Source organism: Streptomyces sp. SL06 (assembly GCF_058244745.1).
Map to the genome: position 1 here is coordinate 4,797,555 of NZ_JBSYOT010000002.1, position 115,343 is coordinate 4,912,897.

90 protein-coding genes, 4 tRNA genes and 3 pseudogenes (2 of these 97 cut by a window edge) are annotated in these 115,343 nt (G+C 71.8%); 74 read left to right on the plus strand and 23 right to left on the minus strand.

Features of this window, described 5'->3' with window-relative positions:
* From AC4IHM_RS21960 to AC4IHM_RS21980, 5 genes and pseudogenes are all read right to left on the minus strand, one after another.
* A pseudogene (locus tag AC4IHM_RS21960) lies at positions 1-227 on the minus strand (GntR family transcriptional regulator); it reaches 628 nt to the left of the window's first position.
* On the minus strand, positions 224-766 hold the full coding sequence (locus tag AC4IHM_RS21965; RefSeq protein WP_490868718.1) for a UTRA domain-containing protein: 543 nt from the start codon (positions 764-766) through the stop codon (positions 224-226). Before AC4IHM_RS21965 ends, AC4IHM_RS21960 begins: the two are co-directional and overlap by 4 nt.
* Before the next feature lie 69 nt (positions 767-835).
* Entirely contained in the window at positions 836-3,412 is a 2,577-nt protein-coding gene (gene pepN, locus AC4IHM_RS21970; protein ID WP_490868719.1) for an aminopeptidase N, read from the minus strand.
* Positions 3,413-3,612: 200 nt separating this feature from the next.
* Positions 3,613-4,629, minus strand: coding sequence for an aspartate-semialdehyde dehydrogenase (locus tag AC4IHM_RS21975; RefSeq protein WP_490868720.1), 1,017 nt, complete (start codon positions 4,627-4,629; stop codon positions 3,613-3,615).
* Between the two features lie 417 nt (positions 4,630-5,046).
* Positions 5,047-8,341 (minus strand): annotated as a pseudogene (locus AC4IHM_RS21980) (S8 family serine peptidase).
* Positions 8,342-8,593: 252 nt separating this feature from the next.
* On the opposite strand from AC4IHM_RS21980, the gene AC4IHM_RS21985 reads away from it, so the two are divergent.
* Together AC4IHM_RS21985 and AC4IHM_RS21990 are read left to right on the plus strand one after the other, a co-directional pair.
* Entirely contained in the window at positions 8,594-9,079 is a 486-nt protein-coding gene (locus tag AC4IHM_RS21985) for an NUDIX hydrolase (protein ID WP_490868721.1), read from the plus strand.
* 89 nt (positions 9,080-9,168) lie between these two features.
* Positions 9,169-10,305, plus strand: a complete 1,137-nt coding sequence (locus tag AC4IHM_RS21990; RefSeq protein ID WP_490868722.1) for a serine hydrolase domain-containing protein — start codon at positions 9,169-9,171, stop codon at positions 10,303-10,305.
* Between the two features lie 102 nt (positions 10,306-10,407).
* Here AC4IHM_RS21990 and AC4IHM_RS21995 read toward each other — a convergent pair whose 3' ends face one another.
* Both AC4IHM_RS21995 and pepN (AC4IHM_RS22000) read right to left on the minus strand, forming a co-directional pair.
* Positions 10,408-11,478, minus strand: coding sequence for a hypothetical protein (locus AC4IHM_RS21995; protein ID WP_490868723.1), 1,071 nt, complete (start codon positions 11,476-11,478; stop codon positions 10,408-10,410).
* Between the two features lie 205 nt (positions 11,479-11,683).
* On the minus strand, positions 11,684-14,266 hold the full coding sequence (gene pepN / locus AC4IHM_RS22000; RefSeq protein ID WP_490868724.1) for an aminopeptidase N: 2,583 nt from the start codon (positions 14,264-14,266) through the stop codon (positions 11,684-11,686).
* A 145-nt stretch (positions 14,267-14,411) separates the two neighbouring features.
* Here pepN (AC4IHM_RS22000) and AC4IHM_RS22005 point away from each other — a divergent pair, with 145 nt between their 5' ends.
* Positions 14,412-15,050, plus strand: coding sequence for a mycothiol-dependent nitroreductase Rv2466c family protein (locus AC4IHM_RS22005; RefSeq protein ID WP_490868725.1), 639 nt, complete (start codon positions 14,412-14,414; stop codon positions 15,048-15,050).
* A 164-nt stretch (positions 15,051-15,214) separates the two neighbouring features.
* Here AC4IHM_RS22005 and AC4IHM_RS22010 read toward each other — a convergent pair whose 3' ends face one another.
* Positions 15,215-15,856, minus strand: a complete 642-nt coding sequence (locus AC4IHM_RS22010; protein ID WP_490868726.1) for a superoxide dismutase — start codon at positions 15,854-15,856, stop codon at positions 15,215-15,217.
* 277 nt (positions 15,857-16,133) lie between these two features.
* Between AC4IHM_RS22010 and AC4IHM_RS22015 the strand changes: the two genes are divergently transcribed.
* The 3 genes from AC4IHM_RS22015 to AC4IHM_RS22025 all read left to right on the plus strand — a co-directional run bounded on the left by AC4IHM_RS22015 (position 16,134) and on the right by AC4IHM_RS22025 (position 19,231).
* The gene (locus AC4IHM_RS22015; RefSeq protein WP_490868727.1) at positions 16,134-16,715 is read left to right on the plus strand and encodes a biotin transporter BioY; all 582 of its coding nucleotides are present in this window, start codon (positions 16,134-16,136) and stop codon (positions 16,713-16,715) included.
* A 1,166-nt stretch (positions 16,716-17,881) separates the two neighbouring features.
* Positions 17,882-18,367 (plus strand): ribose-5-phosphate isomerase, encoded by a 486-nt coding sequence (locus tag AC4IHM_RS22020; RefSeq protein ID WP_490868728.1) that lies wholly within the window; start codon positions 17,882-17,884, stop codon positions 18,365-18,367.
* 48 nt (positions 18,368-18,415) lie between these two features.
* Positions 18,416-19,231, plus strand: coding sequence for an Fpg/Nei family DNA glycosylase (locus AC4IHM_RS22025; protein WP_490868729.1), 816 nt, complete (start codon positions 18,416-18,418; stop codon positions 19,229-19,231).
* Between the two features lie 10 nt (positions 19,232-19,241).
* Here the strand turns inward: AC4IHM_RS22025 and AC4IHM_RS22030 are convergent, their stop codons facing one another.
* A complete protein-coding gene (locus AC4IHM_RS22030) occupies positions 19,242-20,504 on the minus strand; it encodes a GNAT family N-acetyltransferase (RefSeq protein ID WP_490868730.1) in 1,263 nt (420 codons plus the stop codon).
* A 162-nt stretch (positions 20,505-20,666) separates the two neighbouring features.
* Here AC4IHM_RS22030 and AC4IHM_RS22035 point away from each other — a divergent pair, with 162 nt between their 5' ends.
* Complete coding sequence (locus tag AC4IHM_RS22035; RefSeq protein WP_490868731.1) at positions 20,667-21,854, plus strand: SpoIIE family protein phosphatase; 1,188 nt, start codon at positions 20,667-20,669, stop codon at positions 21,852-21,854.
* Positions 21,855-21,866: 12 nt separating this feature from the next.
* A complete protein-coding gene (locus AC4IHM_RS22040) occupies positions 21,867-22,376 on the plus strand; it encodes an HD domain-containing protein (RefSeq protein ID WP_490868732.1) in 510 nt (169 codons plus the stop codon).
* Positions 22,377-22,395: 19 nt separating this feature from the next.
* Here AC4IHM_RS22040 and AC4IHM_RS22045 read toward each other — a convergent pair whose 3' ends face one another.
* A complete protein-coding gene (locus AC4IHM_RS22045) occupies positions 22,396-23,553 on the minus strand; it encodes an acyltransferase family protein (protein WP_490868733.1) in 1,158 nt (385 codons plus the stop codon).
* 675 nt (positions 23,554-24,228) lie between these two features.
* On the opposite strand from AC4IHM_RS22045, the gene AC4IHM_RS22050 reads away from it, so the two are divergent.
* Positions 24,229-24,423 (plus strand): hypothetical protein, encoded by a 195-nt coding sequence (locus tag AC4IHM_RS22050; RefSeq protein WP_490868734.1) that lies wholly within the window; start codon positions 24,229-24,231, stop codon positions 24,421-24,423.
* Between the two features lie 16 nt (positions 24,424-24,439).
* On the opposite strand, the gene AC4IHM_RS22055 is transcribed toward AC4IHM_RS22050, so the two are convergent.
* Positions 24,440-25,189: a glycosyltransferase family 2 protein gene (locus tag AC4IHM_RS22055; RefSeq protein ID WP_490868735.1), complete on the minus strand. Its 750-nt coding sequence runs from the start codon at positions 25,187-25,189 to the stop codon at positions 24,440-24,442.
* 83 nt (positions 25,190-25,272) lie between these two features.
* A tRNA-Gly gene (locus AC4IHM_RS22060) sits at positions 25,273-25,346 on the minus strand.
* 163 nt (positions 25,347-25,509) lie between these two features.
* Between AC4IHM_RS22060 and AC4IHM_RS22065 the strand changes: the two genes are divergently transcribed.
* The 5 genes from AC4IHM_RS22065 (at position 25,510) to clpX (ending at position 30,308) form a co-directional block, all read left to right on the plus strand.
* Positions 25,510-25,586 (plus strand) — tRNA-Pro (locus AC4IHM_RS22065).
* 183 nt (positions 25,587-25,769) lie between these two features.
* Positions 25,770-27,191 carry a trigger factor gene (gene tig / locus AC4IHM_RS22070; protein ID WP_490868736.1) on the plus strand — a complete coding sequence of 474 codons (1,422 nt, stop codon included), beginning with the start codon at positions 25,770-25,772 and terminating at the stop codon, positions 27,189-27,191.
* Between the two features lie 268 nt (positions 27,192-27,459).
* A complete protein-coding gene (locus AC4IHM_RS22075; protein WP_266076971.1) occupies positions 27,460-28,068 on the plus strand; it encodes an ATP-dependent Clp protease proteolytic subunit in 609 nt (202 codons plus the stop codon).
* Between the two features lie 80 nt (positions 28,069-28,148).
* A complete protein-coding gene (locus AC4IHM_RS22080; RefSeq protein ID WP_490868737.1) occupies positions 28,149-28,829 on the plus strand; it encodes an ATP-dependent Clp protease proteolytic subunit in 681 nt (226 codons plus the stop codon).
* A gap of 192 nt (positions 28,830-29,021) precedes the next feature.
* Positions 29,022-30,308 (plus strand): ATP-dependent Clp protease ATP-binding subunit ClpX, encoded by a 1,287-nt coding sequence (gene clpX / locus AC4IHM_RS22085; protein ID WP_490868738.1) that lies wholly within the window; start codon positions 29,022-29,024, stop codon positions 30,306-30,308.
* Between the two features lie 92 nt (positions 30,309-30,400).
* Here the strand turns inward: clpX and AC4IHM_RS22090 are convergent, their stop codons facing one another.
* Complete coding sequence (locus AC4IHM_RS22090) at positions 30,401-31,363, minus strand: hypothetical protein (protein WP_490868739.1); 963 nt, start codon at positions 31,361-31,363, stop codon at positions 30,401-30,403.
* 137 nt (positions 31,364-31,500) lie between these two features.
* On the opposite strand from AC4IHM_RS22090, the gene AC4IHM_RS22095 reads away from it, so the two are divergent.
* The 19 genes from AC4IHM_RS22095 to obgE all read left to right on the plus strand — a co-directional run bounded on the left by AC4IHM_RS22095 (position 31,501) and on the right by obgE (position 56,537).
* Entirely contained in the window at positions 31,501-34,125 is a 2,625-nt protein-coding gene (locus AC4IHM_RS22095) for a valine--tRNA ligase (protein ID WP_490868740.1), read from the plus strand.
* Between the two features lie 101 nt (positions 34,126-34,226).
* On the plus strand, positions 34,227-35,750 hold the full coding sequence (folC, locus tag AC4IHM_RS22100) for a bifunctional tetrahydrofolate synthase/dihydrofolate synthase (protein WP_490868741.1): 1,524 nt from the start codon (positions 34,227-34,229) through the stop codon (positions 35,748-35,750).
* Between the two features lie 6 nt (positions 35,751-35,756).
* Positions 35,757-36,113: a DUF4233 domain-containing protein gene (locus AC4IHM_RS22105; protein ID WP_490868742.1), complete on the plus strand. Its 357-nt coding sequence runs from the start codon at positions 35,757-35,759 to the stop codon at positions 36,111-36,113.
* 101 nt (positions 36,114-36,214) lie between these two features.
* Complete coding sequence (ndk, locus tag AC4IHM_RS22110; RefSeq protein WP_490868743.1) at positions 36,215-36,628, plus strand: nucleoside-diphosphate kinase; 414 nt, start codon at positions 36,215-36,217, stop codon at positions 36,626-36,628.
* Between the two features lie 318 nt (positions 36,629-36,946).
* The gene (locus tag AC4IHM_RS22115) at positions 36,947-37,966 is read left to right on the plus strand and encodes a rod shape-determining protein (RefSeq protein WP_490868744.1); all 1,020 of its coding nucleotides are present in this window, start codon (positions 36,947-36,949) and stop codon (positions 37,964-37,966) included.
* A 198-nt stretch (positions 37,967-38,164) separates the two neighbouring features.
* Complete coding sequence (gene mreC, locus AC4IHM_RS22120; protein WP_490868745.1) at positions 38,165-39,187, plus strand: rod shape-determining protein MreC; 1,023 nt, start codon at positions 38,165-38,167, stop codon at positions 39,185-39,187.
* 13 nt (positions 39,188-39,200) lie between these two features.
* Positions 39,201-39,872, plus strand: a complete 672-nt coding sequence (gene mreD / locus AC4IHM_RS22125) for a rod shape-determining protein MreD (protein WP_490868746.1) — start codon at positions 39,201-39,203, stop codon at positions 39,870-39,872.
* A 65-nt stretch (positions 39,873-39,937) separates the two neighbouring features.
* On the plus strand, positions 39,938-42,235 hold the full coding sequence (gene mrdA, locus AC4IHM_RS22130) for a penicillin-binding protein 2 (RefSeq protein ID WP_490868747.1): 2,298 nt from the start codon (positions 39,938-39,940) through the stop codon (positions 42,233-42,235).
* Complete coding sequence (gene rodA / locus AC4IHM_RS22135; protein WP_490868748.1) at positions 42,232-43,431, plus strand: rod shape-determining protein RodA; 1,200 nt, start codon at positions 42,232-42,234, stop codon at positions 43,429-43,431. The genes mrdA and rodA overlap by 4 nt, the downstream gene beginning before the upstream one ends.
* A 119-nt stretch (positions 43,432-43,550) precedes the next feature.
* Positions 43,551-45,500 (plus strand): TIGR03960 family B12-binding radical SAM protein, encoded by a 1,950-nt coding sequence (locus AC4IHM_RS22140; RefSeq protein ID WP_490868749.1) that lies wholly within the window; start codon positions 43,551-43,553, stop codon positions 45,498-45,500.
* 189 nt (positions 45,501-45,689) lie between these two features.
* Complete coding sequence (locus AC4IHM_RS22145; protein ID WP_490868750.1) at positions 45,690-45,863, plus strand: hypothetical protein; 174 nt, start codon at positions 45,690-45,692, stop codon at positions 45,861-45,863.
* 30 nt (positions 45,864-45,893) lie between these two features.
* Positions 45,894-46,403: a DUF6879 family protein gene (locus AC4IHM_RS22150; protein WP_490868751.1), complete on the plus strand. Its 510-nt coding sequence runs from the start codon at positions 45,894-45,896 to the stop codon at positions 46,401-46,403.
* Between the two features lie 23 nt (positions 46,404-46,426).
* Positions 46,427-47,233: a helix-turn-helix domain-containing protein gene (locus AC4IHM_RS22155; RefSeq protein ID WP_490870896.1), complete on the plus strand. Its 807-nt coding sequence runs from the start codon at positions 46,427-46,429 to the stop codon at positions 47,231-47,233.
* A gap of 587 nt (positions 47,234-47,820) precedes the next feature.
* Positions 47,821-48,597 carry a TIGR03936 family radical SAM-associated protein gene (locus AC4IHM_RS22160; RefSeq protein WP_490868752.1) on the plus strand — a complete coding sequence of 259 codons (777 nt, stop codon included), beginning with the start codon at positions 47,821-47,823 and terminating at the stop codon, positions 48,595-48,597.
* Positions 48,598-48,871: 274 nt separating this feature from the next.
* Positions 48,872-52,957 carry an Rne/Rng family ribonuclease gene (locus tag AC4IHM_RS22165; protein ID WP_490868753.1) on the plus strand — a complete coding sequence of 1,362 codons (4,086 nt, stop codon included), beginning with the start codon at positions 48,872-48,874 and terminating at the stop codon, positions 52,955-52,957.
* Between the two features lie 142 nt (positions 52,958-53,099).
* Positions 53,100-54,161, plus strand: a complete 1,062-nt coding sequence (locus AC4IHM_RS22170; RefSeq protein WP_490868754.1) for an iron-containing alcohol dehydrogenase family protein — start codon at positions 53,100-53,102, stop codon at positions 54,159-54,161.
* A gap of 243 nt (positions 54,162-54,404) precedes the next feature.
* Entirely contained in the window at positions 54,405-54,725 is a 321-nt protein-coding gene (gene rplU / locus AC4IHM_RS22175) for a 50S ribosomal protein L21 (RefSeq protein WP_490870897.1), read from the plus strand.
* Between the two features lie 14 nt (positions 54,726-54,739).
* Positions 54,740-54,994, plus strand: a complete 255-nt coding sequence (gene rpmA, locus AC4IHM_RS22180; RefSeq protein ID WP_037935795.1) for a 50S ribosomal protein L27 — start codon at positions 54,740-54,742, stop codon at positions 54,992-54,994.
* Between the two features lie 106 nt (positions 54,995-55,100).
* Positions 55,101-56,537 (plus strand): GTPase ObgE, encoded by a 1,437-nt coding sequence (gene obgE, locus AC4IHM_RS22185; protein ID WP_490868755.1) that lies wholly within the window; start codon positions 55,101-55,103, stop codon positions 56,535-56,537.
* A 40-nt stretch (positions 56,538-56,577) separates the two neighbouring features.
* Here the strand turns inward: obgE and AC4IHM_RS22190 are convergent, their stop codons facing one another.
* Positions 56,578-57,948, minus strand: a complete 1,371-nt coding sequence (locus AC4IHM_RS22190; protein WP_490868756.1) for a glycosyltransferase family 2 protein — start codon at positions 57,946-57,948, stop codon at positions 56,578-56,580.
* Positions 57,949-58,106: 158 nt separating this feature from the next.
* Positions 58,107-59,147: a CDP-alcohol phosphatidyltransferase family protein gene (locus AC4IHM_RS22195; protein WP_490868757.1), complete on the minus strand. Its 1,041-nt coding sequence runs from the start codon at positions 59,145-59,147 to the stop codon at positions 58,107-58,109.
* Positions 59,148-59,686: 539 nt separating this feature from the next.
* On the opposite strand from AC4IHM_RS22195, the gene AC4IHM_RS22200 reads away from it, so the two are divergent.
* Genes AC4IHM_RS22200 through galE form a run of 3 tightly spaced genes read left to right on the plus strand, consistent with a single transcriptional unit; the run spans position 59,687 to position 65,073 of the window.
* Positions 59,687-61,390 carry a glycosyltransferase family 2 protein gene (locus AC4IHM_RS22200; protein WP_490868758.1) on the plus strand — a complete coding sequence of 568 codons (1,704 nt, stop codon included), beginning with the start codon at positions 59,687-59,689 and terminating at the stop codon, positions 61,388-61,390.
* Positions 61,320-64,097 (plus strand): bifunctional glycosyltransferase/CDP-glycerol:glycerophosphate glycerophosphotransferase, encoded by a 2,778-nt coding sequence (locus AC4IHM_RS22205; protein WP_490870898.1) that lies wholly within the window; start codon positions 61,320-61,322, stop codon positions 64,095-64,097. Before AC4IHM_RS22200 ends, AC4IHM_RS22205 begins: the two co-directional genes overlap by 71 nt.
* Before the next feature lie 7 nt (positions 64,098-64,104).
* Positions 64,105-65,073, plus strand: a complete 969-nt coding sequence (gene galE / locus AC4IHM_RS22210) for a UDP-glucose 4-epimerase GalE (protein ID WP_490868759.1) — start codon at positions 64,105-64,107, stop codon at positions 65,071-65,073.
* Positions 65,074-65,118: 45 nt separating this feature from the next.
* Here the strand turns inward: galE and AC4IHM_RS22215 are convergent, their stop codons facing one another.
* Positions 65,119-67,167 carry a hypothetical protein gene (locus AC4IHM_RS22215; RefSeq protein ID WP_490868760.1) on the minus strand — a complete coding sequence of 683 codons (2,049 nt, stop codon included), beginning with the start codon at positions 67,165-67,167 and terminating at the stop codon, positions 65,119-65,121.
* Between the two features lie 357 nt (positions 67,168-67,524).
* Here AC4IHM_RS22215 and proB point away from each other — a divergent pair, with 357 nt between their 5' ends.
* The 5 genes from proB (at position 67,525) to AC4IHM_RS22240 (ending at position 72,621) form a co-directional block, all read left to right on the plus strand.
* Positions 67,525-68,649, plus strand: a complete 1,125-nt coding sequence (gene proB, locus AC4IHM_RS22220) for a glutamate 5-kinase (protein ID WP_490870899.1) — start codon at positions 67,525-67,527, stop codon at positions 68,647-68,649.
* A gap of 137 nt (positions 68,650-68,786) precedes the next feature.
* The gene (locus AC4IHM_RS22225; protein WP_490868761.1) at positions 68,787-69,323 is read left to right on the plus strand and encodes a DUF8830 family protein; all 537 of its coding nucleotides are present in this window, start codon (positions 68,787-68,789) and stop codon (positions 69,321-69,323) included.
* A 129-nt stretch (positions 69,324-69,452) separates the two neighbouring features.
* Entirely contained in the window at positions 69,453-70,739 is a 1,287-nt protein-coding gene (locus AC4IHM_RS22230; protein WP_490868762.1) for a glutamate-5-semialdehyde dehydrogenase, read from the plus strand.
* A gap of 152 nt (positions 70,740-70,891) precedes the next feature.
* Complete coding sequence (locus tag AC4IHM_RS22235; RefSeq protein WP_490868763.1) at positions 70,892-71,461, plus strand: SCO2584 family spore wall biosynthesis protein; 570 nt, start codon at positions 70,892-70,894, stop codon at positions 71,459-71,461.
* Between the two features lie 113 nt (positions 71,462-71,574).
* Positions 71,575-72,621, plus strand: coding sequence for an SCO2583 family membrane protein (locus tag AC4IHM_RS22240; RefSeq protein ID WP_490868764.1), 1,047 nt, complete (start codon positions 71,575-71,577; stop codon positions 72,619-72,621).
* Between the two features lie 78 nt (positions 72,622-72,699).
* On the opposite strand, the gene AC4IHM_RS22245 is transcribed toward AC4IHM_RS22240, so the two are convergent.
* On the minus strand, positions 72,700-73,869 hold the full coding sequence (locus AC4IHM_RS22245) for a M48 family metalloprotease (RefSeq protein WP_490870900.1): 1,170 nt from the start codon (positions 73,867-73,869) through the stop codon (positions 72,700-72,702).
* A 142-nt stretch (positions 73,870-74,011) separates the two neighbouring features.
* On the opposite strand from AC4IHM_RS22245, the gene AC4IHM_RS22250 reads away from it, so the two are divergent.
* The 9 genes from AC4IHM_RS22250 to AC4IHM_RS22290 all read left to right on the plus strand — a co-directional run bounded on the left by AC4IHM_RS22250 (position 74,012) and on the right by AC4IHM_RS22290 (position 79,161).
* The gene (locus tag AC4IHM_RS22250; RefSeq protein ID WP_490868765.1) at positions 74,012-74,173 is read left to right on the plus strand and encodes a hypothetical protein; all 162 of its coding nucleotides are present in this window, start codon (positions 74,012-74,014) and stop codon (positions 74,171-74,173) included.
* 120 nt (positions 74,174-74,293) lie between these two features.
* The gene (locus AC4IHM_RS22255) at positions 74,294-74,461 is read left to right on the plus strand and encodes a hypothetical protein (RefSeq protein ID WP_490868766.1); all 168 of its coding nucleotides are present in this window, start codon (positions 74,294-74,296) and stop codon (positions 74,459-74,461) included.
* A 58-nt stretch (positions 74,462-74,519) separates the two neighbouring features.
* Positions 74,520-75,215 carry a nicotinate-nucleotide adenylyltransferase gene (gene nadD / locus AC4IHM_RS22260; protein WP_490868767.1) on the plus strand — a complete coding sequence of 232 codons (696 nt, stop codon included), beginning with the start codon at positions 74,520-74,522 and terminating at the stop codon, positions 75,213-75,215.
* A gap of 16 nt (positions 75,216-75,231) precedes the next feature.
* Entirely contained in the window at positions 75,232-76,947 is a 1,716-nt protein-coding gene (locus AC4IHM_RS22265; RefSeq protein ID WP_490868768.1) for an LCP family protein, read from the plus strand.
* 105 nt (positions 76,948-77,052) lie between these two features.
* On the plus strand, positions 77,053-77,499 hold the full coding sequence (gene rsfS / locus AC4IHM_RS22270) for a ribosome silencing factor (protein WP_490868769.1): 447 nt from the start codon (positions 77,053-77,055) through the stop codon (positions 77,497-77,499).
* Positions 77,496-78,167 carry a histidine phosphatase family protein gene (locus tag AC4IHM_RS22275; RefSeq protein WP_490868770.1) on the plus strand — a complete coding sequence of 224 codons (672 nt, stop codon included), beginning with the start codon at positions 77,496-77,498 and terminating at the stop codon, positions 78,165-78,167. The genes rsfS and AC4IHM_RS22275 overlap by 4 nt, the downstream gene beginning before the upstream one ends.
* A 119-nt stretch (positions 78,168-78,286) precedes the next feature.
* A tRNA-Ala gene (locus AC4IHM_RS22280) sits at positions 78,287-78,359 on the plus strand.
* 378 nt (positions 78,360-78,737) lie between these two features.
* Complete coding sequence (locus tag AC4IHM_RS22285) at positions 78,738-78,971, plus strand: hypothetical protein (protein WP_019523121.1); 234 nt, start codon at positions 78,738-78,740, stop codon at positions 78,969-78,971.
* A gap of 117 nt (positions 78,972-79,088) precedes the next feature.
* Positions 79,089-79,161 (plus strand) — tRNA-Ala (locus AC4IHM_RS22290).
* A gap of 87 nt (positions 79,162-79,248) precedes the next feature.
* On the opposite strand, the gene AC4IHM_RS22295 is transcribed toward AC4IHM_RS22290, so the two are convergent.
* Positions 79,249-80,862 (minus strand): NADH-ubiquinone oxidoreductase-F iron-sulfur binding region domain-containing protein, encoded by a 1,614-nt coding sequence (locus tag AC4IHM_RS22295; protein ID WP_490868771.1) that lies wholly within the window; start codon positions 80,860-80,862, stop codon positions 79,249-79,251.
* Positions 80,859-82,091 (minus strand): cytochrome b/b6 domain-containing protein, encoded by a 1,233-nt coding sequence (locus tag AC4IHM_RS22300; RefSeq protein WP_490868772.1) that lies wholly within the window; start codon positions 82,089-82,091, stop codon positions 80,859-80,861. The genes AC4IHM_RS22295 and AC4IHM_RS22300 overlap by 4 nt, the downstream gene beginning before the upstream one ends.
* A 517-nt stretch (positions 82,092-82,608) precedes the next feature.
* Between AC4IHM_RS22300 and leuS the strand changes: the two genes are divergently transcribed.
* The 8 genes from leuS (at position 82,609) to holA (ending at position 93,978) form a co-directional block, all read left to right on the plus strand.
* Complete coding sequence (gene leuS / locus AC4IHM_RS22305) at positions 82,609-85,497, plus strand: leucine--tRNA ligase (protein ID WP_490868773.1); 2,889 nt, start codon at positions 82,609-82,611, stop codon at positions 85,495-85,497.
* A 261-nt stretch (positions 85,498-85,758) separates the two neighbouring features.
* Positions 85,759-86,493 (plus strand): hypothetical protein, encoded by a 735-nt coding sequence (locus tag AC4IHM_RS22310; RefSeq protein ID WP_490868774.1) that lies wholly within the window; start codon positions 85,759-85,761, stop codon positions 86,491-86,493.
* 73 nt (positions 86,494-86,566) lie between these two features.
* Positions 86,567-87,412: a DegV family protein gene (locus tag AC4IHM_RS22315; RefSeq protein ID WP_490868775.1), complete on the plus strand. Its 846-nt coding sequence runs from the start codon at positions 86,567-86,569 to the stop codon at positions 87,410-87,412.
* 162 nt (positions 87,413-87,574) lie between these two features.
* Entirely contained in the window at positions 87,575-88,651 is a 1,077-nt protein-coding gene (locus AC4IHM_RS22320) for a ComEA family DNA-binding protein (protein WP_490868776.1), read from the plus strand.
* Positions 88,648-91,476 (plus strand): ComEC/Rec2 family competence protein, encoded by a 2,829-nt coding sequence (locus tag AC4IHM_RS22325; protein ID WP_490868777.1) that lies wholly within the window; start codon positions 88,648-88,650, stop codon positions 91,474-91,476. Before AC4IHM_RS22320 ends, AC4IHM_RS22325 begins: the two co-directional genes overlap by 4 nt.
* 170 nt (positions 91,477-91,646) lie before the next feature.
* Entirely contained in the window at positions 91,647-92,528 is an 882-nt protein-coding gene (locus AC4IHM_RS22330) for a YceI family protein (protein ID WP_490868778.1), read from the plus strand.
* A gap of 103 nt (positions 92,529-92,631) precedes the next feature.
* Positions 92,632-92,877, plus strand: a complete 246-nt coding sequence (locus AC4IHM_RS22335) for a hypothetical protein (RefSeq protein ID WP_490868779.1) — start codon at positions 92,632-92,634, stop codon at positions 92,875-92,877.
* Between the two features lie 111 nt (positions 92,878-92,988).
* Entirely contained in the window at positions 92,989-93,978 is a 990-nt protein-coding gene (holA, locus tag AC4IHM_RS22340; protein WP_490868780.1) for a DNA polymerase III subunit delta, read from the plus strand.
* Between the two features lie 243 nt (positions 93,979-94,221).
* On the opposite strand, the gene rpsT is transcribed toward holA, so the two are convergent.
* Complete coding sequence (rpsT, locus tag AC4IHM_RS22345) at positions 94,222-94,488, minus strand: 30S ribosomal protein S20 (protein ID WP_490868781.1); 267 nt, start codon at positions 94,486-94,488, stop codon at positions 94,222-94,224.
* A 286-nt stretch (positions 94,489-94,774) separates the two neighbouring features.
* On the opposite strand from rpsT, the pseudogene lepA reads away from it, so the two are divergent.
* Positions 94,775-96,644 (plus strand): annotated as a pseudogene (gene lepA / locus AC4IHM_RS22350) (translation elongation factor 4).
* Positions 96,645-96,927: 283 nt separating this feature from the next.
* Positions 96,928-98,805 (plus strand): AMP-dependent synthetase/ligase, encoded by a 1,878-nt coding sequence (locus tag AC4IHM_RS22355; protein ID WP_490868782.1) that lies wholly within the window; start codon positions 96,928-96,930, stop codon positions 98,803-98,805.
* A gap of 147 nt (positions 98,806-98,952) precedes the next feature.
* Here AC4IHM_RS22355 and AC4IHM_RS22360 read toward each other — a convergent pair whose 3' ends face one another.
* Positions 98,953-99,819 (minus strand): helix-turn-helix transcriptional regulator, encoded by an 867-nt coding sequence (locus AC4IHM_RS22360; protein ID WP_490868783.1) that lies wholly within the window; start codon positions 99,817-99,819, stop codon positions 98,953-98,955.
* A gap of 45 nt (positions 99,820-99,864) precedes the next feature.
* Here AC4IHM_RS22360 and AC4IHM_RS22365 point away from each other — a divergent pair, with 45 nt between their 5' ends.
* The 8 genes from AC4IHM_RS22365 (at position 99,865) to AC4IHM_RS22400 (ending at position 107,754) form a co-directional block, all read left to right on the plus strand.
* Positions 99,865-99,990, plus strand: a complete 126-nt coding sequence (locus AC4IHM_RS22365; RefSeq protein WP_490868784.1) for a hypothetical protein — start codon at positions 99,865-99,867, stop codon at positions 99,988-99,990.
* On the plus strand, positions 99,987-101,465 hold the full coding sequence (locus tag AC4IHM_RS22370; RefSeq protein WP_490868785.1) for an MDR family MFS transporter: 1,479 nt from the start codon (positions 99,987-99,989) through the stop codon (positions 101,463-101,465). Before AC4IHM_RS22365 ends, AC4IHM_RS22370 begins: the two co-directional genes overlap by 4 nt.
* Before the next feature lie 41 nt (positions 101,466-101,506).
* The gene (locus tag AC4IHM_RS22375) at positions 101,507-102,130 is read left to right on the plus strand and encodes a hypothetical protein (protein WP_490868786.1); all 624 of its coding nucleotides are present in this window, start codon (positions 101,507-101,509) and stop codon (positions 102,128-102,130) included.
* 67 nt (positions 102,131-102,197) lie between these two features.
* Positions 102,198-102,689: a transposase gene (locus tag AC4IHM_RS22380; protein ID WP_490868787.1), complete on the plus strand. Its 492-nt coding sequence runs from the start codon at positions 102,198-102,200 to the stop codon at positions 102,687-102,689.
* Positions 102,686-103,093: a transposase gene (locus AC4IHM_RS22385; protein WP_490868788.1), complete on the plus strand. Its 408-nt coding sequence runs from the start codon at positions 102,686-102,688 to the stop codon at positions 103,091-103,093. Before AC4IHM_RS22380 ends, AC4IHM_RS22385 begins: the two co-directional genes overlap by 4 nt.
* 153 nt (positions 103,094-103,246) lie before the next feature.
* On the plus strand, positions 103,247-105,799 hold the full coding sequence (locus AC4IHM_RS22390) for a SpoIIE family protein phosphatase (RefSeq protein ID WP_490868789.1): 2,553 nt from the start codon (positions 103,247-103,249) through the stop codon (positions 105,797-105,799).
* Between the two features lie 27 nt (positions 105,800-105,826).
* The gene (hemW, locus tag AC4IHM_RS22395; protein WP_490868790.1) at positions 105,827-107,059 is read left to right on the plus strand and encodes a radical SAM family heme chaperone HemW; all 1,233 of its coding nucleotides are present in this window, start codon (positions 105,827-105,829) and stop codon (positions 107,057-107,059) included.
* Between the two features lie 104 nt (positions 107,060-107,163).
* The gene (locus AC4IHM_RS22400) at positions 107,164-107,754 is read left to right on the plus strand and encodes a Uma2 family endonuclease (protein WP_490868791.1); all 591 of its coding nucleotides are present in this window, start codon (positions 107,164-107,166) and stop codon (positions 107,752-107,754) included.
* Here AC4IHM_RS22400 and AC4IHM_RS22405 read toward each other — a convergent pair.
* Together AC4IHM_RS22405 and AC4IHM_RS22410 are read right to left on the minus strand one after the other, a co-directional pair.
* Positions 107,732-108,544 carry a DUF3097 domain-containing protein gene (locus AC4IHM_RS22405; RefSeq protein WP_490868792.1) on the minus strand — a complete coding sequence of 271 codons (813 nt, stop codon included), beginning with the start codon at positions 108,542-108,544 and terminating at the stop codon, positions 107,732-107,734. The genes AC4IHM_RS22400 and AC4IHM_RS22405 overlap by 23 nt on opposite strands.
* Positions 108,545-108,578: 34 nt before the next feature.
* Positions 108,579-109,313, minus strand: a complete 735-nt coding sequence (locus AC4IHM_RS22410; protein ID WP_490868793.1) for an MBL fold metallo-hydrolase — start codon at positions 109,311-109,313, stop codon at positions 108,579-108,581.
* Positions 109,314-109,496: 183 nt separating this feature from the next.
* Here AC4IHM_RS22410 and hrcA point away from each other — a divergent pair, with 183 nt between their 5' ends.
* The 6 genes from hrcA to AC4IHM_RS22440 form a co-directional block, all read left to right on the plus strand.
* On the plus strand, positions 109,497-110,513 hold the full coding sequence (gene hrcA, locus AC4IHM_RS22415; RefSeq protein ID WP_490868794.1) for a heat-inducible transcriptional repressor HrcA: 1,017 nt from the start codon (positions 109,497-109,499) through the stop codon (positions 110,511-110,513).
* The gene (gene dnaJ / locus AC4IHM_RS22420) at positions 110,514-111,650 is read left to right on the plus strand and encodes a molecular chaperone DnaJ (protein ID WP_490868795.1); all 1,137 of its coding nucleotides are present in this window, start codon (positions 110,514-110,516) and stop codon (positions 111,648-111,650) included.
* A 257-nt stretch (positions 111,651-111,907) separates the two neighbouring features.
* Complete coding sequence (locus AC4IHM_RS22425) at positions 111,908-112,993, plus strand: nitronate monooxygenase (protein ID WP_490868796.1); 1,086 nt, start codon at positions 111,908-111,910, stop codon at positions 112,991-112,993.
* Entirely contained in the window at positions 112,990-113,739 is a 750-nt protein-coding gene (locus AC4IHM_RS22430) for a 16S rRNA (uracil(1498)-N(3))-methyltransferase (protein WP_490868797.1), read from the plus strand. Before AC4IHM_RS22425 ends, AC4IHM_RS22430 begins: the two co-directional genes overlap by 4 nt.
* 106 nt (positions 113,740-113,845) lie before the next feature.
* A complete protein-coding gene (locus tag AC4IHM_RS22435; RefSeq protein WP_490868798.1) occupies positions 113,846-114,355 on the plus strand; it encodes a hypothetical protein in 510 nt (169 codons plus the stop codon).
* A 52-nt stretch (positions 114,356-114,407) separates the two neighbouring features.
* On the plus strand, positions 114,408-115,343 hold the beginning of the coding sequence (locus AC4IHM_RS22440; RefSeq protein WP_490868799.1) for a S41 family peptidase. Its footprint extends 2,271 nt past the window's final position; the window shows 936 of its 3,207 coding nt (coding positions 1-936); it begins with the start codon at positions 114,408-114,410; its stop codon lies beyond the right edge, outside the window.

Sequence of the window (115,343 nt, forward strand, 5' to 3'; positions counted from 1 at the left end):
GATCCGGCGCGGCCCACCACGAGTTGCTCGTCCTTGAGGAGGTGCAGCGCCTTCTGGATGGTCGCGTTCGAGGCGTCGAATCGCTCCTTGAGCCGCGCGGTGGAGGGGAGCCTGGCGCCCGGTGCCAGGTCGCCGCTCATGATGTCGTCCCGGAGGTCGGCGGCGATCCGCTCATGGAGCGACCGCCGGTCCGGGGAGTCGGTGTGGGCGGGCAGGGGCACTGTCATCCGATCCGGATCTCGTAGCTCAGACGCTGCCGGTGTGCCGGCATGACCATCATGTCGACCTGAAAGGCGCGGTCGTCACCGTCCAGCGTCACCCGGGTCAGGTGGAGGACCGGTTCGTCCTTCCCCAGGCGCAGGATGTCCCGCTCCTGCGCACTGGGCATCCGCGCGGTCACGTCCTCGCGCACGCGGGCGCCGACGTGTCCGCGCTCGGCGAGGAACGTCACGGCACCGCCCGGGATCTTCCTCTTCTCGGCGAGGCGGGTGCCCCGGGCGATGTTCGCGGGGTAGTAGGTGTCCGTCAACTCACAGGGGAGGCCGTCGAGTTCGATCACCCTGCGACGCACAACGGCGGTCTCCGTCGAGGGCAGCCCCAGGAGTGCGAGGACTTCCTCCGGAGGCGTCGTCTCGCCGGCGTACTCGATGCGCTGTGTGCCCTTGCCGCCCCGGGCCGCGGCCTCGGCCGCCCAGGCGTCGGGCCTCCCCTTCTCGCGTGCGCTCAGATACGGCAGTGAGGTACTGACCCATGCGCTGTCGCTCACCGTGTCCTCCAGAGGCCGAAGGGGGGCGCCCGGCACAACACCGGGCGCCCCCTTGCCGTGTGACGCTGCCTATCCGGCCGACGCCGCCGCGTCCGCCGCCTGGGCGCGGAGGGCGCGTTCGATGCCTGCTCGGGATTCCGAGACCAGGCGGCGCAGGGCCGCGTTCGGGTTGGCGGTGGTCAGCCAGGTGTCCGTGCGGTCCAGGGTCTCCTGGGAGACCTGCACCGCCGGGTACAGGCCGACCGCGATCTGCTGGGCCATCTCGTGGGAACGGGAGTCCCAGACCTCCTTCAGCGCCTCGAAGTACCGCTCCGTGTACGGCGCCAGCAGCTCGCGCTGGTCGGTCTGGACGAAGCCGGCGATGACCGCCTCCTGCACGGCGTTCGGCAGCTTGTCGGACTCCACGACCGACTCCCAGGCCTCCGCCTTGGCCGCCTCGGTCGGACGGGCGGCACGCGCGGTGGCGGCGTGGCGCTCACCGGCGGCGGTCTTGTCCCGCTCGTACTCGCCCGCGATCTCCGAACCCCCGAACCGGCCCACGGCCGCGAGCCGCTGCACGAACGCCCAGCGCAGCTCGGTGTCGACGGCCAGGCCCTCGATCGTCTGCGTGCCGTCGAGCAGCGCGTCCAGCAGGTCGAGCTGCTCCGGCGTCCTGGCCGTCGCCGCGAACGCCCGCGCCCACGCCAGCTGGTGGTCGCTGCCCGCCTCGGCGGCCCGCAGATGGGCCAGCGTGGCCTCCGTCCAGCGGGTGAGCAGCGCCTCGCGGGCGTTCGGGTCGGCGTACTGGTCGATGGCCAGCTTCACCTGGCGGTGCAAGGACTGCACGACACCGATGTCGGACTCCTTGCCGATGCCGGAGAGCACCAGCGAGAGGTAGTCCCGGGTGGCGAGTTCCGCGTCCCGGGTCATGTCCCAGGCCGACGCCCAGCACAGGGCGCGCGGCAGCGACGCGGTGAAGTCGCCGAGGTGCTCGGTGACGACGGCGAGCGACCGCTCGTCCAGGCGGACCTTGGCGTACGAGAGGTCGTCGTCGTTGAGCAGCAGCACCGCGGGCCGGGGCTTGCCGACCAGCTGCGGTACGGCCGTCAGCTCGCCGTCCACGTCCAGCTCGACGCGGTCGCCGCGCACCAGCTTGCCGCCGGCGTCCAGGTCGTAGGCGCCGATCGCGATGCGGTGGGGGCGCAGCGTGGGCTCGCCCTTGGCGCCCGCGGGCAGCGCCGGGGCCTCCTGGCGGATGGCGAAGGACGTGATGACGCCCTCGGCGTCGGTCTCGATCTGCGGGCGGAGGATGTTGATCCCGGCCGTCTCCAGCCACGCCTTCGACCAGGTCCTCAGATCGCGGCCGGAGGTCTCCTCCAGCGCGCCCAGCAGGTCCGACAGGCGCGTGTTGCCGAACGCGTGCCGCTTGAAGTACGCCTGCACGCCCTGGAAGAACGCGTCCTCACCGACGTACGCGACGAGCTGCTTGAGGACGCTCGCGCCCTTCGCGTACGTGATGCCGTCGAAGTTGACGAGCACGTCGTCCAGGTCGCTGATGTCCGCCATGATCGGGTGCGTGGACGGCAGCTGGTCCTGCCGGTACGCCCAGGTCTTCATCTGGTTGGCGAAGGTCGTCCACGAGTGCGGCCACTTCGAACCCGGCGCGTCGGACTGGCAGGCGGCCTCGGCGTAGGTGGCGAACGACTCGTTGAGCCACAGGTCGTTCCACCACTCCATGGTGACCAGGTCGCCGAACCACATGTGCGCCAGCTCGTGCAGGATCGTGGCCGCCCGCACCTCGTACGCGGCGTCCGTCACCTTCGAACGGAACACGTACTGGTCGCGGATGGTCACCGCGCCCGCGTTCTCCATCGCGCCCGCGTTGAACTCGGGCACGAAGAGCTGGTCGTACTTCTTGAACGGGTACGGGTAGTCGAACTTCTCCTGGAACCAGTCGAAGCCCTGCCGGGTCACCGCGAAGATGGCGTCCGAGTCGAGGTGCTGGGCGAGCGAGGGCCGGCAGTAGATGCCCAGCGGCACCGACTGCCCGTCCTTCTCGTACACGCTGTGCACGGAGTGGTACGGGCCGACGATCAGCGCCGTGATGTACGACGAGATGCGCGGGGTCGGCTCGAAGGCCCAGACGTTGTCCTCGGGCTCCGGGGTGGGCGAGTTGGAGATGACCGTCCAGCCCTCGGGCGCCCGCACGGTGAACCGGAAGGTCGCCTTCAGGTCGGGCTGCTCGAAGCTCGCGAAGACCCTGCGCGCGTCCGGCACCTCGAACTGCGTGTACAGGTAGGCCTGGTCGTCGACCGGATCGACGAACCGGTGCAGACCCTCGCCGGTGTTGGTGTACGCGCAGTCGGCGACCACGCGCAGGATGTTGCGCCCCGGCAGCAGCCCGCGCAGGGCGATGCGGGAGTCCTGGAACACCTCGGCGGCATCGAGGGTGTCGCCGTTCAGCGTCACCTCGTGGACCGTCGGCGCGACCAGGTCGATGAAGGACTCGCCGCCGGTCTCCGCCACGTCGAAGCGCACCGTGGTCGCGGACCGGTAGGTGCCGCCCTCCTGCGCGCCGGTGAGGTCGAGATCGATCTCGTACGAGTCAACGGTGAGCAGCTTCGCCCGCTGCCGCGCCTCTTCGCGAGTCAGGTTTGTGCCAGGCACGCGGTCATCTCCTCGTTATGTGTGGGTTGCGCCATCCTTCCACGTCACCCGCGTACCACGCGATGTCCGTTTCCCCGCGGAGGGGATGTCGGGCGGCGGTCGCGAGCAGGGCGGTCTGCGGAAACGCCCGACGGCCCGGACGTGGGTCGGTGCCACGTCCGGGCCGTCGAGTGCTGCTGCTTCCTCCAGGCCGGGCGGCCCTAGCCCTTCAGCTCCGCCGCCACCAGCTCCGCGATCTGCACCGCGTTCAGGGCCGCGCCCTTGCGCAGGTTGTCGTTGGAGACGAACAGGGCGAGGCCGTTGTCCACGGTCTCGTCCCGGCGGATGCGGCCCACGTACGACGGGTCCTGGCCGGCGGCCTCCAGCGGGGTGGGCACCTCGGTGAGCGCGACGCCGGGGGCGCCGGCCAGCAGCTCCTTGGCGCGCGCCACGCTCAGCGGCCGGGCGAAACGGGCGTTGATCTGGAGGGAGTGGCCGCTGAAGACCGGCACGCGCACGCAGGTGCCGGAGACCTTCAGCTCCGGGATCTCCAGGATCTTGCGGGACTCGTTGCGGAGCTTGTGCTCCTCGTCCGTCTCGTACAGGCCGTCGTCGACGATGGAGCCGGCCAGCGGCAGCACGTTGTACGCGATCGGCGCCACGTACTTGTCGGGCTTCGGGAACTCCACCGCGGAGCCGTCGTGGGTGAGCTTCGGGGCGTCCGCGCCGGCCTTCTGCACCTGCTCGAACAGCTCGTCCACGCCGGCCAGCCCGGAACCGGACACCGCCTGGTAGGTCGCGACGACCAGCGCCTCCAGGCCCGCCTCGGCGTGCAGCGGGCGCAGGACCGGCATCGCGGCCATCGTGGTGCAGTTCGGGTTGGCGATGATGCCCTTGGGGCGGTCGGCGATCGCGTGCGGATTGACCTCGGACACCACCAGCGGGACCTCGGGGTCGCGGCGCCAGGCGGAGGAGTTGTCGATCACGACCGGGCCCTGGGCGGCGACCTTCTCGGCCAGCGCCCTGGAGGTGGCGCCGCCCGCGGAGAACAGCACGATGTCCAGGCCGGAGTAGTCGGCGGTGGTCGCGTCCTCCACCGTCACGCCGTCCAGGTCCCGGCCGGCGCTGCGGGCCGAGGCGAACAGGCGCAGCTCGGTGACCGGGAAGTTCCGTTCGGTGAGGATCCTGCGCATGACCGTGCCGACCTGACCGGTGGCTCCGACGATTCCGACCCTCACGGTGGCTCCTTCTGCGTTCGTGCGCGTGTCCTCACGCGCGCCTTGCTCGGCCGAGACATTTCCATCATGCGGCGTGGCCCGGCCCACCTGTCCAATCCTTTGCCGGGTGTGCCCGCACCCTGGGACGCGGTGCCGCGGACAGCGGGCCGGGTCCTTCGGCGAGAACCCGGCCCGAGCTGCAGGAATTCACCCCGGGCGGGCCCCGCGCCGCAAGCTGTGCTGTTGCGCCCCTGCCCATCCCGTGCCACCCCACACGACGATGTGACGCACGCCTCTCGGCACGGCCCGCCCGTACGGGCGAACGCGGAAAGGGGCGAACGCGGAAAGGGGCGAACGCGGAAAGGGGCGAACGCGGAAAGGGGCGAACGCGGAAAGGGGCGGGCGCACCGCGCCCGCCCCTCCAGGTGCCGCACCGGACTACGGCACGACCTGCCCGATCCGTACGCTGCCCAGGCCCGCGACCGTGCCGCGGGCGTTGACCAGCTGGACCCGGCCGAAGAACTCACGGCCCGCCGGGGCGGCGGCCAGCGCCGTGACGCTGCCCGAGACCGTCGCGGAGGCGCCCGTGCCGAGCTTCACCGGCGCCGAGTCGTCCACGGTGACCGAGCCGAGGGCGGCGGCGAAGTACACGTCCCGGTAGTCGTACTCCGTGCTGCCCGACGGCACCGAGTAGCCGTCGACCTCGATGGTGTACGTGCCGGCGGCCGGTTTCGGGATGGACACCGACTCCTCCGAGTCGCCGTCGGCGGACTGGGCGACGACGGAGCCGTCCTCGCCGTAGACCGTCAGGTCCAGGTCGGAGGCCGCGTCGGAGACGTTCCCGATGGCAACGTCCAGCGAGTCCGCGCCCTCGGGCACCTCGACCGTGGAGGTCACCGTCTCGCCCTGCCCGATGCTCGGGCGGGAACGTCTCGGACGAGCCGAGCGGACCGCCGACCAGCTTGCCCTCCAGGGCGGCGAACCCGTTCGTCACCGTCCAGTCGGCGCCGGCCGGGGTGCCGATCTTCGCCTCGGGCACGGTCACGACCTCCGGGTCGAAGGCCGCGCCCAGCGCGGTGACGTCCAGCTTGTACGGGTTGTCCAGCAGCGGCGAGGTGCGCCGTGCCTCGACCTCGATCTCCCAGACGCCGGGCTGCGGGTCGGCGTACGCGCGCACGTCGGGCCGGCAGCCGTTGCCGTCGAGGTAGTTGTTGTAGCAGTACGGCGTGGAGGTGTTGTCGACCGGGACGCCGTACGGGTGGATGGCGATGAACCGGGTCTGGCTGCCGCTCTTCAGCCCGCCGATCGCCACCTCGAGCGCCTTCGCGCCCTCGGGGACGGTCACGAAGTAGGACGCGGTGCTGTTGCGCTGCACGGAGCCCTTCGCCGAGTAGGCGTACTTCAGCGGGGCGGAGACCACGACCGTGGTGAGGACCTGCTTGTCGACGCCCTCGGTGCTCGGGTCGTCGACCTCCAGGATCGCGCTCTTGAGGCCCGCCGAGCCCGGCCGGGCCTCGACCTTCACGGTCACCGGCTTGTTCAGCGGCAGCTTCACCTCGTCGGAGCCGACGATCCGGAAGGTGCGGCCGGCGTTGTTCTCGAAGTGCAGCTCGTGCCGGATCGCCCGGTCGGCGCCGGAGGTACGGGTCAGCGTGATCGCGTACGTCTTCTTCTGGCCGGCCTTGAGGCCGCCCTCGCGGTCGTAGAGGCCGGTGCCGTAGCCCGGCGTCTTCAGGAACTGGTCGATCGCGGTGTCGACCGGTGCCTTGACCGTGTACTCGTGGGCGGTGGCGCCGCGCCGGATCGACTTCCAGGCGTCGGGGACGTTGATCAGGCCCGCGCCCTCCTCGTACGCCTGCGTGCCCTTGATGTGGTCGGCGGTGGAGGTCAGCGCCGTGCGCAGCTTCGCCGGGGTGAGGCCGATGCGGGCCTGCTTCGCGGCCGACAGGAGCAGCGCCGAGGCGCCGGCGGCCTGCGGGGAGGCCATCGAGGTGCCCTGGAGCATGCCGTAGCCGGCGGGCAGGTCGTAGCCCGCCTCCGGGACCGGGGCGCCGGGCAGCCAGGTCTGGATGGTGTTGACCGCGGCGCCGGGCGCGGTCAGCGTCGGCGTGAACCCGCCGTCCTCACGCGGGCCGCGCGAGGAGAACGGCATCATCGCGTACTCGGTCTTCACCGCGGAGCCGTAGTTGGCCGCCCAGGTCTCCTTGGAGATGGAGGCGCCGACCGAGATCACCTTGTCGGCCAGGCCCGGGTCGCCGATGGTGTTGGCGCCGGGGCCGGAGTTGCCCGCGGAGATCACCAGCTGGACGCCGTAGGTGTCGATGAGGCGCGTGTACAGCTCGGCGCGCGCGTTGTTGCCGTCGTTGAGCGCGGGCAGGCCGCCGATCGACATGTTGACGATGTCGACGCCCCGGTCGACCACCAGGTCGATCATGCCCTCGGTGAGCGCGACGTTGGTGCAGCCGCCGGTCCAGGTGCAGGCACGCGAGGAGACGATCTTCGCGCCGGGCGCGGCGCCGTTCATCTTCCCGCCGAACAGGCCGTTGGCGGCGGTGAGTCCGGCCACGTGGGTGCCGTGCTCGGACTCGATGACGCCGATGTTGACGAAGTCGGCCTTGGCGCCCGCGGAGTTGTAGACGACGTCCTTGCGGATCTCGACGACGAAGGGCTGGCGCTCGACCACGTCCGTCTTCGGGTCGTCGGTGCCGAAGTACCCGACCTGGAAACCGTCCTTGTACGGCTTCATCGGCTTGTCGTCGGAGAAGTCGTGGTTGTTGTTCAGGTCGACGCGGACCGTGCCGGCCTTGGCGTCGTACAGGACGCCCCAGGAGTCGGTGGTGTCGCCGTCCCGGTTGGCGTCGCCCGCGGCGTCGCCGCCGGCGGTGTAGGACTCCAGGAAGGTGCTGACCTGGTACGAGCCCGCCGGGGCCGTCCAGGTCTGTCCGCCGTAGGTGAAGGTGGGCCCGGAGACGGAGGTGGTCATCGGGCGCCAGGTCCGGTCGCCGTCGACGACCGGGTCGGTCGCGGTGACCCAGTCGACGATCTTGCGCTCGCCGGTGGTGGTCTTCTGCAGCGCCGGGTGGCCGAGGTCGACGCCCGAGTCGAGGATGCCGATGGTGATGCCGCGTCCGTCGGCCTTCGGGTTCTTCTTCACGAAGTCGACTGCGCCCGTCTCGAAGGACGGGTTGTACGGGTTCACGGCGGGGGTCCTGCGGTCCGGCGCGGGGTAGGAACGGCCCTTGTGCGAGGCGCCCTTGGCCGTGTCACCGCTCGGCGTCGGGTCGTCGAGCGGGATCTCGTCGCGCAGGTCGATGCCGTGCACGGAGGAGAGCTTCGCGGCGGCGGCGATGGCCGCGTCCGCCGCGGCGGTGGGGACGGTGGCGCGGACGTAGCCCAGCTCGTCGTAGGTCCGCCCGACGCTGCCGCCGGAGACCGAGTCCAGTTGCTTCGCCACCTGCGCGGTCTGGCCCGGGGCGGTGGCGACCATCATCGTGACGTTCTTCGTGCCGTCGGCCTTCGCCTCGGCGAGCAGGTCGGCGTCGTGCGAACCGAGTTTGTCGTGCGCCGACTTGACGGAGGGTTCGGCGGACGGCGCGGTCGCCGGGCCGTCGGCGGCGAAGGCCATGGGTATCGGCCCGGCCGCCGCGAGCGCGGCGGCCAGGCCCGTGGCCACGGCAAGGCGGGCCGCGCGTCTCGCGCCCGGTATCGGTTCGCGCTGAGGGCTGTGGGTCATCGGCATCCCTTGTAGGTAAAGGAACGAGCGTGAACGACCGGGACCGATCGGTCCCGGCCGAGGAAGTCCGGAATCCGATCCCGGACGACCGCTCAGCTTTACGCAAGGGTCCGTTGTTTGGGGAGAGTTGCCCGGGAGGGGATGGAACCATGGCGTACTTCCGCCATACGTCATCGGGGACACAAGGGGGCGGGCCATGACAATCCCGCCGAGCCGCGCCCCGGCCCGCGCGCGGCGGGTTAACGTCCCCATGTGCGCCGAAAGCTGAGGGTGGCGGCCTACGCCATATGCGTCCGCGACGGACAGGTCCTGCTCGCCCGGTCGCCCGGCCCCGGCGGGGTCCCCGAGTGGGTGCTGCCGGGCGGCGGCACGGAACACGGCGAGGATCCGCACGAGACCGTCGTGCGCGAGGTGGCGGAGGAGACCGGCTACCGCGTCGAGCCCACCGCCCTGCTCGGCGTCGACTCGCTCCGCGTCACCCGCACCGGCCGCCTCGGACCCGGAGGGCTGCTGCGGCGGACCGTGGACCACCACGGGGTGCGGCTCGTCTACGAGGCCCGGGTCACCGGCGGCGAGCTGCGGCCCGAGGTCGGCGGCTCCACGGACCTGGCGGCCTGGCAGGACCTGTCCGCCGTGCCCGGCCTGACCCGGGTGCCGCTGGTCGACACCGGGCTGCGGCTGTGGCGGGAACGCCCGCCGGCCGGACGGGCCGGGACGACCAGGGTGGAAGAGGGCTGAATCGTGCTCAACCTTCCCGGACCACGGCAACCTTCACGTCGTCCGTCCGGTCTCTCCCAGGACCGAGCACGGCAAAGCAGGGGGAAGACATGACCGTACGCTTACGAACCACCCTGGTGGCGGCCTTCGCGGTGGCCCTGTCGGCGGCGCTGGCGGGACCCGCCGTGGCGGCGCCCGCGACCGGCGGCCACGACGCGACCCGCCGCGCCCTGGAGGCCGCGGTCGCGGACGGCGTGCCCGGAGCGACCGCGACCGCGCGGGACGGCCACGGCACCTGGTCCGGGACCGCGGGAGTGGGCGACCTCGGGACCGGCGAGCCGCGTTCGGAACGCGACCGGTACCGGGTCGGCAGCATCACCAAGACGTTCGTCGCCACCGTCCTGCTCCAGCTGGAGGCCGAGGGACGGCTCTCGCTGGACGACACCGTGGACGCCTGGCTGCCGGGCGTGGTCGAGGGCCACGGCCACGACGGCGGCCGCGTCACCCTGCGCCAACTCCTCAACCACACCAGCGGCATCCACGACTACACGGCCGACGAGGAGTTCGCCCGCACCTACTTCCTCAAGGACGGCTTCTTCCGGCACCGCTACGACACGCTCACGCCGCGCGAACTGGTCAAAATCGCCATGAGGCACGCGCCGGACTTCGCGCCGGGCACCTCCTGGAACTACTCCAACACCAACTACGTCCTGGCCGGCCTGGTGATCGAGGAGGCCACCGGGCACCCGTACGGCGACGAGGTGCGCCGCCGCGTCGTCGAGCCGCTGGGGCTGAGCGCCACCTCGCTGCCCGGCACCCGCCCCGGCCTGCCCGAGCCCAGCAGCCGCGCCTACTCCAAGCTGGCGCCGACGGCCACGGGCCCGACCTACGACGTCACCCGGCTCAACCCGTCCATCGCCGGCCCGGCGGGCGAGATGGTCTCCAGCTCGGCCGACCTGAACCGCTTCTACACCGCCCTGCTCCGGGGCAGGCTGCTGCCCGCCGAGCAGCTCACCGAGATGACGACCACGGTCCCCGTGACGGCCGGCGCCGAATACGGCCTCGGCCTGATGCGCAGGGAACTCGGCTGCGGGGTGACCGTCTGGGGCCACGGCGGCGGCATCCACGGCTCCTCCTCGGAGGCGGTGGCGACCGGGGACGGCCGGCACGCGCTCGCCTTCAACTTCAACGGCGACTGGTCGGGCGACAGCCAGGCCGTGATCGAGGCGGAGTTCTGCACCGGGTGACGCCCGGCGCCGGGAGGCACCCGGCACACGGGCGGGCATGAGGAGGGGCCGACGTGCCCCGCGGCCCCTCCTCTCCCCTCCTGATGCCGCCCGGGTCCGTCACTACCGGGGCAGCACCACGACACGGGCGGCGGGTTCCCGGTCACCGGCCGCCATCAACGCCGTACGCACGACGGCCGCCTGGTGCTCCGGGCAGTCCCGCAGCCTGCGCGGGGTGAGGTGCACGACCGTGATGCCGAGCCGTTCCAGGTGCTCACGCCTGCGGGCGGACTCCGCCCGGTCCGCGTCGTCCTCCTGGCGCCGGTGCGCGTGGGTGTCCAACTCCAGCGCCACCGCCTGCTCGGGCCAGAAGGCGTCCAGCCCGCCGAGGTGGGGGCCGCCCGGCAGGCGCAGGTCGACGTTCCACACCGGTTCCGGCAGCCCGTGCTCGCGCACCATCCGGTACAGGCGCTGCTCCGCGAGGGCCCGCCCCTCCTCGACCAGCGAGTCCACGGCGTCCACCACGTGCGGGCGGCCCAGCAGCCGGGCCCGGTTCAGCTCCCGTACCACCGCGGCCGGTTCGCAGTGCCCGCCGCGCACCGCCTCCGTCAGCAGCCGGCGGACCGTGCCCGGATCGGTCAGCCCCGCCACCGCGTCGGCCAGCGCCCGCGCCACCGGCGCCACCGGAAACCCCGTGATCCGCACGGCGGTCGGCAGCGCGACGGTGCGCACGATCCGCGCACAGCCCGTCGTACGCAGTCGCCGCAGCCTCGGGACCAGGACGTTGACGAACTCCAGGGACGGCAGCGGGGGAGCGGCACAGACGCCGTGCAGCGCCAGCGCGGCCAGCCCGGTGATCACGGCCTCCGCGTAGCCGGGGGCGGGCGCCTGCTCCCCGCCCGGCTGCACCGGCACGGAGACGGCGACGCCGGGGGGCGGGGGAGTGCCGGGGGTGCGTTCCCGCGCCGCGTACAGCAGCACCGCGTGCAGCCGCTCCTCGCCGGTCGGCGGGCCGGGGTGGAGCAGGACGACGTTCGGCAGGAGCCGCTGCCAGGGACCGCCGGGCCGGCACCGCCGGTCGGTCTCGGCGGCACAGACACCGTGCGCCCGGAGCTGAGCGGCCGTCATCAGCCGTCGCCGGCCCTGGACGAGGTCGTGCGGAGGGAGCGGGGAGAGCGGGATGTCGTGCGTCATGACCGGGGGTTTCCCGCGCAGGATCCGTCCCTTAACCGCTGTTACACGCTCATCGCCGAACCCGGACAGGCCCGTCCTCAAGGACGGGTGTTCGGATGCCGAAAACCCCTGGTCCGTTCGGGTGCGGACCAGGGGTTACGGCCGCTGTTGACCGAATTCCGTAACGATGACGGAACGCCCAATCATTGGCCAGAGATCGGGTGGCTCAGCGGCCGGCGGCGGCCCTGTCGCAGGCCTGGCCGCGCAGCGCCCGCGCCAGGTCGTCCCGCGCCTCCAGCACCAGCCGGCGCAGTGCGGGCGCGGCACCCTCGTGGGCGGACAGCCACGCGTCCGTCGCGTCCAGCGTGTCCTCGGAGTCCCGCAGCGACGGGAACAGGCCCCGGACCACGTCCATGCCGATCTGGATGGACCGCTCGGCCCACACCCGTTCGATCACCGCGAAGTACTTCTCGGCGTACGGCGCGATCAGCTCCCGCTGCGAGGCCTGCTCGAAGCCCGCGATGGTCGCCTCCACCAGGGCGTTCGACAGCGCGTCCGACTCCACGACCTGCTCCCAGGCCCGCGCCTTCACCGCCGCCGAGGGGCGCGCGGCCAGGCAGCGCACCTGGTGCCGCCTGCCGGAGGCGGTGTCGTCGCGGGCCAGCTCGGCGGCGAGCACCCCCTCGTCGGCGACGCCGTGCGCCGCGAGCGGGGCCAGGAACGCCCAGCGCAACTCCTGGTCCACCTCCAGTCCCTCGATCTTCTCGGTGCCCTCCAGCAGCCCGCGCAGCAGCCGCAGTTCGGCCTCGTCGGACGCCACCGACGCCAGGAACCGCGCCCACGCGAGCTGTTGCTCGCTGCCCGGCTCGGCGGCCCGCAGCTCGCGCAGCGCGCCTTCGCCGAGCAGCCGGCCACAGGTCTCCCGCCAGTCGGGGGCCGCGTAGTGCACCAGCGCCGACTCGGCCCAGGCGTGCAGCATCTGCAGGACGCCGATCTCGGACTCGCGCCCCGCGAACCGCAGCACCAGCCCGGTGAAGTCCCGCGCCGGCAACAGCGCGTCCCGGGTCATGTTCCACAGCGCCGACCAGCACAGGGCACGGGCCAGCGGGTCGGTCAGCGCGCCCAGCTGCTCGCGCAGCGTGGCCAGCGAGGTCTCGTCGAAGCGGGTCTTGCAGTACGTCAGGTCGTCGTCGTTGACCAGGACCAGCTCGGGCGCCTCGGCGCCGGCCAGCTCCGCCACGACCGTGCGCGGCCCGTCGACGTCCACCTCGGCGCGCGCGTACCGCTTGAGCGCACCGCCGTCCGTACGCCGGTACAGGCCCACCGCCACCCGGTGCGGACGCAGTTCGGGGTGCGACTCGGCGGCCTCCTGCACGACCGCCAGCTCGTCGACGCGGCCCTCGGCGCTCAGCAGCACGTGCGGGGTCAGCGAGTTGACGCCCGCCGTCTGGAGCCAGGAGCGCGACCAGGCCGCCATGTCCCGCCCGCTGGTCTCCTCCAGCACCGAAAGCAGGTCGCCGAGGCGCGTGTTGCCGTACGCGTGCCGCTTGAAGTAGCGCCGGGCGCCCTCCAGGAAGGCGTCCTGCCCGACGTACGCCACGAGCTGCTTGAGCACGGAGGCGCCCTTGGCGTAGGTGATGCCGTCGAAGTTGAGCTTGGCGTCCTCCAGGTCGCGGATGTCGGCCGTGATCGGGTGGGTCGACGGCAGTTGGTCCGCGCGGTACGCCCACGCCTTGCGGCGGTTGGCGAACGTGATCCAGGCGTCCTTGAAGCGGGTCGCGCCGACGTTCGCGAACGCGCCCATGAAGTCGGCGAAGGACTCCTTCAGCCACAGGTCGTCCCACCACTCCATGGTGACCAGGTCGCCGAACCACATGTGCGCCATCTCGTGCAGGATGGTGTTGGCGCGGCCCTCGTACGACGCCCGCGTCACCTTCCCGCGGAAGATGTACTCCTCCCGGAAGGTCACCAGCCCCGGGTTCTCCATCGCGCCGAGGTTGTACTCCGGCACGAACGCCTGGTCGTACTTCCCGAAGGGGTACGGGTAGTCGAAGCGGTCGTGGAAGAAGTCCAGGCCCTGCTTGGTGATCAGGAAGACGTCGTCGGCGTCGAAGTGCGGTGCCAGGCCCTTGCGGCACAGGGCGCCGAGCGGGATCTCCAGCCGGGTGCCGTCCTCGAAGGTGCGCTCGTAGGAGTCGGTCACACAGTGGTAGGGGCCCGCGACCACACAGGTGATGTACGTCGAGATCGGCTTCGTCTCCGCGAACCGCCACACCCCGTCCGCGCGTTCACCCGCGCCGTTGCTCCACACCGTCCACTCCTCGGGCGCGCGCACCTCGAAGCGGAAGGGCGCCTTGAGGTCCGGCTGCTCGAAGTTGGCGAACACCCGGCGGGAGTCGGCCGGTTCGTACTGGGTGTACAGGTACACCTCGCCGTCCTCGGGGTCGACGAAGCGGTGCAGGCCCTCGCCGGTGCGGGAGTAGGCGCACTGGGCGTCGACGATCAGTTCGTTGTCGGCGGCCAGGTCCTCCAGGGCGATCCGGGAGCCGTCGAAGACCTCGCTCGGGTCGAGGTCGCGGCCGTTGAGACAGACCGAGGTGACGGCCGGTGCGATCAGGTCGGCGAAGCTGCTCGCGCCGGGCTCGTTGCAGCGGAAGCGGATCGTGGTGACGGACCGGAAGGTGCGCGGGCCCCCGCTCCCCGCGTCGCCGAGGGCCGAGCGCACGTCGAGGGACACCTCGTACCCGTCGACGGACAGCAGGGCGGCCCGCTCCCGGGCCTCGTCGCGGGACAGATTCTCACCGGGCACGGGCGGCACTCCCTCAAGTGGTGTTCAGTATGCGGACAGCACCGATCCTGCCATGTGCCCCTGACGCGCGGCAGCCGGGAATGGGCGGGGTGAGCGCTCGGTTGCCATGGAAAACGCTCTGTTGTGCCGCCCCACGAGGAGAGACATGTCGGACAAGACCCCCGTCGACTTCTGGTTCGACCCGCTGTGCCCCTGGGCCTGGATGACCTCCCGCTGGGTCCTGGAGGTCGAGAAGGTCCGGGACATCAAGGTCCGCTGGCACGTGATGAGCCTCGCCGTCCTCAACGAGGACAAGCTCGACGACCTGCCCGAGGAGTACCGCGAGCTGCTGGAGACCAAGGCCTGGGGACCGGTACGGGTGGTCGTCGCGGCGCAGGAGGAGCACGGCGCCGAGGTGCTCGGCGACCTCTACACGGCGCTCGGCACCCGCATCCACAACCGGCAGGAGGGACCGGGCCGGGACACGGTCGCCGCGGCCCTCAAGGACGTCGGTCTGCCGGAGTCCCTCCTGGACCACTGGGACTCCACCCCCTACGAGCCGCAGTTGCGCGCCTCCCACCAGGAGGGCATCGACAAGGTCGGCCAGGAGGTCGGCACCCCGGTCATCGCGGTCCCCGGCGCCGACGGCACGCAGCTCGCCTTCTTCGGCCCGGTCGTCACCCCGGCCCCCAAGGGCGAGGAGGCCGCCAAGCTGTGGGACGGCACCCTCGCGGTCGCCTCCGTCCCGGGCTTCTACGAGATCAAGCGCACCCGCACCAAGGGCCCGGACTTCAGCAACCTGTAGGCCTGCGGGTACGTGAGGCAGGCGTACGGCTTCCCCGACGCGGGCTCCCCGACGAAGAAGGCCCCCGCGAGTCACGTCCTCGTGGGGGCCTTCTCCGTTCCGCCCGCCGCCGTGAAGGGTGAGAAGACGCTCACGAGGCGGGACGACCGGGGGAGTCGGGCGGGTCAGGTGGCCGGCAGCAGCGTGTTGGTGCCGGACCTGGCGGCCTCGTGGCGCTTCGCCACGTCCTGCCAGTTCACGACGGCCCACATGGCGTCGATGAAGTCGACCTTCTGGTTGCGGTACTGCAGATAGAAGGCGTGCTCCCAGGCGTCGAAGACCAGGATCGGGGTGGCGCCCTGGCCGACGTTGCCCTGGTGGTCGTAGACCTGCTCGACGATCAGCCGCCCGCTCAGCGGCTCGTACGCCAGCACGCCCCAGCCGGAGCCCTGCGTGGTCGCGGCGGCCTTGGTGAGCTGCGCCCTGAAGCCGGCGAAGGAGCCGAACGACTCGGCGATCGCGTCGGCCAGTTCGCCCACGCCGTCCTTGTCCAGGGGCTCGCCGCCGCCGTCGCCGGTCATGTTGTGCCAGTAGATCGAGTGCAGGATGTGCCCGGAGAGATGGAAGGCCAGGTTCTTCTCCAGGCCGTTGACCGAGCCCCACGACTCCCTGTCCCGCGCCTCGGCGAGCTGCTCAAGGGCGTCGTTGGCGCCCTTCACATAGGCCGCGTGGTGCTTGTCGTGGTGCAGTTCGATGATCTCGGGGCTGATCACGGGGGCCAGCGCGGAGTAGTCGTAGGGCAGTTCAGGAAGTGTGTAGACGGGCATGGCGGGTCCCCTCCGGCCTCTTATTGCAAAAGACTTGCAGGTGCACGCTATCAGTAGAAGGGGGCCGGGGGGTGAATGCGACATTCCGCTCCCTCGTGACGCCCGCCTCCCCGTCCCGGTGACGGGTGTCACGCCGACTCGGGTGTACCCGGCGTCCTTTGTCGGGAGCCCACCAAGCCCCCGACCGGGCCTTTGTCGAGCGCTGCCCGTGTTCGACCCCGGCACGCTGGGATAGCGTCACGGTGTCCCGACATGCCCACACCACCGCGGAGTCCCCATGAGCACCGCTGCCGTCCCCGCCCGCTCCGGGCAGGTCCTCGCCGACCTCCTCCCCTCCTCCCGAGTCCGGGACGTCGCGCTCGTGGCCGGCGGTGCCGTACTCACCGGCGTCGCGGCCCAGATCGCGGTGCCCGTGCCGGGCTCCCCGGTGCCGGTGACCGGCCAGACCTTCGCGGCGCTGCTCGTCGGCACCTCGCTGGGCGCGCGCCGGGGCCTCCTGTCCCTCGTGCTCTACGCGCTGGTCGGCATGGCGGGCGTGCCGTGGTTCGCCGAGGGCGGCTCCGGCACCGGTGCCCCGTCGCTCGGCTACGTCTTCGGCATGCTGCTCGCCGCCACGGTCGTGGGCGCCCTGGCCCGCCGCGGCGCCGACCGCTCGATGCTGCGGATGGCCGGCACGATGCTGATCGGCGAGGCGATCATCTACGCCGTCGGCGTGCCGTACCTGGCCCTCGCCGCCGACCTGTCCCCGACGGCGGCCATCGCGGCGGGCCTCACCCCGTTCCTGCTCGGCGACGCACTGAAGGCCGCCCTGGCAATGGGCGTCCTCCCCACGGCCTGGAAACTGGCCAACAAGCGCTAGCCCTCCGGGGGAGCCTCACGGCCCGGCGCCTGATCCTGCGTCCGTGCCGCGCCTGCGCCGGCATCCGGGTCTGGACCCTGCGCCAGGCCCGCACCCGCGCTTGTGCGCATACCCGGAGCTGCGCCCACGCCGGACCTGCCCCGGTGCCTGGATCTGGGTCCGTTTCCGTGCCGGCGCCCGGGTCTGCGTCGGTGTCCGGGCCGACCCCGCTCCTGTGCCCGGTTTCGTGTCCGGGCCGGGGCTGCGCCCGCACCCGGGCGCCCGTGCCTGCCGGGCCGTTACTGCGCCTGTGTCCGTGTCGGGCTCTGTTCCTGCGCTCGCGCTCACGCCCGGGTCTGGGTCCGTTCCCGTGCCGTGCCGTGCCGTGCCGTGCCCGTTCCCGTGCCGTCCCGTGCCCGTTCCCGTGCCGTCCCGTGCCCGTTCCCGTGCCGTGCCGTGCCCGTTCCCGTGCCGTGCCGTGCCCGTTCCCGTGCCGTGCCGTGCCCGTTCCCGTGCCGTGCCGTCCCGTTCCCGTGCCGTGCCGTCCCGTTCCCGTGCCGTCCCGTGCCCGTTCCCGTGCCGTGCCGTCCCGTTCCCGTGCCCGTGCCCGTGCCCGTGCCGTACCCGTTCCCGTGGCGGCGTCCGGGTCTGTGTCGGCGTCCCGGCCGTACCCATGCCGTGCCCATGCCGGGCCTGTTCCTGGGCCTGTGTCCGTGCGCCGGGCTCGCGCCTGCGCCTGTGCGCGCGCCGGGGCTGTGCGGTGCCGGGTCTGGACCCGTTCCGGTGCCGGGCCTGTGCGCGCCCGGCGCTGTGCCGTGCCGGGTCTGGGTCCGTTCCCGTGCTGAGCCCGTGCCCGTGCCCGCGCCGGCGCCCGCGCCTGCGTCGGTCTCCGGGCCGGTGCTCGCACCTGCGCCTGTGCGTGCCCAGAGCTGTGCCCGCGCCGGTACCCGGGCCTGGGCCAGTGCCCGTGCCGGGCCCGTGCCTGAGCCCGTGCCCGCGTCGGCGCCCGTGCGCGCGTCGGCGTCCGGCCCGTGCCCGGCCCCCGTCGGGGCTGCGTTGGCGTTCGGGCCCGTCTCCGCCGGACGGCGACCCGTGTTCGTACACCAGTGTGTCCTCACCCGCCGGACGGCGACCCGGGTGCATACCCCGCGCGCCCGGGGTGGGCGTCGCGTGGCAGACTCGGTGGCATGCGTGTGTACCTCGGCTCCGACCATGCGGGCTACGAACTCAAGAACCACCTCGTCGAGTGGCTCAAGACGGCGGGCCACGAGCCCGTCGACTGCGGTCCGCACCTCTACGACGCCCAGGACGACTACCCGCCCTTCTGCCTCCGCGCCGCCGAGCGGACGGCCGCGGACCCCGGCGCTCTCGGCATCGTGATCGGCGGCTCGGGCAACGGCGAGCAGATCGCGGCGAACAAGGTGAAGGGCGTGCGCGCGGCGCTGGCCTGGAGCGAGGAGACGGCCTCCCTGGGCCGGCAGCACAACGACGCCAACGTCGTCGCGGTCGGCGCCCGCATGCACACGCAGGAGGAGGCAACGAAGTTCGTCGCGACCTTCCTCGCCACCCCGTTCTCCGGCGACGAGCGCCACATCCGCCGCATCGACATGCTCACGTCCTACGAGACAACGGGCGACCTCCCGCCCATCCCCCCGCACCACCCGCAGCAGTAGCCGCGGCAGTCACGACACCCGGGGCCGGCCGGGGGAGGAAGGACGTCCGTGCCAGAGGGGCACACGATCCACAGGCTGGCCCAGGACTACGCCGCGGCCTTCGCCCGCACGGCGGTCCGCGTCACCAGCCCGCAGGGCAAGTTCGCCGACGCGGCGGCGCTCCTCGACGGCACCGTCCTGGAGACCGCCGACGCCCACGGCAAACACCTCTTCCTCGGCTTCCGGGGCACCGGCTGGGTCCACATCCACCTCGGCCTCTTCGGCAAGGTCGCCTTCGGACCGGCCCCCGCCCCGCCGCCCACGGACACCGTCCGCCTGCGCCTGGTGAACGGCACCGCGTACGTCGACCTCCGCGGCCCCACCACCTGCGCCCTGATCACGGACCCGGAGAAGCAGGCGATACACGACCGCCTCGGCCCCGACCCGCTGCGCCAGGACGCCGACCCCGCGGCCGCCTACCGCCGGATCTCCCGCAGCCGCACCACCGTCGCCGCCCTGCTCATGGACCAGAAGGTCATCGCAGGCGTCGGCAACGTCTACCGCGCCGAGGTCCTCTTCCGCCACGGCATCGACCCGTACCGCCTGGGCAAGGACCTCACCCCCGCCGAGTGGGACGCGATCTGGCACGACCTGACCGCCCTCATGCGCGAGGGCGTCAGGAACAACCGCATCGACACCGTCCGCCCGGAACACACCCCCGAGGCCATGGGCCGCCCGCCGCGCGTCGACGACCACGGCGGAGAGGTGTACGTCTACCGCCGCGCCGACCGGCCCTGCCACCTGTGCGGCGACACCGTCCGCACCGCGGAACTCGCCGCCCGCAACCTCTTCTGGTGCCCGACCTGCCAGCGCGAGCCGAAGTAGCCGGCCACCCTCAGAAGCCGTGCGGCAGCCACGGCGCCACGTCGGAGGCGAACCCCGCCGACGCCTCCGCCAGCGCCCCGCGCCGCACCTCCCGCACCCGCCCGGCCGCGCCGAGCGCCCGCAGACCGACACCCCCGAGGTACGCCGCCCCCAACTCCCGTACCGACAGGGAGAGATCCGCCGCATCGGACGTACGCTCGCAGGACGCCCCCTTCGCGTCCCCGGTCAGCCGCCAACGCCCCGCGTTCCACGGGCAGAAGGCGTCCTCGACCTCGAACACGACGTCCACCGGCGCCTGATAGGTCCGCGCCGACAGCGCGGCCCCCACGTCCACCAGCCGTACGTACAACGCGTCCCGCAGCGACGGCCGGCACCGCCGGATGTCCGACACCTGGTACTGCCACGCCTCGTCGACCGGCCGCCCGCGCACCGCCAGCGTCGTGGTCAGATCGATGCCGAACAGGAAGCGCCACAGCGCCGCCTCGGTCGCCCCGTCCAGCCCGGCCAGGCCCTCCAGGACCACCGTGCCGCTGGGCCCCGCCGGCTCCCATCCCGGCCGCACCCGGAACCGCGCGTACCCGGTGACCTCGCCGCCGCGCCGGGCGACCACGCACTGCAACGGCGAGGCCCCCTCCCGCGCGCTCTCCGGGTCCAGCAGCGCCACCCGCTCCCAGCCGGGCCGCCGGGCCAGCATCCCGGGCCGCTCGGACACCAGCCGCGCGTACACCGCCTCGCACGCGTCGAGCACGTCCGCGGGCGCCGCGTACCGCAGCCGTACGTCATCGGTGCCGGCCGGCACCGACAGCCGCACCCGGTCCGTGTCGATCTCCGCGTCGAGCTGGAAGCTCGCCGCACCGTACCCGAACCGGCCATAGATCGCCGGCTCCGAGGCCGTCAGCACGGCCAGCGGCTCGCCCCAGGACCGTACGTCGTCCAACTGCCGCCGCATCATGGACGCCAGGACTCCCCGGCGCCGGTGCGTGGCCGCGACGCTCACCATCGTCACGCCCGCCGCGGGCACCAGCGTGCCGCCCGGCACGGTCATCCGGAAGTCGAACGCCCCCGCCGTACCGACGCATTCGTCGCCGTCCCAGACGCCGATCGAGCGGTCGACCTGCGTCAGCTCCCGGTGCAGCGCGCGCTCCTCGGCAGGCTCGGGCAGTCCGCCGAAGGCCCGGATCAGCGTCCCGTACCAGATGTCCCACTCGTCGCGTCGCAGTACCCGCGGCTCCGTCGTCGTAGCGCTGTCGTCCCTGCCCGTGGTGCGTCCCATGCAGCATGCGTACCAGGCGGCGCGGAGACGGGCGAGCGAATTTCCGCAGGGTTGCGGCGCGAACGCCGTTCGTGAAGTTGACTGGTAAGGCGGGTCTCGGACGGGGGACAAGTGGGACCTCACGTGCCGAGCGGCCGGTCCGATGGATAGGGTCCCGAACTAATGGCAGCAGGACGACAGCGGCGCGCGGAAGCCGAGACGTTCACGGCCCGGTGGAAGAAGCAGTGGCACCGGGCCCGCGTCGGCGTGCGCAGATCCGCCGTCGACTACTTCCGCGGCGACGGCTCGGACTGGATCGCGCTCGCCGGACTGCTGCTGATGATCCCCGTCATCGCGGCCACCACCATGGCGAACTCCGTGTGGTGCTCGCCCGCCGCGCTGGTCCTGCCGATCGTCGCGGGCGGCCTGCTGCTGCGCCCGGCGAGCCTGCTCGGCCTGTACGCGGCGGCGGCCACCGCGCTGATCGTGGAGTCGGTGCGGCTCGGCCCGTACACCGAGGGCCCCTCCCGGGTCACCCCCGGCGTCGTCCTGGTCGTCGCGGCCTGCGGCTTCTTCGGACTGCTGGTCGCCCAGTTCCGCAGCCGGGTCGGCGTGCCCTGGCGGCGCGGCGGCACCATGCTCTTCGACCTGCGCGAACGCATCCGCGTCCAGAGCAAGCTGCCCCAACTGCCGCCGGGCTGGCACCGGGAGATGGCGCTGCGCCCGGCCGGCGGCCAGTCCTTCTCGGGCGACTTCGTCGTCGCGGCCCGCACGAACGGCGGGCGGACGCTGGAGGTGGTCCTCACCGACGTCTCCGGCAAGGGCATGGACGCGGGCTCCCGCGCCCTGCTGCTGTCGGGCGCGTTCGGCGGCCTGCTGGGCAGCCTGCCCCCGCACGCCTTCCTGCCGGCCGCCAACGGCTATCTGCTGCGCCAGGACTGGGACGAGGGCTTCGCCACCTCCATCCACCTCGTCCTGGACCTCGACTCCGGCGACTACGAGCTGTACTCCGCGGGACATCCGCCGGGCCTCCAGCTCAGCGCGGGCACCGGCCGCTGGGAGGAGAAGTCGGCCGAGGGACCGCTGCTCGGGGTGTACGACGGGGCGCAGTTCGACCCCGTGAAGGGCTCGCTGCGCTCCGGAGACGTGCTGATGCTGTTCACGGACGGCCTGGTGGAGACCTCCGAGCGCGACATCACCGAGGGCATCGACCGCCTCACCGGCGAGGCCGACCGCTATGTCGCCGGCGGCTTCCACGGCGCGGCCTGGCATCTGATCGAGGCGGTGGCCAAGGACGTCAACGACGACCGCGCGCTCCTGCTGATCTGCCGGGAGGGCCCCACGGCCCACTCCGCGGCGACGACGGACTGACACACCGGCCCCATGCCCGCCACCTTGCCGCCCCCGCCGCCCCCGCCGCTCTCCCTGGCCGACGTGGAGGCCGCCGCCCGTGCCGCCCACGCCGGACAGACCGACAAGGCGGGCCGGCCGTACGCGGAGCATCTGCGGGCCGTCGCCGAGGGCGTACGGCTGCGCGGTGGGGACGCCGAGCAGATCGCGGCGGCCTGGCTGCACGACGCCGTCGAGGACGACGCGCTGTCCGAGCGGTGGCTGCGCGAGGCCGCGCTGAGCCGCCGCACCAAGGACATCGTCCTCGCCCTCACCAAGCGGGCGGGGGAGCGGCCCGAGGACTACGCCGCGCGCGTCCTCGCCACGCCCGGCGCGAGGCTGGTCAAGGAGGCCGACCTGGCCCACAACGCCGACCCGGCGCGGCTGGCGGTCCTCGACGAGGCCACCCGCACCCGACTGGCCGGGAAGTACAGGCGGATGCGCGCACTTCTCGGCCTGGCCGATCCGCCCGACGCGACGGACGCGCCCGGTCCGCAGGGCTGAGCCGGAGGCCCGGTCGGACTCAGACCGAGACCTTCCCGCTCGACCCGGCGTCCTCGTGCGTCCCGTCCTTCTTCTCCTGCCGCGCGCGGTCCCGGGCCGCCTCGCCCGAGTCGCGCCTGAAGGCCCAGTCCATCCTCGGCTCCACCACGCACCGCAGGACGGCCTGTACGGGCCGGGTGCACAGCAGGGTGACGGCGGCGGCCGCGACGGCGGTCAGTCCGAGCACGCCCAGCGGATGGTTCAGCACCGGCTGGTCGAACCAGCCCGAGTAGGAGCCCTCCTTGACCAGGAAGGCGTGCAGCAGATAGCCGTAGATCGTGCCCGCGCCGAGCGCCGTGAACCACATGCGCCGGCCCGGCACCCAGGCGAAGAAGCACGCGGTCAGCGTGAGCGAGCAGCCGAAGAGCGCGAGCGTCATGACCGGCCCTGACCACCAGGGGACGTCCATGTCCTGGACGGCGGTGTTGTGGTAGAGCCAGCCCAGTTCCATGCGGGGCACCGACCACCAGGCGACGAGCGCCGCGACGGCGACCACCGGTACGGACGCGATCCGCACCGAACGGCGCCGTACCCGCTCGAAGTGCTCGGGCCGCAGCGTCATGCCCAGCACGAAGCAGGGCAGGAACTGCAGCACCCGCTGCATGTCCAGATCGTTGCCGATCGCCGGGGACACGGAGGCCAGCGCGGCGATGACCAGAGACAACGCGACCGGGTTGCGCACCGTCTTCCACAGCGGGACGGTCAGCCGCCAGACGAACAGCGCGCACAGGAACCACAGGTGGTACGTGGGGTCCAGCAGGGTGATGTCGGTGTTCGGGGAACCGCCCGCGTAACGGGCGTGCAGGGAGTAGGCGACCTCGAAGACGATGTACGGGACGGCGACACCGGTGATCAGCCGTTTGACGCGCTTGGGGCTCGCGTCGAAACTGCGCGAGAAGTAGCCGGAGATGATGATGAACGCCGGCATGTGGAACGTGTACAGGACCCGGTAGAGGGTGTCCACCGTCCGGTTCCCGTCCATGATCTGTCCCCAGGCGTGCCCCACGCCGACGAGCACGATCGCCAGGTACTTGGCGTTGTCGAAGAACGCGTCACGCTGCCGGCCCGGCCGAGGCTGCTGTCTCTGCCGAAGGGGGGAGGTCTGGGGATCGCCGTGCGGTCGCAGCGAGTTCGTCATGCAACCCTCCGCCGATGACTGGGCGGTTCGTCACATGACCTCGCTGCTCTTGTGGGGGACGAGGCAGCGTAGAACATCTCAGGCACCCTAGCCTTCTCGCTGTGATTCCGTAAAACCCGCGACACCCGTCCCGCATTCGGGTCCCGGGTGTCTTGCGAGTACCCCGTATTCCACGGAACTTGCCCTCTCCGGTCGGGTGACGGCCCAACACCGCAGGGTGCCGCCCGCGCCGAAACGCCGTCCGGAGCTACCTACTTGTCATGACTCGTCATGATTAAGCAGCGCATAAGTCCTGCGGGAGACTCCGCTGGAATGTCCGCTTCAATGCGCATACGGGGTACGCGGCACACCCTGTGATCCCCCTGTGAGCACTCGCCGCGATGTGCCGCCGACGTGCGCTCCACGACAATTCGAAATACCGGCGAACGCGCTGTGTGGACATGGAAACGAAGTGGCCGGAATTCCCCGTACGGGTGCCCTGTCGAATTTCTGTACGGGGTGAGATCGTTGGGTAGGTTCGCATGTGCGGGGAAGCGTGCCACCCCAGGAACCGACCGAACGATGTGTCACCTGCGGCATGGTGGGGCCCGGTTGGTGGCACGATGGTTCTGGCGGGGGTGTGCCGAGGCGCACTCCCGGGCCGGGAGAGCGGACCGACCGAGGGTGTGATCAGTTGTGGCCATTTCACTGTCAGTGGTGCTGCTGTTGGCAATCATCCTGGTGGTGCTGCTGCGGGGAGGGTCCATCAAGGCGGGGCCGGCGATCGTGGCGATCCTCTTCGGCTTCTTCCTGGCCTCGACCGGCATGGCCGACGACATCCAGCGGTTCCTGGACTCGATAGCGAGCACCCTCAACTCGCTCCAGTTCTAGGCCCCGGCCCCGACGCTCACAGGCGCCATGTGCTGAGCCTGCCGAGGGCTTCGGCGCGCTCCTCGACGACCTTCATACGGGCACGCCGCTCCGGATCGTGGTGGTGCTCGTCCCGGGCGGTGCTCTGTCCGGGCCACTTGCGGTAGAGGAGACCGCACTCCTGGATGAACCAGCCGGTGCTGACGGCGTTCAGTGCCATGAGCAGACCCGTGTCCTCCGACGACGGGAGCGCCATCCAGCCCCCCAGGGCGGTCACGAGATCCCGCCTCGCGCACAGCGTCGCGGGGTGCACCTGGGCCCGGTAGTCGTGCGTCCGCCACCGCTCCAGGACGGCACCCGGCGCGATCGGGCCCTCGGGCGGGTCCCCCTCGAAACCGACCGTGCTGCCGTCGGGCAGGAGGTCGAGGGCGCGCGAAGTCGTCCACGCCACGCCGGGCCGCCCGGTGAGCACGCGGATGTCCCGATCGAGAGCCCCCGGGGTCAGCACGTCGTCGGCGTCCAGGACCTTGACCAGTTCGCCGCGCGCCCGGGACAGCGCCAGCGTCCGGGCCATGCCGGCCCGGCCCCTGCGCCCCTGCCCCGTACTGATGCGGGGGTCGGCGGGAAGCAGGCCCGCCACCTCGCCCGTCTCCCCGTCCTCCTGGACGATCCACTCCCATTCCCACCCGGGCGGCATCCGCTGGCCGGTGAGCGAGGCGTGGGCCTCGCCGAGGTAGCGCGCGCTCGGCCCGTGCACCGGCGTGATCACCGAGACGACGTTCGTCATGCGCCCCCTCACCACCCTTCCGGCGCGCGAAGCGCTCGGGGCCGGGTCGGAGTGATGAACCTCCGACCCGGCCCCGAGTCGTGTGGAGCGGGCGACGGGAATCGAACCCGCGTAGCTAGTTTGGAAGACTAGGGCTCTACCATTGAGCTACGCCCGCACAGCGTGCGCCGCGCGTCGGTGACCGCGGCACTGCAGGCATCGTAGCGGGTCGTACGCCCTTGTCGCACACCCCTTCCGGTCCGTGCCGGACCTTCCGGGGCGCCCGGGAAACCCTGCGGCCCCCGGCGCCTGACGGCATGTACCCTACGTGTCGCACCAGACGGGGTGTGGCGCAGCTTGGTAGCGCGTCCGCTTTGGGAGCGGAAGGCCGTGGGTTCAAATCCCGCCACCCCGACCACCTCGGGCGATCCTCTCGGACCGGCGCGAGCGATCGCCTTTTGGGCGGTGTAGTCGCTGCCGTTACTATGCAAGCTGCACGCCCGTGTGTCGTCAGCGTCTGAAGTCTCCGGGCGGCGAAATTTGCCGGACACCCTCTGGCTCCGGCAGAACCCAAGAAGTCAGCCACCAAGGAGACCGAACCGTGAAGAGCGCCGTGGAGACCCTGAACCCGACCCGGGTTCGGCTCACTGTCGAGGTGCCCTTCGAGGAGCTCAAGGACAGCCTCGACGCGGCGTACAAGAAGATCAACCAGCAGGTCACGGTGAAGGGCTTCCGCAAGGGCAAGATCCCGGCCCGGGTCATCGACCAGCGGTTCGGCCGCGGTGCGGTTCTGGAGGAGGCGGTCAACGACGCGCTTCCCAAGTTCTACACCGACGCGGTCAACGAGGCCGAGCTGAACCCGCTCGGCCAGCCCGAGGTCGACATCACGGAGCTGAAGGACGGCGACACGCTGAACTTCACCGCCGAGGTCGACATCCGCCCGGTCATCGAGATCCCGGACTACTCCGGCATCGAGGTCGAGGTCGACGCAGTCGAGGTCAGCGACGAGGACGTCGAGAAGTCGGTGGAGCAGCTGCGCGAGCGCTTCGCCTCCACCTCCCCGGTCGAGCGCGCCGCCGAGGAGGGTGACGTCGTCACCCTCGACCTGACCGCCAAGGTCGACGGCGAGGTCCTCGAGGACGGGGTCGCCGACGGCGTCTCCTACACCATCGGCTCCGGCGAGCTGCTGGACGGCGTCGACGACGCCGTGAAGGGCCTGGAGGCCGGTGGCGAGGCCACCTTCACCTCCGAGCTGAAGGGCGGCTCGGCGGCCGGCAAGGAGGCCGAGGTCACCGTCAAGGTCAGCCAGGTCGCCAAGCGCGAGCTGCCCGAGCTGGACGACGACTTCGCGCAGCTCGCGTCGGAGTTCGACACCCTTGAGGAGCTGCAGGCCGACAGCCGCAAGCGCCTCGCCAACATGAAGCAGTACGACCAGGCCACGCAGGCCCAGGAGCGCGTCCTGGACAAGCTGCTCGAACTGGTCGAGGTCCCGGTCCCCGAGAAGCTCCTCGAGGACGAGATCAACACCCGTAAGCACAACCTGGAGCACCACCAGCTCGGCCAGATGGGTCTCGACCTGGAGAAGTACCTGGAACTCCAGGGCAAGACCGCCGAGGAGTTCGAGACCGAGACCCGTGAGGCCGCGGTCAAGGGCATCAAGACCCAGTTCGTCCTCGACGAGCTGGTCAAGCAGGAGAAGCTCAACGTCAGCCAGGAAGAGCTGACCGAGCACCTCATGCGCCGTGCCGCCTCCTCCGGCATGTCCCCCGACCAGTTCGCCCAGGCCGTCGTCGAGCAGGGCCAGGTCCCGCTCCTCGTCGGTGAGGTCGCCCGCGGCAAGGCCCTGGCCGCCGTGGTCGAGAAGGCCACGGTCAAGGACACCAACGGCGAGGTCGTCGACCTGGACGACGACGAGGACGAGGAGGAGACGGAGGCCGCGGAGGCCGCCGCCGAGTCCACCGAGTCCGCCGCCGGCGCCACCGACGCCACCGAGGACAAGGCGGCGGAGAAGAGCGAGGGCTGACCCTCGCGTCACCGCTGACGGACGTACGACGGGCCCCGGCCACCCATGCCGGGGCCCGTCTGCCGTACGGCGCCGCGGCGCCCTCCTCGCGGCGCAACCTGCGCTCACAGCGAACACCCGCAGAACCGGGATGGCACCACAGGGTCACCGCGTTAGGGTCCATGAATACGAGGGCAGGGGAGTCCCCGAAGCGGCTCCAGCCCCGCAGGGAAACGTGAGACGGCCCGGCGCCGTCGTAAGACGAGCAGGTGGATACGTGACGAATCTGATGCCCTCAGCCGCCGGCGAGCCCTCCATCGGTGGTGGCCTCGGCGACCAGGTCTACAACCGGCTGCTCGGCGAGCGGATCATCTTCCTCGGCCAGCCGGTCGACGACGACATCGCCAACAAGATCACCGCACAGCTGCTGCTCCTTGCCGCCGACCCGGACAAGGACATTTTCCTGTACATCAACAGCCCGGGTGGTTCGATCACGGCCGGCATGGCGATCTACGACACCATGCAGTTCATCAAGAACGACGTGGTGACGATCGCGATGGGCCTGGCGGCCTCCATGGGGCAGTTCCTGCTCAGCGCGGGCACCCCGGGCAAGCGCTTCGCGCTGCCGAACGCCGAGATCCTGATCCACCAGCCGTCGGCCGGTCTGGCCGGTTCCGCCTCGGACATCAAGATCCACGCCGAGCGGCTGCTGCACACCAAGAAGCGCATGGCCGAGCTGACCTCCCAGCACACCGGCCAGACGATCGAGCAGATCACCCGTGACTCGGACCGCGACCGCTGGTTCGACGCCTTCGAGGCCAAGGAGTACGGCCTCATCGACGATGTGATCCCCACGGCCGCCGGTATGCCGGGCGGCGGCGGCACCGGGGCGGCCTGAGCCCTCTGCGGGCCCCACGGGGCCCCAGCGCGCCCCTGCCAGCCCCGAGCGACCGCCTCAGCCCCTTTCCAGGAGACACTGTGAACGACTTCCCCGGCAGCGGCCTGTACGACCGCGCGCGTGCCGAGTACACCGGCCCCTCCGCCGAGTCCCGCTACGTGATCCCGCGCTTCGTCGAGCGCACCTCGCAGGGCGTGCGCGAGTACGACCCGTACGCGAAGCTCTTCGAGGAGCGCGTGATCTTCCTCGGCGTCCAGATCGACGACGCCTCCGCCAACAACGTCATGGCCCAGTTGCTGTGCCTGGAGTCGATGGACCCCGACCGGGACATCTCGGTCTACATCAACAGCCCCGGCGGCTCCTTCACGGCCCTCACGGCCATCTACGACACGATGCAGTACGTGAAGCCGGACATCCAGACGGTCTGCATGGGCCAGGCGGCCTCCGCCGCGGCCGTGCTGCTGGCCGCCGGCACGTCCGGCAAGCGCATGGCGCTGCCGAACGCCCGCATCCTGATCCACCAGCCGTACAGCGAGACCGGCCGCGGCCAGGTCTCCGACCTGGAGATCGCCGCCAACGAGATCCTCCGGATGCGCTCGCAGCTGGAGGACATGCTGGCCAAGCACTCCACCACGCCGGTCGAGAAGATCCGCGAGGACATCGAGCGCGACAAGATCCTCACGGCCGAGGACGCGCTGAGCTACGGCCTGATCGACCAGATCATCACCACCCGGAAGATGGACAACTCCTCCCTCCGCTGAGGCGGGAGGCTGTATCGTCTGCCGCTCCTTGGCACGGTTTGACGCGGTTCACGTCAAGGCGAACCGTGCCAAGGGGGGCCCGGACGGGGGGCCGGGCAAGGTACCGTCGGACATAAGGCAGCACCAGGAGTCCGCTGGACGTTGACGCCATGTCAACGTCCAGGAGTCTCCCAGGCGAAGGGGAAGCACACCGTGGCACGCATCGGTGACGGCGGCGATCTGCTCAAGTGCTCGTTCTGCGGAAAGAGCCAGAAGCAGGTCAAGAAGCTCATCGCAGGGCCCGGTGTGTACATCTGCGACGAGTGCATCGACCTCTGCAACGAGATCATCGAGGAAGAACTCGCCGAGACCAGCGAGGTGCGCTGGGAGGAACTCCCGAAGCCCCGCGAGATCTACGAGTTCCTCGAGGGCTACGTGGTCGGCCAGGAGGCGGCCAAGAAGGCCCTCTCCGTGGCGGTGTACAACCACTACAAACGGGTCCAGGCCGGTGAGAACGGCGGCGCCCAAGGCCGCGAGGACGCCATCGAGTTGGCGAAGTCCAACATCCTGCTGCTGGGCCCCACCGGCTCCGGCAAGACCCTCCTCGCGCAGACCCTGGCCCGGATGCTGAACGTCCCCTTCGCGATCGCCGACGCGACGGCGCTCACCGAGGCCGGGTATGTCGGCGAGGACGTCGAGAACATCCTGCTCAAGCTGATCCAGGCGGCGGACTACAACGTCAAGAAGGCCGAGACCGGGATCATCTACATCGACGAGATCGACAAGGTCGCGCGCAAGAGCGAGAACCCGTCGATCACCCGGGACGTCAGCGGCGAGGGCGTCCAGCAGGCCCTGCTGAAGATCCTTGAGGGCACCACGGCCTCGGTCCCGCCGCAGGGCGGCCGCAAGCACCCGCACCAGGAGTTCATCCAGATCGACACGACGAACGTGCTGTTCATCGTGGGCGGCGCCTTCGCGGGCCTGGAGAAGATCATCGAGGGCCGGGCCGGCGCCAAGGGCATCGGTTTCGGCGCCCAGATCCGCTCCAAGCGGGATATCGAGTCCAAGGACCAGTTCGAGCAGGTCATGCCGGAGGACCTGGTCAAGTTCGGCATGATCCCCGAGTTCATCGGCCGGCTGCCGGTCATCACCTCGGTCCACAACCTCGACCGCGAGGCCCTCCTCCAGATCCTGGTCGAGCCCCGCAACGCGCTCGTCAAGCAGTACGAGCGCCTCTTCGAACTCGACGGCGTCGAGCTGGACTTCGAGCGCGAGGCGCTGGAGGCCATCGCCGACCAGGCCATCCTGCGCCAGACCGGCGCCCGCGGCCTGCGCGCCATCATGGAGGAAGTCCTCCAGGGCGTCATGTACGAGGTGCCCTCCCGCAAGGACGTCGCCCGCGTCGTCGTCTCCGCCGACGTGGTCCTCTCCAACGTCAACCCGACGCTGATCCCGCGGGATTCGCGCGGCCGCGGCTCGGGCGAGCAGAAGACGGCGTAGCCGCCACCCCCGTACAACCCGTACAACCCGTACAACGCGGAGGGGCCCGGTCTTTCGACCGGGCCCCTCCGCGTTGTGTGTCGTCGTAGGCGTCAGGCCTTGACGCGGACTTCCTTGCGGAGCTTGGCGGTGGTCTCGGCCGCCTCCGCCGGGTCGGACTGCTTGCCGGCCGCGATGTCCAGGTAACTCATCGGCATGGTGAAGCCGAGCGTGCTGTGGTCGCCCCAGACGCAGTACGTCATGGTCATCGACTTCGGCTCGTTCTCACCGCCGTCGGAGTTGTCGACCTTGGCCGCCTGGCACTTGATGACGGCGCCGTCGAGGGAGTCGGGCTTGTACTCCTGCGGCTCCCCGACCAGGGACACGTTCTGGTCGCCGTCGCCCTTCTGGCTCTCCTGCTTCATGTGCGCGAACATCGCGTCGACGGTCTTCTCCGGGTCGTCGATCGTGCCGTAGACGCCGCCGAACATGATCTGCTTGGAGGCCAGCGGGTTCTCCTCGTTCTTCGCCGTGTAGGAGGCGCTCACGTCCTTGGCGTCCTTCACGCCCCACTCCTCGGCGTCCTTCATGTCGCCCGAGTCCATGGTGCCGCTCTCGCTCTTGTCCTTCTGGTACTCGCTGAGCACCGTCGCCGGAGTCGTGAGCTTGTGCGGGCCGTCGTCGGCGATGTCCGAGCCGCCGCCCCCGCTGCCGCCCACCACGAAGTACACACCCACGCCGATCGCCGCCACGACGGCCACCGCGGCGATGATCAGACCGGTCTTCTTCTTGCCGCCGCCCGGGGCCGGGGGCTGCGGCGCGCCGTAGGGGGCCTGGCCCTGGGGCGGCTGGCCGTACGGCGGCTGCTGGCCGTAGGGGGGCTGCTGTGGCGGGACGCCGCCCTGCGGGGGCTGCTGAGGGTAGCCGTAGCCCGGCTGCGGCGGGGGCGTCTGCTGGGGGTAGCCGTAGCCGGGCTGGGGGGCCTGCGGCGGCTGCTGGCCGTACGGTCCCGGCTGGCCGTACGGTCCGGGCTGCTGGGGCTGCCCGCCGTACGGGCCCGGCTGGTTGTGACTCATTACTGGGTTCCCCTCCAGATGCTTACGTGGTGCTGACATCCTGACCCAGACCTCACCCAAGCAGGTCACCGGGGGCCGCACCGTTACAAAGGAAACGCGTTTCGGGACAGGGCTGTGACGCCCTTAAACTGACCCCCGTGACCGAGAACTCTCAGCAGCCGCAGCCAGCACCCACCACCGAACTGCCGACCCAGTACGCGCCGGCCGAGGTAGAGGGGAAGCTGTACGAGCGCTGGGTGGAACGGGGTTACTTCGAGGCGGACGCGGACAGCGACAAGCCGCCGTACACCGTCGTCATCCCGCCGCCGAACGTCACGGGCAGTCTGCACCTCGGGCACGCCTTCGAGCACACGCTCATCGACGCCCTGACCCGCCGCAAGCGCATGCAGGGCTACGAGACGCTGTGGCAGCCCGGCATGGACCACGCCGGCATCGCCACGCAGAACGTCGTCGAGCGCGAGCTGGCCAAGGAGGGCAAGTCCCGGCACGACCTCGGCCGGGACGCCTTCGTCGAGCGCGTCTGGCGGTGGAAGGCCGAGTCCGGCGGACAGATCGGCGGGCAGATGCGCCGCCTCGGCGACGGCGTCGCCTGGTCCCGTGAGCGCTTCACGATGGACGAGGGCCTCTCCCAGGCCGTCCAGACCATCTTCAAGCGGCTCTACGACGACGAGCTGATCTACCGCGCCGAGCGCATCATCAACTGGTGCCCCCGCTGTCTGACCGCGATCTCCGACATCGAGGTCGAGTACCAGGACGACGACGGCGAGCTGGTCTCCATGAAGTACGGGGACGGGGACGACACCATCGTCGTCGCCACCACCCGCGCGGAGACCATGCTCGGCGACACCGCCGTCGCCGTCCACCCCGGGGACGAGCGCTACAAGCACCTGATCGGCAAGCTCGTCAGGCTGCCGCTCACCGACCGCTCCATCCCGGTCGTCGCCGACGAGCACGTCGACCCCGAGTTCGGCACCGGCGCCGTCAAGGTGACGCCCGCCCATGACCCGAACGACTTCGAGATCGGCCGGCGCCACGACCTGCCCGCCCTCGCGATCATGGACGAGCACGCGGTCATCACCGCCCACGGCCCCTTCCAGGGCCTGGACCGCCTCGAGGCCCGCTCGGCCATCGTCGCCGCGCTGCGCGCCGAGGGCCGGATCGTCGCCGAGAAGCGGCCCTACGTCCACTCCGTCGGCCACTGCTCGCGCTGCAAGACCACCGTCGAGCCGCGGCTGTCCATGCAGTGGTGGGTCAAGGTCGGCCCGCTGGCGAAGGCCGCCGGTGACGCGGTCCGCGACGGCAGGGTCACGATCCACCCGCAGGAGATGGAGAAGCGGTACTTCGACTGGGTCGACAACCTCCACGACTGGTGCATCTCGCGCCAGCTCTGGTGGGGCCACCGCATCCCCGTCTGGTACGGCCCCGAGGGCGAGGTCGTCTGCGTCGGCCCCGACGAGGAGCCGCCGGTCGGCGCGGGCTGGTACCAGGACTCCGACGTCCTGGACACCTGGTTCTCCTCCGGCCTGTGGCCCTTCTCCACCCTCGGCTGGCCCGAACAGACCGACTCGCTCGCGAAGTTCTACCCGAACTCCGTCCTCGTCACCGGCTACGACATCCTCTTCTTCTGGGTCGCCCGGATGATGATGTTCGGCCTGTACGCGATGGACGGCACCCCGCCGTTCCACACCATCGCCCTGCACGGCATGGTCCGTGACCAGAACGGCAAGAAGATGTCCAAGTCCTTCGGGAACGTCGTCAACCCGCTGGACTGGATGGACAAGTACGGCTCCGACGCGCTCCGCTTCACCCTCGCGCGCGGCGCCAACCCGGGCGTCAACGTCCCGATCGGCGAGGACTGGGTCCAGGGCTCGCGCAACTTCGCCAACAAGATCTGGAACGCCACCCGCTTCGCCCTGATGAACGGCGCGACGGTGGACGGCCCGCTGCCCGAGGCGTCGAGGCTCTCCCCGACCGACCGCTGGATCCTCTCCCGCCTGAACTCCGTCGTCGCCGAGGTCGACGCGTACTACGAGGACTACCAGTTCGCGAAGCTGTCCGACGCCCTGTTCCACTTCGCCTGGGACGAGGTCTTCGACTGGTACGTCGAACTGTCCAAGACGACGTTCCAGGCGGGCGGCGAGGCCGCCGAGGTGAGCAAGCGCGTCCTGGGCGAGGTCCTCGACGTGACGCTGCGGCTGCTGCACCCGGTCGTCCCCTTCGTCACCGAGACGCTGTGGACCACCCTCACCGGCGGCGAGTCGGTCGTCATCGCCGACTGGCCCGCCGACTCGGGCTTCCGGGACGCCGACGCCGAGCGCGAGATCGAGACGCTCCAGTCCGTCATCACCGAGGTCCGCCGCTTCCGCGCCGACCAGGGCCTCCAGCCCGGCCAGCGGGTGCCTGCCCGGCTGACCCCGACCGCCTCCGCGCTCGCGGCGCACGAGGCGGCCGTCCGCCAACTGCTGCGGCTCCAGCCGGAGGGCGACGCCTTCACGGCCACGGCCACCCTGCCCCTCGCGGGCGTCGAGGTCGCCCTCGACCTCTCCGGGGTCATCGACTTCGCCGCCGAGCGCAAGCGGCTGGCGAAGGACTTGGCGGCGGCGCAGAAGGAGCGGCAGCAGGCCGAGGGCAAGCTCGGCAACGAGGCGTTCCTGGCCAAGGCGCCCGACAAGGTGATCGACGGCATCCGTGACCGGCTGGCCAAGGCGGAGAAGGACATCGTCCGCATCGAGGGTCAGCTCACCAGGCTGCCGGCTCAGTAACCGAGAGCCGCTCTCCGCCGACGCGGAGATGCCGGGGTCCGGCGCGTGCACCACGTGGACGCGCCGGACCTCTCCTTTCACGGATACGTAAACTGGTCCCCGTGAGCGACAACCCCGGCCACAACGACCGGCCCGACCCCTTCGATCCCCTCGACTCCTTCGACGAGATCGTGGAGGCGGAGACCACCCGCGACCCCGATCTCGCCGTCATCGAGGCCGGCAGCCGCACCCTGCGCACCCAGGGCGGCCCCTCGCAGGCCGACGTGCCCGCGCGCCCCGAGGACCCGGAGGTGGACGCGGCCCTGCGCGAGGTGGAGGCGGAGCTGGCGACCCGCTGGGGCGAGACCAAGCTGGAGCCCTCGGTCGCCAGGATCGCCGCGCTGATGGACGTGCTGGGCGAGCCGCAGCGCTCGTACCCCTCCATCCACATCACGGGGACGAACGGCAAGACCTCCACCGCCCGCATGATCGAGGCCCTGCTCGGCGCCTTCGACCTGCGCACCGGCCGGTACACCTCGCCGCACGTGCAGTCCGTCACCGAGCGCATCAGCCTGGACGGGGCGCCGATCTCCGCCGAGCGCTTCGTCGAGACGTACGAGGACATCAAGCCGTACATCGGCATGATCGACGACCGCCAGGAGTACCGGCTGTCCTTCTTCGAGGTGCTCACCGGCATGGCGTACGCCGCCTTCGCCGACGCGCCCGTCGACGTGGCCGTCGTGGAGGTCGGGATGGGCGGCTCCTGGGACGCCACCAACGTCATCGACGGGGACGTGGCCGTCGTCACCCCCATCGACCTGGACCACACCGACCGGCTCGGGGAGACGCCCGGCGAGATCGCGGCCGAGAAGGCCGGCATCGTCAAGCGGGACGCCACCGTGATCCTGGCCCAGCAACCGGTGGACGCGGCCCAGGTGCTGCTGAAGAAGGCCGTGGACGTGAACGCCACCGTGGCCCGCGAGGGGCTGGAGTTCGGCGTCGTCGCCCGGCAGATCGCCGTCGGCGGGCAGTTGGTGACCCTGCGCGGCCTCGGCGGCGAGTACACCGAGGTCTATCTGCCGCTGCACGGCGCCCACCAGGCGCACAACGCGGCCGTCGCGCTCGCCGCCGTCGAGGCGTTCTTCGGCGTCGGGGCGCAGCGCCCCCGGTCGCTGGACATCGACACCGTGCGCAAGGCGTTCGCCGCCGTCGCCTCGCCGGGGCGGATGGAGGTGGTGCGGCGCTCGCCGACCGTGGTGCTGGACGCCGCGCACAATCCGGCCGGCGCGCGGGTCACCGCCGAGGCGGTCGGGGAGGCCTTCGAGTTCAGCCGGCTCATCGGCGTGGTCGGCGCGAGCGGCGACAAGAATGTGCGAGGGCTCCTGGAGGCCTTCGAGCCGGTCTTCGCCGAGGTCGTCGTCACCCAGAACTCCAGCCACCGCGCGATGGACGCCGACGAGCTGGCGGGCATCGCCGTCGAGGTGTTCGGCGAGGACCGCGTCCAGGTCGAGCCGCGGCTGCCGGACGCCCTGGAGGCCGCGATCACACTGGCCGAGGAGGACGGCGAGTTCGCGGGCGGCGGTGTGCTCGTCACCGGCTCCGTCATCACCGTCGGCGAGGCCCGACTGCTCCTCGGGAGGGGCTGAGAAACCGTGCGTACGCTCTGTGCTTCGACTCTGATCGGCGAGGTCTTCGTCATCGGCTTCGCCGGACTGGTCGCCATGAAGGACCCCGACCTGTCCACGGGGACGGTGTGGACGGTCAGCGGCATCGCGATGTTCCTGTGCGTGGCGCTGTGCGGCTTCGTGACCCGGCCCGGCGGCGTCGCCTTCGGCTGGGCCCTGCAGACCGCCCTGATCGCCTCCGGCTTCGCCGTGCCGGCCATGTTCTTCCTGGGGGCGTTCTTCGCCGCCCTGTGGTGGGCCTCCGTGCACTACGGGCGGAAGATCGACGAGGCCAAGGCGAGATTCGCGGCGCGGGCCGAGGCTCCCGCGCCCGATGCCGCCTGACCACCGCCCGGCTCCGATTGACGCTGAGTGACGGGCGCCGCGACACGCCCGGTAACCTCAGTCATCACCCGCACAACCGGACATCTCCAAGGGAGCCCCTCGTGACCCAGCGCAGCCTCGTCCTCCTCAAGCCCGACGCCGTCCGTCGTGGCCTGACCGGCGAGATCATCAGCCGTATCGAGCGCAAGGCCGGCTGGCAGATCACCGCGCTGGAACTGCGCACCCTGGACACCGAGACGCTGGAGCAGCACTACGGCGAGCACAAGGGCAAGCCCTTCTACGAGCCGCTGGTCGAATTCATGGCGTCCGGCCCGGTGGTCGCCCTGATCGTCGAGGGCGAGCGGGTCATCGAGGGCGTGCGCGCGCTGGCCGGTCCGACCGACCCGATCGCCGCCGCCCCCGGCTCCATCCGCGGGGACTTCGGTGTGATCGTCCGGGAGAACCTGATCCATGCCTCCGACTCCGAGGAGTCCGCCGAGCGCGAGCTGAAGATCTTCTTCCCGGGCCGGGTCTGAGCCTTTCCGGGACACGCCGGACGGCCCTTTTTTCTGACAGCCCGTCAGCCCGAATGGCCGAGGCGGAGCCGGGCGGTCGCGCAAAAGCGGCCGCCCTGTGGCATATGCGCGCCTGATCGGGGGAACGGATGCCTCCGTTGGCCCGTCTCCACAAGCGAGGCGGTGCGCCATCTGCTGACAATGGCGAAGACCCTCGCGCAGTGTTCGCGAAAGCGCGTCTACGATGGAAGCCTCCACGCGTCACTGCACCCACTTCGCCAACCTGAAAAGCCCTCAAAAGCTCCTGGGAAGGCCAGTCGAATCCTGATGGGGAACTCAATGTCGTTCATCGGCCGTGACATGGCTGTCGACCTCGGGACCGCCAACACGCTGGTGTACGTCAGGGGTCGCGGGATCGTACTCAACGAGCCGTCCGTCGTCGCGATCAACACCAACACCGGTGGCATCCTCGCGGTCGGCGCCGAAGCGAAGAAGATGATCGGGCGCACGCCCGGCAACATCGTTGCCGTGCGCCCGCTGAAGGACGGCGTGATCGCCGACTTCGAGATCACCGAGCGGATGCTCCGCTACTTCATCCTGAAGATCCACAAGCGGCGGTATCTGGCTCGTCCGCGGGTCGTCGTCTGTGTGCCCTCGGGCATCACCGGCGTCGAGCGCCGCGCCGTCATCGAGGCGTCGTCCCAGGCCGGCGCCCGTCAGGTGCACATCATCGAGGAGCCCATGGCCGCGGCCATCGGCTCCGGCCTGCCGGTCCACGAGGCCACGGGCAACATGGTGGTGGACATCGGCGGCGGCACCACGGAGGTCGCGGTCATCTCGCTCGGCGGCATCGTCACCGCCCAGTCCATCCGCGTCGCGGGTGACGAGCTGGACAACGCGATCATCCAGCACGTGAAGAAGGAGTACAGCCTTCTGCTGGGTGAGCGCACTGCCGAACAGATCAAGATCACGATCGGTTCCGCGTACGACCTCGACTCCGACGAGCACACCGAAATCCGCGGCCGGGACCTCGTCTCCGGGCTGCCCAAGACCGTCGTCATCTCCGCCGCCGAAGTACGCAAGGCGATCGAGGAGCCGGTCAACGCGATCGTCGACGCCGTCAAGACGACCCTCGACAAGTGCCCGCCGGAGCTGTCCGGCGACATCATGGACCGGGGCATCGTCCTGACCGGCGGCGGCGCGCTGCTGCGCGGGCTCGACGAAAGGCTGCGCCGGGAGACCGGCATGCCGATCCACATCGCCGAGGACCCGCTGGACAGCGTGGCGCTCGGCAGCGGCAAGTGCGTCGAGGAGTTCGAGGCGCTCCAGCAGGTGCTGGACTCCTCGCCCCGCAGATGACGTAACACTTCGGTTCCGCCGTACGAGACGATCTCCTCTCGTGCGGCGGATCGTTGATATAGAGGCTTCAGTACCTCAAGTACCTCAAGTACCTCAAGTACCTCAAGTACCTCAAGTACCGAATCACCTGAATTCCCGAACACCGCCACGTAATTCCCGAAATTCCCGAATTCGACGAGGAAGGCACGGCCGCCGCACGTGAGGGACACGAAAGAGAGCCGGCTGCTCCTGGTGCTGCTGATCGCCATCGCGTTCGCGCTGATCACGGTGGACATCCGCGGTGGGGAGGACTCACCGGTCGACGGTGCCCGGCAGGCCGCGGCCTCCGTCTTCGGTCCGATCGAGAGCGGGGTGTCCTCCGCGGTCGACCCGGTCGGCAACGCGGTCTCCGCGATCCGCGACTCCGGCGACCGGCACGACCGCCTCGCCGCACTGGAGACGCAGAACGCCGCCCTGAAGGCGAAGCTCGGCAGCGACGAGCGCGGCCGCAGCAGGCTCAAGCAGTTCGACAAGATGCTCGGGCTGGCCGGCGCCGGACAGTACGGAATCAAGGGCGCCCAGGTCATCGCCATAGGAGCCGCCCAGGGCTTCTCCTGGACCATCACCATCGACGCCGGCGCCAACGACGGCATCAAGCGCGACATGACCGTCCTCAACGGCGACGGCCTCGTGGGACGCGTGACCACCGTCGGCCCGGGGACCGCCACCGTGCTGCTCGCCAACGACCCGGACTTCAGCGTCGGCACCCGGATGGAGGCCGGCGACGAACTCGGCTTCGCCTCCGGCCAGGGAAACCGCCCCCTGCGCGTCGAACTCCTCAACGGCAAGGCCGACGTCAAGAAGGGCGACCGGCTGGTCACCTTCGGCTCCCAGGCCGACAAGCCGTTCGTGCCGGGCGTGCCCGTCGGCACCGTCACCCGCGTCGACCCCAACGGCGGCGACATCACCCGCATCCTCGACATCACACCGTTCGTCAGCTTCACCAAGCTCGACATCGTCGGCGTCGTCGTCCAGGCCCCGCAGAAGGACCCGCGCGACACGGTGCTCCCGGACAGGCAGAAGCCGAAGCCCACGCCCACCGTGACGGTGACCGTGACCCCGTCCGCCGGAGCACCCGTCGACGGCGAGGCCCAGGGCGGCGAGGCCCAGGACGGCCAGGCACAGGACGGCGGGAGCGGACAGAACGACCAGGCAGAGCAGAACGAGCAGACCGAGCAGTAGGAGTTCTCACCCCATGCGCGTCAACCGGATCCTGCTGTCCGTCGCCCTGGTCGTCGTCGCCCTGGTGATCCAGGTCAGCGTCCTCGCCCGCCTCCACCTGCCCGGCGCCGTCCCCGACCTGCTGCTGCTCACCGTCCTCGGCCTCGCCCTGGTCTACGGCCACGTGGGCGGCGCCCTCGTCGGCTTCGGCGCCGGACTCCTCGCCGACCTCGCCCCGCCCGCCGACCACGCCGCCGGCCGCTACGCCCTGGTGCTCTGCGTCGTCGGCTACCTCGCCGGCCTCGCCAAACCGGACAACGGCCGGCTCAGGTCGGCCACCGGACCCATGGCCGTGGTCGTCGCCGCCGCCATCGGCACCACCCTGCTCTACGCCGGCGTCGGCGCCCTCGTCGGCGACACCGCCGCCCGCCATGTCGGCCTGCCCAGCCTGGTGTTCACCGCCGCCCTCTACGACCTGCTGCTCGCGCCCTTCGTCGTCCCCGGCATCATGGCCCTGGCCAGACGCGCCGAGAACGACCCCCTGGCCGACACCGGCTCCGCCGCCCCGAAGTCCGACCTCTCCACCGGCTGGCTCTCCGGGGGCACCGGACTGCGCATCGGCGGCCAGCGCAACGGACTGCGGGTCAGGGCGGCACGGGCGCGGGTCGCTCGGGCCGGACGCATCAAGGGGGTCAAGCGGCTGTGACGACGAACGCCCACCCGTACGACCGCGCCGACACGTACACACACTGAGAGGGGGAGACAGCAGCAGTGACCAACATCCCCGAGACCGGCCGCAGCACACGCGTCCAGACCCGGCTCGTCGTCATCCAGATCCTCGTGCTCTCCCTCCTCGCCACCCTCGGCGGCCGGCTCTGGTACCTCCAGATCCGCCAGGGCGACGAGTACGCCAAGGAAGCCTCCGGCAACCACGTCCAGCAGGTCGTCCAGCCCGCCACCCGCGGCTCGATCCTGGACGCCCGCGGCGTGCCCCTCGCCGACAACGAGACCCGCCTCGTCGTCTCCGCCTCCCGCACCGACCTGCTGAAGATGAAGGACGACGGCAGGGCCGTCCTCACCAAGCTCGCCGGCGTCCTCGGCATGAAGCCCCAGGACGTCATGGACAAGGTCCGGCTGTGCGACGCCAAGACCCCGCAGCCCTGCTGGAACGGTTCGCCCTACCAGCCGATCCCCGTCACCGACGAGGCCACCGCCAAGCAGGCCCTGCAGATCCGCGAGCGCGCCGAGGACTTCCCCGGCATCACCGCCGAACCCATGGCCGTACGCCGCTACACCGCCCCCGGCAAGTCCAACACCGCCCAGGTCCTCGGCTACCTCTCACCGGTCACCGACGAGGAGATCCAGAAGGCGCAGGACACCGACTCGCCCTTCCTGCGCTCGGACCAGGTCGGCCGCTCAGGACTGGAACGCGAGTACGACAAGGCACTGCGCGGCAAGGCCGGCGTCACCCGCTACGAGGTCGACAACCTCGGCCGCGTCATCGGCCAGTCCGAGTCCACCCCCGGTATCCCCGGCGCCAACCTCGTCACCAGCATCGACGCCCGCGTCCAGCGGGTCGCCGAGTACGAGCTGAACGAGGCGATGAAGGCCGCCCGCAAGGAGATGGACCGCAACACCAACCGGCTCTACGAGGCCGACGCGGGTGCCGTCGTCGTCATGGAGGCCAAGACCGGCCGCGTCGTCGCCATGGCCTCCAACCCCGACTACGACCCCAACGCCTGGGTCGGCGGAATCTCCGCCAAGGACTACAAGAAGCTCACCGGCAAGGACTCCAACTACCCGCTCCTCAACCGCGCCACCCAGGGCCAGGCGGCCCCCGGCTCGGTCTTCAAGGTGGTCTCCTCGGCCGCCGCGGTGGAAGCCGGCTACGACTTCGACGGCAACTACGACTGCTCCAGCTCCTACTCCGTCGGCAACCAGGTCTTCAAGAACTTCGAGTCCGCCAGCTACGGCCCGATCAGTATCGGCCGCGCCCTGGAACTCTCCTGCGACACCGTCTTCTACCGCCTGGCGCACGACGAGTGGAAGAAGGACGGCGGCGCCAACGCCAAGAAGCCCAACGACTACTTCTACAAGGCCGCCCACCAGTTCGGCCTCGGCAAGGAGACCGGCATCGACCTCCCCAACGAGGTCGCCGGCCGCGTCCCGGACCGCGAGTGGAAGCAGAAGTACTGGGAGGCCAACAAGGACGCCTGGTGCAAGACCGGCAAGAAGAACGGCTCCTACGTCGAGCAGCTCGCCTACGAGGGCTGCCTCGAAGGCAACAGGATGCGCGCCGGTGACTCCATCAACTACTCCATCGGCCAGGGCGACACCCTCGTCACCCCCATCCAGATGGCCACCATCTACGCGGCCCTCTCCAACGGCGGCACCCTCTACGACCCCACCATCGGCAAGGCGGTCGTCAGCCCCGACGGCAAGGAGGTCAACGAGATCAAGCCCGAGGCCCACGGCAAGCTGCCGCTCAGCAAGGCCACGCTGGCCAAGATGGACGAGGCCCTCGCAGGCGTCGCCACCCGGGGCACCGCCGCCTGGCGGTTCGCGCAGGTCGGCTGGCCGCAGGAGAAGATCCCGATGCACGCCAAGACCGGTACGGCCGAGGTCCACGGCAAGCAGACCACCTCGTGGTTCGCCACGTACACCAAGGACTACTCGATCGTCATGACGATCTCCCAGGGCGGTACGGGCTCCGGCGCCTCCGGCCCCGCCGTCCGCAACATCTACGACGCGCTCTACGGCGTCTCGGACAGCGGCGAGATCGACCAGAAGAAGGCACTGCTGCCCCAGCCGCAGGCGAAGCTGCCGACCATCAAGGCGGACGGGACCATCCCCGCACCGAAGATCTCCAAGGACTTCGTCAAGGACCTCCAGCCCGACGAGAAGGCCTCCCCGGAGGACGAGTACGCCGCCGTCGACGAACAGCCCCAGGAGGCGACGGCCCCCAACCAGAACGGGGCGAACCGTGACACTCGCCGGCGCCGACGGCGCGGCGGCACGGGCCGGCGCGGCAGCGGAAACAGAAACGGAAGCCGGAGGGCACGCGCATGACCGGGGCCAACAGCTTCCAGGTCTCCGGATACGGCCCCGAGAAGGCCGGCTGGACCAGGCTCCTCGCCCGCCACTCGCTGGCCCGGCGCCTCGACTGGCCGATACTGCTGGCCGCCCTCGCGCTCTCCCTGATGGGCTCGCTGCTCGTCTACTCCGCCACCCGCAACCGCACCGAACTCAACCAGGGCGACCCGTACTACTTCCTGACCCGGCACCTGCTCAACACCGGCATCGGCATCGCCCTGATGATCGCCGTCGTCTGGCTCGGCCACCGCGCCCTGCGCACCGCCGTACCGGTCCTGTACGGCGCGTCCGTGTTCCTGATCCTGCTGGTGCTCACACCGCTCGGCTCGACCATCAACGGCGCCCACTCCTGGATCAAGCTCCCCGGCGGCTTCTCCCTGCAGCCCTCGGAGTTCGTGAAGATCACGATCATCCTGGGCATGGCGATGCTGCTCGCCGCCCGCGTCGACGCGGGGGACCGGCCCCACCCGGACCACCGGACCGTGCTCCAGGCACTGGGCCTGGCCACCGTGCCGATGCTCATCGTGATGCTCATGCCCGACCTCGGATCGGTCATGGTCATGGTCATCATCGTGCTGGGCGTGCTGCTCGCCTCCGGCGCCAGCAACCGCTGGATCTTCGGCCTGCTCGGCGCCGGAACCCTCGGCGCGCTCGCCGTCTGGCAGCTCGGCATCCTCGACGACTACCAGATCAACCGCTTCGCCGCCTTCGCCAACCCGGCGCTCGACCCCGCGGGCGTCGGCTACAACACCAACCAGGCCCGCATCGCCATCGGCTCCGGCGGCCTGACCGGCTCCGGCCTCTTCCACGGCTCGCAGACCACCGGCCAGTTCGTACCGGAACAGCAGACCGACTTCGTCTTCACGGTCGCAGGCGAGGAACTGGGCTTCCTCGGCGCGGGCCTCATCGTCGTCCTGCTCGGCGTGGTCCTGTGGCGCGCCTGCCGGATCGCCCGCCACACCTCCGACCTGTACGGGACGATCGTCGTCGCCGGCATCGTCGCGTGGTTCGCCTTCCAGACCTTCGAGAACATCGGCATGACGCTCGGCATCATGCCCGTCACCGGCCTGCCCCTGCCCTTCGTCTCCTACGGCGGCACCTCCATGTTCGCCGTGTGGATGGCGGTCGGGCTGCTCCAGTCGATCACGGTGCAGAGACCGATGTCCGCCTGAGCGCGGGCCGCCGACCGGGGCCGGGCGGGGCCGGGCGGGCAGGTCCGGGCGGTACGGGGGACCACCCTCGCCGGGTTAGGCTGGATGGTCCCCCTGTCAGCACACAAAGGTCCCGTGAGATGCCTGCCGAAGCCGCCCAGGCCGCCGAGTCCGTGTTTCCGCAGCTCGAGGCTCTGCTCCCGCACGTGCAGAAGCCGATCCAGTACGTCGGCGGTGAACTCAACTCCACGGTCAAGGACTGGCAGTCCTGCGACGTGCGCTGGGCCCTGATGTACCCCGACGCCTACGAGGTCGGCCTGCCCAACCAGGGCGTCATGATCCTCTACGAGGTCCTCAACGAGCAGCAGGGCGTCCTCGCCGAGCGCACCTACAGCGTGTGGCCGGACCTGGAGGCGCTGATGCGGGAGCACTCCGTCCCGCAGTTCACCGTCGACAGCCACCGCCCCGTGGGCGCCTTCGACGTGTTCGGCCTCTCCTTCTCCACGGAGCTGGGCTACACCAACATGCTGGCCGCCCTGGACCTGGCCGGCATCCCGCTGGAGTCCAAGGACCGCGGCATCGACGACCCGGTCGTCCTGGCCGGCGGACACGCGGCCTTCAACCCCGAGCCGATCGCCGACTTCATCGACTGCGCGGTCATCGGCGACGGCGAACAGGCCGTCCTGGAGATCACCGCGATCGTCCGCGCCTGGAAGGCCGAGGGCCGCCCCGGCGGCCGCGAGGAGCTTTTGCTGCGCCTGGCCAGGACCGGCGGGGTGTACGTCCCCGGCTTCTACAACGTCGAGTACCTCCCGGACGGCCGTATCGCCCGCGTCGTCCCCAACCGCTCGGGCGTGCCGTGGCGCGTCTCCAAGCACACCGTGATGGACCTCGACGAGTGGCCCTACCCCAAGCAGCCCCTCGTCCCGCTCGCCGAGACCGTCCACGAGCGCATGTCCGTGGAGATCTTCCGCGGCTGCACCCGCGGCTGCCGCTTCTGCCAGGCCGGCATGATCACCCGCCCGGTGCGCGAGCGCTCCATCACCGGCATCGGCGACATGGTCGAGAAGGGCCTGAAGGCAACGGGCTTCGAGGAGGTCGGCCTGCTCTCCCTCTCCTCCGCCGACCACTCGGAGATCGGCGACATCGCCAAGGGCCTCGCGGACCGGTACACGGAGGACAAGATCGGCCTGTCCCTCCCCTCCACCCGCGTGGACGCCTTCAACATCGACCTCGCCAACGAACTGACCCGCAACGGCCGCCGCTCCGGCCTGACCTTCGCCCCCGAGGGCGGCTCCGAGCGCATCCGCAAGGTCATCAACAAGATGGTCTCGGAAGAGGACCTGATCCGCACCGTCGCCACCGCGTACGGCAACGGCTGGCGCCAGGTGAAGCTGTACTTCATGTGCGGCCTGCCGACCGAGACCGACGACGACGTCCTCCAGATCGCCGACATGGCCACCCGGGTCATCGCCAAGGGCCGCGAGGTCTCCGGCTCGGGCGACATCCGCTGCACCGTCTCGATCGGCGGCTTCGTCCCCAAGCCCCACACCCCCTTCCAGTGGGCGCCGCAGCTCTCCGCTCAGGAGACGGACACCCGCCTGCAGAAGCTGCGCGACAAGATCCGCGGCGACAAGAAGTACGGCCGCTCCATCGGCTTCCGCTACCACGACGGCAAGCCCGGCATCGTCGAGGGCCTCCTCTCCCGCGGCGACCGCCGCGTCGGCGCCGTCATCCGCGCCGTCTACGACGACGGGGGCCGCTTCGACGGCTGGCGCGAGCACTTCTCCTACGACCGCTGGATGGCCTGCGCCGACAAGGCCCTGGCCCCCTTCGGCGTCGACGCCGACTGGTACACCACCCGCGAACGCGGCTACGAGGAGGTCCTCCCCTGGGACCACCTCGACTCCGGCCTCGACAAGGAATGGCTCTGGGAGGACTGGCAGGACGCCCTCGACGAAACAGAGGTCGAGGACTGCCGCTGGACACCGTGCTTCGACTGCGGGGTGTGCCCTGCCATGGACACGGAAATTCAGGTCGGTCCGACGGGCAGGAAGCTGCTGCCACTGACGGTCATGAAGTCTGGCTGACCAGCGGCGATGCGATTCGGCTGGTGGCCGAGGCGCTCGCCGACGAGCCGAGAGCATCGCTCGTTGTCGGGTGTGGTTCCCGGATGGGTGAGCGGCTTTCCTGTTCCGGAAAGACGGGGATCTTGACCCCGCTGCCCGCAGGCCGGAAGCATCGGTCGGGACACCGACCGTCGAGGTGAGGGGGAAGCCGTGGGCGCACCGCTGCGGAAGCTGTCGGGAGACCCGGACTGCAAGAACGGCACGTGCCCGACGCTTTGGGGTACGGACGACGGCAAGAACTACGTGGTGCAGGGATACGTGATCACAGACACCGAGCGGCTGACGCAGCTCGACATGCCCCGGGGGGAGAGACGGCCGTCCTGATCCCGGCCGCAGTCCTTGAGGAGTACTTCAGTGCTCACGGGTGAGGAGTTCGGCCGTCTCTTCGAGAGCTTCGAGCGTACGGCCTTCCGGCTGGAAACCCTTGCGGTCTACGACGTGGAGGAAGAGCGCGAGGAGTTCGCGCGGTTCCTGGCTGGTGAAGACATGGGGCCGGACTGGGACGACAACCCGTGGGTCCGCTCGATGACGGACAAGGGAAAGAGCGTGTCGCGCGTGCATGTCCTGCGCTCTCCGCTGACGGACTACCTCCGGTACGAACTGGCCGCATACCCCGGCAACATCAAGGCGGGCGAGTCGATCGGGATCATCGATCTCGCCGAGCAGGAAGTAACGGCCTTGCCTGATCACGACTTCTGGCTCTTCGACAACCGCGACGTGTACCGGATGCACTACACCGTCGAGGGCAAGTTCGTCGGCGGTGAGCTGTTGCCCGCCGACCGGCTCGCGGAGTACCGGAGTCACCGAGACATGGCGCTCGCTCACGCCGTGCCGTTCGCGTCCTACTGGGAGCGGCACCACTGATCACGGACTCGATCGGGAAAGCCCTGCGGGCGCTGCGGGCGGCATCGGGACTGACCGGTGACGCGGTGGCCCGCAGGGCTTCCATGTCCGCGGGGAAACTGTCGAAGATCGAGAACGGGCGGACCCTGCCCACCATTCAGGATGTCGACCTGCTCCTGTCCGCGCTCGGCGTCTCGGACGTCGTGAAGGAGCAGTTCCTCGCATCTGCCCGAGCCGAGGTCACCGAGGCCACAGCGTGGCGTCTGCTGCGTCGTATGGGTCCGTGGAAGCACCAGAACGCCATCAAGGCCATCGAGGCCAACACGGCTGCTCTCAGGCTGTTTCAGGGGCAACTCGTCCCCGGACTGCTCCAGACACCGGAATACGCCACGGCGGTGTTTTCCCTGCCCCCGGCTCTGCCGGACGAGACCAGGAGCCGGACCGTGGCCGCGCGCATGGAGCGACAGTCGACGCTCTACGAAGCCGGCCGGTCGTTCTGCTTTGTGATCTGTGAGCACGTCCTGCGATGGCTGATCTGCGAGCCGGCCGTCATGGCCACCCAACTGGACCGACTCGTCTCCCTGTCCCGGCTTCCCAACGTGACCGTTGGCGTAGTGCCCCTGACTGGTCGGATGCCGGACTTCCCCATGACGTGCTTCAGCATCCACGATGACCGGCTCGTGATCGTGGAGACCTTCCACTCCGAGATCACGACACGGGACCCCAGGGACATACAGATGTACCTCGACACCTTCGAGCGGTTCGCTGATGCGGCGCTCTTCGGCGATGACATGCGCGCCCTGGTCGAAAGCATCCGGGACGAGTTCTTGCCCCAACAGGAAAGAACGTAGAACCGCGGCACCGGAGCCTCAAGGATGGATCGCAGCGAGATCCACGCTGGGAGGCCGTACGAGATGAGTGAACCGAAGACGACGATGGCGGGGCCGGTGCACCTGACGGCTCCGGTCGGGGAGCCGGACGCCGTGGCCGGCTGCGGCGTATGCCTCGGTATCGCTGTGGCTCGGACCAACGCGCGATCGGTCGGGGACTACTCGAAGGTATCCGATGCGAACGTGGTTCTGCGGACACACCTGCGGGAAGGCCACGGTGCCGAGTGATGGACATGCAGACGTGGCGAGACGGCCGCACGACGGCCGAACGGGCGACCTCTGTGTTACAGGATGGCCTTGCGGCTCTTGGCCGCCCAGACAGGGCGTGGGAGGCGCTGCGCCCTGTCGTCGCCCACAACGGCACGCCGTACGTGCACATGGGCATGGTGCGTGCGGATGTCGCCGAGCGGATGGCGGAGGAGCAACCACGATGGGTGGGAACCATCCGTCGCCGAGGCACGTACTCTTGATGGGAGTACGACCGTTTCGACGAAGGACTGAAGAAACTGGGCAAGCGACAGCCCGAAGGCCCGCCGCCCGTTCCCGCGGTGCAGCGCATCCGACTGCGTTACACCAAGCGCGGCCGCCTCCGGTTCACCAGCCACCGTGACTTCCAGCGCGCCTTCGAGCGTGCGCTGCGCCGCGCCGATGTACCCATGGCGTACTCGGCGGGGTTCACACCGCACCCGAAGGTGTCGTATGCCAATGCCGCACCCACCGGCACGGGCAGTGAGGCGGAGTATCTGGAGATCGCGCTCACCGAGGCGCGTGACCCGGAGCGGCTCAGGCTGCTTCTCGACGAGTCGCTGCCCGGCGGGCTCGACATCGTCGACGCGGTCGAGGCCCGGACCTCCGGGCTCGCCGACCGGCTGACGGCCTCCGTGTGGGAGCTGCGGTTGGCCGGTGTGGAGGCCGCGGACGCCGAGCGCGCCGTGGCGGCCTTCAACTCGGCCCCGGCGGTCGAGGTCCAGCGCCGTACGAAGAACGGCGTCCGCACCTTCGACACCCGCTCCGCCGTGGTGAGTCTCGAGAGCCTCACCACGCACGGTTCACCGGCTGATAGGCCGACCGACCAGCCCTGTGCGATACTGCGGCTGGTTGTTCGGCACGTGACGCCTGCCGTACGACCCGACAACGTCCTGTCCGGTCTTCGCGCCGTGGCCGACCTGGCGCCGCCGGTCCCCGCAGCGGTGACCAGGCTGGCGCAGGGGCTGTTCGATGAAGAGACCGGTGCGGTGACCGACCCGCTCGCGCCCGACCGCGAGGCAGAAGCGCCCGAGCCGCAACCGGCCGCCGCTTCCGCCGCCGCGAAGGCGTCGGCGTAAGGAAGGTTCCGCGCAGGGACGCACGCCGTAGCGCCGCCCTCGAACTCGGGAGCCACCTGGGTCGGGCAGCGCACCGACCACAAGACTTTCGCCAGGCCGTGCACGACAAGGGGTACGGAACCGGCGAGACAAGACACGGAGAGCTTCCGAGCGGCGCCCGCGCCCCGGACGGCGGCGATCGCGCATCGCGCGAGCCGCGGACGTCACTGGCGGTCGACATGATCGATGCCGGACCAGGCGCGGCGCCCGGGAGCCTGACGGGAGAAACCCCCGCATGCCCGAACCGACCGAACCCACAGAGTCCTCGACCACCCCGAAGGACTCCGAAGCGAACACCCCCAGCGACACCCTGCCGCCGCGTCGTCGGCGCAGGGCCGCGTCCCGCCCGGCGGGTCCGCCGTCCGGCGCCTCCGACACGCCGGCCGAGACCGTCGCGCCGGCCGAGGTGACCGCTGCGCCCGACGAGGCGGAAGCGGAAGAGACGGAAACGGCTGAAGAGGCGAAGGCCGAAGAGGCTGCCGCCGTGCCCGAGCCGGCTTCGGAGCCCGCGGCCCGGCCGCGGCGCCGTGCGGTGCGCCGCGCCTCCGCTCCCGTCGGGGCCCCGGCGTCGGCGGAGGTCGCCGAGACCGTCGTTCCGGCGTCCGCCGAAGCCGGGACGCCCGCGCCCGCCGGTCCCGAGCCGGCCGCCGAGGCCGTCGAGAGTGCCGCCCCGCGCCGCAGCCGCCGTCGTGCCACGCGCAGTGTGACCTCGCCCACCGAGCCGGCCGCCGCCGAGTCCGCCGAGGAGGCCCCCCGGTCCGTCGAGGCGCCCGCGCCCGCCGCCGAGGCGCCGGTCTCCGAGGACGCCGCGCCCAAGGGCCGTACCCGCCGTCGTGCGACGCGGCGCGTGTCCGCCCCGACCGAGCCGCCCGCCGACGCCGCTGCCGGTGCCGACGTGAGCGAGCCGGCGCCCGCCGCCGAGCCCGCCCCGGCCCCGGAAGCCGCGAAGGCGCCCGAAGCCGCGAAGACCCCGGAAGCCGCGAAGGCGCCCGCGCCCGCCGAGCCGGTCGAGGACGCCGCGCCGCGTCGTGCGCGCCGCCGGTCCACCCGTAAGGCCGCCTCCGGCTTCGCCGCGCCCGCGCAGACCGCCGCCGGAGCCGCCGACGAGGCCGACGCTCCGAAGCGCCCCTCGCGTCCGGCCGTCGCCGTGTTCCAGGCGCCCGTGTTCGCCGAGCCCCAGTTCCAGACGCCCGAGCGGGCCGCGGCCGAGGCCGCCGCCGAGGCGGCCGGTACTCCGGCCGAGAAGCCGGCCGAGGAGAGCGAGGAGTTCCCGGAGGAGCAGTCCGCCGGGGCGCGCCGCCGCCGTCGGCGCCGGGGTGCCGCTGCCGAGGAGCCCACCGAGGACCGGGCTCCCGCCGCCGCCCCGCGGGAGGAGCCGGAGGACAGGACCGGCGCGGACGCCGACGCCGACGCGGACTCCGATTCCGATTCCGATTCCGACGAGTCGGGCGAGGACCAGGACGACGCCGACGGCTCCGAGGAGTCCGGCTCGCGCCGCCGCCGTCGCCGGGGCGGCCGTCGCCGTCGCCGGGGCGACTCCGCCGACGGCGACCCGGCGGACGGCGATGCCGAACAGGACGCCCAGGCCGCCCAAGCCGCCCAAGCCGCCCAGGACACAGAGGACACCGCCGAGCAGGCCGAGGAGGACGCCGAGGAGAGCGACGACTCCTCCGGTGAGAACGGCGGCTCCAGCAGCAGCCGTCGCCGCCGGCGCCGTCGCCGCCGTGCCGGGGACGGCTCCGGCGAGTCCGAGTCGGGCTCCGACGACCCCGAGCGCACCGTCGTCAAGGTCCGCGAGCCCCGCAAGGCGTCCGAGCCGTCCGACGAGGTGCAGTCCATCAAGGGCTCCACCCGTCTGGAGGCCAAGAAGCAGCGCCGCAGGGAAGGCCGTGAGCAGGGCCGCCGCCGCGTCCCGATCATCACCGAGGCCGAGTTCCTGGCCCGCCGCGAGGCCGTCGAGCGCGTCATGGTCGTGCGCCAGTACGGCGAGCGCACGCAGATCGGCGTCCTGGAGGACGGGGTGCTCGTCGAGCACTACGTCAACAAGGAGCAGGCCACCTCGTACGTCGGCAACGTCTACCTCGGCAAGGTGCAGAACGTGCTGCCGTCGATGGAGGCCGCCTTCATCGACATCGGCAAGGGCCGCAACGCCGTCCTGTACGCCGGCGAGGTCAACTTCGAGGCGCTCGGCATGTCGGGCGGGCCGCGTCGTATCGAGTCCGCCCTCAAGTCCGGCCAGTCGGTCCTGGTGCAGGTCACCAAGGACCCGATCGGCCACAAGGGCGCCCGCCTGACCAGCCAGGTCTCGCTGCCCGGCCGTTACCTGGTCTACGTGCCCGAGGGCTCGATGACCGGCATCAGCCGCAAGCTGCCCGACACCGAGCGGTCCCGGCTGAAGACCATCCTCAAGAAGATCGTCCCCGAGGACGCGGGCGTCATCGTGCGCACCGCCGCCGAGGGGGCGAGCGAGGACGAGCTGCGCCGCGACGTGGAGCGGCTCCAGGCGCAGTGGGAGGAGATCCGCAAGAAGGCGAAGAGCAGCGGCTCCAGCGCGCCCACGCTGCTCTACGGCGAGCCGGACATGACGGTCCGGGTCGTGCGCGACATCTTCAACGAGGACTTCTCCAAGGTCGTCGTCAGCGGTGACGAGGCCTGGCAGACCATCCACGGCTACGTGGCCCACGTGGCGCCCGACCTCGCCGACCGGCTCTCCAAGTGGACCAGCGAGGTCAACGTCTTCGCCACGTACCGGATCGACGAGCAGCTCGCCAAGGCGCTGGACCGCAAGGTCTGGCTGCCCAGCGGCGGTTCGCTGGTGATCGACCGGACCGAGGCGATGGTCGTCGTCAACGTCAACACCGGCAAGTTCACCGGTCAGGGCGGCAACCTCGAGGAGACGGTCACCAGGAACAACCTGGAGGCGGCCGAGGAGATCGTGCGCCAGCTCAGGCTGCGCGACCTCGGCGGCATCATCGTCATCGACTTCATCGACATGGTGCTGGAGTCCAACCGGGACCTGGTGCTGCGGCGTCTGCTGGAGTGCCTGGGCCGGGACCGGACCAAGCACCAGGTCGCCGAGGTGACCTCGCTGGGTCTGGTCCAGATGACCCGCAAGCGGGTGGGCCAGGGCCTCCTGGAGTCGTTCTCGGAGACCTGCGTCCACTGCAACGGCCGTGGTGTCATCGTCCATCTGGACCAGCCGGCCTCCGCCGGGGGCGGCGGCGGGAGCAAGCGCCGCAGCAAGCGGGCGCGGGCCGGGGCCGAGCAGCCGCACGAGCACGAGCACGAGGCCGGTGTCGAGACCGGACCGACGGCGGAGCAGGAGGCGGACGCCGAGTCCGAGTCCGAGGTCGCCGCCGAGGTGGCCGAGCCGGTCGCCCTCCCGGCGCCCGACTTCAGCGCGGACGAGGACCTGTACAGCAGCGCGGCCGAGGCCGAGGCCGCCGCCACGCGCGGCCGTGGCCGGCGTCGCAGCAGCCGGCGTGCGTCGGCTCCGGCGGGCGCTCCCCGGGCCGCGAAGGGCGAGGCCGCGCGTGCCGGGGCCCCGACCGCGCAGGACGTCACGGTGCGGGAGGAGGTCGAGCGTCCGGTGCGGCAGGAGTCCGCCGCGGAGGTGCTGGCCGAGCCGGCCGCCGTCGAGGACGCCGTCTCGGGCGCCCCGGCTCCGGCCGCCGCCCAGGCCCCGGCCGCCGAGGCGCCGGCTTCCGAGGAGGCCGCGCCCAAGGGCCGTACCCGGCGTCGGGCCACCCGTAAGGTGTCCGCGCCGGCCGGTTCGCCCGCCGGTGCCGAGGCCGCCGTGCTGACGGTCACGGAGAGCGCGCCGTCCGAGCGGGCTCCCGAGGCCCCGGCCGCCGCGCCGGAGACCGCCGAGGCCGCGGCTTCGGCGGAGCCGTCCGGTCCGGCCGCCGAGAGCGCCGCCCCGGCCCGTCCGCGGCGCCGGGCCGTGCGCAAGCCCACCACCTCCACGACCTCCGAGGACGCGGCCGTCGTGGTCGTCCCGTCCGCGCCGGCGGAGGAGCCCCCGGCGGCGGAGCAGGCCGAGCCGGTGCCGGCGCCCGAGGCGGAGACCGCCGAGGAGACCGCTCCGGCCAAGAAGGCGGCGGCCCGCAAGACGGCCAAGAAGGCGACGGCGAAGAAGGCCGCCACCAAGAAGACCGCGGCCAAGAAGACGACGACCGCGAAGAAGGCCACGGCCAAGAAGGCGGCCGCCAAGACGACGACGGCCAAGAAGACCACGGCCAAGAAGTCGGCGTCGAAGAAGACCGCGGCGGCGGCCCGGCAGGCGCCGTCCTCGGTCTCGGCCACCACCGACGAGGGCTGATCCGGCACCTGTCGCAAAACGTGTGGTCCTGTCCGCCCGGAGTCCGTGCGGACAGGACCACACGTTTCCCCGGACCCCCTCGGGCGCATCATCACCGGGCAGTCGTGTCGCCGCCCCTTCCCCCGCGAGGAGAGAAGACCACGTGCCGGTACTGACCAGGCTCATCCCCTCTCCGCTCGTCGTGGACGTCCGTCCGGGCGCCCTGGACGATCTGGCGAGCGTCCTCGCGGACCAGCGGATCTCCCAGTCCGGGAAGCTGGCCGTGGCGATCAGCGACGGCTCGGGGACGCGGCTGCGCCGGCGGCTTGAGCCGTCCCTGCCCGGCGCCGACTGGTTCGAGGTCGGCGGCGGCACCCTGGACGACGCGGTGCGGCTGGCCGACGGCATGAAGTCGGGCCACTACGACGCGGTGGTGGGCCTCGGCGGCGGCAAGGTCATCGACTGCGCCAAGTTCGCCGCGGCCCGGGTCGGCCTGCCCATGGTCGCCGTGGCCACCAACCTCTCCCACGACGGCATCTGCTCGCCGGTGTCGATTCTGGACAACGACGCGGGCCGTGGCTCGTACGGGGTGCCGGCGCCCATCGCGCTCGTCGTGGACCTCGCGGTGATCCGGGAGGCGCCCATCCGGTTCGTGCGCTCCGGGATCGGTGACGCCGTCTCCAACATCTCCGCGGTCGCCGACTGGGAGCTGGCCCACCGGGTGGGCGGCGAGAAGGTCGACGGCCTGGCCGCGGCGCTGGCCAGGCAGGCCGGGGAGGCCGTGCTGCGGCACCCCGGCGGCTGCGGCGACGACGCGTTCCTGACCGTGCTGACCGAGGGCCTGGTGCTCTCCGGCCTCGCGATGTCGATCGCCGGGCACACCCGGCCCTCCTCCGGGGCCTGCCACGAGATCAGCCACGCGCTCGACCTGCTGTATCCGAGGCGCGCGGCCAGCCACGGCGAGCAGGTGGGCATCGGCGCGGCCTTCGCGACGTTTCTGCGCGGCGACCGCGAGGGCTCCCTCCTCATCGCCGGGACGCTGCGCCGGCACGGGCTGCCGGTGGTGGCCCGGGAGATCGGGTTCGGCGACGACGAGTTCGTACGGGCCGTGGAGTTCGCGCCGCAGACCCGGCCCGGCCGGTACACGATCCTGGAGCATCTCGACCTGTCGGCGGAGCGGGCCGGGCAGGCCTACGCCGAGTACGTGGCGGCGGTCGACGGCTGAGCGGCGGGGCCGCGCCGAGTACGCCGCGGCGGTGGCCGGCCGGGGCGCGGGGCCCGGTTTGACCCCTGTCGTGCGGCCCCGTAATCTTGACCGTCGGCGTGTCGACTGACGCGTCACATCCTCGTAAACCTCTTTCCTTCCGGATGCGGGCCGTCGTGGCCCCGGCCGGGAGAGGCCGTTCGCGTGTTCACCGGGCGGCTGGACTGCGGGGATGCCGTTCTGGAGCGAGAGAGTGAGATCCGCGTGTACGCCATCGTGCGCAGCGGTGGTCGCCAGCACAAGGTTGCTGTCGGCGACATCGTTGAGGTTGACAAGATTTCCACCGCCGGGGTCGGCGACACGGTCGAGCTCTCGACCCTGCTCGTCGTCGACGGCGACGCTGTGACCAGCGACCCGTGGGTGCTGGCCGGCATCAAGGTCCAGGCCGAGGTCGTGGACCACCACAAGGGCCAGAAGATCGACATTCTGCGCTACAAGAACAAGACCGGCTACCGCCGTCGTCAGGGCCACCGCCAGCAGTACACGGCGATCAAGGTCACTGAGATCCCCGCGGCCGCGAAGTAAGGGACTGAGAACAGATGGCACACAAGAAGGGCGCATCGTCCACTCGGAACGGTCGCGACTCCAATGCCCAGCGGCTCGGCGTGAAGCGCTTCGGCGGTCAGGTCGTCAACGCGGGTGAGATCCTGGTCCGCCAGCGCGGCACCCACTTCCACCCGGGCGCCGGCGTCGGCCGCGGCGGCGACGACACGCTGTTCGCCTTGCAGGCCGGTTCGGTGCAGTTCGGCACCAACCGTGGCCGCAAGGTCGTGAACATCGTTCCGGTCGCCTGATCGGAAACTCTCGCGAGGCGGACCTCACTTCCCTCACCAGGGGAAGCGGGTCCGCCTTTCGCGTGTTACCCAAGAGACAATCCCGTAGTAACTGGAGGCACATTCCATGACCACCTTCGTGGACCGCGTCGAGCTGCATGTCGCCGCGGGTAACGGAGGCCACGGCTGTGCCTCCGTCCACCGTGAGAAGTTCAAGCCGCTCGGCGGTCCGGACGGCGGCAACGGCGGCCGGGGCGGCGACGTGATCCTCACGGTGGACCAGTCGGTGACCACGCTCCTCGACTACCACCACTCCCCGCACCGCAAGGCCACGAGCGGCAAGCCCGGCGAGGGCGGCAACCGCTCCGGCAAGGACGGGCAGGACCTGGTCCTGCCCGTGCCCGACGGCACCGTGGTCCTCGACGGGGCGGGCAACGTCCTCGCCGACCTGGTCGGCCACGGCACCTCGTACGTCGCCGCGCAGGGCGGCCGGGGCGGCCTCGGCAACGCGGCGCTGGCGTCCGCGCGGCGCAAGGCGCCCGGTTTCGCGCTGCTCGGCGAGCCCGGTGACGTCCAGGACATCCACCTGGAGCTGAAGACCGTCGCCGACGTGGCGCTGGTCGGCTACCCGAGCGCCGGCAAGTCCTCGCTGATCTCCGTGCTCAGCGCGGCCAAGCCGAAGATCGCCGACTACCCCTTCACGACGCTCGTGCCGAACCTGGGCGTGGTGACGGCGGGCGAGACCGTCTACACGATCGCGGACGTCCCCGGCCTCATCCCGGGCGCCAGCCAGGGCAAGGGCCTCGGCCTGGAGTTCCTGCGGCACGTGGAGCGGTGCAGTGTGCTGGTGCACGTCCTGGACACGGCGACCCTGGAGTCCGAGCGCGACCCGGTCTCCGACCTGGATGTCATCGAGGCGGAGCTGCGCGAGTACGGCGGGCTGGACAACCGGCCCCGGATCGTCGTCCTCAACAAGATCGACGTACCCGACGGGCAGGACCTCGCGGAGATGGTCGGGCCGGACCTCGAGGCGCGCGGCTACCGGGTCTTCGAGGTGTCGGCGGTGGCCCATACGGGACTGAAGGAGCTGTCCTTCGCGCTGGCCGAGCTGGTCGCCAAGGCGCGTGCCGCCCGGCCGAAGGAGGAGGCGACGCGGATCGTCATCCGGCCCAAGGCCGTGGACGACGCCGGCTTCACCGTGACCCGCGAGGAGGACGGCCTGTTCCGGGTGCGCGGTGAGAAGCCCGAACGCTGGGTGCGCCAGACCGACTTCAACAACGACGAGGCCGTCGGCTACCTCTCCGACCGGCTCAACCGCCTCGGTGTCGAGGAGCGGTTGATGAAGGCGGGTGCCCGGGGCGGCGACGGCGTGGCCATCGGCCCCGAGGACAACGCGGTCGTCTTCGACTGGGAGCCGTCGGTGACGGCCGGTGCGGAGATGCTCGGCCGCCGCGGCGAGGACCACCGCTTCGAGGCGCCCCGCCCGGCCGCCCAGCGCCGCCGGGAGCGGGACGCCGAACGGGACGAGGCGCAGCAGGAGTTCGACGGCTTCGAGCCGTTCTGATCCGCGGCCGGTGCGACCGGCTCGGGCGGGATGTCCTCCGCTATGGCAGCGGCCATGTCATGGCGGACAGGTCGACCCAGCCCGGCCGGGGGTCGATGCGGGGCAGTGACAGCGTCAGCACGCCGCCCTCGGAGATCCGCAGGGCGGCCACGTTGAGTGTGGAGGCCGGCAGCGTCTGGAGCACGGCCGGACCGTGGTGCGTGCCGGCCGGGCTCACCGCCGGGTCCAGCACTGCGCTGAGCGGGGTGCTGCCGGCCGTCCAGGGCGAGCCGAAGCCGCGGCCGTCGGCGGTCGCGACCGAGCCGGTCAGCTCGACGCGGTCCCCGTTCAGCCGGTAGCGGGGGGTGTCGCGGTGGGCGACGACCGCCGGGTTGAGCGGCAACGGCTGCCAGACGCGGTCGGCCGGCCGGTGGGTCTGCGCGGGCCGTGGCCCTCTGCCTTCCAGCAGGGCGCCGAGTGTGCCCTGCTTGGCCGCCCTCTGGAGCGCGGCGTCCTTGCGGCTGGTGACGAACTCGTCGAGTACGTCGTCGGGGAGGAGTCCGTAGAGTCTGCCCAGGTCGGGCAGGAGGGCGTCGATGTCGAGTCCCGGCGGGGCCTCGGGGAGCCTGCGCAGGAAGCCGAGGTAGGTGAAGGCGGCGTAGCGCTCCATGAGCCGCCGTGCTCCGGGGCCCTGGCGGGTGCCCAGGTCGAGCAGGTGCAGGTTGAGGTCGAGGTGGTCGCGGTAGTTGTCCGCCTTCTGCCGCAGGGAATCCATGATGGAGGAGCCGTCCTCCCGCTGCCGGTAGAGGTAGACGCGGCGGTCGAGCAGATTGACGCGGCGTGCGGACAGCAGTGCCGGGATGCTGAACCAGGCGTCCTCGAACAGCACGCCCTCCGGGAAGGCCGCCCCGGTGCGCCGCAGGAACGGCATCGAGAACAGCTTGTTCCACACGCTCGCCGAGAACACCAGGTCCGGCAGGCGGGTGATGTCCTCGACGCACTGGTCGCCGTCGCCGAAGTACCGCTTCCAGCGTCCGTAGGGGCGCAGTGGCACGTTGGTGAAGTCGGCGACGACCAGGTCCGCGTCGTTGCCCCGGGCCGAGGCCAGCATGGCCGACAGCCCGTCCGGCACCAGTACGTCGTCGGCGTCGGCGAAGGCGACATGAAAGGCGCGGACCTCGCGCAGGCCGCGGTTGCGGGCGGCCCCGGGGCCGAGGTTGGGCTGGGTGACCAGCCGGACCCGCGGGCGGCGGTCGGCGAAGGCGGCGAGCAGGTCGCGGGTGCCGTCGGTCGAGCCGTCGTCGACCAGGACGACCTGGGTCCGGTCGAGGTTGTCGAGGGCGGCGACCGACGCGAGGAAGCGGGGGAGATGGTCGGCCACGTCGAAGCAGGGGACGACGAGCGCGACGTCGTAGGGGGACTGGTCCGTCATCGATGGCTCCGGTGCTGGGCCGGGCGGGTTCCCGGCCCGGGAAAGACCACCGCCGGTCCCCGTCGTGGGACGGGGACCGGCGCGGCCGGAGAGATCCGGAGGGTGACTCGGGTTGGTGTCCCGGCAGTGCCCGCCGTGACCGGCCGGGCGGTGGTGGTTCAGGCCTCGGCCGAGGCCGACACCTTCGCCGGCGACTCGGACGCGGGCTCGGACGCCGCCTGCTCGGGCACCGTCGCCGTCGCCGACTCGGACGCCGCCTGCTCGGACGCCGCCGCGGCCTCGATGGTGCTGCGGTAGGAGGCCATGACGCGCTCGAAGTCGCGGGTGGAGAGCATCAGCTTGTAGATGATGGCGAGTTCGAACAGCACCAGCAGTACGCCGGCCCCGATCGTCACACCCATGATCGCGCCGGTGATCGGCGCGATGATGAACACCGCCATCTGGAACTCGATGCCGCTCACGAGGTGGGTGCGGATGCGGTGGCTGATCAGGAAGTCCCGGATCCGCGCGTAGCGGCTGAAGCGGCGCAGGAAGGACTCCTGCGTGACCTTGCCGAGTGCGGGCACGGCGGCCTGGCGGCCGGTGTCCGGTTCGCCGGAGGGGTCCTCCGCGTTCTCGGCCTCGGCGGTGATCCGGGCGGCCACCTCACCCTGCGGGGAGCCCGCCTGGTTGACGGCGGAGGCCTTGGCCGCGGCCTGCCGGAGCTTCGTCCGCATGCCCTGGCGCACCTTGAAGATCTGCAGCGCGTCGATGTAGCGGAGCATGTCGAGGAAGACGACGGCCAGTGCCAGCCAGACGAAGGCGACATCCCCGGTCCGCTGGTACTGCCCGCCCATCAGCGCGATGGCACAGATCAGTACGCGGATGCGGTCGAAGACGTAGTCGAGCCAGGCGCCGAACTCCGACCCGTTGCCGGTGAGCCGGGCCAGCTTCCCGTCCATGCAGTCGAGGATGAAGCTCACGTGGTACACGACCGCGCCGACGATCAGCCACAGCCAGTCGCCCTGGGCGAAGCAGGCGGCTGCCCCCAGACCCAGCACGAGGGCCGCCCAGGTGATCTGGTTCGGCGTGACCCTGGTCCACTTGGCGGTCCAGCGCACCAGGGGCGTGGCCACCGGGTCGACAAGGAGGACGGTCCACCAGGCGTCCCGCTTCTTCTCAGTGCGGCTGCGCACTTCGGCGAGCGGAGGTATGTCCATGGTAGGGAGGAAGCCCTTTCGAGGGTGGTCCTCGGCGGGCCGCCGAGGAGCGCGCGGAGATGGTCGGTCGTGCCATGGAGGCGGCCGGGTGACCGGTGCCGTCCCACTGTCGGAGACGCTGTCCGCATAGCACGGTAATCCACAGACGGAATCTCACCGTCGGGTGGTCAGGGCGCCGCCAACCATACGCCGTTACCTCGGGCTTAAGACAATGCTCGCCTGTGAGGAGTTGCGCCGTTCACCGGGCTCTGTGTCATGAATCACATGTGCTGTGGTGGAAAGGTGTGCGATGTCTGGATAATCCGCAAGCGTGTTCCCAGTAAGTGGGCGGGTTAGGCTAATCTGCTCATGAGTCAGCCGCTCCCTTGCGCCGCTGGACCTCAGTAGCCGGGCGCACCTCCGCGACAGGGCCCTCGCTCCCGGGTGTCTCCTGCCTCCGCGAGCCGCGGTTCGGGCTCCCCCAGGCCACGGCCGATGCGAGGGAGTCCGGGCACGGGAGTTCTGATCCCCGACTGTCAGTCCTTGGTAATGGAGGCGTGATGTCCCCGCGCGTGGACGCTGCACCGAGCATCACCGTCGTCGTCCCCGCGTACAACGCAGCGGGAACTCTGGGCCGGACTCTCGACTCCCTGGTCGTGCAGACGTGCCAGGACTTCGAGGCCGTGGTGGTCGACGACGCGTCCCGCGACAGCAGCCGGGCCATCGCGGAGGGTTACGCGGACCGCCTCCCGCACCTGCGGGTCATGGCCCGGGAGACCAACAGCGGCGGCGTCGGCGCCCCCCGCAACGACGGCATTCGCGCGGCGCGCGGAGAGTTCGTCCTGTTCCTGGACTCCGACGACGAACTGCCGGCCAAGGCCTGTGAACGGCTCCTGGAAGTGGCCCGGAACACAGGCGCCGACATCACCGCCGGACGCGCACACCGGGTCAATCTGGAGCGCGGCACCACACATGTCTGGCAGGCCGCGCTCTACGGCGCCGATCGCACCGTGGACGGCATCCGGAGCTGGCCGGAGCTGATCAACGACCCCATCGCCGCCGCCAAGCTCTACCGGCGGGACTTCCTGCTGGCGAACGAGATCTTCTTCCCCGAGGGCGTCTACTACGAGGACACCTTCTTCTCCGCCAAGTCCTACACGCTCGCGTCCGGCATCTCGGTGCTGGCCGAGGCGGTCTACCGGTGGATCTGGGAGGACGCCGCCGAGGGCAGCGCCTCCATCACGAACCGGCGCGGGGAGATCCGCAGCATCACCGACCGAATAGCGGTGCACCGGCGGGCGGACGAATTCCTCCGGGACGCCGGTGCGCAGGACATCAAGGTCTACAAGGACGCCCGGTTCCTCAGCCACGACGTGCGGCTGTACATGGGCGAACTCCGGGAGGGCGACGAGCAGTTCCGCGCCGCCTTCCTGGAACTCGTCTCGGAGTACCTCACCGGGATCGACGAGCGCGCCTACACCCTGTGCGGCCCCCTGGACCGGGTGCGCGCCTTCTATCTGCGCCACCGGCTGGCCGACGGGGTCCTGACGGTCGCCGACTTCGAGCAGCGGCGCGGCGTGGTCTCCACCGACCCCGTGCGCCGCGGCGAGCGCGTCTACTGGTCGGAGCGGCACGCGGACCTCCCCGGCGCGGACGAGTTCCTCGACGTGACCGAACTCGGCCTACAGGACGAGTCGTTCGAGGACTGCAAGCTGTTCAACCAGGTCACCCGCATGTCCCTGGACGGCACCAGGCTCACGGTCGAGGGCGGCATCCTCAACCAGTTCCGCCGCATCGGCGCCGGCGACCCGGTGCAGCTGATGCTCCAGGTACGCGCGAAGGACACCGGCGAGCGGTCCACCGTCGACGTGCCGGACGTTCCGGGTGGACGAGACGCGCCTGTCCTACACGGTCTCGTTCGACCTGACCTCGGCCGTCACCGCGTTCTCGTCGCAGGGCCTCGTCAACCTGAGCATGCAGATCCTCTGGCAGGGCCAGAAGCACACCACCGCCCTGTGCGTCCGGGGTGTCGACCTGGCCCCGCTCGAAGGAGTGCTGGAGCCCGCCGGGCTGCGGCCGGGCGTCAGCGGCAGCGGCAACCTCGTGCTGCGCCCGGTCGAGGAAGTCGTCGACCGGCGTACGCCGCGCAAGGCGCCGGACCCCGAGCAGTGGCAGTGGTGGCGGCAGCGCAGCATGCCGGCGAACGCCGGTGCGCCCGACGCGCCCGCCCTGTCCCTCGTCCTGTTCTGCACCGGCTACGGTGACGCGCTGCGCTCGGCCCTGCGCTCCCTGGCCTGCCAGGACGCCTTCGCCCGCACCCAGGTGCTCCTCGTCGCCGCGGCAGGTGAGACCCCGCCCTCCACCGCCACCGAGTTCGCCGAGGCGTACGACAATGTGAGCGTGGTCCCCACCGGGGACGCCGCGGACCCGCAGGCGCCGCGGCAGGCCGTTCTCGACCGGCTGGCCGGTCCGTACACGGCCTTCATGGACGGCTCCGGCGTGCTGACCGAGGGCGCGCTGTCCCGCCTGCTCGCCGCGGCGGCCGAGGGCGACCCGGACATCGTCGTGGGCGACACCTGGCAGGACTCGGAGGCGCTGCGCGAGGCCGACGTGCTGCTGCACGGCTGCTTCGAGGCCGGGGACCGGACCTTCGACGGCCTCGGCGAGGCGCCCGACCTGCTCTTCGCCGCGTCGCCCGGCGGCAAGCTGTTCCGTACGGGCCTGCTGCGTGAGCACGGCTTCCACGTCGGCGACGGCTGGGACCTCGGCCACATCACCCCGGTCGCCACCGCTCTGCTGAACGCCGGCCGCGTCCGCCTGGTCGACACGCTCGTCTACGGCGTCACCGGCGACGCACGGGCCGGGGTGCCCACCGCCGACCGACGGGAGACGGCCCGAAGCCTGCTGGCGCTCCACGAGGCCCTGACGGAGGCCGTCCCCTCGGCGGATCCGGAGCGGCAGGCCCTGGTCAGGCGCTTCGTGGCCGGCACCTTCCACCCGTACATGTCGGCCCTGCCCAAGATGATGACGGGCGACGAGCTGGCGGCCGTCTACCCGAGGCTGCGCCGCCTCTACCGGGACATACCGGACGAGGTCCTTCTGGATGTCGCCGGACCGAAGGCCCTCATGTGGACGCACCACGCGGTGAAGGCGGACAACTCCCGTGCCTTCACCCATCCGTTCGACGAGATCGCCTACCTTCCCGAGCTGTCGGTGAGCGACGGCGAGGTGCTCTTCCGCAGGCTTGAGGGAGACGTGGAGATCTCCACCCTCCTGCGGGTCGGTTCCCGGTCCGCCCAGGCGGAGTCCGTCCGCCCGGTCGGCGACGCCCTGCGGGTCGAGGGATTCCTGACGCTCGGCCCCGTCGACATCACCGAGGAGTTCGCCAACTCGCTGGAGCTGGTACTCACTTCGCGCCGCGGTCGGGAGTTCACCGTGCCCGCCCGGCAGGTGTACCGCCGCGACCGCTGGCACGTCCGCAAGCAGCGGGACCTGTACGCCGGCTGGCGCGCCGACCTCGGCCGCGAGGAACTGGCCGCGCTGCACGGCGGCTCGTACTCGCTCGCCGTCCGGCTGCACGGCCCGGGTGGCTTCGTCGACATCCCGGTGACCCCCCGGCCCGCGTTCCACCGCTTCAAGGGCGTCGAACACATCGGTGCCTTCCGCTACGAGGTGTCCACGGACGCGCAGAGCGTGGCCCAGGTGCGGGTGGCCCGGCGGCGCTCGGCGGCCGGGGTCCGGGACCGGGTGCGGCGCCTGGCCCGCGAGAGCGGCCGGATCGTCACCCGGCAGCCCGGCTGGCTGCTGCGGCTCCTGTACTGGCTCACCCGGCCCGTGCTCGCCCGCCGCGACATCTGGATCGTGGGCGAGCGGCAGGACACCGCGCAGGACAACGGCCACCACTTCTTCCGGTGGGTGCGCGAGAACCACCCCCGGCGCAACGTCTACTACGTCATCGACGCGGACGCCGCCGACCGCGCGAAGGTCGCCGACTGCGGCAACGTCCTCGCGCTCGGCTCGCTCAAGCACCGGCTCTACCTGCTCAACGCCGCCCGGCTGATATCGCCGTACGACCTGGAGGCGTATCTCGCGCCGCCCACCATGACCAAGGTCAACTACCTGCGCATCTTCGGCGACCTGCTGAAGTACCGCCGGGTGTTCCTCCAGCACGGCGTCACGTACAACGATGTCTCGCAGTCCGCCCACCGGCAGTCCACGAGCGTCGACCTGTTCGTGGCCGCGTCCGAGGACGAGGCCGCCTACATCCGCGAGGAGATGGGATACGCCCCCGAAGAGGTCCAGGCCCTGGGCTTCCCGCGGTTCGACAAGCTGCAGCCCGTCGAGGGGCGGCCCACCGTGCTGCTCATGCCGACGTGGCGCCGCGACATCGTGGTGCCCTCGTACAACCGCAGGCTGCGGCCGCGGGTCCAGTTTCCGGCGTCGGAGTACTTCCGGTTCTTCTCCCGCGTGCTGGAGGACGAGCGGCTGAGGTCCGCGCTGGAACGTTCCGGCGTGCGCCTGGAGTTCTACCCGCACTACGAGATCCGCCCGCACCTGCGCCACTTCAAGGTCGACCACCCCAACATCACGGTCGCCGACCAGACCAGGCGCGGTGTGCAGGAGGCGATGAAGGAGTGCTCGCTCCTCGTCACCGACTACTCGTCCGTCTTCTTCGACGTGGCCTACATGGGCAAGCCCCTCGTCTACGTGCCCTTCGACGAGGACGACTTCTACGGCCGCCACTACCGCCGCGGCTACTTCGACCTGACCCGCGACGGCTTCGGGCCCGTGTGCCGGACGGTGGAGAGTGCCGTCGACGAGATCGTCGCGGCCATCGACCGCGGCTTCTCCGTCGACGAACCGTATGCTCAGCGCGTCGAGGACTTCTTCGGTCAGCGCGACACCGAGAACTGCGCGCGCGTCTTCCGGGCCATCGACGCTCTGGACACGCCGCACCGTGGAAAGGTATGACCCAAGCATGTGGATGATCACAGGCGGCGCCGGGTTCATCGGCGCGCACGTCGTGCGTGCCATGACCGGGGGCGGCCGGAAGGCCGTCGTCTACGACGACCTGTCGACCGGCAGCCGGGACCGGGTGCCGGCCGGGGTTCCCCTGGTGGTCGGCAGCGTGCTCGACGGACCCCGGCTGGAGGCCGCGATCCGCGAGCACGGGGTGACCGGCGTGGTGCACATCGCCGGCAAGAAGCAGGTCGGCGAGTCCGTGGAACGGCCCCTGTACTACTACCGGGAGAACGTCACCGGACTGCAGACCCTCCTGGAGACGATGCGGGCGACCGGCGTCGACCGGCTGGTCTTCTCCTCGTCCGCGGCCGTGTACGGCATGCCGGACGTGGACCTGGTCACCGAGGAGACCGACTGCCGGCCGCTGAGCCCGTACGGCGAGAGCAAGCTCGTCGGCGAGTGGCTGATCAACGCCGCCGCGCGCGCCCACGGCCTGCGCGGCGCCTCCCTGCGGTACTTCAACGTCGCCGGTGCCGCCACCCCCGAGCTGGCCGACTCCGGTGTCTTCAACCTCATCCCGATGGTCTTCGAACGGCTGGACGCGCACGAGGCCCCGCGGATCTTCGGCGACGACTACGCCACGCCGGACGGCACCTGCGTCCGCGACTACATCCACGTCGAGGACATCGCCGCCGCCCACCTGGCGGCCGCCGTCCGGCTGGAGGAGGCGCCGGCGGGCACCGCCCTCACGCTCAACATCGGGCGCGGCGAGGGCAGTTCCGTACGCGAGATGGTGGACCGCATCCTCAAGGTCACCGGCAGGCAGGACGTCGACGCGCAGGTGACCGGGCGCAGGCCCGGCGACCCGGCCCGCGTCGTCGCCTCCGCCGACCGCGCCCACGCGGAACTCGGCTGGTCGGCCGGGCACGGTCTGGACGACATGATCGAGTCCGCGTGGCAGGGCTGGTGCCACCGGCGCGGCTGAACGAACCGACGGGCTGATGGCTTTCGCCGCCCGCCGCGGCACCCCCTAGGCCGGATGCCCCGGCCGTTCCGGCTCCGGGCGGGCGGGCGGCGTGGTCCGCGCCGGTGCCGAGCGCCGTGGGCCGGGGACCTCCGCGGCCAGCCGTCTGGCCCGCCGCGCCCGGTGCTCCCCGGCCGCCGCGCCCAGGGCGTGCACGGCGTCGGCGAAGCGCTGCTGGGACGGAGGCTCGGAGGGGCCCAGCAGACGCAGGGCCAGCGCGGCGCGGGCCTCGGACAGTTCGTCCCGCTCCGGGCGGCGGACCGCCGCCAGCAGCGCCGGGATCCCGGCCGCGTCCGGCGTCAGCACGGTCGCGGCCGCCACCGTCGGGAACGACTTGCGGAACACGTCCTCGGCCAGCCCGCTGGTGTTGGCCACCGCGTATGGCTTGCCGCTCGCCAGGAAGTCGCTGATGACGCTCGACACATCGCTGATCAGCAGGTCGGCCCCGTTGAAGCAGGTGTAGAGCGGCGGCCCGGCGTCCGTGACGACCTGGTGCTCCCAGGCCGGCAGCGAGGCCCAGTACGCCTCCTCCCAGGCGGCCGTCGCGCGCAGCACCGCGTCGGCCCGCCCCGGCCACGGCGCCTGCTGGCGCAGCATCCGCTCCACCTGGTCGGCGGCGGCGCGGAAACCGTCCGTCGTGAGCCGGTCCAGCTCAGCCGTCCGCCGGGACAGCTCGGCGGTCGCCGACGCCGGCGGCCGGGGCCCGCCGCGCCGCCGGTTCGCCGCCCGTACCAGATCCCGGATGCGCAGATCGGCGGCGCGTGCCCGCGGGTCCACCGATCCGGTGAGCGGATGCGGCCTGTACAGCAGCCGCACACCCGGGTCCGCGAGCAGCGCCCGTACGAGGTTCTCGCCGGCCTCGATCACCGAGGTGTTGCCGGGGTTGCCGTCCCAGCCCTCCCAGGTCGGCGCGTACAGGACGGTCGTGCGGGCGCCGGGAGCGGGCGGTCCGGCGTACGGCCGTACGGCGTCCAACTGCGGGCGGCCGATCTCCACCACGTCCTTGTCCTCGACGCCGACCTCGGCCAGCGCGTACCGCTCGCGGGCCTCGGGGCCGGCCACCCACACCTCGTCGTACGCCTTCGCGTACGGGTTGCACGAGGACAGCTTGTCGCTCTCGCCGTGGTTGACGAAGGCGTGCTTGATCGTCGGGATGCGCAGGATCTGCGAGGTCTTCCCGGAGTTCGAGGGGTGCAGCAGGACCCGGAGCGTGGAGTGTTCGAGGCGCATCAGCGTCGAGACCTTCGGCAGGCACACGACCGGGATGTCGGTCGCCGCGATCCGCTGCACCATGAGCCGCTCCCGCAGCACGATCACCGGCCGCCCGTCCAGCCGCGCGAGGGGCTCCAGCCACATGTTGGCCTGGTACGCCGAGGACGCCCCGCCCGAGAAGTACAGGCCGACGGTGGGCCGGTACTCCGCCAGCCACGCGTCGAACCAGTCGAGCACCTCCTGCTCGCCCGCCGGCCGGCGCCCCGGCAGCAGCCGCGGCAGCAGCAGGCCGAGGCCCGTCACCGCCGCCGTCAGGGACACCGCGAGGCCCGCCGCGCCCCACACCGGCGCGTCGGTGGCCGCCGTGATCAGCAGTCCGGCCGTCGTCGGCAGCCCGAAGGCGGCCAGCCGGTGCCCGGGGCGGCGCAGCAGTTCCGGGGGCGCCGGGGTCGGCCGCAGCGCGGAGACGTCGATGTTCCGGGTCAGCACGGGTGGCGTCCGGGTGCGCCGGACCAGGACGGACGCGGCCTGGATCGCCCAGTGCAGCCCGTAGAAGACGAGCAGGCCGGCGACGAGCGGGACGTACACCGCCTCCCGCTCCTGCTCGCCGACCCGGAGCAGGCCCACCACCAGCAGCAGGTCCCGCAGCACGTGCCGGACGGTGACATCGGCGTGCGACTTGGCGAACGCCGACACCATGCCCCGCTGCCAGCGGTGCAGCGCCCCCTCGGCGGCCAGCGAGCCGACGGTCGCCGCGAGCAGCAGCGGCACGTGCGGCAGCAGCGCGCCCAGCGCCAGCGCGGCGAAGGCGGTCGCCAGCACGCCCAGGACGAGCAGCTTCACGACGGTCCGCCGACCGGGCAGCCGGGGCAGGCGGGAGAAGAGGGACGGGCGGGACGGGCGGGACGGGCGAGGCAGGCGAGGCAGGCGGGGGAGACGGGAACGGCGGGGCAGGGGCAGGGGCACAGAGGTCGCTCCAGGCTTTTCGTGCGTCGGACGCCCGGGTTAACGCGGACCGACGCCCCGACGACACGCGCGTGTTGACCGCACCCTCGCCACGGCGGACACCGCGCCCCTCGTCGCCTCCCCGCCACCCCCTGTCCGCAGCCTGGACCGCGGCGCGGGGTGTGGGCGTCTTCGCGTAGATTGCCTGGCGGGCGCAGGGATCGGCGCGTGTCGACGGGAGAGGCGGACGGGGCCGTGGCAGGGGCAAGGCAGGCCGTGGGCGAGGCCCGCAGGATCGTCGTGAAGGTCGGTTCCTCCTCGCTGACCACCGCGGCCGGCGGTCTGGATGCCGACCGGGTCGACGCGCTCGTCAACGTCCTGGCCAAGGTGCGGGGGGCGGAGAAGGAGATCGTCCTCGTCTCCTCCGGTGCCATCGCCGCCGGTCTCGCCCCGCTGGGCCTGGCCCGACGCCCCAGCGACCTGGCCCGCCAGCAGGCCGCCGCGAGCGTCGGCCAGGGACTGCTGGTCGCGCGCTACACCGCCTCCTTCGCCCGGCACGGCGTCCGCGTCGGCCAGGTGCTGCTGACCGGCGACGACATGAGCCGCCGCGCCCACCACCGCAACGCCGCCCGCACCCTCGACAAGCTGCTGGCGATGAGCGCCTTCCCGATCGTCAACGAGAACGACACCGTCGCCACCGACGAGATCCGCTTCGGCGACAACGACCGGCTCGCCGCCCTCGTCGCCCACCTGGTCCGCGCCGACCTGCTGGTGCTGCTGTCCGACGTGGACGGCGTGTACGACGGCGACCCGAGCCGGCCGGGCACCTCGCGGCTGGCGGAGGTGCGCGACATGGCCGACCTCGCGGGCGTGGACATCGGCAGCGCGGGCAAGGCGGGCGTCGGCACCGGCGGCATGGTCACCAAGGTCGAGGCGGCCCGGATCGCCGCCGCCGCGGGCATCCCGGTGGTGCTGACCAGCGCCGTCCACGCGGCCGACGCCCTGGCCGGGGGCGACACCGGCACCTACTTCCACGCCACCGGCAGACGGTTCGCCGACCGGCTGCTGTGGCTCCAGCACGCCTCCACCCCGCAGGGGGCGCTCGTCCTCGACGACGGGGCGGTGCGCGCGGTCGTCGAGGGGCGCAAGTCGCTGCTGCCGGCCGGGATCGCGGGCGTCGAGGGCGAGTTCGCGGCGGGCGAACCCGTCGAGCTGCGGGACACCACGGGGCGGGCGGTGGCCCGGGGGCTGGTCAACTTCGACGCCAGGGAGATCCCCCGGCTGATCGGCCACTCCACCCGGGAACTGGCACGCGAACTCGGACCCGCGTACGAACGTGAGGTCGTACACAGGGACGATCTGGTGATCCTGCACCCTTAATGGGTCGAAACGTCCCCGAATCGGTGGTGGACGTTCCGCAAAACCGCCCCGCGATCTTGCGTGGCCTGCTCAACTTTCCCCAAGGGACGAGGCCCGGCCGACCACCGGGCCGAGTCGTGTGCGAGAAGGAGGCCGTCGTGAGCGGAGTGCGCCCTGGGACGCCGGCGTCCCGCGGTGGTACCGGCTCCCGAAATGGCACGGGCTCGCGTACCGGTACCAGCGCCCGGCCCGGCGGCACCACCCGCAACGGCACCGCCCGCGCGGCCGGCGAGGAGCGCGCCCTGACCAGCGTCGCGGCCGGCGACCGGTTCCGCGGCGAGGAGCCCGAGCACACCCCGCGCCTGTGGCACGTCACCCTCAGTGTCTCCGGCGCCCGCGCCCCCCTCCCGGAGGTGCGCCGGGCGCTCGAACAGCTCGCGCACGACCACCCCTTCCTGCTGACCAGCCGCTACGCCGACGACCACGCGGAGATCCGGTACTGGGAGGAGGCCCGCGACCTGCACGACGCCGCCGCCGTCGCGCTGCGCCTGTGGGGCGAGCACCGGCAGACCGCGGGGCTGCCGCCCTGGGAGATCGTCGGTCTGGAAGTGATTGACCGGGCCACTTATCACCAGCGCATCGCCGCGGGATACGGGCCGGCCCCGGCGACGCCCGTCGGGGTGCACCCCTTCTGATGCCTCTTCGATGCCTCCTTTGAGGCCTCATTGATGTCCCTTTGCCGCCTGCTTCGAGCCGGTCCGGCCCGTGTCTCGGGGTTTGGGACATCCGGCGGGCGGCCCGGCCCGGCCCATTACGCTTCCCTCATGACCACGCTCTCGCCGTACGACTCGATGTCCCCGGTCACCCGCGCCGCCTACCGGGCCAAGGCCGCCGCGGCCGACCTCGCACCGCTGCCGCGGGCCGCCAAGGACGACGCGCTGCTCGCCGTCGCGGACGCGCTGGAGGTCCGTACGAGCGAGATCGTCGAGGCCAACGCCCAGGACGTGGCCAAGGCCCGCGCCGCCGGGACCAGCGAGGCCGTCGTCGACCGGCTCACCCTGACCCCGGAGCGCGTCCGCGCCATCGCCTCCGACGTGCGGGACGTCGTCGCGCTGCCCGACCCGGTCGGCGAGGTCGTGCGCGGCTCCACCCTCCCCAACGGCATCGACCTGCGCCAGGTCCGGGTGCCGCTCGGCGTGGTCGGCATCATCTACGAGGGCCGGCCCAACGTCACGGTGGACGCCGCCGCCCTGTGCCTGAAGTCCGGCAACGCCGTGCTGCTGCGCGGCTCCTCCTCGGCGTACCAGTCGAACACCGCCCTGGTCCGGGTGGTCCGGGACGCCGTGGGCGGGGCCGGACTGCCCGCCGACGCCGTGCAACTGGTGCCCGGCGAGAGCCGCGAGAGCGTGCGCGAGCTGATGCGCGCCCGCGGCCTGGTCGACGTACTCATCCCGCGCGGCGGCGCCTCCCTGATCAGCACCGTCGTCCAGGAGTCCACCGTCCCCGTCATCGAGACCGGCACCGGCAACTGCCACGTCTACGTCGACGCGCAGGCCGACCTCGACATGGCGGTCGACATCCTGATCAACTCCAAGGCGCAGCGCGTCAGCGTCTGCAACGCCGCCGAGACCCTGCTGGTCCACCAGGACATCGCCGCCGACTTCCTGCCCCGCGCACTGGACGCCCTCGCGGACGCCGGGGTCACCGTGCACGCCGACGAGCGCGTGGCGGCGTATGCCAAGGACTCCCGGGCGACCGTCGTCGAGGCGACCCCCGAGGACTGGGAGACGGAGTACCTGTCGTACGACATCGCGGCGGCCGTCGTCGACTCCCTGGACCGGGCCGTCGAGCACATCCGGCTGTGGACCTCCGGCCACACCGAGGCGATCGTGACGACCTCGCAGCAGGCCGCCCGCCGCTTCACCCAGTTGGTCGACTCCACCACCGTCGCGGTGAACACCTCCACCCGCTTCACCGACGGCGGCCAGTTCGGCTTCGGCGCCGAGATCGGCATCTCCACGCAGAAGCTGCACGCCCGGGGCCCGATGGGGCTGCCGGAACTGACCAGCACCAAGTACATCGTCACCGGTGACGGGCACGTACGGCGCTGACGGGCGGCCCCCGCCCCGAGGGCGCACGCCGGAGGTACGGGGGAGGAGCACGCGCCCCCGACCGCGCCCGTGAACCGAACGGGGCATCCCACCCACCGGATGAATTTCCCCACCGTCTGCCCAAAGCGACCACCCAGGTCTACTCTGGACCCGTGCCGGAGGACGTGGGGGGTACGCCGTTCCCTGACGGCTGGGAGCCCGACGACGACCACGACCGCGGGGTGTCGGACGAAGAGTTCGCCTCCGTGGTCTTCGACGAGGCCTTCGTCCGGGCGGCCGTGGCGCACGAGCCGACCGCCGTCGAACGCCTCCTGGCCGCCGCACAGGCCAGAGCCGAGGCCACCGAGGCGGAAGCGGCCCGCCGGGGCCGCAGCAGGGCCGAGCGCTTCGACGACGGATACGGCGATTTCGGCCATGATCCCGACCTCGACGACCCGGACGACGACCGCGACCCCCTCGACCGCCCGTACGGCGCTCCCGCGGCGTACGGCAAGCAGGTCCGCTGGCACCGGCCCGTCGCCTGGATGCTCGCCCTCGTGATGGGCATCGGCATGGTCGCGCTGGCCTTCGTGGCCGTCTACCGGGGCGCGTCCTCGGGCGGCGGCACACAGCAGGTGCCGCCCCCCGCCTCCACCGGACCCGAGCAGGGCGGCAGTGCCACCCCCTCGGCCTCCGCCGACTACTCCCAGCCGGCCGTCCCGGTCATTCCGCGCAGTCCCTGACCCCCCGTGCCCCGATCCGCCGCGCCCCGGCCCGCCGTGCGCGACGGGAAGCTGTCCCAACTTGACCTGCACCGGCGCGTTTACGCGACCTTCCGGAGACCTACTCTGAAGGTATGACAGGGCCTGGCGATCCGCCCGGAGGCGGAGAGGACGAGTACCGATCCGTCGTCTTCGACGAATCGTTCGTGCGTGCTGCCCGGCTCCAGGAGTTCTCCGCCCAGGAGCGCATAGCCGACCACGCCCCCGCGGTGCGCCGCCGGCCGCCACTGCGCCGGGCCGGTCTGTCCCGGCAGGCGCTGATCCTCGTCGTCCTGATCGCCGTCGCCTTCGGCACCGCCATCTACATGGGCGCACGGCACCCGTACCAGAGCCCCGCCGCGCAGCGGCCCGCCGAACAGGCGCGGCTGACCGTCGTCCCGCTCGCCCCCCGGGGCAAGGTGCCCGGCGACGACGACACCGCGTACCTGTACGACCACAGCCCGGCCGCGCACTTCAGATCCGCCGCCGAGGGGATCCCGCTGCCGGGGGCCCGGCGTACGGCGCACTTCTCCGAGGACCAGGTGCTGAGCGCGCTGACCACCGCCAAGGACTACATCGTCCGCTCGGCGCTCGACCGGGAGGTGCTCGGCGGCGGGGAGGTCCGCTCGGTGCGGATGCTGCTGGACTCGGACCAGCTCTCCCAGTTCGACGAGAGCTTCGACCGGCCCGCCGCGGACGGCCGGCACGCGCCCACCGGCTGGCTGGTGCGCTTCGACCCGGCCCGCACCGAGCTGGCCGACGAGGACATCCGGGTGCAGGGCAGCCTGCGGGCCGTGGAGAGCGACGCGGCCGCGCTGGAGGTCACCGCCGACCACACCATGGTGTACGCGCTGCGCCCGGCCGGTGACACGCGGGCCGAGACCTCGCTGTTCACCGTCCGGCGCGAGCTGCACTTCCGCTTCGGCCGGGACGACCTGCGGCTGCACCAGACGCAGCTGGTCGCCTCCCACGTCCAGGCCGGACCGCTCTCCTGCGCCGAGGACTCGGCGAACCACCTGCGCCCGCTGCTCGCCGGCCAGACGGCCGGGACCGGCGCCCCCGCCGGCACCGACCCGTACACCTCCGGCAACGCGGCGGCCCTGTGCGGCACCCTCGCGGCGAGCGCCCAGCCGGCCGTCTGACACCGCCGGGCGCGCTCCCGGGCCGCTCCCGTACCGCCTCCGTACCGCCTCCGTACCGCCGGAGGGCTCCCCGTGGCTTCAGTCGCCGTCGCGCGGCGGGCGGTCGCCCGGGGTCCCCGGGGCGCCGTCGGGGCCCTCCGAGCCCTCCGGGCGGCCCCCGGACGACCCGTCCGTGCCCGGGTCCGCGTCCTCGGGCGGCCCCGACCGGGAGCCCGCGAAGCCGCCGAAGCCCCGCCGCACCCGGTCGCCCAGGTCACCGGCGCCGCCCGCGATGTCGTTCACCAGCTTCATCAGCGGGTCCTTGGAGTTGCGCACCTGCGTGGCATAGCCGGCCGCCGACTCCCGGAAGGAGTCCCGGACCGAGGCGTCCTTGTCCTCGTCGCGCCGCGGGTAGTGGCCGTCCATGATCCGCTGGTAGTCCCGGGAGTCCGCCCACTTCTTCAGCTCGGCGGCCCGCACCGTGCTGAAGGGGTGGGTGCGGGGCAGCACGTTCATGATCTTCAGCACCGAGTCGCGCAGGTCGCCCCCGGCCTCGTACTCCTCGGCCTGCTCCAGGAACGCGTCCACGTTCATCTCGTGCAGGTGGTTGCCGCCCGCGATCTTCATCAGGCCCCGCATGGAGGCCTGCGGGTCCTGGCCGACCAGCAGTCCCGCGCGGTCGGCGGACAGCTCCGACTTGCGGAACCACTCGCGCAGCCCGGTCACGATCGCCATGATCGCCACATTGCCCAGCGGGATCCAGGCGACCCGGACGGCGAGGGAGGTCAGGAAGAGCAGAATCGTGCGGTAGACCGAGTGCCCGGACAGCGCGTGCCCGACCTCGTGCCCGACGACCGCCCGCATCTCCTCCTCGTCCAGCAGCTCGACGAGGCCCGTGGTGACGACGATGATCGGCTCGTCCAGGCCGATGCACATCGCGTTCGGCGTCGGGTCCTGGCTGACGTACATCGGCGGGACCTTCTCCAGGTCCAGGATGTGGCAGGCGTCGCGCAGCATCACGTCCAGGTGGCCGAACTGCCGCTCCGAGACGCGCACCGAGTCGGACAGGAACAGCAGCCTGAGACTGCGCTCGGGCAGCAGGCCGCTCAGCGCCTTGAAGACCGTGTCGAAGCCGCTCAGCCTGCGCAGCGCGACCAGGGCGCTGCGGTCGGCCGGATGCTCGTACGCACGCGAGGAGATTCCCGGGAAGCGCCTGCGCTGCCTGCTCGGCACTTTCTCGTGCCCCTGGTGCTGGTGGCCGTCGGACATGTCTTCCCCCATGTGCGTGTGTGTGGCCTGTGCGTATGTCTGGCCCTTTGCGAACCTTTGTGCGGTCCTTTGCGCCCCCGGAGCCGGGCCCAGCCTAGGCGGGGATACCGTGGACGGGCGGTACAACGAAGGAGTCCACAGCATGCGGCACACCCCCCACACCGACTGGCTCGCCGCGGCGGCGACCGCGGCCGAGCAGCAAGGGGCGGGAAATCTGCTCCGGGTCCTCCTGGTCGTGATGGTGCTGGGCTCCGCGCTGACCGCGTGGTTCCTGCTGCGGGGGTACAGGCGGAAGGACGACTGAGGGGACCCGAAGGTTCCCCGGCCCGGCCCCGGTGGCGGAGTCGGCGTGATCGCCCGGGAGGCGCCCGCATACGATGAGGCCAGGTCTTTGTCCCGCCCACACCGGATAGGTCTGCCGAAGATGAGCCTTCCCCTCAGCGCTGCCCAGTTCGCCACCCTCGCCGCCGAGGGCGGCGAGGAGCACGGCGGCAACCACGAGAGCCTCAGCCCCTACGTCACCGGCATCGGCGCGTTCGTCGTCCTGATGCTTCTGCTGTGGATCACCACCCGCTTCAACCGCGACCGCTGAGCGCGCAGGACCCGGGGGCGGCCGGGGCGCTCGGAGCGGGCCGGTAGGGTCTGCACGCATGGGAGAGCAGGACATGCCTACCGCCCCGGCGCACACGCCGGCGCGCGGCACGCAGAACGCGGTGCCCGCCCGCGCCACCGTCCCGGGTGACGGCTCGTCGTCCCCGGGCAAGCGCCGTCTGGGCGTCATGGGCGGCACCTTCGACCCGATCCACCACGGGCACCTCGTGGCGGCCAGTGAGGTCACCGCGCAGTTCCAGCTCGACGAGGTGGTGTTCGTGCCCACCGGGCAGCCGTGGCAGAAGAGCCACCGCACGGTCTCGGCGGCCGAGGACCGCTATCTGATGACGGTCGTCGCGACCGTCGAGAACCCGCAGTTCTCGGTGAGCCGCATCGACATCGACCGCGGCGGCCCGACCTACACCGTGGACACCCTGCGCGACCTGCGCGCACTCAACCCGGACGCGGACCTGTTCTTCATCACCGGCGCCGACGCCCTCGCCCAGATCCTCACCTGGCGCGACAGCGAGGAGCTGTTCTCCCTCGCGCACTTCATCGGCGTCACCCGGCCCGGCCACACGCTGACGGACGCCGGACTGCCCAAGGGCGGCGTCTCGCTCGTCGAGGTACCCGCCCTCGCCATCTCCTCCACGGACTGCCGTGCGAGAGTCGCCAAGGGGGATCCCGTCTGGTACCTGGTGCCGGACGGAGTCGTGCGCTATATCGACAAACGCCAGCTGTACCGCGGCGAGTGAGCCGAGAGGGGCACCGGTGAACGACGGATACGACGCGGGGTACGGCGGCGACGACCAGTACGAACTGGTCGGCTACGACGAGTACGGGCGGCCGGTGTACCGCCAGGCCCAAGGGCAGGAACCGGGGCAGCAGCAGCCGTACGACCCCTACGCGCAGCAGCAGGGCTACGGCTACGACCCGTACGCCGCCACGGGGCAGCAGCCCGCCCAGCAGCCGTACGACCCCTATGACGCCTACGGCTCCCGGGCCGGCCACGACACCGGCACACAGCCGCCCACGCCCGCCCACGGGTCGTACGACGGCTACCCCTCGGCCCCGCAGCAGCCGTACGACCCCTACGGCCAGGCCGCGGCCGGCGGCCGGCAGCCCCGGGTCGCCGAGCAGACCGCCCACATCCCGCAGCAGCCGGGCCCGCGCGAGGAGCCGGAGCCCGAGGCACCCGCCGAGCCCGTACGGGACTACCACACCGAGCAGTTCGCCTTCGTCGAGGAGCCGGCCGACGACTCCGAGGACGTCATCGACTGGATGAAGTTCACGGAGAACCGCACCGAGCGCCGCGAGGAGGCCCGGCGGCGCGCACGCGCGCGTGTCGTCTCCCTGGTCGTCGTCCTGGCACTGGTCGCGGTCGGCGGCGTCGGCTACCTCTGGTACGCAGGGAAACTGCCCGGCGTGTCCTCCCCGGACGACAAGGCGGCCAGTACGACGGCACAGGGCGCCCAGAAGCGCGACGTGATAGCCGTCCACCTGCACGACACCCAGGGCGGCGGCACCTCCACCGCGCTGCTCGTGGACAACACCACCACCGAGCGGGGCAGCGCCGTGCTGGTGCCCAACTCCCTCGCCCTGACCGGCGACGACGGCAGCACCACCACGCTCGCCAAGTCCGTCGACGACGACGGCCCCGACGCCACCAGGACCGCGCTCGACTCGGCGCTCGGCACCGACATCGGGGGCACCTGGCGCCTGGACACGCCCTACCTCCAGATCCTCGTCGACCTGGTCGGCAACATCAACGTCGACACCGACGCCAACGTCCCCGACCCGGAGGCCAAGGGCAAGGACCCGGCCACCCTCGTGCACAAGGGCGAGGGGCAGACCCTCAGCGGCAAGATGGCCGTCGCCTACGCCACCTACCGAGGCTCGGGCGAGAAGGCCGACGCCCAGTTGCAGCGGTTCGGGCAGGTCATGCAGGGGGTGCTGCGCAAACTGTCCTCCGAGCCGCAGGCCGCGACGACCACCGTCCAGACGCTCGGGATGATCCTCGACCCGCCGCTGACCGAGAAGGACCTCGGCTCCTTCCTCGCCGGGCTCTCCGACCGGGCCAAGGGCGGCGACTTCAAGACCGTGCTGCTGCCCGTCCAGGGCGACGGCGGACTCAGCGCCGAGGCCGGCGACAGCGTCGTCAAGGACGTGCTCGGCGGCACCGCCAAGAGCCCCGACAAGGACGCGGCCGTCAGCGTCTCCGTGCGCAACGCCACCGGCGTCGAGGACCGTGCCGGCAAGGCCCGTGTCGTCCTCCTCAATGGCGGCTTCACCTTCGTCTCCGGCGGCACCGCGGCCGGCACCCAGGCGGCGTCCGACGTCCTCTACGCCGACGACGCCGACAAGGAGAATGCCGTCCAGGTCGCCAAGACCCTGGGCCTGCCCACCGACTCCGTCACCAAGGGCAAGGTCTCCGCGAACGCCAGGGTCTCGGTGGTGCTCGGCCAGGACTACGAACCGGCGTCGTAGGGAGCGCCGCCCCCGTGCGCGGGGGCGGCGCCCTTGTCGCGTGGGCCACCGACGGCGGTCGTGAGACCCTTGGGTTCCACCGACCGCCGACCCGAAAGCCAGGCAGTGACCGCGACCGACCGCTCCATCGAACTCATCAACACCGCCGCGCAGGCGGCAGCCGACAAGCTCGCGCACGACGTGATCGCCTACGACGTCAGCGACGTGCTGTCGATCACGGACGCCTTCCTGCTGGCCTCCGCGCCCAACGACCGCCAGGTCAAGTCGATCGTCGACGAGATCGAGGAACGGCTCGGCAAGGAACTCGGCGCCAAGCCGGTGCGCCGCGAGGGCGACCGCGAGGCCCGCTGGATCCTGCTCGACTACGTCGACATCGTCGTCCACGTCCAGCACAGCGAGGAGCGCGTCTTCTACGCCCTGGAGCGGCTGTGGAAGGACTGCCCCGAGCTGGAGCTGCCCGCCGACGCCAAGGGGACCCGCGGCAAGGCCGAGGAGCACGCCAGGGCCCAGGCCGCCGAGGAGGCGACCGGGACCGACGGGGACTGGCGGTGAGCGCCACCGGCGAGGTGGCGGCCGGCGGGCGGGGCCGCGGCCGGCGCGTCATCCTGTGGCGGCACGGCCAGACCTCGTGGAACGTGGAGCGCCGCTTCCAGGGCAGCACGGACGTCCGGCTCACCCCCGCCGGCGTCGCCCAGGCCCGGCGCGCCGCCCGGCTGCTGGTCCACCTGCGGCCCGACGCGATCGTCGCCTCCGACCTCGCGCGGGCCGCCGGCACGGCCGCCGAACTGGCCGCCCTCACCGGCCTGGACGTGACCCTGGACGAGAACCTGCGGGAGACCTACGCGGGCGTCTGGCAGGGGCTGACCCACGACGAGATCATCGCCCGGCACGGCGCGGAGTACGCGGCGTGGAAGCGCGGCGAGCCGGTGCGCCGCGGCGGCGGTGAGCTGGAGACCGAGGTCGCCGACCGCGCCGCCCCCGTGGTGCTCCGGCACGCCGAGAAGCTTCCCGAGGACGGCACCCTCGTCGTGGTCAGCCACGGCGGCACCATCCGCACCACCATCGGCCGTCTGCTCGGTCTCGAACCGCGCAGTTGGGAGAGCCTGGGCGGCCTGACCAACTGCTGCTGGTCGATCCTCGGCGAGGGCGCCCGGGGCTGGCGGCTGCTGGAGCACAACGCCGGCACGCTGCCGGAACCGGTGATCGGCGACGACGACTGAGCGGCGGGTCGGCGGGTCCGTACCCGGATTTCACTTTCCGGCAGGTCGCAGGCTAAAGTTCTTCTTGTTCGCCCCGCCGAGCGGGGCGAGAGACCATGCGGCTCGGCCGCGTGGCACCAGGGGCTATAGCTCAGTTGGTAGAGCGCCTGCATGGCATGCAGGAGGTCAGGAGTTCAATTCTCCTTAGCTCCACAGCCCACGGACGAATCCCGTCCCCCTCGGGGGGCGGGATTTTTCGTTTGCGATCACTTGAGCAACAGGCGTCCCACAGGCGTATACCTCTGTGAGACTCCGTGTCCGGACTGGTACTGAGGCGTCGCTGACCGTATTGGCCCGGCCGTGGCAGAATCAAACGGCCGGAAGGGGACCGCGACCCGACGGGAGGGAGTGGCGATGCCTGCGAGCATCCTCGAGGAGGTCGGTCACCTCCTCGGCGGAGCGGTGGCACGGAACACGCTCACCCGTCTCCGGTGCCCTTCCTGCGGTTCGGGGCACGTGGCCCAGGTCCTCGGAGACAACGGCGGAATCTCGTACGTGTGCACGGCCTGCGGCCACAGCTGGAGCTGAACGATGGGTGCACACAGGCGGAAGTGCGACTGGTGCGGCAGCGGCACCCCGATCGTGCGGGACATGGAGCCGCTCAATCCGGACTACCAGTACTGGTGCGAGGAGTGCGCGCGGGCGCTGATCATAAAAGGCGACCCGATCGAGACGTACCGCGAACTCGAGGGCGAGCCGATCTACGGCCGGCTCCTGGAGGAGCACTGCACGCTCAAGCGGTTCTACTCGTTCGTCACGGCCTAGCGACTCTTCCCATCCCACGAGGGGTGAAACGGGCAAAGCGGAAACGATTTGGTGTTGTGCCCGGTCCACCGTGTAATGTTGGCGTCGCCGCCGGGGAGACCGGGCGGCAGACGGCAAGGGGCTATAGCTCAGTTGGTAGAGCGCCTGCATGGCATGCAGGAGGTCAGGAGTTCAATTCTCCTTAGCTCCACAAGTCTCCTCGGCTTCGCAAGAACGCCTTGGGCGAGAACACACGGCAAACCCCCCGGATCACCGATCCGGGGGGTTTGTTCGTGACTCAGCGGCCGAGTGCCCGGCGGCCGCGGCCCTGGGACAGGACCGGCAGGTTGTTGCGCGCGGCCGGCGCCTGCGCGCGGGTGTCCTCCTCGATGCGCAGGGCGAGCGCGGGGCAGCGGCGCACCGCGCGGACCGCCTTGGCCTCCGCGAAACGCGGCACGTCGGCCTGCGCGACGGTCGGGAAGCCGTCGGCGCCCAGCTGGAAGACCTCCGGGAGGATGTCCGCGCACAGACCGTGGCCCCGGCACAGCGTCCAGTCCACGTAGATCTTCTGGCGGCTGGGGCCGGTCTCCTCCCCGCCGCCGCCCGGGATGCCCGTGGGGGCCTGGCCGCCCTCGAAGAGCGGCAGAACGCCCTCCACGGGCCGTCCGCAGCCGTTGCCGAGGACATGGGCGGCGAGGTCGTCCGTGAACGCCTTCACGGTCGACTCCAGGAACATCGCCGAGCCGTCCGGGTGCGAGCAGGCGCCGCGCCGCTTCACGTTCTTCGCGACCTGCTTGACCGCCTCCAGGGCGGCCGGGCCGCCGCCGTTCAGAATGTCCTCAAGACCGCGCGCGGCGGCCGGCAGACCGAGGTAGCAGGGCCCGCACTGGCCCGCGCTCTCCTCCGCCAGCCACTGCGCCACCCGCAGCGACTCGCCCAGCGGGCAGGTCTCCTGACTGATCGGCAGGATCGCGCCCGCGCCGAGCGCGCCGCCCACCTGCTGAAGGGAGTTGCGGGAGACGATCGCCTCGTCCACGGTGGCCGAGTCGATCCACTTGCCGTGGTAACCGCCGGTCAGCACGCCCTGCGGCACCGGCGGGGCGCCGGCCAACTGGAGCACGTAGCGCAGCGGCACGCCCGTGGGGACCTCGATCACCATCGGGCGGGCGACCGCGCCGGAGACGGTGAGCATGACGGTGCCCGGCTCGTCGTACAGGCCGGTGTTGCCGTAGCGCTCCGGGCCGATGCGGGCGGCGATCGCCAACTGGGCGAAGGTCTCGGCGTTGGACAGCAGGGTCGGCGCGCCGCCGACGCCGCTGCGGGACGCGCTGACCTTGCGGCCGGGCGGGATCGCCGGGCCGCCGTCGACGGAGCGGATCAGCGAGGCCGCCGCGCCGGTGACCATGCGCACCGGGTTGCGCTGCACACGGGCGCGCAGGGCGGAGCGGCGTCCGTTGCTCAGGCCGCGTTCGGCGAGCGCGGCCTCCATGGAGCGCTGCGTGGACTCACGGGTGACCCCGATGACCAGGGTGCGCGCGCCCATGGCCTCGGCGCACAGCAGCGCGCCGTCCAGGATCAGGTGCGGGGCACGGTTGATGAGCACCGTGTCCTTGCGGCAGGCCGGTTCGTCCTCGCTGCCGTTGACGACCACGACCGGCCGTACGCCGCGTTTGATCGCCGCCTCGGCGACCGAGCGCAGCTTCTTGTGGAAGGGGAAGCCCGCGCCGCCGCGGCCCTTCAGGTTGATGCGCTCGGAGAGCTGGGCGAGCTGTTCGCCGCCCAGCGGTTCGAGCGGCCCGTGCACCTTGAGGTGCATGGGCAGATCCAGGCGCTCGACAAGGTCGAAACCCGACGTGAGCTGGGGAAGGCCGACCACGCGGACTTCGGGTACGTCGGGCAGGGCCTCGTTCACTTAAAGCCTCCGGAAGGCGTGTTCCAAGGTTCGCCCGAACCCGGTGCGTCGAAGTCGTGGGACGACGACGGCGCACCGGGGGTTGGTTCAGTGGCGGGACCGCTGTTGTACGTGTCGTTGGGGTAGTACGTGTCGTAGACGGCGTTCGTCTCACGGGTGTCGTACACGTCACTTGAGCCGTACCCCGAGGCGGCCGGATTGCCATAGACGGGGATGGTATGTCCCGTGTCGTTGAGCGGGTCGTAGACCGACTGGGGTGCCTCGCCGACCGGCGGCGGCGAGGGGACGGGCCAGCTGCCCGAGGTGCTGCCGCCGGCGTCCATGACGGGCATCGCCTCGGTGGGCCGCATGTCCGGCGGCGGCTGGCCGGCCGCCGCCGGGTCGGCCGTCAGCGGTGGCCGGCCCGCGCCCGGAGGCGGGGTGACGGCGCGGTAGGCCGCCGCGAAGCCGTGCGCGGGCTCTTGCGGAGTGAGGCGCTCCGCGGTTTCGTACCGGGGTGCGGACGGGGACGTGCCGCGCGGCCGGGGTGCCCCGGAGCGCTCGTAGCCCGGCAGTGCGGAGGTGTCCGTCGCCCGGGTCCGGCCCTCCTCCCGTTCCTCGCGGACCGGCCGCTCCGCGGTCCCGAGGAAGCCGGTGATCGCGTCGGCGACCTTGCGCTTGACCGGCGTCGGCGCCGCACGCAGCGCCAGGGCCGCCATGACGCCGAGCAGGGACAGGCCGTACAGGATGGTGAAGATCGGCTTCGCCGCGCGACCCGCGTAGAGGCCGTGGATCAGGGCCAGGCACCACGCCGGGTAGGCGAGCATGTGCATGGCCCGCCAGCGGGCGGCCACGGGGGCCGGGGACGCGAAGCGGTTGCGCAGGACGCCGGTGACGCCCACGAAGATCATGAGCGTGCTGGCCAGGGTGCCGAGGCCGATGAGGACGGCCCGGCCGCCGAACTCCTCGTCGTCCGTGGCCAGGAGTCCGAACGGGAGCACGGCGGCGACCCAGGTGGTGTGGTCCAGCGCCAGTTTGATCCCTATGTGCACCAGCAGGAACACGATCGAGGCGACGGCGGTGCTCCGGTGCACCGCCTGGGCCAGGATCCGCCGGCGGGTGTCGAGGATGACCCGGTCCTGGGCGACGAGTCCCCAGATCACCGAGCAGCTGAGGAAGACGAGGGAGAGCACGCCGGCGCCGAAGTTCAGGAACTCGGCGATGGTGTCGCCCATCGTGCTGTTCGTCATGAGGGCAGACCTCCCCACGTCAGGGACGCGAGGGGAGGCGGCGAGCTGTTGTCGCGAGGATGGATCGGGGGAGGGTTCATGGGGGCAACTCCGGAGCGGTTCGGGAAAGCGGTCCCGCTGCCGCACTCTAAGTGGCGTGATACCCGTGGGTACGACGTTTGAGTTATTGCGTCGTTATCAAACGACAGTGCGCTTGTAGGGATGTCCCCTTAGCTGTCGTTACGCGAAGTAATCTTTGACCATTGTTCAGGTTTGCCGCCCCGGGGCGGGGGCATCGACGGCCGCCGAGCCCGTCGCGTCCCGCTCGACGACTGCGGTACTCTGACGCCATGCGTGCCGTACGCCTTCTGCTTAGCGAGCCGCGCTGATCAGTCCCGGCCCCGGTCGTAGTCCGGTGGCCGGAATCGGCGCGGCGTCCCCTCCTGTGCGAGGGGATTTTTCATTTCCCGGCCATCGCAGCCGCTGGTCATGAAGGTCGCAGCCGCTGGCAGAGACGATCGATGGAGCTTTGAGGATCATGAGCGAGACGAACCCCGCGGCGACCGCCCCTGTGCAGTCGGACGCCGCGCCGCACCGCTACACGGCCGCCGTGGCCGCCGAGATCGAGGCACGCTGGCAGGACTTCTGGGACGCCGAGGGGACGTACGCGGCACCGAACCCCAAGGGTGACCTGGCGGGCGACCCCGAGCTGGTCGCCAGGCCCAAGAAGTTCATCATGGACATGTTCCCCTACCCCTCCGGTGCGGGCCTGCACGTCGGCCACCCCCTGGGGTACATCGCCACCAACGTCTTCGCCCGCTTCCAGCGGATGACCGGCCACAACGTCCTGCACACCCTGGGCTTCGACGCCTTCGGCCTGCCCGCCGAGCAGTACGCCGTGCAGACCGGCACGCACCCGCGCGTGTCCACCGAGGCCAACATCAAGAACATGCAGAGCCAGCTGCGCCGGCTGGGGCTGGGCCACGACAGGCGCCGGTCGTTCGCCACGATCGACCCCGAGTACTACAAGTGGACCCAGTGGATCTTCCTGCAGATCTTCAACTCCTGGTACGACGACGAGGCGCGCAGGGCCCGCCCGATCGCCGAGCTGGTCGCCCAGTTCCAGTCCGGTGAGCGGGCGGTCCCGGGCCACCCGGGACGCGCCTGGGACACGCTGGGCGAAGCCGAGCGCGCCGACGTACTGGGCGGGTTCCGCCTGGCCTACGCCTCCGACGCGCCCGTCAACTGGTGCCCCGGCCTGGGCACCGTACTGGCCAACGAGGAGGTCACCGCCGACGGCCGCTCCGAGCGCGGCAACTTCCCCGTCTTCAAGTCCAAGCTGCGCCAGTGGAACATGCGCATCACCGCCTACGCCGACCGGCTCCTTGACGACCTGGACGCGCTGGACTGGCCCGAGGCCATCAAGTTGCAGCAGCGCAACTGGATCGGCCGCTCCGAGGGCGCCCGTGTCGACTTCCCCGTCGACGGCGAGCGCATCACCGTCTTCACCACCCGCCAGGACACCCTGTTCGGCGCCACCTACATGGTGCTGGCGCCCGAGCACCCGCTGGTCGAGAAGTTCACCCCGGCCGCCTGGCCCGAGGGCACGCACGAGGTGTGGACCGGCGGCCACGCCACCCCGACCGAGGCCGTCGCGGCGTACCGCGCGCAGGCCGCCTCGAAGTCGGACGTGGAGCGGCAGGCCGAGGCCAAGGACAAGACCGGCGTCTTCATCGGCACCTACGCGACGAACCCGGTCAACGGCGAGCGGGTCCCCGTGTTCATCGCCGACTACGTGCTGATGGGCTACGGCACCGGCGCGATCATGGCCGTGCCGGCGGGCGACCAGCGCGACTTCGAGTTCGCCCGCGCCTTCGAGCTGCCGATCCGCTGCGTCGTCGAGCCCACCGACGGCCGGGGCACCGACCCGGCGACGTGGGAGAACGCCTTCGGCTCCTACGACGCGAAGATCATGAACTCGTCGAACGGCGAGATCAGCCTGGACGGCCTGGGCGTCGCCGAGGCCAAGGAACGCGTCACCGAGTGGCTGGAGCGCACCGGCGCCGGTGCGGGCACCGTCAACTTCCGTCTGCGCGACTGGCTGTTCAGCCGCCAGCGCTACTGGGGCGAGCCCTTCCCCATCGTCTACGACGAGGACGGCATCGCCCACCCCCTGCCCGAGTCGATGCTGCCGCTGGAGCTGCCCGAGGTCGAGGACTACTCCCCGCGCACCTTCGGCCCGGACGACGCCGACACCCGCCCCGAGACCCCGCTGTCGCGCAACGAGGACTGGGTGAACGTCACCCTGGACCTGGGCGACGGCCCGAAGAAGTACCGGCGCGAGACCAACACCATGCCCAACTGGGCCGGCTCCTGCTGGTACGAGCTGCGCTACCTGGACCCGCACAACGACAGGCAACTGGTCGACCCGGAGATCGAGAAGTACTGGATGGGCCCCCGTGAGGGCCTGCCGCACGGCGGCGTCGACCTGTACGTCGGCGGCGCCGAGCACGCCGTACTGCACCTGCTGTACGCACGCTTCTGGTCCAAGGTCCTGTTCGACCTGGGGCACATCTCCTCCGCCGAACCGTTCCACAAGCTGTTCAACCAGGGCATGATCCAGGCCTACGTCTACCGCGACAGCCGCGGCATCGCGGTGCCGGCCGCCGAGGTCGAGGAGCGCGACGGCGCCTACTACCACCAGGGCGAGCGGGTATCCCGGCTGCTGGGCAAGATGGGCAAGTCCCTGAAGAACGCGGTCACCCCCGACGAGATCTGCGCCGAGTACGGCGCCGACACCCTGCGCCTGTACGAGATGGCGATGGGCCCGCTCAACGTCTCCCGGCCGTGGGACACGCGCGCGGTGGTGGGCCAGTTCCGGCTGCTTCAGCGGCTGTGGCGCAACGTCGTCGACGAGACGACGGGCGAGGTGACCGTCGACACCGACGCCGACGCCGACGAGGACACCCTGCGCGCCCTGCACAAGGCGATCGACGGCGTACGGCAGGACCTGGAGGGCATGCGCTTCAACACCGCCATCGCCAAGGTCACCGAGCTGAACAACCACCTGACGAAGGTGGGCGGACCGGTGCCGCGGACCGTCGCCGAGCCCTTGGTGCTGCTGGTCGCGCCGCTGGCCCCGCACGTCGCCGAGGAGCTGTGGCGCAAGCTGGGGCACACCGACTCGGTGGTGCACCAGGACTTCCCGGTCGCCGACCCCGCCTACGTCGTCGACGAGACCGTGACCTGCGTCGTCCAGATCAAGGGCAAGGTCAAGGCGCGGCTGGAGGTCGACCCGGCCATCTCCGAGGGAGACCTGGAGAAGGCGGCGCTGGCCGACGAGAAGGTCGTGGCCGCGCTGGGCGGGGCCGGGATCCGCAAGGTCGTGGTGCGGGCGCCGAAGCTGGTGAACATCGTTCCCGCCTAGATCCTCCTCACTTGGATCGTCCTCGCCCGGATCGTCTCCGCTGGATTGTCTTTGCCCGGCGGGAGCGGGCCTCTCGGGGCAGTCCCCTACGGGTGTCGGCAGGGTCGCGTCCGGGTCCGGTCCGGGTCGGTTACGGGGCAGGTTCGGGGTTCCGCCGGAACCTCGGACCCGCCCGTTGCGTTTACCGTGGAAGAGCGGCGCGACGCATGCCGTGCCGTCGGCCCGCCGGCCCGCGGGCCGGACGCTCGGAGGAGGAGCTTCGTGGAAGCGGCCATCACAGTCTTCGCCCTGCTCTTCCTGCTCGCCGTCGTGCTCGGTGTCTACGCCACGGTGAAGGCCGTCGGTGCGGCCAAGCGCACCGTGGACCGCGGCATCACCCAGGCCCGCCGCACGGTCGAGGACCACACCCTGCGGGCCAAGTCCCTCGTCCAGGTGGGCCCGGCGGGCGAGCTGGCACAGCTGCGGCTGTCGCTGCGCACCTCGATGCGGTCCACGCAGGACGCGCTGCACGCGGCCGTGGCCGAGGACGCCTCCCTCAGAGAGTCCCTCGCCCTCTTCGAGCGGCTCAGCGCGCACGGGTTCGAGCTGGACGGCGAGCTGAGGCGGCTGGAGGCCGACCCGGACCGGGTCACGGTCGGCGGGCTGCTGCCCGCGCTGCGCGAGCGCACCGAGCGCATCACCCGGTCGGCGGAGGCCCTGCGCTGGGCGGCCCGGGACCGGGCCCGTCGGTTCGCCGACGACGAGCTGGACTCGCTGAGCAGCCAGATCAACGTCGAGGCCGGTGCCCTTCGGCACTGGACACGGAGCGAGCCCGCCGCCGCGCCGCCGGAGTGGCCCGAGGCCCCGGCCGCCGACACCCCGGCCACCCCGCAGAGTTGGCCCGGGGCCCCGCGCCGGGAGCCGGCGGAGGAACCCTCCCGGCCTGCCATCACCCCCCAGGGACCGAGCCCCGTGTACCCCTGGCAGAAGAAGTCCCGGCCGGAGAGCACGACCTGATCAGGGCCCTGTGGACGTCCCGGCGCGGGGGCCGGACTGCCGCGGGGCCGCTACGCCAGGTAACCTCCAGCTCATGTCCCGCCATGTCGCGATCGTCACGGATTCAACGGCCTACCTCCCGGCCCGGACGATGGAGCGGCACGGCATCACCGCGGTACCCCTGACCGTCGTCCTGGGCGACCGGGCGCTGGAGGAGGGCACCGAGATCTCGACCCGCTCCCTGGCCGAGGCCCTGCAGAAGCGCCGGCCCGTCACCACCTCCAGGCCCGGCCCCGAACTCTTCGCCGAGACCTACCGGAGGATCGCCGAGTCCGGCGCCGACGGCATCGTCTCCCTCCACCTGTCCGCCGAACTCTCCGGTACGCACGACGCGGCCGTCGTCGCCGCGCGCGAGGCGGAGGTTCCGGTGCGCGTCGTGGACACCGGGATGATCGCGATGGCCCTCGGATTCTGCGCGCTCGCCGCGGCGGAGGCGGCGGAGGCGGGCGGCACCGTGGACGAGGCCGTCACGGCCGCCGAGAAGCGGGCCGCCGGCACCTCCGCCTACTTCTACGTCGACACCCTCGACTATCTGCGCCGCGGCGGCCGGATCGGGGCGGCCCAGGCCCTGTTCGGCTCCGCCCTCGCGGTGAAGCCGCTGCTCCAGTTGAGCGGCGGCCGTATCGAGCCCCTGGAGAAGGTCAGGACCGCGTCCAGGGCCATCGCCCGGCTGGAGGAGATCGCCGCCGACCGGGCGGGCGGCGCGCCCGTCGACATCGCCGTCCACCATCTCGCCGCCCCCGACCGGGCCGCGGCCCTTGCGGACCGCCTGCGGGACCGGGTCCCCGGCCTGGCCGCCCTGCATGTGAGCGAGGTCGGCGCGGTGATCGGGGCGCATACGGGGCCCGGGTTGCTGGGGGTTGTGGTCTCTTCGCGGTGAGGGGCGGGGCCTGTGGGAGGTGCGGAGGGGCTTGGGGTGCTCGGGCGGGCCGGGGCTGCCGGGTCACCCGTGCGAGGGGCCGAGTTTTCCACAACCCGGTGGTAGTCCCCGGGAATTGAGCATGATCATCGCGAATGTGCCGGGGTGTCCGACCCTCGTCGCATGGCTCTTCGATCACGCCCACGCACATCGTCCGCGACCAGCGGCCCGGGTCGCGCACCGGCCTCCGACGGCCGGTCCCGCCACCGCCGCCCGCACCCCTCCCACTCCCTCGGCCGCGCCCGGCACGGGGGCGGGCACGCGCCCGCGGAGGAGCTGCGACGGCGAGCCGAGGCGCTCTTCACCGGGCCCGCCGGACATGCCGAACCCACCGGAGAGCGGGGTGAGTCGGGGAAGGGGCCGCCGCTGTCCGGGAGCGGAGAGGCAGAAGGAGGGGGAGGAGCGGGCGAGGAGCGGCCGGTCGTCGGCGGCGCCGGGGTGGCCTGGCGGGAGCGGGCCGGGCAGGCACTTCGGGAGCGGATGCCGCTGTGGCTGCAGACGCGGTGCGCACTGGAGCGGCGCAGTGTGGCCGCGCTCACGGTGCTGCTCGTCGTCGCGGCGGTCCTCGCGGCGCAGCACTTCTGGACCGGCCGCACCCGGCCGGTGCCGGCACCGGAGGTGGTGCGGGAGGCGGCGGCCTTCGGAGCCGGGGGAGAAGACGGCAAGGCGGCCGGAGCGGGACCCACGCCCGGCGGGCCCGAGGCCGCGTCCCCGGCCACGCTCGGGGCCACGCCCGGGGCGGAGATCGTGGTGGATGTCGGCGGCAAGGTCCGCAAGCCCGGAATCCACCGCCTCCCGGCCGGTTCACGCGTCGACGACGCCCTGCGGGCCGCCGGAGGCGTGCGGCCCGGCACGAAGACCGAGGGACTGAACCGGGCCCGCTTCCTGGTGGACGGCGAGCAGGTGCTCGTCGGGACTCCCGCGTCGGTCCCGGGGGCCGGACCGGACGGCGCCGCCCCGGGCGGGCCGGTCGCTCCGGGCGGCCCGGCGGCGGGGGCGGCACCCGGGGCACCGGTCTCCCTCAACACGGCGACCGCCGACCAGCTCGACACCTTGCCGGGCGTCGGCCCGGTGCTGGCCCAGCACATCATCGACTACCGCACCCGGCACGGCGGCTTCCGTTCGGTGGACGAACTGCGGGAGGTCAACGGGATCGGCGAGCGCCGCTTCGCCGACCTGCGGGACCTCGTACGGCCATGAGCACGGACACGACCGACGCGGGTCGGTGGGCGGCGGACGGGGTGGGGGCCGACGGCAGGCCCGGTGCCGACGCCGACGCCGACGCAGGCTTCGCCACCGGCGTCGGGGAGGGGGCCGGTGGACCGGCGGGGCCGAGCGAGCCGGGAGAGCCCGCCGTCCCCGGGGCGTCCACGCGTGCCGCCGTGCACGCCGCTTCCGGGCACCGGCTCGGCGCGGCCCACCCCCGGCAGGAGGGTCCGGCAGACCTGCGCCTGGTGCCGCCCGCGCTCGCCGCCTGGGTGACGGCGGCGCTGGTACTGGGTGTGCCGGCCGGCTGGGCCGTGGGCGTCGTGACCGGCAGCCTGGCCCTGGCCGGGGCACTGCTGCTGGGCGCGGCACGGGGGCGGCGCACGACGCGCGGCGGGACGAGCGGACGGACGTGTGGACGCTCGCGCGGGGGGCCGTGCGGGCGGTCGCGCGGGCGGACGTGTGAAGGCATGTGTCGGCGGTCGCGCGGGCGGCCCCACGCGGCGGTCGCCGCCCTGCTGCTCTGCGTGGCCGCGTCCGCCACCTCGGCCGCGCTGCACGGCGCGGACCTGCGCAGGGGACCCGTGCCCGCGCCGGCACGGCAGTACGCCACCGTCACCGCCGAGGTGGAGGTCACCGCCGACCCCCGCCTCACCCGGCCCCGGGTCCGGGGCGGGCGCGCCGTCGCGCCCACGGTGCTGATCCGGGCCGACGTACGGCGGGTGACGCGGGCGGGCGGTACGGCGGTGGCCACCCGCACGCCGGTGCTGCTCCTCGTCGACGTGGACGAGGGAGACGCGAGCCGCGTCTCCCCGGACGCCCCGCAGGACCCACGGCAGACCCGTGCCGGGCCCGGCCCCGCGCGCTGGCTGGAACTGCTGCCGACCACGCGGCTCCGCGTCACCGCCCGTGCGGCGCCCGCGAGGTCGAGCGGGGACCGGATCGCCGCCGTGCTGAAGGTACGGGCCGGTCGGGAGGGGCCGCGGGTGGTGGCCGAGGCGTCGGGCGCGCAGCGGCTGGCGGGGCGGTTGCGGGCCGGGCTGCGCGAGGCGACCGACGGACTGCCGACGGACGCGCGGGCGCTGCTGCCGGGGCTGGTCGTCGGGGACACCTCACGTGTCACACCGGAGCTGGAGCAGGCGTTCAGGGAGACCGACCTCACGCACACGCTGGCCGTTTCCGGGGCCAACCTCTCGATCGTGCTCGCCCTGCTGCTCGGACCGCCCGGACTGGCCCAGCGCAGTGAACGCCGAGGGCTCGCGCCCCGCCTCGGCATCTCCCTGCGGACGACCGCGCTGCTCGGCGGGGTGCTCGCCCTGGCCTTCGTCGTCGTGTGCCGACCCGACCCGAGCGTGCTGCGGGCCGCCGCCTGCGGGTCCGTCGCCCTGCTCGCCCTGGCCACCGGACGCCGCAGATCCCTGCTCCCGGCGCTGGCGACGGCCGTGCTGCTGCTGGTGCTCTACGACCCCTGGCTGGCCCGCAGTTACGGCCTCCTGCTCTCCGTGCTGGCCACCGGGGCGCTGCTCACCGTCGCCCCGCGCTGGAGCGCGGCCCTGCGCCGGCGCAGGGTTCCGCCACGGCTCGCGGAGGCGCTGGCCGCGGCGGGTGCGGCGCAGGCCCTGTGCGCGCCGGTCGTCGCCGTGCTGTCGGCGCGGGTGAGCCTGGTGGCGGTGCCGTGCAACCTGCTCGTGGAGTTCGCGGTCGCCCCGGCCACGGTGCTGGGCTTCGCGGCGCTGGCGGCGGCACCGTTCGCGATGCCGGTGGCCAAGGGGCTCGCCTGGTGCGGAGGCTGGCCGGCCCGGTGGATCGCCGCCACCGCCCGGGGCGGCGCCGCGCTGCCCGGCGCGGGTGTGGACTGGCCGGGGAGCTGGACCGGGGCCGCGCTGCTCGCCCTGGCCACGGCGGGTGTGCTGCTCGTCGGCCGGCGGCTGCTGAGGCATCCCTGGTGGTGCGGTGTCTGCGCGCTGCTGCTTGCACTGGCGGTGGTGCAACCGCCGCCGCTGGCCCGGCTGATCAAGGGGTGGCCCCCGCCGGGCTGGCGGATGGCGATGTGCGACGTGGGACAGGGCGACGCGATGGTGCTCGCGGCGGGGGAGGGGACGGGCGTGGTCGTGGACGCGGGCCCCGACCCGGCGCTGGTGGACCGCTGTCTGCGCTCGCTCGGCATCACCCGCGTCCCCCTCGTGGTGCTCACCCACTTCCACGCCGACCACGCGGCGGGGCTGCCCGGGGTGTTGCGGGGGCGTTCGGTGGGCGCGATCGAGACGACCGCCCTCGAAGAGCCCGCGGACCAGGCCGAGGCCGTCCGCGCACAGGCGGCGGCACGGCGGATCCCCCTGCGGTACGCCGCCGCCGGCGAACAGCGGCGGTCCGGCCCGCTGTCCTGGCAGGTGGTGTGGCCGCCCGCCGGTCCGCGGCCGGGCCTGGAGGGGCCCAATGACGCCAGTGTCACCCTTGTGGTGCGGACCGCGGGACTGCGGCTGCTGCTGCTCGGCGACCTGGAGCCCCCGGCCCAGCGGGAGTTGGCGCGGTCCCCGGCGGCACCGGAGCTGGAAGGCGTGGACGTTTTGAAGGTGGCGCACCACGGCTCCGCCCACCAGGACCCGGGGCTCATACGGAAGGCGGCGCCGCGGCTGGCGCTCATCAGCTGCGGCGAGGGCAACAGCTACGGGCACCCGGCGCCCGGCACGGTCGCGGCGCTGCGCGCCCAGGGGGCGATGGTCCTGCGCACGGACCGGGACGGGGCGCTGGCGGTCGCCGGCACGGGCGGGACGCTGGAGGTGGCGGGTGGCCGAGGGCCAACTGCGTCCCGACGGTGAGGAATCCGGTTCGGTGCGGCGATATCGGGCCACAGGGTGCCACTCGTCCGCACTCCCAGCACATGCGCCGGTTTCCCGCAATGTGGTCCCGTGTTGCCTCGAAAGCCCCATCGGTGATCGAATGTATCTTCGCCAACCAGGTTTCTCATGTCGTACAGAAGGTGTCGCAGATGATCGGCCGCTTGCTGGGAAGCCGTACGAAGCGGATGCAACGGACGGGTCCCCTGGCGTCGGTGCACACCCCGCCGAACGCGGGAGTGCTGAGCTGCCGCGTCCTGGACCCCGTCAGCGAGCCGGTGGTGAACGCGGAGTTCGCGGTGAGCGACACCATGGGGCGCAGGGTGGTCGGCGGGGGCACCGATCCCTTCGGGTCGTTCGTGGCGACGGTGCCCGCCGGGGAGTACCGGCTCGCGGTGTCCGCCGAGGGCTACACGCCGTACCGGGCCACCGCGACGGTCACCGAGGACTCGCTCGCCTCGCTCGGCGACGTGACCTTGCAGGTGGCCGAGCCGCCGGAGCTGCCCGCGCCGGGCGACTGGGAGATCGAGCCGGCGCACTCCTCGATCGCGTTCACCGCGCGGCACATCGGGCTGGCCCGGATCCACGGCCGGTTCAACTCCTTCGCGGGCGCGGTGCGGATCGCCGACGAGATGGAGCGGTCGGCGATGCACGTGGTGATCGACGCGGCGTCCATCGACACCAATGTGAAGATGCGCGACGACCACCTGCGGTCGGCCGACTTCCTGGACGTGCAGCGCTTTCCGACCCTGGAGTTCTACAGCGAGCGGTTCACGCACCGCGGCGGCAACCGGTGGGCCGTCACGGGGGCGTTGTCGCTGCACGGGGTGACCCGCACGGTCACGCTGGACGCCGAGTACCTCGGGCTCGGCAACGGGATGGAGGGCGAGGTGCGGGCGGCCTGCCGTGCCACCACCGAGCTGCACCGCGACGACTTCACGGTCAGTTGGCAGACCATGCTGGCGCGCGGCATCGCCGTGGTCGGACCCAGCATCCGGATCGACCTCGACGTGCAGATCGTGCCCAAGGTCTGACCGTGTGCCGGACCTGACGTGTGCCGGGCCTGACCGGGTGCCGGACCTGACCGTGACCCGGCCCGGCGGTTCGTCCGCCGCCCGGTGTCCGACAATGGCACCCGTGAGTGACGTGAGACATGTGCTGGTGCTGCCCGACCGCGACGCCGCGGAGGAGGTGGCCCAGGCGCTCGGGGAGCGGTTCGGGCTCGACGAGGAACCCCGACTCGTCCGGGACGCCCTGGCCGGCGAGGACGACGCCGAGGACGCCCAGTGGCTCGTCGTCCTGCGCGACGAGCGGGAGCGGCTGGATCCCCGCGAACTCGACGAGTTCGCGGGGGAGTGGGAGGGCTGGCGCGAGGAGCCGTAGCGCCGGGGTCCGGGTCTGCGCCGGGGCCCGGGTCCGTGCCGGGGTCCGGGTCCGTGCCGGGGTCCGGCTCCGCGGGCCGCGTTGTCGGTGGTGCGTGCGATGCTTGTCGCGATGGCCAGGAAGACTGCGAACGACGACCCTCTCGCCCCGGTGACCCTTGCCGTGGGCCAGGAGGACCTCCTGCTCGACCGTGCCGTGCAGGAGGTGGTGGCCGCCGCGAAGGCCGCCGACGCCGACACGGACGTGCGCGACCTCACCCCCGACCAGTTGCAGCCCGGCACGCTCGCCGAGCTGACCAGCCCCTCGCTCTTCGCCGAGCGCAAGGTGGTGGTCGTACGCGATGCGCAGGACCTGTCCGCCGACACGGTCAAGGACGTCAAGGCCTACCTCGGCGCACCCGCCGAGGAGATCACCCTCGTCCTGCTGCACGCGGGCGGCGCCAAGGGCAAGGGCCTGCTGGACGCCGGTCGCAAGGCGGGCGCGCGCGAGGTGGCGTGCCCGAAGATGACGAAGCCCGCCGACCGGCTGGCCTTCGTGCGCTCGGAGTTCCGTACCGCCGGGCGGTCGGCCACCCCCGAGGCGTGCCAGTGCCTGGTCGACGCGATCGGCAGCGACCTGCGGGAGCTTGCCTCGGCGGTGTCCCAGCTCACGGCCGACGTGGAGGGGACGATCGACGAGGCGATCGTCGGGCGGTACTACACCGGCCGGGCCGAGGCCTCCAGTTTCACGGTCGCCGACCGGGCGGTCGAGGGACGCGCGGCGGAGGCGCTGGAGGCGCTGCGCTGGTCGCTGGCGACCGGGGTGGCACCGGTGCTGATCACCAGCGCGCTGGCGCAGGGCGTGCGGGCCATCGGCAAGCTGTCCTCCGCGCGCGGCGGACGCCCCGCCGACCTCGCCCGCGAGCTGGGGATGCCGCCCTGGAAGATCGACCGCGTCCGGCAGCAGATGCGCGGCTGGACACCGGACGGCGTTTCGGTGGCCCTGCGCGCGGTGGCGGAGGCGGACGCCGGGGTGAAGGGCGCCGGGGACGACCCCGAGTACGCCCTGGAGAAGGCCGTGGTGACGATCGCACGGGCCGCGCGCTCCCGAGGACGGGCCTGAGCCTGGGCCAGAGGCTCCGCGCAGCCGCAGCCGCAGCCGCAGCCGCAGCCACAGACACGGACGCAGACCGGAAGCCCCGGTGTCCGTCCTGGGGAAGGGCGGTCACCGGGGCTTCCGGATCAAGCTCGGGGATCCGTGCCCGCGTGGCGAACGCAGGCCGCGCACGGATCCTGGGTGCCGGACGGGAGCGGATGAGAGAGGGCCCGCCCTGGGTCCTTCCGGCGATCAGACCAGATGAGGGATTCAGCCCTTGAGAGCGCCGACCTTCTGCGCCAGCGCCGACTTCTTGTTGGCGGCCTGGTTCTTGTGGATGACGCCCTTGGAGACGGCCTTGTCGAGCTGACGCGAAGCGACGCGCTGGTACTCGGCGGCCTTCTCGGTGTCACCCGCGGCAGCGGCCTCGCGGGCCTTGCGGATCGCGGTCTTCAGAGAGGACTTGACGGCCTTGTTGCGCAGCCGGGCCTTCTCGTTGGTCTTGTTCCGCTTGATCTGGGACTTGATGTTCGCCACGAATGAGCCTTTGCAGGTTCAGGCACGGGGCCGCGAAGGTCCCGCACCGATGATTTCTTGAAGGAGCGCCTCATGCTGAGAGGGGCATGAGACACAGCGCCCCACACTACCAGCGGCCCGCCGGGCGGCCCAAACCCGGCCCCGAGCGGCCCGCAACCCGTCCCAGACCCGTCCCAGACCCGTCCCGGACCGGTCCCGGCTCCCCGCCCGTGGGACGATGGAGGCTACGTATCGATCCGACCCGAGACCGCAGACACTGCGGACGCCTCAAGAATCAGGACCCTGCGTGCCCGCGATCCCCAGCCATGTGCCCGAGCCCAGCCGTACCGACCCGGCGCTGATCCGCAACTTCTGCATCATCGCGCACATCGACCACGGCAAGTCCACGCTCGCCGACCGGATGCTCCAGCTCACCGGAGTGGTCGAGCAGCGGCAGATGCGCGCCCAGTACCTCGACCGCATGGACATCGAGCGCGAGCGCGGCATCACGATCAAGTCCCAGGCGGTGCGGTTGCCGTGGGCCCCGACCCACGACAAGAGCGACACGCACATCCTCAACATGATCGACACGCCGGGGCACGTCGACTTCACCTACGAGGTCTCGCGGTCGCTGGCCGCGTGCGAGGGCACCATCCTCCTCGTGGACGCCGCCCAGGGCATCGAGGCCCAGACCCTCGCCAACCTCTACCTGGCGATGGAGAACGACCTCACGATCATCCCCGTGCTGAACAAGATCGACCTGCCGGCCGCGCAGCCCGAGAAGTTCGCCGAGGAACTGGCCAACCTGGTCGGCTGCGACCCCGACGACGTGCTCAAGGTCTCCGCCAAGACCGGGCTCGGCGTCGAGGCGCTGCTGGACAAGGTCGTCGCCGAGATCCCGGCCCCGGTCGGCGTCGAGGACGCACCCGCCCGCGCGATGATCTTCGACTCCGTCTACGACTCCTACCGCGGCGTCGTGACGTACGTCCGTGTCATCGACGGCCAGCTCAACAGGCGCGAGCGGATCCGGATGATGTCCACCGGCGCCACGCACGAGCTGCTGGAGATCGGCACCAACTCGCCGGAGATGCTCGCCGCCGACGGCCTCGGGGTCGGCGAGGTGGGCTATCTGATCACCGGTGTGAAGGACGTCCGCCAGTCCAAGGTCGGTGACACCGTCACCAGCCAGCACAAGGGCGCCGAGGAGGCGCTCGGCGGCTACAAGGACCCCAGGCCCATGGTCTTCTCCGGCCTGTATCCGCTGGACGGCTCGGACTACCCCGAGCTGCGCGAGGCGCTGGACAAGCTCCAGCTCAACGACGCCGCCCTCGTCTACGAACCGGAGACCTCCGCCGCCCTCGGCTTCGGCTTCCGCGTCGGCTTCCTCGGCCTGCTCCACCTCGATGTGATCCGCGAGCGGCTGGAGCGCGAGTTCGGCCTCGACCTGATCGCCACCGCGCCCAACGTGGTCTACCGCGTGATCATGGAGGACGGCACCGAGCACACCGTCACCAACCCGAGCGAGTTCCCCGAGGGCAAGATCAACGAGGTGTACGAGCCGGTCGTGCGCGCCACCGTCCTGGCGCCGACCGAGTTCATCGGCTCGATCATGGAGCTGTGCCAGACCCGGCGCGGCACGCTGCTCGGCATGGACTACCTGTCCGAGGACCGGGTGGAGATCCGCTACACCCTCCCGCTCGCCGAGATCGTCTTCGACTTCTTCGACCAGCTGAAGTCGAAGACGCGCGGTTACGCCTCACTGGACTACGAGCCCACCGGCGAGCAGACCTCCAGCCTGGTCAAGGTCGACATCCTGCTGCACGGCGACAAGGTGGACGCCTTCTCGGCGATCACCCACAAGGACGCGGCGTACGCGTACGGCGTGCGGCTGGTCGCCAAGCTGCGCGAACTCATCCCGCGCCAGGCCTTCGAGGTGCCCATCCAGGCCGCCATCGGCTCCCGGGTGATCGCCCGCGAGACCATCCGCGCCATCCGCAAGGACGTTCCTCGCCAAGTGCTACGGCGGTGACATCTCGCGTAAGCGGAAGCTGCTGGAGAAGCAGAAGGAAGGCAAGAAGCGGATGAAGATGGTGGGTTCCGTGGAGGTTCCCCAGGAGGCCTTCATCGCGGTCCTGTCCAGCGACGACAACGCGGGGTCGGGCAAGGGCAAGAAGTAGCCGCCGCACCGCGCGCCGGGTCCGGGCGAAACGGACACGAAGGGGTCCGTCGTACGAAAGTGCGGCGGGTCCCTTCGCATGTCATGGGCGGGCCTCTGTAGGAAGTGACAGGGCGCGGGCTCTTACGTGGGGGCCGGTCGCCCTTTACTCTGATGCCTGCCCCTTAGTTACTCGTGAGTTAAACAAGTGGTCGGGCGCCGCCCCGGCCATCGCCTGAACACCGCCCGAGAGTGAAACCAGCCGCACCTGAGCCAGCCGCACCGTCGCGGGCCCGGAGGATGTCGTGAGCGACACACAGACACTGATCGATAACCGTCCGCCCTCCGTGGCGGGCCTCTTCCTGGAGCGGGTGGCGGCCACGCCGGACGCCGAGGCCTACCGCTACCCGGTGCCGCCGGCCTCGGGCGAGGGCCCGGACGACTGGAAGTCGCTGACCTGGGCGGGCGCGGCCGAGCGGGTCTACGCGATCGCGGCCGGTCTGATCGAGCTGGGCGTGCGGCCGCAGCAGCGCGTGGCGCTGGCCTCCGCCACCCGGCTGGAGTGGATCCTCGCCGACCTCGGCATCATGTGCGCGGGCGCGGCGACGACCACCGTCTATCCGCAGACCAACGTCGAGGAGTCGGCGTACATCATCTCCGACTCCGAGAGCCGGGTGCTGATCGCGGAGGACGCCGCGCAGCTCGCCAAGGCCAGGGAGCGGCGCGCGGAGCTGCCCGACCTCACCCACGTCGTGGTGATCGACGCGACCGGCGCCGACACCGACGAGGACTGGATCCTCACCCTCGACGAGCTGGAGCGCCGGGGCGCGGCCCGCCTGGAGAAGGACCCGGAGCTGGTCCGCAAGCGGGTCGACGCGCTGACCAAGGACCAGCTCGCCACCCTCATCTACACCTCCGGCACCACCGGCCGGCCCAAGGGCGTCCGCCTGCCGCACGACTGCTGGTCGTACATGGCCAAGGCGATCGCCGCGACCGGTCTGATCACCGGGGACGACGTGCAGTACCTGTGGCTGCCGCTCGCGCACGTCTTCGGCAAGGTGCTGACCTCGGGGCAGATCGAGATCGGTCACGTCACCGCCGTCGACGGCCGGGTCGACAAGATCATCGAGAATCTGCCGGTCGTGCGGCCCACGTACATGGCGGCCGTCCCGCGCATCTTCGAGAAGGTCTACAACGGCGTCGCCGCCAAGGCGAAGGCCGGCGGGGCCGCCAAGTACAAGATCTTCCAGTGGGCCGCCGGTGTCGCCCGCGAGTACGCCAAGGTCACCCAGGACAACTTCAGGCGCACCGGCACCGCGAGCGCCCCCCTCGGCCTCGCCGCCAAGCACAAGGTCGCCGACACCCTCGTCTACGCCAAGATCCGCGAGGCCTTCGGCGGCCGGCTGCGCGCCTGTGTCTCGGGCTCGGCGGCCCTCGCCCCGGAGATCGGCTACTTCTTCGCCGGCGCCGGCATCCACATCCTGGAGGGCTACGGCCTCACCGAGTCCTCCGCCGCCTCCTTCGTGAACCCCGGCGAGGCCTACCGCACCGGCACGGTCGGCAAGCCGCTGCCCGGCACCGAGGTGCGGATCGCGGACGACGGCGAGATCCTGCTGCGCGGCCCCGGCATCATGGAGGGCTACCACAAGCTGCCCGAGAAGACCGCCGAGGTGCTGGAGTCGGACGGCTGGCTGCACACCGGTGACATCGGCGAGCTGTCGCCCGACGGCTATCTGCGCATCACCGACCGCAAGAAGGACCTCATCAAGACCTCCGGCGGCAAGTACATCGCGCCCGCCGAGGTCGAGGGGCAGTTCAAGGCGGTGTGCCCGTACGTCTCCAACATCCTGGTGCACGGCGCCGACCGGAACTTCTGCTCCGCGCTGATCGCCCTCGACGAGGCCGCGATCACGCAGTGGGCGAAGGAGAACGGCCTGGAGGGCAAGCCGTACGCGGAGATCGTCACGGCACCCGCGACGGTCGAGATGGTCGACGGCTACGTCCGGCAGCTCAACGAGGGGCTCCAGCGCTGGCAGACCATCAAGAAGTTCCGCCTGCTGCCCCGGGACCTGGACGTCGAGCACGGCGAGATCACGCCGAGCCTGAAGCTGAAGCGGCCGGTGGTGGAGCGGGAGTACAAGAATCTGATCGAGGAGATGTACGAGGGCTCGCGCGAGGCGTAGCGGACCGTGCGGGCCGGGCGCCCCGCGCGGCGGATGCTCGAAACCGGCCGCCTTTCGGCCGTCTTCGGGCGCGCTTGGTGGTCGGCTCCGGAAGTCCTTCGGGGGTTGACTGCGGCCCCGCTGTCCCGTCCGGTGTGCTGTCGGTCTTCATCCTTGAGACACCTGCGGAGTGGTCGCACCCCAGGGCAGTTGAGGCAGGTAGGTGCCGGGAGTCTGGCCGGTGACCCGGCGAAACGCGGCGATGAACGCGCTGGGTTTGCGGTAGCCGACCGCTCGGGCGGTGGCGTTGACCGGAGTACCGCGGGCCAGCATTGACACGGCGGCGCGGATGCGGACCTGGGTGCGCCAGGCGGCGAAGCTGAGCCCGGTCTCGGCGCGGAACAGCCGGGACAGGGTGCGGACGCTGGTGTGGACGTGATCAGCCCAGGCCGCGAGTTCGCGTTGGTCGTCCGGGTGGGCGACAAGCTGCTCGGCGATCGTGCGGGCCCGCGGGTCGGTGGGCACTGTGACGTGGATGTGATGGGCCGGCAGCGGAGTGAGGAGCTGGAACATCAGCGTCTCGGCGGCCGGGCGGGTGCGGTCGCCGGGAGCGGTGTGATGCAGGTGGGTGATGATCTCGCCGAGCAGCGATCCGACGGTGAAGCAGGTGGGCTCGGTCCAGGTGAGGGGGCCACGGTCGGCGGCGAAGGTGATGGTCACCATTTCGCCGGCGTGCAGCACGGAGCCCGCGTGCTCGACATCCCCGGGCACCCAGAGCCCGTAGCCGGGCGGGATCAGCCAGTCATGGCCCGCGACGCTGCCCATCAGCGTCGCGGTCGAACTCCACGTGAGCATTGGCTCGGGGTGCGCGTGCAGGTGCAGTTGTTCGCGGTCCTGGGCGGTGTCGCGGTCGATGCACAGGATCGGCGAGACGGCAGATTGCCCGGTGTCCATGGGTGCGGAACGCTCCGGTGAGTTGTTCGTGGTCCGCGACTCCTTCAGATTGGCCGTCCCGGGGTATTGGTTGGCCTCCATGCGCACAGCAGCCATCTTAGCTTGGCCTTACCAACCTGTAGGCGCGTGAGGAGTACGGAACCGATGGGCGACGCGGTGATCGAGGCCAGGGGCGAGGCGAGGCGGGACGGACTGGCCGGATCGACGGCCGGGCAGGACGTGGCGCGCGAGGCGGAGGCGGTGCGGTCGTGACCGTCCCCGTCGGATCCGAAGGGGGTGCGGACGGCACGGCCGCCCCCGCCGAGCCGTTCTCGCCCACCCTGCGCCGGGCGGTGGGCGTGGTGATGATCGGCGCGTCGCTGTCCTTCCTGGACACGACGATCGTCAACGTCGCCGTGCACACCCTCTCGGCCGACTTCCACACCGGACTGGACACGGTGCAGTGGGTGGTGACCGCCTACCTGCTCGCGCTCGCGGCGGTCATCCCCGCGACCGGCTGGGCGGCCCGCCGGTTCGGTGCCGCCCGGCTGTACGTCGCCGCGCTGGCGGTGTTCACTGTCGCGTCGGTGCTGTGCGCGTGCTCGCAGAACGTGGGGATGCTGATCGCCTCCCGGGCGCTCCAGGGCATCGGCGGCGGGGCGATCATGCCGGTCGGCACGATGATCTGGACGGCCCAGTCCTCCAAGGCGCAGATGGGCCGGGTGATGGGCCTGATCGCGATCCCGATCATCCTCGCCCCGACCCTCGGCCCCGCCGTCGGCGGTCTGCTTATCCAGGGCATCGACTGGCGGGCGATCTTCTGGCTCAACGTCCCCTTCGGCGTCGCCGGTGTCGTGCTCGCCCTGCGGCTCCTGCCTATGGACAAGGGAGGTGACGTGGGACGGCTGGACGTGACCGGCCTGATCCTGGCCTCCGCCGGGATCGTGGGCGTCACCTACGGCCTGACCGAGTTGGGCACCGCGGCCGGGGCGGGCACCGCGGCCGTCACCGGGCTGGTGGTCGGAGGGGCTGCCCTGGCCGGCTTCGTCGCGCACGCCCTGCGGGCGAGGCGACCGCTGCTCGACCTCCGGCTGTACGGCGGCCAGGGGTTCACCGCCGCGTCGATCGCCACGTTCGCACTCGGCGCCGCGAACTACGGCGGGATGATCCTCATGCCCCTGTACTTCCAGACCGTCCGCGGTGAAAGCGTCGTCGTCGCCGGGCTCCTGCTCGCGCCGACCGGGATCGGAGCCCTGCTCGCGGCGCCGTTCACCGACCGCTGGGGCGCCGGAATCACCGCCTTCTCGGGAGCTGCCGTGCTGGCGGTCTCGACCGTTCCGTTCGTGTTCCTGAGCGCGACCACGTCCTACGTTCTGGTGTGCCTCGTGATGGTCGCGCGCGGTATCGGCTTCGGCTTGTCGATCATCCCGGTGATGACCGCCGCCTACCGGGCCGTGCCGCACGACAAGATTCCCGATGCCACCCCGCAGCTCAACGTCCTCCAGCGCGTCGGCGGCGCGATCGGCACCGCCGTGCTCACCGTCGTCCTCACCCACCAGCTCCGCCACCACCCCACGCCCGCCGGGCAGGCCGAAGGATTCGGGGCCACGTTCCTGTGGGTTCTCGCCATCACGATCGCCGCCACCCTCCCCGCCGTCCTGCTCGCCTGGACCGAAACCCGAGCCCGACGCCGACCCGATGCGTCAAGCCCCGGAAAGCCGCCGACGTTCAGCGAGCATGGTCACTGAACAGGTGACGCGCTGGGGAACCCATAGCGGCCGGGCTGGACGTGCTCACCGCGATGGGCGCGGGCACCCGCAACGGCTACCAGGTCTTCGTTGATCACCTCCGCGACCGGCTGTACGTCCTGGTGCTGGCGGGCTCTGGCGGCGCCTTCGCGGGCATGGGCGCGCCGCAGGACGGCGCGGCCGCCGCCGACTGGACCAGCCCGAACGCCAACACCCCGCCGACGCCCGTCCCGGCGGACCAGTTCGCCGACCGGTTACGGGAGCTCACTTCTTCCCTCCCGCACGAAGGCCATGGCATGAACGGGCACACCGTGCTCTACGGCCCCGAAGCCCGGATGGATGCCCACCTCCCGCTCAACCGAACAACGCAAGCACCTGCTCCAGGCCGTGCTTCGCGGACCGATCCGGGGCACTGCGGCCCTAGGACTACGAGCAGATCGGTCTGGGGGGAAGCAGACGGAACGTTGTCGCAGCGGTCCCGCGATCTGACTGGACGCAGCGTTCAGCGGCGCCTCACCGCAGCGGGCTCACCCGCCCGCGCCCTGACCGCATACCCCGGGTGGGTCGCCACCAACCTCCAGAGCAACGACGCCAACCCGCTGCGTCGCCTCTTCCTGCGCCTGGGCAACAAGGTCTGGCCCAAGACAGCCGCGCCGGTGCGCTGAACCCCCTGTACGCCGCCGGTCTTGGCGGACCGCAAACGCTCAGGACGGCCACCACTTTTTCACCCCCGTGCAGGTTGCCGAGACCAAGGCACCGGCCTGTCAGTTGCCCGCCGAAAGCGGCGCGCCTCTGTCGCGGTGGTCGTGCCCGGAGCTCGCCGCCGAGCTGACCGCGCGCGGCATCACCGACGCCATATCCGCTTCCACGGTGCGTCGTTGGCTCCGCCAGGACGTGCTCAAGCCCTGGCAGCACCAGTCGTGGATCTTCATCACAGACCCCGACTTCCGGGGCAAGGCCGAGCGGGGCCTCGACCTTTACGCCCGTACCTGGAAAGAGCAGCCGCTCGAAGAGGACGAGTACGTCATCAGCGCGGACGAGAAGACCTCTATCCAAGCGCGCTGCCGCTGTCATCCCACCCTGCCGCCCGGTCGAGCCCGAGCGATGCGCGTCAACCACACCTACGGCCGAGGCGGCGCGTTGGCCTGTCTTGCTGCCTACGACGTCCACCAAGCGAAGGTGTTCGGCCGCGCCGAGCCCAAGACCGGCATCAGCCATTCATGAGTCTCGTCGCCCAGGTCATGAGGCAAGAGCCGTACGCCAGCGCCAAGCCCGTGTTTTGGATCGTCGACAACGGCTCCTCCCACCGCGGAGACAAAGCCGCCGACCGGTTGACCTCCACGTTCCCGAACGCGGTGATGGTCCACACCCCGGTGCACGCCTCCTGGTTGAACCAGGTGGAGATCTACTTCTCCGTCGTCCAGCGCAAGGTCGTCTCCCCCAACGACTTCACCGACCTTGCCCAGGTCGGGGATCGGCTCCGAGCATTCGAAGACCGCTACAACGCCACGGCACAGCCGTTCCAGTGGAAGTTCACCACCTCCGACCCAGACGATCTGCTGGCCGGGCTCGACCGGCAAACCGCTGATCACCTCCCACTGCAATCATCCGGAGCACCGACAGCATGATCAACCCCTGAAGGACTTCCGACGCCGACCACTTAGCACGGTTCTCACTCATGGTGGCCCACTTCGGCAACTTGGCGCGTATGGGTAGGTCCGGTCTGTCACTCTGACGGCATCGAATGCGAGGAATCGCACGAACTGCCCGGGGAGCCGTCCATGGGGGCCATTCCGACGCAGCGGGAGACCGTCTCCCGCGCCAGCGCGGCGCCCGCGCACACCACCGAGGTGTGCGCCCGGGAACGCACCCGGGCGCACGCGTCCCTGCTGGGCAGCTCCCTGGCGCCGGGTGCCGCCCGCGCGATGGTGCGCGCGGCGCTCGCCGACTGGTCCGCGCTCGGGCTGCCCGGCACGGAGCAGCTGACCGAGCATCTCGCGGCCGACGCCCTGGTGGTCGTCAGCGAGCTGGTCACCAACGCCGTGGTGCACGCCGGTACCGATGTCGAGGTGGCCTGCACGCTGGAGGAGACCGGCACGCTCGTCGTCGAGACCACGGACCACCATCCCTCCCGCGCACCGAGAAGCGGCGGCGAGTACGAGAGGCCGCACGAGACTCCCGAGTACGGCCGCGGCCTGCGGCTGGTCTCCGCGCTCTCGGAGGCCTGGGGCATCACGTACCGCCCGGGTGTCAAGACGGTCTGGGCCCGGCTGCCGGCCGCGGGCGCCGACATCGCCGAACGGTTCGAGACATACGCCACGGGCCGCGACCCGCGGCACACGCCTCCCCTGGCCGTGGACACACCGGGGGAGGAACCCGGCGGGGGGCCGGAAGGGGTGCAAGATCCCGGTGGCTCCGGTGGCTCCGGTGGCTCCGGTGGCTCCGGTGGCTCCGGTGGCCCGAGTGACGTGGGTGGCGTGGGTGATCCGAGTGGCCCGGGTGGTGCGGGTCTCCTGGAGGGCTCCGGTGGCCTGGGTGGCCCCGGCGGTGCAGGTGGCCCCGGTGGGGCGGGTGGCTCCGGTGGTGCGGGTGGCCCGGGTGACGCAGGTGGCCTTGGTGGGGCGGGTGGCCTCGGTGGTGCGGGTGGCTCCGGTGGCCCGGGTGGCCCCGGCGGTGCAGGTGGCCCCGGTGGGGTGGGTGGCTCCGGTGGTGCGGGTGGCCCGGGTGACGCAGGTGGCCCGGGTGACGCAGGTGGCCTTGGTGGGGCGGGTGGCCTCGGTGGTGCGGGTGGCTCCGGTGGTGCGGGTGGCCCCGGCGGTGCAGGTGGCCCGGGTGACGCAGGTGGCCCCGGCAGTGCGGAGGGCCCGGACGGGCCTGGTGGCCGAGGGGACCCCGGGGGTGCGGAAGGCCCAGGTGGCTCGCGGCGCGGGGGCGTGGAGGTCGGGCGGGCGGGGGGTGTGCGGCTGGGGGACTGGCGGGACAGTGCGGTCGGGGGCGGGCCGTGCGGTGTCCGGGACCGGGAGTGGCTGGGGCGCGGCGCCCTGTCGTTCCTCGCCGAGGCCTCCGACCTCCTGGCCGGGCAGCTCGACGAGGAACGGGTCGCCTCCCTCACCGGCCGGCTGATCGTGTCGCGGCTCGCCGACTGGTGCGCCGTATGGCTGGAGGACGAGTCCCCGGGCCGGGGTGCCTGGAGCGACGCCCCCGGCGCGGCCGTCGGCGCCCGGCCGGCCCGCGTGTGGCACGCCGACGGGGGCCGCCTCGACGCACTGCGCCGGGCCCTGGAGAAAGACCCGCCCCGCCCGCGCGACCCGTGGCGTTCAGGACCCGTCGGCCATCCCTGGCCCGGCGAGGCGCTCGGCCCGCACGGCACCGCGCTCGCCTTCCGCCTGGTCGCCGGCGGCAGACCGCTGGGCACCCTGGTCGTCGGCCGGGCCGACACCCCCGGCCCCTCCGGCTTCCCCGACGAGATCACCGGCCTCGTCGAGGACCTCTGCCGCCGGGTGGCGCTCGCCATCAGCACCGCCCGCCAGTACGCCCGCCAGGCCACTATCAGCGCCGTCCTCCAGCGCGGCCTGCTGCCCGGCGCCGTCGCCGAGATCCCCGGCGTGCGCAGCGCCCTCGTCCACGAACCCTGTGACAGGGGCGGCCCCAGCGGCGACTTCTACGACCTCTTCCCGGCCGGCGACGGCCGCTGGTGCTTCGCCGTCGGCAACGTCCAGGGCAAGGGCCCCGAGGCCGCCGTCGTCATCGGGCTCGCCCGGCCCTGGCTGCGGCTGCTGGCCCGCGAGGAGTACGGCGTCCCCGATGTCCTCGACCGCCTCAACCAGCTCCTCCTCGACGACGCCACCGAGGCCGCCGACGCCGCCGCCCGCGCCCTGGTCGCCACGGGCGGGCCACCGGTTGCCCCGGGCGACGGGCCGCAGACCCGCTTCCTCTCCCTGCTCTACGGGGAACTGGTCCCCTTCGACGGCGGCGTCCGCTGCACCCTCGCCTCCGCCGGGCACCCGCTGCCGCTGCTCCTGGAGCCCGACGGCACGGTGTGCACGGTCGCGAGGCCGCAGACCCTCCTCGGGGTCGTCGAGGACGCGACGTACGTCAGTGAGACCTTCGAGCTGCGCCCCGGCGACACCCTGCTGTGCGTCACGGACGGGGTCACCGAGCGGCGCAGCGGCTCCCGCCAGTTCGACGACGGCGACGGCCTCGCGGCGGCGCTCGCCGGGTGCGCGGGGCTGGACGCCGGCCTGGTCGCCGAGCGCATCAGGCGGCTGGTGCACGACTTCGGGCCCCGGCCCCCGGAGGACGACCTCGCGCTGCTGGTGCTCCAGACCGGGTGACCCCGGCCGTACGGGACAATGGAACGCATGCCCTCCGCACTCCCCGACGGCGAACCCGTCCCCGCCGACGGCGCCCTGCCCGCGCCCGCCCTCGCCGGGGCCGCCGACCGCCCCCTCGGCTTCTATCTGCACGTGCCGTACTGCGCGACCCGCTGCGGCTACTGCGACTTCAACACCTACACCGCGACCGAGCTGCGCGGCACCGGCGGCGTCCTCGCCTCCCGCGACAACTACGCCGAGACGCTCGCCGACGAGGTCCGCCTGGCCCGCAAGGTGCTCGGCGACGACCCCCGCGAGGTCCGCACGGTCTTCGTCGGCGGCGGTACGCCCACCCTGCTGGCCGCCGGTGACCTGGTGCGGATGCTGGGCGCGATCCGCGAGGAGTTCGGTCTCGCGGCGGACGCGGAGGTGACCACGGAGGCCAATCCCGAGTCGGTCGACCCGGCGTATCTGGCCACCCTCCGCGAGGGCGGCTTCAACCGGATCTCCTTCGGCATGCAGAGCGCCCGGCAGCACGTCCTGAAGGTGCTGGACCGCACCCACACCCCGGGCCGCCCCGAGGCCTGCGTCGCCGAGGCCCGCGCCGCCGGCTTCGAGCACGTCAACCTCGACCTGATCTACGGCACCCCCGGCGAGTCCGACGACGACTGGCGGGCCTCGCTCGACGCCGCGCTCGGCGCCGGACCCGACCACGTCTCGGCGTACGCCCTGATCGTGGAGGAGGGCACGGGGCTCGCCCGGCGCATCCGGCGCGGCGAGGTCCCGACGACCGACGACGACGTCCACGCCGACCGGTACCTGATCGCCGAGGAGACCCTCTCGGCGGCGGGCTTCGACTGGTACGAGGTGTCGAACTGGGCCGCCTCGGACGCGGGGCGCTGCCTGCACAACGAGCTGTACTGGCGGGGCGCCGACTGGTGGGGCGCCGGGCCGGGCGCCCACTCCCACGTGGGCGGCGTGCGCTGGTGGAACGTGAAGCACCCGGGGGCGTACGCCTCGGCACTGGCGGCGGGGAGGTCGCCGGGTGCCGGACGCGAGATCCTGACGGACGAGGACCGCCGGGTGGAGCGGATCCTGCTGGAACTGCGGCTGCGGGAGGGCGTGCCGCTGTCCCTGCTGCACGAGGAGGGACTCGCGGCCTCACACCGAGCCCTGTCCGACGGCCTCCTCCAGGAGGGCCCCTACGAGGCGGGAAGCGCGGTGCTGACCCTGCGCGGGCGGCTGCTGGCGGACGCGGTGGTGCGTGACCTGGTGGACTGATCCCTCGGGGGAGTGAATCGGCGCGAGACGCGGGTTCGGTCCCTAATCTGGTTCGTAAGCTGCTGCCGCAATCGCACGGTGGCGGAAACCGGAGGGCTGCGGAGATGACCGCTGTGGATGACCGACCGAGGACCACCGACATCGTGACGTTCTTCGAGGAGTTCGTGTTTCCCGAGGAATTCAAGGTCGAGCTCCTCCGGGGGGAAATCGTGATGATGGCGGGGCCGGACGTAGCTCACAACGACATCGTGGAAGCGGTGGTGGACCAGATTCCCCGCCGAGGCTGGCGGCGACTCCAGACTCAGGACATCGCGATCCTCGAAGAGTCCAGCGAGCCCCAGCCGGATCTCGTGGTGATCGAACGGGGCGTCGGCCCTGAGCACGGACGCCTGATGCCGTCCGAGGTCATCACCATGCTTGTCGAAGTTGTCTCCAAGACGAGCGTCGACCGCGACTACGGAGTCAAGCGCTCGATCTACGCAGCGGCCAAGGTGCCCGCTTACCTGATCATCGACCCAGTCATGGGGCAGTGCGTCCTGCTCACCGAGCCGACGGGCCGTGGTGAACACGCTGATTACCGGTGCCAGCGACTCACGAAGTTCGGTGACCTCACACCGCTGGAGACCATCGGCGTCGAACTGGACACCAGCGAGTTCGCCGTCTACGAGAAGGTCAGGCCCCACCGCTACCCGTGACGAAGTCGATCAGCTCCTCGACCCTCCCCAACAGCTCCGGCTCCAGGTCCTTGTACGAGTTCACCCGTGCCAGGATCGCCTGCCACACCGCCCCGGTGTTCTCGGGCGGCCAGCCCAGTGCTCGGCAGACCCCCGTCTTCCAGTCCTGCCCGTGCGGGATCCGCGGCCACTCGGCGATTCCCAGCGCCGACGGCTTCACGGCCTCCCAGATGTCGATGTAGGGGTGGCCCACGACCAGCGCGTGGTCACTGGTCACCGACTGCGCGATCCGCCACTCCTTCGAGCCCGGCACCAGGTGGTCCACCAGGACGCCCAGCCGCGCGTCCGGGCCCGGCGCGAAGTCGGCGACGATCGACGGCAGGTCGTCCACGCCTCCCAGGTACTCCACGACCACGCCCTCGACGCGCAGGTCGTCGCCCCACACCTTCTCGACCAGCTCGGCGTCGTGCCGCCCCTCGACGTAGATGCGCCCGGCGCGGGCCACCCGCGCGCGTGCGCCGGGGACGGCGACCGAACCGGACGCCGTACGGGCGGGCCGTACCGGACCGGAGGCGGGCCGCACGAGGGTCACCACCTGGCCCTCCAGCAGGAAGCCGCGCGGCTCCATCGGGAACACCCGGTGCTTGCCGAAGCGGTCCTCCAGGGTCACCGTGCCCGCCTCGCAGCCGATCACCGCGCCGCAGAACCCGGTGCCGGGTTCCTCGACCACCAGGCCGGAATCGGCCGGAACCTCCGGGACGGGCTGCGGCTTCTTCCACGGAGGGGTCAGGTCGGCGGAGTACTGGCGCATTCTGACGACGATACGAGAAGCGGGCGCGCCGTGATCAGCGCGACACGCCGAACCGGGCGGCCAGCGCGTCCCGTTGGGCCCGGACGAACGCCGCGTCCACCACCGCTCCGTGCCCCGGCACGTACCGCGCGTCCTCGCCGCCCAGCTCCAGCAGCCGGTCGAGCGCGGCCGGCCAGTGCGACGGCACGGCGTCGGGACCCGCCTGCGGTTCCCCCGACTCCTCGACCAGGTCGCCGCAGAAGACGACGGCCACCTCGCCCGGCACCAGCACCGCCAGGTCGTGCCCGGTGTGCCCCGGGCCCACGTCGGCGAGCAGCACCCGCCGGCCGCCGCCCAGGTCGAGCCTCCGCCCGCCGCCGACCTCGTGGCCGACCGGCACGAGGGCGTCGGCCGCCTCCCGGGCCGACCGCGCGTCCAGCCCCTCCGCCACCGCGTCCGCGCACAGCGCCTCCCGCCCCCGTCCGCCCGGCGCGAACAGCGCGGCCGTGCCCGCCGCGGCGTACACCTGCGCGTCCGGGAACGCGGCGGCGCCGAAGACGTGGTCGAAGTGGGGGTGGGTCAGCGCGAGATGCGTCACACGGCGACCGGCGAGCCTGTGCGCCTGTGCGCGCAACCGGGCGCCCTCGGCCGGGCCCGACCCCGCGTCGACCATCAGCGCCGCGTCCGGGCCGAGGACCAGCCCCGCCGTGCAGTCCCACCCCGGCAGCCGGCACCGGCCCACCCCGGCCGCCAGCCGCTCCCACCCCAGGTCCTTCCACGTCACCGTCACGGCGCCGACGCTAGGCCCGGTCGGCACCTCGGCGCACGTCGGCATGGCCCCGGCCTTGCCGGGGGCGTACCCCACGGCCGTAGACTGGGCCGGGGAAGTCTGGCACTCGCGCGCCATGAGTGCCAGGGCCAGACAGTGAGACGGGCAAGACGCCGGGCGGACGACTTCTGGAGGTGTGCGCGGATGCTCAGTGAACGCAGGCTCAAGGTGCTGCGCGCCATCGTCCAGGACTATGTGGGCACCGAGGAGCCGGTCGGTTCCAAGGCCCTCACCGAGCGGCACAGCCTCGGCGTCTCCCCGGCCACCGTGCGCAATGACATGGCGGCCCTGGAGGACGAGGGGTTCATCGCCCAGCCGCACACCAGCGCCGGGCGCATCCCGACCGACAAGGGCTACCGGCTCTTCGTCGACAAGCTGGCCGGCGTCAAGCCGATGACCGCGCCCGAGCGGCGTGCCATCCAGAGCTTCCTGGAGGGCGCCGTCGACCTCGACGACGTGGTGGCCCGCACGGTGCGGCTGCTCGCGCAGCTGACCCGGCAGGTCGCCGTCGTGCAGTATCCGTCGCTGACCCGCTCGACCGTGCGGCACGTGGAGTTGCTCTCCCTGGCGCCCGCGCGCCTGATGCTCGTGCTGATCACGGACACCGGCCGGGTCGAGCAGCGGATGGTCGACTGCCCGGCGCCGTTCGGCGAAGCGTCCCTCGCGGACCTGCGGGCGCGGCTCAACAGCCGTGTGGCGGGGCGGCGTTTCTCGGACGTGCCGAGTCTGGTGGAAGATCTGGTGGAGCCCTTCGAGGCCGAGGATCGCGGTACGGTCTCCACCGTGCTCTCCACTCTCCTGGAGACGCTGGTCGAGGAGAACGAGGAGCGGCTGATGATCGGCGGCACCGCCAATCTGACCCGCTTCGGGCACGACTTCCCCTTGGTGATCAGGCCGGTGCTGGAGGCGCTTGAGGAGCAGGTCGTGCTTCTCAAGCTGCTCGGCGAGGCGAAGGATCCGGGCGTGACCGTACGTATCGGTCATGAGAACGCCCATGAGGGACTCAACTCCACGTCCGTCGTGTCGGTGGGCTACGGTTCGGGCGGCGAGGCGGTTGCCAAGCTCGGCGTGGTCGGACCGACCCGCATGGACTACCCGGGAACGATGGGAGCGGTACGCGCAGTGGCACGGTACGTCGGACAGATCCTGGCGGAGTCGTAGGTGGCCACGGACTACTACGCCGTACTCGGCGTACGCCGCGACGCGTCCCAGGACGAGATCAAGAAGGCGTTCCGGAGGCTCGCCCGCGAGCTGCACCCGGACGTCAACCCCGATCCGAAGACCCAGGAGCGGTTCAAGGAGATCAACGCCGCCTACGAGGTGTTGTCGGACCCGCAGAAGAAGCAGGTCTACGACCTCGGCGGCGACCCCCTCTCGCAGGCCGCCGGCGGTGGCGCGGGCGGCTTCGGCGCGGGTGGCTTCGGGAACTTCTCGGACATCATGGACGCGTTCTTCGGCACGGCGTCGCAGCGCGGGCCGCGCTCGCGCACCCGCCGCGGCCAGGACGCCATGATCCGCATCGAGGTCGAGCTGAACGAAGCGGCGTTCGGCACGACCAAGGACATCCAGGTCGACACGGCCGTCGTCTGCAACACCTGCAACGGCGAGGGCGCGGCGCCGGGCACGAGTGCCCAGACGTGCGACATGTGCCGCGGCCGGGGTGAGGTCTCGCAGGTCACCCGGTCCTTCCTGGGCCAGGTCATGACCTCCCGCCCCTGCCCCCAGTGCCAGGGCTTCGGCACCGTCGTGCCCACCCCGTGCCCCGAGTGCGCGGGCGACGGCCGGATCAGGTCCCGTCGCACCCTGACGGTGAAGATCCCGGCCGGCGTGGACAACGGCACCCGTATCCAGCTCGCGGGCGAGGGCGAGGTCGGCCCCGGCGGCGGCCCCGCGGGCGACCTGTACGTCGAGATCCACGAGCTGCCGCACTCGACCTTCCAGCGCCGCGGCGACGACCTGCACTGCACGGTCACCATCCCGATGACGGCGGCGGCCCTCGGCACGAAGGTGCCGCTGGAGACCCTCGACGGCATGGAGGAGGTCGACATCCGTCCGGGCACCCAGTCCGGCCAGTCGATCCCCAAGCACGGCCGGGGCATCACGCACCTGCGCGGCGGCGGCCGGGGCGACCTCATCGTCCACGTCGAGGTGACCACCCCGACCAAGCTCGACGTCGAACAGGAACGCCTCCTGCGAGAACTCTCCAAACTCCGCGGCGAGGAACGGCCCCAGGGCCAGTTCCAGCCCGGCCAGCAAGGGTTGTTCTCGCGCCTGAAGGACGCCTTCAACGGGCGTTGAGGCGGTGGCGCCGGAGGCGGGGGCCGTCGGTCGGCGCCGGGTGCGGGGGGTCTGCCGGGGGTCCGGGGGTTGTCCCCCGGGCAGTCGCAGTCAGCCGGGTCGGCAGGGGTTGTTCTCGCGCTTGAAGGACGCCTTCAACGGGCGTTGAGGCCGGCCGCGGTGCTGCTCGGGCGGGGTTCGAGGATGCGGATGCTTCTGGCTTATGCCAACGGAAGCCCGGATTCGGACTTGTTCGGAGGACGTGACAACATGCCGTCATGTCCTCCGCACTGACCGATCTCTTCCCCTACCCGATCGTGCAGGCGCCCATGGCGGGCGGCATCTCCGTGCCGCGGCTCGCGGCGGCGGTCTGCGAGGCGGGCGGGCTGGGATTCCTGGCCGCCGGGTACAAGACCGCGGACGGGATGTACCAGGAGATCAAGGAGCTGCGGGGGCTCACCAACCACCCCTTCGGCGTCAACCTCTTCATGCCGCAGCCGGAGACGGCCGACCCCTCCGCCGTGGACGTTTACGCCCACCAACTGGCCGGCGAGGCCGCCTGGTACGAGACGGAGCTGGGCGACCCCGAGAGCGGCCGTGACGACGGCTACGACACCAAGCTCGCGGTGCTGCTGGACAACCCGGTGCCGGCGGTGTCGTTCCACTTCGGCGTCCCGAGCGGCGAGGTCGTCGACTCCCTGCACCGCGTCGGGACCTTCGCCCTGGTCACCGCGACCACCGCGGAGGAGGCCAGGGCCGTCGAGCACTCCGGCGCCGACGCGGTGATCGCGCAGGGCTTCGAGGCCGGCGGCCACCAGGGCACCCACCGCGACCACCCGGAGACCGGCGGCACCGGCACCGGACTGCTGTCGCTGGTCGCCCAGGTCCGGGAGGCGGTGAGCCTGCCCGTCCTCGCCGCGGGCGGCATCATGCGCGGCGGCCAGATCGCCGCGGTACTCGCGGCCGGCGCGAGCGCGGCCCAGCTCGGCACCGCCTTCCTCGCCACCCCCGAGTCGGGCGCGCACGCCCTGCACAAGCGGGCCCTGACCGACCCCCTGTTCGTCCGCACGGAGCTGACCCGCGCCTTCTCCGGCCGCCCCGCCCGCGGCCTGGTCAACCGCTTCCTGCGCGAGCACGGCCCCTACGCCCCCGCCGCCTACCCCGAGGTGCACCACCTCACCGCGCCGCTGCGCAAGGCGGCGGCGCAGGCGGGCGACGCGCAGGGCATGGCGCTCTGGGCCGGGCAGGGCCACCGGATGGCCAGGGAACTGCCCGCCGGGCAAGTGGTGGAGGTACTGGCGGCCGAACTCGCGTCCGCCGGGACGGCGTTGTCGGACTACGCGACGGGAGGCGGCGCCCGATGACGGCACCGGTGTTCGTGGCCGCCTCCCTGCGGCCCGAGGACCTGCCCGGGGGCGAGTACGTCCTCGAAGGACCCGAGGGACGGCACGCCGTCTCCGTGAAGCGGCTGCGCACCGGCGAGGCCGTCGTCCTCACCGACGGACGCGGACGCTGGGCCGAGGGCGTGGTCAAGGCCGCCGAGGGCAAGGACCGCCTGGTCGTCACCGGCCTGGAGAAGGTGCGCGAGGAGCCCGCGGAACAACCCCGCGTCACCGTCGTGCAGGCCCTGCCCAAGGGCGACCGCGGCGAACTGGCCGTGGAGACGATGACCGAGGTCGGCGTCGACGCGATCGTGCCCTGGACGGCGTCCCGCTGCGTCACCCAGTGGAAGGGCGAGCGCGGCCCGAAGGCGCTCGGCAAGTGGCGGGCCACGGCCCGGGAGGCCGGCAAGCAGTCCCGCCGGGTCCGCTTCCCCGAGGTCGCGGACGCGGCCACGAGCAAGCAGGTCGCCTCGCTGCTGGCCGCCGCCGACTTCGCCGCCGTACTCCACGAGAGCGGCGACGCGCCCCTTGCCGCCGCCGAACTCCCCGCCTCCGGCGACATCGTGCTGGTCGTCGGACCCGAGGGGGGCGTCTCCCCCGAGGAGTTGGCGCTCTTCGCCGCGGCCGGAGCGCGGCCCCACCGCCTCGGCCGCAGCGTCCTGCGCACCTCCACCGCGGGCACCGCGGCGGCGGCCGTACTGCTGGCCCGCACCGGCCGCTGGTCCTGACCGCACCGGCCGCCGCGAGTGGCCGTATGCGCTCTACCGCCCGCCCCGCAACGGTGGCAGGCTGCCGTCCATGGGGGCATTGAGGCGGATTTGGCGTATCCCGATCATGCCGCGCGGCCGGCGCGTGACGCTCGCGGTGGCCGGCGCGGCTCTCGCCGTCGGCGGGGTCGCCGCGTGCGAACCGGACGGGCTCGGCACCGCGTCCGTGGCGTACACGACCGACCAGACCGTGACCCGCGAACTGCAACGGCAGAACACGCGGGTGCAGTGGCTCAACTGCACCGCGTCCCGCGGGGACGACGGCGCCACCGCCTCGGCGAGCGAGAACACCGCCGCCTCCGTCGAGTGCGAGGGCAGGACGGACGACGGCAAGGACATCACCGTCGACGGCAGGGTGACCCGCGTCGTCAACGGCGCCTGTGTGCGCGGCGACCTCACGGCCGAGGTGGACGGCAAGGAGTGGCTCCGGGTCAAGGGGCTCGGCAACTGCGACGCCGCCCCCAGCGCCCCGTCCGCCGACCGGCCCTCCGGGCAGGGGCCCGGACCCACCGTGACCGTCACCCGGACCATCTGGTGCCCCGACGACCCGCACTGCGGGCCGGTGCAGGGCAAGTAGCAAGTGATCCAAACCTCTGTCGGCGGGCGCCGCCCCTGCATAGGGTGAGAGGGTGACACAGCCCGCAGCGCCTGCCTACCTCCGCTTTCCGCACCCGCACGGCGAGTTGGTCGCCTTCACCGCCGAGGACGACGTGTGGCTCGCCCCGCTCGACGGCGGCCGGGCCTGGCGGGTCAGCGCCGACAACGTGCCGGTGAACCACCCGCGGATCTCGCCCGACGGCACCACGGTCGCCTGGACCTCCACCCGCGACGGCGCCCCCGAGGTGCACGTCGCGCCCGTCGACGGCGGCCCCGCCAGGCGCCTGACGCACTGGGGCAGCGGCAAGACCCAGGTGCGCGGCTGGACCCCGGGAGGACGCGTCCTCGCCCTCAGCACCTACGGGCAGGCCAGCCTGCGCCGCACCTGGGCCCGCACCGTCCCGCTCGACGGCGGACCGGCGGCCACCCTGCCGTACGGGCCCGTCGGCGATGTCGCGCACGGCCCGCACACCGTGCTGCTGTCCGCGCCGATGGGCCGCGAGGCCGCCTGGTGGAAGCGCTACCGGGGCGGCACGGCGGGCAAGCTGTGGATCGACCGCGAGGACGACGGCGAGTTCGTCCGCCTGCACAGCGACCTCGACGGCAACATCGAGTACCCCTTCTGGGTCGGGGAGCGCATCGCGTTCCTCTCCGACCACGAGGGCACCGGCGCCCTCTACTCCTCCCTCGCCGACGGCTCCGACCTGCGCCGGCACACCCCCCTCGAAGGCTTCTACGCCCGGCACGCCGCCACCGACGGCACCCGCGTCGTCTACTCCAGCGCCGGTGAGCTGTGGACGCTCGACGACCTCGACGGCGCCGAGCCGCGCCGGCTCGGCATCCGGCTCGGCGGCGCCCGCGTCGACCTCCAGCCGTTCCCGGTCAACGCCGCCCGCTGGTTCGGCTCCGCGTCCCCCGACCACACGGCGCGCGGCAGCGCCGTCGCCGTACGCGGGGGCGTGCACTGG

What these genes read in the sequence shown, in the direction of transcription:
- AC4IHM_RS21990 (WP_490868722.1), top strand. Translation starts at nt 9,169, where the DNA reads ATGACCGTACGCTTACGAACCACCCTGGTGGCGGCCTTCGCGGTGGCC.
- AC4IHM_RS21995 (WP_490868723.1), bottom strand. Translation starts at nt 11,478, where the DNA reads ATGACGCACGACATCCCGCTCTCCCCGCTCCCTCCGCACGACCTCGTC.
- AC4IHM_RS22005 (WP_490868725.1), top strand. Translation starts at nt 14,412, where the DNA reads ATGTCGGACAAGACCCCCGTCGACTTCTGGTTCGACCCGCTGTGCCCC.
- AC4IHM_RS22010 (WP_490868726.1), bottom strand. Translation starts at nt 15,856, where the DNA reads ATGCCCGTCTACACACTTCCTGAACTGCCCTACGACTACTCCGCGCTG.
- AC4IHM_RS22015 (WP_490868727.1), top strand. Translation starts at nt 16,134, where the DNA reads ATGAGCACCGCTGCCGTCCCCGCCCGCTCCGGGCAGGTCCTCGCCGAC.
- AC4IHM_RS22020 (WP_490868728.1), top strand. Translation starts at nt 17,882, where the DNA reads ATGCGTGTGTACCTCGGCTCCGACCATGCGGGCTACGAACTCAAGAAC.
- AC4IHM_RS22030 (WP_490868730.1), bottom strand. Translation starts at nt 20,504, where the DNA reads ATGGGACGCACCACGGGCAGGGACGACAGCGCTACGACGACGGAGCCG.
- AC4IHM_RS22035 (WP_490868731.1), top strand. Translation starts at nt 20,667, where the DNA reads ATGGCAGCAGGACGACAGCGGCGCGCGGAAGCCGAGACGTTCACGGCC.
- AC4IHM_RS22040 (WP_490868732.1), top strand. Translation starts at nt 21,867, where the DNA reads ATGCCCGCCACCTTGCCGCCCCCGCCGCCCCCGCCGCTCTCCCTGGCC.
- AC4IHM_RS22045 (WP_490868733.1), bottom strand. Translation starts at nt 23,553, where the DNA reads ATGACGAACTCGCTGCGACCGCACGGCGATCCCCAGACCTCCCCCCTT.
- AC4IHM_RS22055 (WP_490868735.1), bottom strand. Translation starts at nt 25,189, where the DNA reads ATGACGAACGTCGTCTCGGTGATCACGCCGGTGCACGGGCCGAGCGCG.
- AC4IHM_RS22075 (WP_266076971.1), top strand. Translation starts at nt 27,460, where the DNA reads ATGCCCTCAGCCGCCGGCGAGCCCTCCATCGGTGGTGGCCTCGGCGAC.
- AC4IHM_RS22090 (WP_490868739.1), bottom strand. Translation starts at nt 31,363, where the DNA reads ATGAGTCACAACCAGCCGGGCCCGTACGGCGGGCAGCCCCAGCAGCCC.
- AC4IHM_RS22115 (WP_490868744.1), top strand. Translation starts at nt 36,947, where the DNA reads ATGTCGTTCATCGGCCGTGACATGGCTGTCGACCTCGGGACCGCCAAC.
- mreD (WP_490868746.1), top strand. Translation starts at nt 39,201, where the DNA reads ATGCGCGTCAACCGGATCCTGCTGTCCGTCGCCCTGGTCGTCGTCGCC.
- rodA (WP_490868748.1), top strand. Translation starts at nt 42,232, where the DNA reads ATGACCGGGGCCAACAGCTTCCAGGTCTCCGGATACGGCCCCGAGAAG.
- AC4IHM_RS22140 (WP_490868749.1), top strand. Translation starts at nt 43,551, where the DNA reads ATGCCTGCCGAAGCCGCCCAGGCCGCCGAGTCCGTGTTTCCGCAGCTC.
- AC4IHM_RS22165 (WP_490868753.1), top strand. Translation starts at nt 48,872, where the DNA reads ATGCCCGAACCGACCGAACCCACAGAGTCCTCGACCACCCCGAAGGAC.
- rpmA (WP_037935795.1), top strand. Translation starts at nt 54,740, where the DNA reads ATGGCACACAAGAAGGGCGCATCGTCCACTCGGAACGGTCGCGACTCC.
- obgE (WP_490868755.1), top strand. Translation starts at nt 55,101, where the DNA reads ATGACCACCTTCGTGGACCGCGTCGAGCTGCATGTCGCCGCGGGTAAC.
- AC4IHM_RS22190 (WP_490868756.1), bottom strand. Translation starts at nt 57,948, where the DNA reads ATGACGGACCAGTCCCCCTACGACGTCGCGCTCGTCGTCCCCTGCTTC.
- AC4IHM_RS22195 (WP_490868757.1), bottom strand. Translation starts at nt 59,147, where the DNA reads ATGGACATACCTCCGCTCGCCGAAGTGCGCAGCCGCACTGAGAAGAAG.
- AC4IHM_RS22200 (WP_490868758.1), top strand. Translation starts at nt 59,687, where the DNA reads ATGTCCCCGCGCGTGGACGCTGCACCGAGCATCACCGTCGTCGTCCCC.
- AC4IHM_RS22205 (WP_490870898.1), top strand. Translation starts at nt 61,320, where the DNA reads ATGCCGGCGAACGCCGGTGCGCCCGACGCGCCCGCCCTGTCCCTCGTC.
- galE (WP_490868759.1), top strand. Translation starts at nt 64,105, where the DNA reads ATGTGGATGATCACAGGCGGCGCCGGGTTCATCGGCGCGCACGTCGTG.
- AC4IHM_RS22230 (WP_490868762.1), top strand. Translation starts at nt 69,453, where the DNA reads ATGACCACGCTCTCGCCGTACGACTCGATGTCCCCGGTCACCCGCGCC.
- AC4IHM_RS22240 (WP_490868764.1), top strand. Translation starts at nt 71,575, where the DNA reads ATGACAGGGCCTGGCGATCCGCCCGGAGGCGGAGAGGACGAGTACCGA.
- AC4IHM_RS22245 (WP_490870900.1), bottom strand. Translation starts at nt 73,869, where the DNA reads ATGTCCGACGGCCACCAGCACCAGGGGCACGAGAAAGTGCCGAGCAGG.
- AC4IHM_RS22250 (WP_490868765.1), top strand. Translation starts at nt 74,012, where the DNA reads ATGCGGCACACCCCCCACACCGACTGGCTCGCCGCGGCGGCGACCGCG.
- AC4IHM_RS22255 (WP_490868766.1), top strand. Translation starts at nt 74,294, where the DNA reads ATGAGCCTTCCCCTCAGCGCTGCCCAGTTCGCCACCCTCGCCGCCGAG.
- nadD (WP_490868767.1), top strand. Translation starts at nt 74,520, where the DNA reads ATGGGAGAGCAGGACATGCCTACCGCCCCGGCGCACACGCCGGCGCGC.
- AC4IHM_RS22285 (WP_019523121.1), top strand. Translation starts at nt 78,738, where the DNA reads ATGGGTGCACACAGGCGGAAGTGCGACTGGTGCGGCAGCGGCACCCCG.
- AC4IHM_RS22300 (WP_490868772.1), bottom strand. Translation starts at nt 82,091, where the DNA reads ATGACGAACAGCACGATGGGCGACACCATCGCCGAGTTCCTGAACTTC.
- leuS (WP_490868773.1), top strand. Translation starts at nt 82,609, where the DNA reads ATGAGCGAGACGAACCCCGCGGCGACCGCCCCTGTGCAGTCGGACGCC.
- AC4IHM_RS22315 (WP_490868775.1), top strand. Translation starts at nt 86,567, where the DNA reads ATGTCCCGCCATGTCGCGATCGTCACGGATTCAACGGCCTACCTCCCG.
- AC4IHM_RS22320 (WP_490868776.1), top strand. Translation starts at nt 87,575, where the DNA reads ATGGCTCTTCGATCACGCCCACGCACATCGTCCGCGACCAGCGGCCCG.
- AC4IHM_RS22325 (WP_490868777.1), top strand. Translation starts at nt 88,648, where the DNA reads ATGAGCACGGACACGACCGACGCGGGTCGGTGGGCGGCGGACGGGGTG.
- AC4IHM_RS22330 (WP_490868778.1), top strand. Translation starts at nt 91,647, where the DNA reads ATGATCGGCCGCTTGCTGGGAAGCCGTACGAAGCGGATGCAACGGACG.
- holA (WP_490868780.1), top strand. Translation starts at nt 92,989, where the DNA reads ATGGCCAGGAAGACTGCGAACGACGACCCTCTCGCCCCGGTGACCCTT.
- AC4IHM_RS22360 (WP_490868783.1), bottom strand. Translation starts at nt 99,819, where the DNA reads ATGGAGGCCAACCAATACCCCGGGACGGCCAATCTGAAGGAGTCGCGG.
- AC4IHM_RS22385 (WP_490868788.1), top strand. Translation starts at nt 102,686, where the DNA reads ATGAGTCTCGTCGCCCAGGTCATGAGGCAAGAGCCGTACGCCAGCGCC.
- AC4IHM_RS22390 (WP_490868789.1), top strand. Translation starts at nt 103,247, where the DNA reads ATGGGGGCCATTCCGACGCAGCGGGAGACCGTCTCCCGCGCCAGCGCG.
- hemW (WP_490868790.1), top strand. Translation starts at nt 105,827, where the DNA reads ATGCCCTCCGCACTCCCCGACGGCGAACCCGTCCCCGCCGACGGCGCC.
- AC4IHM_RS22400 (WP_490868791.1), top strand. Translation starts at nt 107,164, where the DNA reads ATGACCGCTGTGGATGACCGACCGAGGACCACCGACATCGTGACGTTC.
- AC4IHM_RS22405 (WP_490868792.1), bottom strand. Translation starts at nt 108,544, where the DNA reads ATGCGCCAGTACTCCGCCGACCTGACCCCTCCGTGGAAGAAGCCGCAG.
- hrcA (WP_490868794.1), top strand. Translation starts at nt 109,497, where the DNA reads ATGCTCAGTGAACGCAGGCTCAAGGTGCTGCGCGCCATCGTCCAGGAC.
- AC4IHM_RS22425 (WP_490868796.1), top strand. Translation starts at nt 111,908, where the DNA reads ATGTCCTCCGCACTGACCGATCTCTTCCCCTACCCGATCGTGCAGGCG.
- AC4IHM_RS22430 (WP_490868797.1), top strand. Translation starts at nt 112,990, where the DNA reads ATGACGGCACCGGTGTTCGTGGCCGCCTCCCTGCGGCCCGAGGACCTG.
- AC4IHM_RS22435 (WP_490868798.1), top strand. Translation starts at nt 113,846, where the DNA reads ATGCCGCGCGGCCGGCGCGTGACGCTCGCGGTGGCCGGCGCGGCTCTC.